Source organism: Lysinibacillus sp. A4 (genome assembly GCF_024919535.1).
Classification (GTDB): Bacteria; Bacillota; Bacilli; order Bacillales_A; family Planococcaceae; genus Lysinibacillus; species Lysinibacillus capsici.
In genome coordinates this window covers 57,672-154,786 of sequence record NZ_JANWTB010000012.1, presented here as the reverse complement: position 1 = coordinate 154,786, position 97,115 = coordinate 57,672, and the positions used below count along the sequence as shown (strand labels likewise).

The 97,115-nt window shown below is 35.3% G+C and carries 81 protein-coding genes, 2 pseudogenes and 1 riboswitch (1 of these 84 only partly in view); of the genes and pseudogenes, 67 read left to right on the top strand and 16 right to left on the bottom strand.

All coding sequences use genetic code 11. The annotated features are described in order from the left end of the window. Positions 1–1,016 precede the first annotated feature (1,016 nt). On the bottom strand, positions 1,017–1,271 hold the full coding sequence (locus NY607_RS20645; protein WP_259420310.1) for a hypothetical protein: 255 nt from the start codon (positions 1,269–1,271) through the stop codon (positions 1,017–1,019). A gap of 498 nt (positions 1,272–1,769) precedes the next feature. Here NY607_RS20645 and NY607_RS20640 point away from each other — a divergent pair, with 498 nt between their 5' ends. The 3 genes from NY607_RS20640 (at position 1,770) to NY607_RS20630 (ending at position 4,742) form a co-directional block, all read left to right on the top strand. Beyond that, positions 1,770–3,188, top strand: a complete 1,419-nt coding sequence (locus NY607_RS20640) for an ATP-dependent nuclease (RefSeq protein WP_259420312.1) — start codon at positions 1,770–1,772, stop codon at positions 3,186–3,188. Further along, a complete protein-coding gene (locus NY607_RS20635; RefSeq protein WP_259420309.1) occupies positions 3,185–4,021 on the top strand; it encodes an HNH endonuclease in 837 nt (278 codons plus the stop codon). The genes NY607_RS20640 and NY607_RS20635 overlap by 4 nt, the downstream gene beginning before the upstream one ends. 154 nt (positions 4,022–4,175) lie before the next feature. After that, complete coding sequence (locus NY607_RS20630) at positions 4,176–4,742, top strand: recombinase family protein (protein WP_259420308.1); 567 nt, start codon at positions 4,176–4,178, stop codon at positions 4,740–4,742. A 47-nt stretch (positions 4,743–4,789) separates the two neighbouring features. Here the strand turns inward: NY607_RS20630 and NY607_RS20625 are convergent, their stop codons facing one another. Then, the gene (locus NY607_RS20625) at positions 4,790–5,977 is read right to left on the bottom strand and encodes a protein kinase family protein (protein ID WP_259420307.1); all 1,188 of its coding nucleotides are present in this window, start codon (positions 5,975–5,977) and stop codon (positions 4,790–4,792) included. An 80-nt stretch (positions 5,978–6,057) separates the two neighbouring features. Here NY607_RS20625 and NY607_RS20620 point away from each other — a divergent pair, with 80 nt between their 5' ends. From NY607_RS20620 to NY607_RS20610, 3 genes and pseudogenes are all read left to right on the top strand, one after another. Continuing rightward, positions 6,058–6,912 carry a hypothetical protein gene (locus tag NY607_RS20620; protein WP_259420306.1) on the top strand — a complete coding sequence of 285 codons (855 nt, stop codon included), beginning with the start codon at positions 6,058–6,060 and terminating at the stop codon, positions 6,910–6,912. Between the two features lie 215 nt (positions 6,913–7,127). After that, positions 7,128–7,766 carry a hypothetical protein gene (locus tag NY607_RS20615; RefSeq protein ID WP_107894747.1) on the top strand — a complete coding sequence of 213 codons (639 nt, stop codon included), beginning with the start codon at positions 7,128–7,130 and terminating at the stop codon, positions 7,764–7,766. A gap of 362 nt (positions 7,767–8,128) precedes the next feature. Beyond that, positions 8,129–8,311, top strand: a pseudogene (locus NY607_RS20610) (GMP synthase (glutamine-hydrolyzing)); the annotation flags it as partial. 197 nt (positions 8,312–8,508) lie between these two features. Here the strand turns inward: NY607_RS20610 and NY607_RS20605 are convergent. Together NY607_RS20605 and NY607_RS20600 are read right to left on the bottom strand one after the other, a co-directional pair. Beyond that, positions 8,509–9,678 carry a site-specific integrase gene (locus NY607_RS20605; protein ID WP_259420305.1) on the bottom strand — a complete coding sequence of 390 codons (1,170 nt, stop codon included), beginning with the start codon at positions 9,676–9,678 and terminating at the stop codon, positions 8,509–8,511. Between the two features lie 34 nt (positions 9,679–9,712). Continuing rightward, positions 9,713–10,069 (bottom strand): helix-turn-helix domain-containing protein, encoded by a 357-nt coding sequence (locus NY607_RS20600; RefSeq protein WP_259420304.1) that lies wholly within the window; start codon positions 10,067–10,069, stop codon positions 9,713–9,715. 2,698 nt (positions 10,070–12,767) lie between these two features. On the opposite strand from NY607_RS20600, the gene NY607_RS20595 reads away from it, so the two are divergent. From NY607_RS20595 to NY607_RS20535, 13 genes are all read left to right on the top strand, one after another. Next, positions 12,768–13,007: a TIGR04540 family protein gene (locus tag NY607_RS20595; RefSeq protein ID WP_259420303.1), complete on the top strand. Its 240-nt coding sequence runs from the start codon at positions 12,768–12,770 to the stop codon at positions 13,005–13,007. 28 nt (positions 13,008–13,035) lie between these two features. Beyond that, positions 13,036–13,650: a DUF1819 family protein gene (locus NY607_RS20590; protein ID WP_259420302.1), complete on the top strand. Its 615-nt coding sequence runs from the start codon at positions 13,036–13,038 to the stop codon at positions 13,648–13,650. Then, on the top strand, positions 13,643–14,209 hold the full coding sequence (locus NY607_RS20585) for a DUF1788 domain-containing protein (RefSeq protein ID WP_016993251.1): 567 nt from the start codon (positions 13,643–13,645) through the stop codon (positions 14,207–14,209). The genes NY607_RS20590 and NY607_RS20585 overlap by 8 nt, the downstream gene beginning before the upstream one ends. Positions 14,210–14,227: 18 nt before the next feature. After that, positions 14,228–17,803 (top strand): BREX system P-loop protein BrxC, encoded by a 3,576-nt coding sequence (gene brxC, locus NY607_RS20580; protein WP_259420301.1) that lies wholly within the window; start codon positions 14,228–14,230, stop codon positions 17,801–17,803. A 13-nt stretch (positions 17,804–17,816) separates the two neighbouring features. Then, positions 17,817–21,320 (top strand): BREX-1 system adenine-specific DNA-methyltransferase PglX, encoded by a 3,504-nt coding sequence (pglX, locus tag NY607_RS20575; protein ID WP_259420300.1) that lies wholly within the window; start codon positions 17,817–17,819, stop codon positions 21,318–21,320. 82 nt (positions 21,321–21,402) lie between these two features. Beyond that, complete coding sequence (locus NY607_RS20570; RefSeq protein WP_259420299.1) at positions 21,403–21,534, top strand: AAA family ATPase; 132 nt, start codon at positions 21,403–21,405, stop codon at positions 21,532–21,534. 33 nt (positions 21,535–21,567) lie between these two features. Further along, a complete protein-coding gene (locus NY607_RS20565; protein ID WP_259420298.1) occupies positions 21,568–23,367 on the top strand; it encodes an ATP-dependent nuclease in 1,800 nt (599 codons plus the stop codon). Further along, the gene (locus NY607_RS20560) at positions 23,364–25,310 is read left to right on the top strand and encodes a UvrD-helicase domain-containing protein (RefSeq protein WP_259420297.1); all 1,947 of its coding nucleotides are present in this window, start codon (positions 23,364–23,366) and stop codon (positions 25,308–25,310) included. Before NY607_RS20565 ends, NY607_RS20560 begins: the two co-directional genes overlap by 4 nt. A 109-nt stretch (positions 25,311–25,419) precedes the next feature. Next, entirely contained in the window at positions 25,420–26,628 is a 1,209-nt protein-coding gene (locus NY607_RS20555) for a hypothetical protein (protein WP_259420296.1), read from the top strand. Between the two features lie 146 nt (positions 26,629–26,774). Continuing rightward, positions 26,775–29,333 (top strand): BREX-1 system phosphatase PglZ type A, encoded by a 2,559-nt coding sequence (pglZ, locus tag NY607_RS20550; protein WP_259420295.1) that lies wholly within the window; start codon positions 26,775–26,777, stop codon positions 29,331–29,333. A gap of 15 nt (positions 29,334–29,348) precedes the next feature. Continuing rightward, positions 29,349–31,394 (top strand): protease Lon-related BREX system protein BrxL, encoded by a 2,046-nt coding sequence (gene brxL, locus NY607_RS20545; protein WP_259420294.1) that lies wholly within the window; start codon positions 29,349–29,351, stop codon positions 31,392–31,394. Positions 31,395–31,511: 117 nt separating this feature from the next. Beyond that, entirely contained in the window at positions 31,512–33,281 is a 1,770-nt protein-coding gene (locus tag NY607_RS20540; protein ID WP_259420293.1) for a DUF262 domain-containing protein, read from the top strand. A 631-nt stretch (positions 33,282–33,912) separates the two neighbouring features. Beyond that, positions 33,913–34,836 carry a hypothetical protein gene (locus tag NY607_RS20535; protein ID WP_259420292.1) on the top strand — a complete coding sequence of 308 codons (924 nt, stop codon included), beginning with the start codon at positions 33,913–33,915 and terminating at the stop codon, positions 34,834–34,836. Positions 34,837–34,903: 67 nt separating this feature from the next. Here the strand turns inward: NY607_RS20535 and NY607_RS20530 are convergent, their stop codons facing one another. After that, on the bottom strand, positions 34,904–35,062 hold the full coding sequence (locus NY607_RS20530; protein WP_259420291.1) for a hypothetical protein: 159 nt from the start codon (positions 35,060–35,062) through the stop codon (positions 34,904–34,906). A 1,056-nt stretch (positions 35,063–36,118) separates the two neighbouring features. Between NY607_RS20530 and NY607_RS20525 the strand changes: the two genes are divergently transcribed. The 7 genes from NY607_RS20525 to NY607_RS20495 all read left to right on the top strand — a co-directional run bounded on the left by NY607_RS20525 (position 36,119) and on the right by NY607_RS20495 (position 43,020). Next, positions 36,119–37,126, top strand: a complete 1,008-nt coding sequence (locus NY607_RS20525) for a GTP-binding DUF697 domain-containing protein (RefSeq protein WP_259420290.1) — start codon at positions 36,119–36,121, stop codon at positions 37,124–37,126. 638 nt (positions 37,127–37,764) lie between these two features. After that, on the top strand, positions 37,765–37,914 hold the full coding sequence (locus NY607_RS20520; RefSeq protein ID WP_009373145.1) for a hypothetical protein: 150 nt from the start codon (positions 37,765–37,767) through the stop codon (positions 37,912–37,914). A 451-nt stretch (positions 37,915–38,365) separates the two neighbouring features. After that, positions 38,366–38,914 carry a helix-turn-helix domain-containing protein gene (locus tag NY607_RS20515; RefSeq protein ID WP_259420289.1) on the top strand — a complete coding sequence of 183 codons (549 nt, stop codon included), beginning with the start codon at positions 38,366–38,368 and terminating at the stop codon, positions 38,912–38,914. A 137-nt stretch (positions 38,915–39,051) separates the two neighbouring features. Next, positions 39,052–40,308: a hydroxymethylglutaryl-CoA reductase, degradative gene (locus NY607_RS20510; RefSeq protein ID WP_048394314.1), complete on the top strand. Its 1,257-nt coding sequence runs from the start codon at positions 39,052–39,054 to the stop codon at positions 40,306–40,308. 3 nt (positions 40,309–40,311) lie between these two features. Next, on the top strand, positions 40,312–40,752 hold the full coding sequence (locus tag NY607_RS20505) for a hypothetical protein (protein ID WP_048394316.1): 441 nt from the start codon (positions 40,312–40,314) through the stop codon (positions 40,750–40,752). Continuing rightward, a complete protein-coding gene (locus tag NY607_RS20500) occupies positions 40,749–42,104 on the top strand; it encodes a tripartite tricarboxylate transporter permease (protein WP_066037148.1) in 1,356 nt (451 codons plus the stop codon). The genes NY607_RS20505 and NY607_RS20500 overlap by 4 nt, the downstream gene beginning before the upstream one ends. A gap of 19 nt (positions 42,105–42,123) precedes the next feature. Beyond that, entirely contained in the window at positions 42,124–43,020 is an 897-nt protein-coding gene (locus NY607_RS20495) for a hydroxymethylglutaryl-CoA lyase (protein ID WP_259420288.1), read from the top strand. Between the two features lie 156 nt (positions 43,021–43,176). Here the strand turns inward: NY607_RS20495 and NY607_RS20490 are convergent, their stop codons facing one another. Next, positions 43,177–43,908: a helix-turn-helix transcriptional regulator gene (locus NY607_RS20490; protein WP_131521182.1), complete on the bottom strand. Its 732-nt coding sequence runs from the start codon at positions 43,906–43,908 to the stop codon at positions 43,177–43,179. A gap of 130 nt (positions 43,909–44,038) precedes the next feature. On the opposite strand from NY607_RS20490, the gene NY607_RS20485 reads away from it, so the two are divergent. From NY607_RS20485 to NY607_RS20475, 3 genes are all read left to right on the top strand, one after another. Continuing rightward, positions 44,039–44,998, top strand: a complete 960-nt coding sequence (locus tag NY607_RS20485) for an amidase (RefSeq protein WP_259420287.1) — start codon at positions 44,039–44,041, stop codon at positions 44,996–44,998. Then, positions 44,995–45,498, top strand: coding sequence for an amidase family protein (locus tag NY607_RS20480; RefSeq protein WP_259420286.1), 504 nt, complete (start codon positions 44,995–44,997; stop codon positions 45,496–45,498). The genes NY607_RS20485 and NY607_RS20480 overlap by 4 nt, the downstream gene beginning before the upstream one ends. A gap of 135 nt (positions 45,499–45,633) precedes the next feature. Beyond that, positions 45,634–46,890 carry an MFS transporter gene (locus NY607_RS20475; RefSeq protein WP_259420285.1) on the top strand — a complete coding sequence of 419 codons (1,257 nt, stop codon included), beginning with the start codon at positions 45,634–45,636 and terminating at the stop codon, positions 46,888–46,890. Positions 46,891–46,960: 70 nt separating this feature from the next. Here the strand turns inward: NY607_RS20475 and NY607_RS20470 are convergent, their stop codons facing one another. Both NY607_RS20470 and NY607_RS20465 read right to left on the bottom strand, forming a co-directional pair. Beyond that, positions 46,961–47,401, bottom strand: a complete 441-nt coding sequence (locus tag NY607_RS20470) for a cell wall hydrolase (protein ID WP_004228176.1) — start codon at positions 47,399–47,401, stop codon at positions 46,961–46,963. Positions 47,402–47,532: 131 nt separating this feature from the next. Continuing rightward, positions 47,533–48,087: an ECF transporter S component gene (locus tag NY607_RS20465; protein WP_004228177.1), complete on the bottom strand. Its 555-nt coding sequence runs from the start codon at positions 48,085–48,087 to the stop codon at positions 47,533–47,535. Between the two features lie 178 nt (positions 48,088–48,265). Here NY607_RS20465 and NY607_RS20460 point away from each other — a divergent pair, with 178 nt between their 5' ends. The 5 genes from NY607_RS20460 to NY607_RS20440 all read left to right on the top strand — a co-directional run bounded on the left by NY607_RS20460 (position 48,266) and on the right by NY607_RS20440 (position 54,004). Continuing rightward, complete coding sequence (locus NY607_RS20460) at positions 48,266–49,114, top strand: pyridoxamine kinase (protein ID WP_259420284.1); 849 nt, start codon at positions 48,266–48,268, stop codon at positions 49,112–49,114. A gap of 301 nt (positions 49,115–49,415) precedes the next feature. Beyond that, positions 49,416–49,832 (top strand): SRA domain-containing endonuclease, encoded by a 417-nt coding sequence (locus NY607_RS20455; protein WP_259420283.1) that lies wholly within the window; start codon positions 49,416–49,418, stop codon positions 49,830–49,832. A 27-nt stretch (positions 49,833–49,859) separates the two neighbouring features. Next, positions 49,860–51,776 carry an McrB family protein gene (locus tag NY607_RS24275; RefSeq protein WP_281115498.1) on the top strand — a complete coding sequence of 639 codons (1,917 nt, stop codon included), beginning with the start codon at positions 49,860–49,862 and terminating at the stop codon, positions 51,774–51,776. Then, complete coding sequence (locus NY607_RS20445) at positions 51,760–53,046, top strand: McrC family protein (protein ID WP_259420282.1); 1,287 nt, start codon at positions 51,760–51,762, stop codon at positions 53,044–53,046. Before NY607_RS24275 ends, NY607_RS20445 begins: the two co-directional genes overlap by 17 nt. A gap of 37 nt (positions 53,047–53,083) precedes the next feature. Continuing rightward, entirely contained in the window at positions 53,084–54,004 is a 921-nt protein-coding gene (locus NY607_RS20440) for a DMT family transporter (protein ID WP_259420281.1), read from the top strand. Between the two features lie 76 nt (positions 54,005–54,080). Here NY607_RS20440 and NY607_RS20435 read toward each other — a convergent pair whose 3' ends face one another. Then, a complete protein-coding gene (locus NY607_RS20435) occupies positions 54,081–54,659 on the bottom strand; it encodes a DinB family protein (RefSeq protein ID WP_131521189.1) in 579 nt (192 codons plus the stop codon). 108 nt (positions 54,660–54,767) lie between these two features. Between NY607_RS20435 and NY607_RS20430 the strand changes: the two genes are divergently transcribed. Further along, on the top strand, positions 54,768–55,265 hold the full coding sequence (locus NY607_RS20430; protein WP_131521190.1) for a GNAT family N-acetyltransferase: 498 nt from the start codon (positions 54,768–54,770) through the stop codon (positions 55,263–55,265). A 415-nt stretch (positions 55,266–55,680) separates the two neighbouring features. Here NY607_RS20430 and NY607_RS20425 read toward each other — a convergent pair whose 3' ends face one another. Next, the gene (locus tag NY607_RS20425; RefSeq protein ID WP_131521192.1) at positions 55,681–55,839 is read right to left on the bottom strand and encodes a YvrJ family protein; all 159 of its coding nucleotides are present in this window, start codon (positions 55,837–55,839) and stop codon (positions 55,681–55,683) included. A 174-nt stretch (positions 55,840–56,013) separates the two neighbouring features. Here NY607_RS20425 and NY607_RS20420 point away from each other — a divergent pair, with 174 nt between their 5' ends. Further along, entirely contained in the window at positions 56,014–56,565 is a 552-nt protein-coding gene (locus NY607_RS20420) for a sigma-70 family RNA polymerase sigma factor (RefSeq protein WP_131521193.1), read from the top strand. A 3-nt stretch (positions 56,566–56,568) separates the two neighbouring features. Continuing rightward, on the top strand, positions 56,569–56,760 hold the full coding sequence (locus NY607_RS20415; RefSeq protein ID WP_131521194.1) for a hypothetical protein: 192 nt from the start codon (positions 56,569–56,571) through the stop codon (positions 56,758–56,760). Positions 56,761–56,810: 50 nt separating this feature from the next. Here NY607_RS20415 and NY607_RS20410 read toward each other — a convergent pair whose 3' ends face one another. After that, complete coding sequence (locus NY607_RS20410) at positions 56,811–57,710, bottom strand: 3-hydroxyacyl-CoA dehydrogenase (RefSeq protein WP_054549488.1); 900 nt, start codon at positions 57,708–57,710, stop codon at positions 56,811–56,813. Between the two features lie 434 nt (positions 57,711–58,144). On the opposite strand from NY607_RS20410, the gene NY607_RS20405 reads away from it, so the two are divergent. Then, the gene (locus NY607_RS20405; RefSeq protein WP_259420280.1) at positions 58,145–59,206 is read left to right on the top strand and encodes an S-layer homology domain-containing protein; all 1,062 of its coding nucleotides are present in this window, start codon (positions 58,145–58,147) and stop codon (positions 59,204–59,206) included. Positions 59,207–59,339: 133 nt separating this feature from the next. Here NY607_RS20405 and NY607_RS20400 read toward each other — a convergent pair whose 3' ends face one another. Further along, positions 59,340–59,942 (bottom strand): ZIP family metal transporter, encoded by a 603-nt coding sequence (locus NY607_RS20400; protein ID WP_259420279.1) that lies wholly within the window; start codon positions 59,940–59,942, stop codon positions 59,340–59,342. 199 nt (positions 59,943–60,141) lie between these two features. Here NY607_RS20400 and NY607_RS20395 point away from each other — a divergent pair. The 3 genes and pseudogenes from NY607_RS20395 to NY607_RS20385 form a co-directional block, all read left to right on the top strand. Further along, positions 60,142–60,384 (top strand): annotated as a pseudogene (locus tag NY607_RS20395) (alcohol dehydrogenase catalytic domain-containing protein); the annotation flags it as partial. A 222-nt stretch (positions 60,385–60,606) separates the two neighbouring features. Then, positions 60,607–62,295: an FAD-dependent oxidoreductase gene (locus NY607_RS20390; protein WP_259420278.1), complete on the top strand. Its 1,689-nt coding sequence runs from the start codon at positions 60,607–60,609 to the stop codon at positions 62,293–62,295. Positions 62,296–62,428: 133 nt separating this feature from the next. Next, positions 62,429–64,042: a GNAT family N-acetyltransferase gene (locus NY607_RS20385; protein ID WP_237898590.1), complete on the top strand. Its 1,614-nt coding sequence runs from the start codon at positions 62,429–62,431 to the stop codon at positions 64,040–64,042. Between the two features lie 38 nt (positions 64,043–64,080). On the opposite strand, the gene NY607_RS20380 is transcribed toward NY607_RS20385, so the two are convergent. Further along, a complete protein-coding gene (locus tag NY607_RS20380) occupies positions 64,081–64,698 on the bottom strand; it encodes a 3-ketosteroid-delta-1-dehydrogenase (protein WP_259420277.1) in 618 nt (205 codons plus the stop codon). 225 nt (positions 64,699–64,923) lie between these two features. Between NY607_RS20380 and NY607_RS20375 the strand changes: the two genes are divergently transcribed. The 9 genes from NY607_RS20375 (at position 64,924) to NY607_RS20335 (ending at position 74,727) form a co-directional block, all read left to right on the top strand. Beyond that, positions 64,924–66,525, top strand: coding sequence for a Na/Pi cotransporter family protein (locus tag NY607_RS20375; protein ID WP_227744948.1), 1,602 nt, complete (start codon positions 64,924–64,926; stop codon positions 66,523–66,525). 68 nt (positions 66,526–66,593) lie between these two features. Then, positions 66,594–67,043 carry an SACOL1771 family peroxiredoxin gene (locus NY607_RS20370; RefSeq protein WP_259420276.1) on the top strand — a complete coding sequence of 150 codons (450 nt, stop codon included), beginning with the start codon at positions 66,594–66,596 and terminating at the stop codon, positions 67,041–67,043. Positions 67,044–67,184: 141 nt separating this feature from the next. Further along, positions 67,185–67,820, top strand: a complete 636-nt coding sequence (locus NY607_RS20365) for a sugar transferase (RefSeq protein ID WP_131521202.1) — start codon at positions 67,185–67,187, stop codon at positions 67,818–67,820. A 10-nt stretch (positions 67,821–67,830) separates the two neighbouring features. Beyond that, entirely contained in the window at positions 67,831–68,961 is a 1,131-nt protein-coding gene (locus NY607_RS20360; RefSeq protein WP_259420275.1) for a glycosyltransferase family 4 protein, read from the top strand. Between the two features lies 1 nt (position 68,962). Then, positions 68,963–70,636 (top strand): GNAT family N-acetyltransferase, encoded by a 1,674-nt coding sequence (locus tag NY607_RS20355; protein WP_259420274.1) that lies wholly within the window; start codon positions 68,963–68,965, stop codon positions 70,634–70,636. Next, on the top strand, positions 70,617–71,363 hold the full coding sequence (locus tag NY607_RS20350) for a hypothetical protein (RefSeq protein ID WP_227744941.1): 747 nt from the start codon (positions 70,617–70,619) through the stop codon (positions 71,361–71,363). Before NY607_RS20355 ends, NY607_RS20350 begins: the two co-directional genes overlap by 20 nt. Positions 71,364–71,367: 4 nt before the next feature. Then, on the top strand, positions 71,368–72,360 hold the full coding sequence (locus NY607_RS20345; protein ID WP_131521204.1) for a polysaccharide deacetylase family protein: 993 nt from the start codon (positions 71,368–71,370) through the stop codon (positions 72,358–72,360). Between the two features lie 377 nt (positions 72,361–72,737). Beyond that, entirely contained in the window at positions 72,738–73,724 is a 987-nt protein-coding gene (locus NY607_RS20340) for an agmatinase family protein (protein ID WP_259420273.1), read from the top strand. 115 nt (positions 73,725–73,839) lie between these two features. Continuing rightward, positions 73,840–74,727, top strand: coding sequence for a 5'-3' exonuclease (locus NY607_RS20335; protein WP_259420272.1), 888 nt, complete (start codon positions 73,840–73,842; stop codon positions 74,725–74,727). A gap of 90 nt (positions 74,728–74,817) precedes the next feature. On the opposite strand, the gene NY607_RS20330 is transcribed toward NY607_RS20335, so the two are convergent. After that, on the bottom strand, positions 74,818–75,321 hold the full coding sequence (locus NY607_RS20330) for a C39 family peptidase (protein WP_237898584.1): 504 nt from the start codon (positions 75,319–75,321) through the stop codon (positions 74,818–74,820). Positions 75,322–75,377: 56 nt separating this feature from the next. Further along, entirely contained in the window at positions 75,378–75,722 is a 345-nt protein-coding gene (locus NY607_RS20325) for a thioredoxin family protein (protein WP_081010969.1), read from the bottom strand. 353 nt (positions 75,723–76,075) lie between these two features. On the opposite strand from NY607_RS20325, the gene NY607_RS20320 reads away from it, so the two are divergent. From NY607_RS20320 to NY607_RS20255, 14 genes are all read left to right on the top strand, one after another. Then, positions 76,076–78,460: a 3-hydroxyacyl-CoA dehydrogenase/enoyl-CoA hydratase family protein gene (locus tag NY607_RS20320; RefSeq protein ID WP_259420271.1), complete on the top strand. Its 2,385-nt coding sequence runs from the start codon at positions 76,076–76,078 to the stop codon at positions 78,458–78,460. A 49-nt stretch (positions 78,461–78,509) separates the two neighbouring features. After that, positions 78,510–79,682: an acetyl-CoA C-acetyltransferase gene (locus NY607_RS20315; protein WP_259420270.1), complete on the top strand. Its 1,173-nt coding sequence runs from the start codon at positions 78,510–78,512 to the stop codon at positions 79,680–79,682. A 126-nt stretch (positions 79,683–79,808) separates the two neighbouring features. Continuing rightward, positions 79,809–81,587 carry an acyl-CoA dehydrogenase family protein gene (locus NY607_RS20310; RefSeq protein WP_259420269.1) on the top strand — a complete coding sequence of 593 codons (1,779 nt, stop codon included), beginning with the start codon at positions 79,809–79,811 and terminating at the stop codon, positions 81,585–81,587. Between the two features lie 184 nt (positions 81,588–81,771). After that, positions 81,772–82,128, top strand: a complete 357-nt coding sequence (locus NY607_RS20305; protein ID WP_131521211.1) for an arsenate reductase family protein — start codon at positions 81,772–81,774, stop codon at positions 82,126–82,128. Between the two features lie 81 nt (positions 82,129–82,209). Further along, positions 82,210–82,590: a glycine cleavage system protein GcvH gene (gcvH, locus tag NY607_RS20300; protein ID WP_004228227.1), complete on the top strand. Its 381-nt coding sequence runs from the start codon at positions 82,210–82,212 to the stop codon at positions 82,588–82,590. 91 nt (positions 82,591–82,681) lie between these two features. Beyond that, positions 82,682–83,023: a toprim domain-containing protein gene (locus NY607_RS20295; protein ID WP_004228229.1), complete on the top strand. Its 342-nt coding sequence runs from the start codon at positions 82,682–82,684 to the stop codon at positions 83,021–83,023. Positions 83,024–83,037: 14 nt separating this feature from the next. After that, positions 83,038–83,349, top strand: coding sequence for a thioredoxin family protein (locus NY607_RS20290; protein ID WP_036078640.1), 312 nt, complete (start codon positions 83,038–83,040; stop codon positions 83,347–83,349). Between the two features lie 56 nt (positions 83,350–83,405). Next, positions 83,406–83,509: riboswitch (SAM riboswitch) on the top strand. Positions 83,510–83,591: 82 nt separating this feature from the next. Beyond that, positions 83,592–84,620 carry a methionine ABC transporter ATP-binding protein gene (locus NY607_RS20285; protein ID WP_131521246.1) on the top strand — a complete coding sequence of 343 codons (1,029 nt, stop codon included), beginning with the start codon at positions 83,592–83,594 and terminating at the stop codon, positions 84,618–84,620. Then, positions 84,610–85,278, top strand: coding sequence for a methionine ABC transporter permease (locus NY607_RS20280; protein ID WP_131521212.1), 669 nt, complete (start codon positions 84,610–84,612; stop codon positions 85,276–85,278). Before NY607_RS20285 ends, NY607_RS20280 begins: the two co-directional genes overlap by 11 nt. Positions 85,279–85,346: 68 nt before the next feature. After that, a complete protein-coding gene (locus tag NY607_RS20275; RefSeq protein ID WP_259420268.1) occupies positions 85,347–86,198 on the top strand; it encodes a MetQ/NlpA family ABC transporter substrate-binding protein in 852 nt (283 codons plus the stop codon). 213 nt (positions 86,199–86,411) lie between these two features. Further along, on the top strand, positions 86,412–87,284 hold the full coding sequence (locus NY607_RS20270; protein ID WP_259420267.1) for a response regulator: 873 nt from the start codon (positions 86,412–86,414) through the stop codon (positions 87,282–87,284). Continuing rightward, complete coding sequence (locus NY607_RS20265; protein ID WP_259420266.1) at positions 87,281–88,324, top strand: HEAT repeat domain-containing protein; 1,044 nt, start codon at positions 87,281–87,283, stop codon at positions 88,322–88,324. The genes NY607_RS20270 and NY607_RS20265 overlap by 4 nt, the downstream gene beginning before the upstream one ends. Continuing rightward, on the top strand, positions 88,325–89,746 hold the full coding sequence (locus NY607_RS20260) for a glycosyltransferase family 2 protein (protein WP_054549456.1): 1,422 nt from the start codon (positions 88,325–88,327) through the stop codon (positions 89,744–89,746). Beyond that, entirely contained in the window at positions 89,743–92,922 is a 3,180-nt protein-coding gene (locus NY607_RS20255) for a hypothetical protein (RefSeq protein ID WP_259420265.1), read from the top strand. The genes NY607_RS20260 and NY607_RS20255 overlap by 4 nt, the downstream gene beginning before the upstream one ends. A gap of 38 nt (positions 92,923–92,960) precedes the next feature. On the opposite strand, the gene gltC is transcribed toward NY607_RS20255, so the two are convergent. After that, entirely contained in the window at positions 92,961–93,863 is a 903-nt protein-coding gene (gltC, locus tag NY607_RS20250) for a glutamate biosynthesis transcriptional regulator GltC (protein WP_131521218.1), read from the bottom strand. 589 nt (positions 93,864–94,452) lie between these two features. On the opposite strand from gltC, the gene sufC reads away from it, so the two are divergent. The 3 genes in view from sufC to NY607_RS20235 are tightly spaced (at most 18 nt apart) and all read left to right on the top strand, a layout consistent with a single transcriptional unit that may run on beyond the window. Continuing rightward, positions 94,453–95,232: a Fe-S cluster assembly ATPase SufC gene (gene sufC, locus NY607_RS20245; protein ID WP_016994918.1), complete on the top strand. Its 780-nt coding sequence runs from the start codon at positions 94,453–94,455 to the stop codon at positions 95,230–95,232. Positions 95,233–95,250: 18 nt separating this feature from the next. Beyond that, positions 95,251–96,558, top strand: coding sequence for a Fe-S cluster assembly protein SufD (sufD, locus tag NY607_RS20240; RefSeq protein ID WP_131521219.1), 1,308 nt, complete (start codon positions 95,251–95,253; stop codon positions 96,556–96,558). Next, positions 96,558–97,115: the 5' portion of a cysteine desulfurase gene (locus NY607_RS20235; RefSeq protein WP_048394396.1), read on the top strand. It continues 672 nt past the right edge of the window; only the first 558 of its 1,230 coding nucleotides appear in the window; it begins with the start codon at positions 96,558–96,560; its stop codon lies beyond the right edge, outside the window. Before sufD ends, NY607_RS20235 begins: the two co-directional genes overlap by 1 nt.

Here is a 97,115-nt window from a genome sequence, read left to right as displayed (position 1 = left end):
TATTGAAAACCTTTCACACAATTCATTGATAGAATAGTGACCTTCTTCGAACAATTGAAGGATATGTAGTTTCAACTCGAGTGGATGTTTGCTTCGCCCCATAAAAAATACTCCCCTTAGATAAACAAATTTTATTTTTTAATCTGTCTACCTAATAGGGAGCATATCAAAGCTGAGTAGTGGTTTATTTTTTTCTTTTTACTTGCTAATCGCCTTTGAAACGATTCTGCTTATTGCTAAGATTGCTTGGTGTACCACCACTAAACAGTCTTATTTATAATCAATTCACACAAAATTATAGCATGATTTTTGAATTTTCTCTATACGGTTTGAATTGAATTATTAATTTTGATGTTCTCAAGTATGTGTGATTTATCCCTAGTAAAATGTATGTTAAGTTACATTTTTACTAGGCCTTTTAAACGTGAATTATACCCGCAAAGAATGCGTGTAAAGCCTACCAGTAAACTTGCTATCTCGATAATCTTATCTACCAGATTGATCTAGTATTTCGGTTGCGATATGGCTCACATTTCAATTACAAAATAAACGTCTATAAAACCATCGCAGAAAAGAACAATGAATTGCTCTCATTTTCTTTTGTGTTCAAAAATTGGGTAGGTACAAGGTAAATATAATGTAGCCGACCGTCTAGGAACAGATAAATTAATGAATTAATTAAAGGTATATTTTCTATTATTAATGTCCGAAAAGGATGATATATGGGGGGACGGAAAGCAGCTTTAAGAATAACAAAGATAATGGATTTGCTGATGAGCTAAAAGAAATGAGTAATAAATATATTCAAAAATCAACTAGTTGCATATTGGGTGTGTGGATTACTCTCATTGTTTCTTAGTATTACATTGTAAAGTGTAACGGCATAACAATTTGGTAATGGCTTCAGTAGTGTCTCATGAGCCATACTAGAGGCCTTAAAGGCGAGTAATTAAGGTAGCAAAAAAAGGACTTGCATATAACTTCTACACACAAGTCCTAGTAAATTTTTCTATAATTTATCTATCAAAAGGATTTTCACCTGTTGAAAGGTAATAATTAATATTATCTTCATTTCCTAAACTGCTGATTTCCATTGATGAATTTGTATTCAAACCTTTGTATTCAGATTTACTTTCAAGTTTTTTATCACAATCTCCTTTGTGAACAAGGTGACCGCTATGATAATTTCGATTACTATCTCTTACGATTACTACTAAGCCATTGCCTAAATCTGAAATAATTTCATCACACTCATGACATACTAAGACCATTGTACTCGCTCCTTAAGATATTTGAATTTTATGGATAATAAAACCACTTTATCATATTAACATATATTCAATTGTTATAGCTAGATGTGTAGTACAAGAAGTTGACGGGGCTTACAGAACATATCGCATATTGTAATTGTTGCCTAGTTCTTCAAAATGGTAGGATATGCATTTACGATACGTGTCAGACATGTATAAAAGATTAAAGGAACTATCGGGGGCATAAGTAGATAGTAGGTGTGTTGATTTGAAAGAATTAAATTTAACAAGGGCATACATAATACGGCTACCTCAAATGACGAATTCATGAAAATACTTAATATTTTGGTATTCAATTGATAGTAAATGTGGAAAAATTTGAAGTTGCTATTTATTCCAGTAGGGTAAATGAATAATGGGTTAGCATTGGTAAATGAAATCGGAGTTTTATTGAACTCCTTAAATTGGTAAAATAAAATTGATGAGTAATTGTTATTAAGGGGGATAAAATTGAATTTTGTGTTTACTAATTATTATACGAATGTAAGAAATGTAGTTGATATTTATCCTAGCGTGATATTATCTAGAGACTATTTTGATGATAATGGTTATAAAACCCTATTTAAGATGCGTTATTATGATGAAAACAAAAAGGAGCATTATATAGGAGAAATTAAAGTATTACATGAAACAGATACTACAACATATAGTAAAGCACCGAAAAAATTTAATAAATTACCCGAAAGCTATTGTTCTTTAGGACAAAGCATAAGTTATTATAAAAATTTATTAGAATTTGGGGAAAACATAGCTCTTGAAATTTTAAAAGGATTAAGAGATGTTTCTATAGATGATGATATATATAGGGAATTTATAGATAATGAAGGTTTCAATGATTCATTAATACGTTTTAGTGAGGCTGAAAAAGCATTAAAAGAAGCATCTTTATTGTTTGAAAAAATTGAAATTCAAAATAACTTTGTATTTTCGTTTTCCTATAAATTAGAGAATGCGAATGAGCCACATGTTATTAATTTTAATTTTAGTAAAGATGAAATATTACCATCTCGAATTAATGCATTAGTTGGTAAGAACGGAACTGGTAAAACTCAAATATTAGCCAAAATAGCGGCTATAGCAAGTGGATATGAAAAGTCTAGAAAAAATAGTTTTTCTCCTGAAAGACCTCCTTTCAGTAAAATTATTGCTATTTCATATAGTGTATTTGATGATTTTGATAGACCAAAAGAAAGTGATAAAACATTTAGTTATAAATATTGTGGAATCAGAGATAGTAAAAATAGAGTATTTACTTCTAAGGAGATTAAAGAGAGAATTCAAAAAAATATCAATACAACTATAAAAATGAAAAGAAAATCAATATTAATAGAAGTGTTTAAAGAAATTTTTGAACATAAAAATTTAAAAGAACTGGATAAGTTTTTAATTGATGATTTTCAATTAAGTTCTGGGCAAAATATTTTACTAATGACTTTGACGGATATATTAGTAACAATTGAAGAGGAATCTCTGCTACTTTTTGATGAACCAGAAAATCATCTTCACCCTAACGCTATTTCTAATCTTATTAATATGATTAATAAAATTTTAACGGAGTTTAATTCATATGCAATTATATCTACCCATTCACCTATAATAGTACAAGAAATTCCCTCTAAATTTATTAACGTTATTGAGAGAATTGATAATATACCTTTAGTCCGAAATTTACATATCGAGAGCTTTGGGGAGAATCTATCAGATATTACAGAAGAGGTATTTGATGTAAAAAGTACTCCAAGTAACTATAAGGAAATATTAAATGAACTTAGAGAAAATTTCACTTATGGAGAGATAATAAATTTGTTTGGTGGTAAATTAAGTTTTAATGCTCGAATATATTTAAAGAGCATGTATCAGGGAAGTGATGAGGAGTGAAGAATTTATTAGTAGTTCAAAGAAGACCTATTAAAGTATATAACGATATAACTAAGAGAACACAATTAGTTAAGAGAAGAGTTTTGTTAAGAGGAAAATTAAATGTGTATTTAAGGTATCGTGAATACAATAGGAATAAGAATGAATTAGTTATTACACAGCCTCTTGACTATAGAAATAATGAAACTCTTAAAAAATATTTAATCTCATGCTACGGAAAAAATGCTACTTTAAATAAATTAAAAAAAGAAATTAAGGAGGTACAAGAAGTTTATTATCAAGCACATTGTCCATATTGTGAAATAAATGAACCAGGAACTTTTGACCATTATCTGCCTAAAGAAGAGTTTCCGGAATACTCTGTATTGTCATTAAATTTAATTCCGTGTTGTAGTATATGTAATAGTTATAAAGGTGAATTATGGGAAAATTCCAATTCAAGGGTATTCTTAAATTATTATTTTGATGAAATTCCTCAAGAACGATTTCTATATGCAAAGTTAGACTATACAGATGGAACGGATGTTCCAAAAATTAGTTTTGAATTAAGGAATGACAATGGAATTGATTCAAGTATATTTCAAAGAATCGAGACACACTTTGATAAATTATATTTATTGAAGAGGTATATAAAGCAGGCTAATTCTAAGGTGTCTAGTATTAGAAAAAGCTGTATTTTAAAAATAAATGGAAGAAATAATATAGTTGCGGTGAAATCCATTTTAGAAGACGACTTAGACGTACTTGAGCAACAAGTAGGATGTAATAATTGGGAATATGCATTAGTTAAATCTGTATTAGAATCTGATGAGTTTTGGGATAATCTAATTTAAATAATAATAGTACATAAAACCATCGTTTAGTAGACAATTTTTAGACTGAGCATAAATTAATGTTTATGCTCTCTTTTTAATTGTTTTTGTCTACAAACCCGTCTATTATTGAATGTATATAAAACGTATAAGTAAATAGAATAGAGGGGTACATTTGAGTAGAATTATTGGTTATTGTCGTGTAAGTACAGAGGAGCAGAATTTAGATATGCAGGAACGGGCAATTCAAAATTATGCAGAGCAAAAAGGATTAGAGCTTGTCTTGTACGTAGAAAAAGTATCTAGTCGTAAGAATGAAAGAACAGAATTAATCAATGCAATGAAGGCAGCAACAAAAGGTGATTTATTCGTGGTTTTCAAATTAGATAGATTAGCTCGGAGCACAAAGGAACTGTATGAGCTTACAGACCAATTAAAAGAAAAAGAAGTGGATTTCGTTTCTGTAAATGACTCATTTGATACTTCAACAGCAACAGGTAAAGCTATGTTTGGAATGTTAGCTGTCTTTGCGGAGTTTGAAAGAGATATTATTCAGCAGCGTACAAAAGTAGGGTTAGAGGCAGCTCGCAAGCGTGGAAGAGTGGGGGGCAGACCTGCAATTGATGAAAAAACTAAGAAGCATGTAAGGGCATTATTTGAAGCAGGAAAAAGTGCAACTGATATTGCGAAAGAATATGGAATTGGAAGAGCAACAGTATACAAAATCATAAATGAAGAATAAATTAAAACTCAAGGAACAATAGATTTAGTTTCTTGAGCTTTACTAATTTAAATTGAAATTACCGATTTTATACATTTTTCAAATGCTAATTTAAGTTCTTCTAAAGTTTTAAACCTATTATTGATGTTTAAGTCTGTTCCTTTTTTTATAAAAGATTCGAAATCATCATTGAAAAACTTTTGTAAAGTTATTCTTCCCTCCATAACAAAGTAAATAATCCTAGAAAGTGCAAAAATCTCGTGTCGAAGTTCATAGTTACCAAAACCAGTTAGTTCTAAATTAGGGTCATTAAAAGACCCTTTAAATTCGGTATTACGGCTGGTTAAACTGTTATCTGGTAATTTAACTAAGCCAAAATCAGAAATCTTCACTACGTGCAGTTCTTCGTATGCTTTAAGAAGTATATTATTAGGACTTATATCTCTATGTAGAAGATTTTTGGAATGAATATATTCAAATGCTCTAATAATTTGATTAACTAATCCACATCTTTTGCTAAAGGTTAATTTGTTGTTGTTTTGATTAATGAATTTTTCTAATGTGTAATCTGCGTACTCCATATAATATTCATTTTTTAATGAGTCGTATTTGTATACTTCAATGATGTATGGAGAATTGAAGCTTTGCATTGTGTTAAACTCTGTTTCAAACCGTTTTAATTCCTTAGAAGATAACCCGTTTTTTGCACGTTTAATAACAAATGTTTTGTTATAAAACGTGTCTTTGTATTTAAAAACTTTAGCGTAAGAGCCTTCACCGATTAGTTTTAGTTCGTATAGCTGATTTTGTGAATGAGAAGATTTTTGAACATAGTTTTTCAGAGTGAAGATAGGGATGTTTTCTAAAATATTTATTTTTGTGAAATCCTTTGGGATATCACTGCCGTAAGAATCTTCTAAGAAATTATTTAAAGAATTTAGCACAGATAAATAATTTTCATGAATATTAAAGTTATAAACCGTTGTAGATAAGTTTGCTTGTAAATTAAATAATTCTTCGATTAAAAAAATTAAATCCCTACTTTCTTGTGCTGTAATTCTTCCATTAGATATTCTACTATTAACATATTTAAACAATTTATTTAATTGAAAATGGACTAGAGAGAAAACTTTTTGTAATGGCTGATTTATTGTTTCATAAAGATAAATAAGTCTATTTGTTGATTCTTCACCGAAACGTGTAGCAATGGAGCTATATTTATTGTTAATATATTCTAAGTTATTATTTTGTAGCATTTTTTTACATCTCCTTATATTGTAATTATAATTAAGATAAGTGATATTTCTCAAGTATGTAAAGAAAGGAAGTGTATCAGATGATTTTGACAAAGATTAAGAGTTCAGTATTTGAAGAAATGGATTTACAAAAAACGTTAAATTCTATAGAAGATTTTTGTTGTTATCTTGTAAGTCAAATAGAAATATTAAAGGATTTAGAAGTAGAATATTCTAAAGAAGTCTCTGAGCTTTTATCTAAAGAAACTCTCGAACGATATAAAAGTAATGCTAAGGTTTTAAAATTCCCATATAACAATTTCAAATTACAACGAGAATCATTAGATTTAGAGGAAGGATTCTTAGTGCAGAGTTGGTCAAACTTAGGTTCTTTATTAGAATCGACTTTGCAAATATTCTTAGCTTTTTATTATAGAGATTATATAACAAATAGGGGTAATGTTTGGGATGATAATGTAATCCAGAAACTAAATAATATGCTGAAAAAAGAATTTAACGAGAACCTTAAAAAATTAGTTGAAGATAGTGATATTAACTTTAGTGGTAAAGACAGAAAGAGTTTAATGAAAAAAATCGATGAGATTATTAAGGATAAAAAGAATTTGCCGATGATTGACAAACTCACTCTCGAGCCGTTAATTGCTTTTTATACTTCCAATAAAATTTTTAATTCTAATGAATATAGTGAGGAGGAATTCAGAAGAATAAGAGATTATAGAAATGCTATACATAGTTTTCAAAAGAGAGAGATTGGTAGTTGGGATGAACTGAATTATTATAGCAAAGTATTGTTAATGTTATTAATAGATATAAACTATAGATTACCAAGTTTACCAGATGAAATTCCTTTAACAGAAGAAATATACGATAAACAAATAGAATTAGTTATGCTAGAACAGCAATGGTTTGAATATACACTAAAAGGTGTTAACTAAGGGATTTTAGACGATGTGAGAACGGGTAATTAAGTACCATTAATAATAAAAGTAAAAGAGGATATTAATGTTTTAGGATTAGATTTAAATAAGAAAGAAAATGAAACAAATAATAGAGTTAGCGATTGCATTATGTGAACCATTCCTTTACCTTCTAGAATTGTGTTTAGCAACTAAAGGTAAGGGGAATTTTAATAGGAGGTAAGAAGTAAGATATGTTGTGGTTAATATATGAGGAATATTTTAATCAAAATGTGCGTAATACATTTTTTTTGAAGTATCTAAAATGGTATGTATGGGTTATCTCAGTTTCACTTTTAGCACTTACTGTGTATTTTTCTATTAAATTTTTCTTTTTACCAAATGGTTGGTTTCTCTTAGTCTCCTGTGTATTTGCAGCTGGTACTGGGCTTTACTTTGGGAATGAAGTGGAAAAATCTAAGTTGAAAAATATCGGAAACAAAGAAGATGTTTTTGACCATGATATGATTTCAATTAGAACCATATTAAATAAACGAGATATTAATAAAATTGAACAGATTGAGTTGTTAATAAATCAAATAAACGAAGAGGTGTCGGAATTAAAATTCAGTGAAAAAGTTTTAAAACCAATATCTAAGATTAGCACAGTATTAATAATACCAATAATAACTATCTTGACTAAAGAGTTGTTAAATTACAACGATATGGGAATATATAGTGTGATATTAGTTATTTTATTATGTTTAATGGTGGTAGGAATATTTTATATGATTAAACCTTTATTGGAACAAATATTAGATACTCCTTATAGAAAAATGCGTGAATTGAAAAGAGTACTAGAAGATGTTAAAATGCTAGATTTTTTAAAATAGTATAATTTTATATTATTAAGTACTAATATTGATTTTTAGTGAAGATGTAAACCATCGATTTTGAAATCAGAACCTAGAGTAAAATCTAGGATTTTTTTAACTCTTTAGAAAAATTAATATTCCCAAAACACCACAACAAGATTAATAAAGAAGTTTCTAAATAGTAATATATGATACACCTATCTAAGCTAATTTAGATAGGTGTTTTTGCTTTGTAAAATAATCAATAATATGTATGTTCAATTATTGAAAACATAACCATTATCATAGTTGAATAACGTTGTAAAATACCCCTTCACCTGCTACAATTGAGTGAACAAATAGTGTGATAATTTGAGTCACCATATATTTTGAAATTACCGTATGACTACGCAATCGGCATCCGTGCGGTTACATCTATCGACGGTATGACTTCTGACTGGGCACGCATTCCTTGGGATGTATTAGAGAAAATCTCTGTTCGCCTTGTAAACGAAGTGAAACACGTAAACCGCGTAGTGTATGATATTACATCTAAGCCACCAGCAACGATTGAGTGGGGATAATTAATAAAAAAGTAAAAAGCCTGGTAGAGCCTTATCTAATAAGGTTTCTGCTAAGCTTTTTTTATGATTAATGTATAAATAAAGGGGTTAGATTTAAGTATTTCTTTACTTATTGCGAATACCTTTAAAAAAGAGAAAGAAAAAGTGCCAAAATACGGATGTACTTTGGCACGAATTTAGATTCAACTAATAATCATTTATGCTGTACGATTAAATCGTTTTACTAATAGACTGCATAATTCAGGAATGCAATGAATATACGTATCTATCGTTGTTGTTATGTCTGTGTGACCTAAGAAATGTTGAATGAATTTTACGTCTTGCGTTTGATAATAGATGCGTGTAGCACAAGAGTGACGTAAGCCATGAACTGAAACGGGCTTTAAACCATGTTGGATTTGGAATCTTTTTAACCAGGCATTTAATTTGCAGTTATTATAAAAAGTATTTTTATAGTTTGGAAAGATAAACTGCTCGCTGCCTTGATGCTCAAGATTTTGCCACTTTAATTGCTCTGCTTGGAGTTCCTGCCATTTTAATAATGCTTGGAAAGTTTCCTCATCAATATCAAGCCTTCTTTCACGAAAGTTCTTTGTACTTTTAATATAAGGCTTATTCGATTCGTCCGTACCAATAGCTTGATGAATACGAATTTTTTTGTTTTGAAAATCAATATCCTGCCATTGCAGTGCAAGAAGCTCCCCTTTGCGTAAGCCTAAATTTACAAGCACGAGAAAAATTGCAATTTTTGATATATCATCTGTTGCTTTCAGCTTTTGAATAAAAACACCCAATTCATCGGGTGTATAGAACAGTTTTTCAGTTTGTTTATTACCATTCTTACGAAGTGCCATTTTTTCATTAGAACGTAATTCCTTGATATCAATGGGATTTTTTGAAATAATTCCGTAATTGACCGCATGTCCTAAGAATTTGTTTAGTTCACTTGCTACCTTTGAAGGTCTTTTTAACTTCTTTTCCCATACTTCAAATGACCGTAAAGTGTCTGGGTAGGAAATATTTCTAAGCTTTAAATTCCCATACAAGGGTAGGATATGGTTTTTAAACATTCCTTTAATTTTCCCTAAAGTACTTTTTTCGACACTACTTTTTTGAAGGTATTTTTCATAGTGATTATGATAGAATTGCTCAAATGTAAGATTTGAAATGTCAGTAACTCTTTTTTGTAGTCTTACCGCTTGCATTTTGGTATAAAAAGCTTTTGCTTCATTTTTTGTTTTAAATCCACGCTTTGTAATGTCGATTTGCTTTTTCGTATAAGGATCGATACCCCCATACATTTTCACCATATAATGAAGAACGCCTTTTTTCATATATTCTTTAATCGCTTTGTCCATTGTTGTCATTAGAATAATCTCCTTTTGTGTTTTCCATTATTTTCTACGCTTGTACAATTTTTAAAAAGTGATTAATTTCCGTTATGGAGAATCGCTTACTACGACCAATTGAAGTAAATTTAAGCCCTTGATCAATAAGCCTTTGTAAGCCTTTGTAGGAAATTCCTATATAGTCGCAAGTTTCCTGAACGTTCAGCCACTCTTTAGCTGTAAGCTCATTATGCTGTGCAATTGTTTCATCAAGGTTTTTATAAGGAGAAAATCCAAGCTTTTTTCCAAGGTAAGAATCAAGCTTTGTATCAAGGATTAATTCAATATTTTTTTCAAGGATTTTTTCAAGGCTTTGTGTAATCAAGTGTTCCATTTTTTCTTCGATTGATTTTTCAATAGTTTGTTCCATTTGTTTGTCCTCCGTAATAGATAGTAAGTGTTATTAAGTCAGTAAAGAATTGATACCCCAAGCTATACACTTGCAGAAATGAATATTCATAAAAAAGTGTCGGATACATCTGAATGTCGGTTATATGATGTGAAGCCAGCTGAAGTATAGCTACGACACTCTACAAACTTGCAGAAATGAATATTCATAAAAAAGTGTCGAACACATCTGATTGTCAGTTATAAGAGGTGAAGTTAGCTGAAGTATAGCTACGACACTCTATACAATTGCAGAAATGAAAATTCTAGAAAAAGTGTTGGACACATAGAATCAGCTATTCATCAGCATTCTAAGTACGAGAAAAACCAGAATTAAGATAATTCAATTGTTTACTTCTAAACATTTGAATTACGTAGCTATGTTGTTTGATTGGAAATTTTAGATTTGAGGAGAAGGATTACAGAGAGAGGTTTATTTTGTATTTTAGAGTTGGAACTGACATAAAATGTCATATTAAGTATAAGAAAGTCGATGCTAAACCATTTGAAGTGATCCGACAACAAGTAGGCTTACGCACGCACGAATATACGCCAATATCTGCTTCTAGTTCCAAGGAGGAAGCGAGTGCGTGCACACATATAGGAATTTGTTGTACACAGTTGTCACATTTTAGACGCAATTGTGGCATTCCTGCCGTAAAGCCAATTAAATTCTAAGCCAATAAATTCAAATAAATAGGGGATATAAGAGCATTCTGATCAGCAGATTCATTTGAGGTCTAAATGCCTTTTTCTTTATAATTAATAGTGTTTGGGTTTTCCATGATATGTGCCATTAAACGAAATGGCATAAGCGTGCTCGGAGCGAGAGTAATCCGTAAAGCTCGCACGGACATATGTACAGCAACACCGGCCTCTAGTTCGAAGGGAAACACGGGTGTGTGCACACATATAGGAATTTGTTGTGCAAAGTTGTCGCAATTTAGAAATAATTATGACATTCCTTCCGTAAAGCCAACTAAACCCTAAGCTAATAATTTCAAACATATAGGGGCTATAAGGATATTTAGGTCAGCAGTTACATCAGAGGTCTAAATGCCTTTTTCTTTTTAATTAATAGTGTTTGGGTTTTCCATGATACGTGTTAGTAAACGAAATGGTATAAGCGGGCTTGGAGCGAGAGCAATCCGTAATGCTCGCCTGTAGTGATCCGACAACAAGTAGGCTTAGGCACGCATGAATGTACAGAGATTCGAAGGAGGAAACGAGTGCGTACACACATATAGGAATTTGTTGTACACAGTTGTCACATAACAAATAGGGGCTATAAAAATTTTCGATCCAGCAGCCACATTTGAGGTTTGAATACCAATTTCCTTTTAATTAATAGTGTTTTGATTTTATAATGCCAAATAAGTTATATAACATTTATACAACTTATATCGAAAAAGCATAGGGTGTTTCTCGGATAGTAGTGCCACATTTATATGGGAAATGATATAAGTTTTACAACATTTATATAACTTATATCGAAAAAGTCATAGGGTGCTTCTTGGATATTAGTGCTGAATTTATATGAAAAAGGACATAATTTATATAACATTTATACAACGCTTATATAACTTATTTATAACTGTTATATAAGTTTAAATAAAATTTAAAAGGAAGAGAATGACCGAAAAAACTACAATTAGATTCTTCCAATGAAAAAGGTACATACAGATCAAAATAATGCAGCTATAATGCGAAAAAGTTATATAACATATGCAAGAAACAATATAAGTTAAACAACATTTAAGCAACTTATATCGAAAAAGCCATAGGATGATTCTTCAATATTAGTGCCGCATTTATATGAAAAATGATATAAGTTAAACAAAAGTTATATAACATTTATATAACTGTTATATAAGTTTAAAGAAAATTTAATAGGAAGAGAATGACTAAAAAAACTACAATTAGATTCTTTCAATGAAAAAGCTCTTACATATCAAAATAATGCAGCTATAACGCAAAAAAGTTATATAACAATTATAACCTATGTCAAAAACAATATAAGTTATATAACATTTATACATGTTATATCAAAAAAGTCATAGCCGTTACTTGAATATTCAAGCTACATTTATAAAAATTGAGGGATTATTGTTGGAAGGAATTTACTAGAAAAACTATTAAATAATTATTCCATTAAAGCGGGGGTAAATAACAATGGAAGGATTCGACTAAAAAAACTATTATTTGATTCTTCCGAGGGTTTTAGTTTAATAAGAGCTTAAAATTCGAAAAAAAGATGAAAAAATCTCGAAAAAAATTTGAAAAAAAGTTTAAATTTTTTTATTAGGAATCCTTTAGTACCAAGGGTTGAAGGGCATAATTACTTCGGCAATATCCCCCTAACCAATCGCTTACACGTAAGAGAAATATTGCATTACTGAACTTGCTGCCGTGGTTGAAGTTAAAACGGGAAATTAGCAAGGATTGCTTGCCAAATTTAGTGACGTTAAGTAGGTCACTCGCTTGTAATTTGTAGAAGTTAATGAGCTTAGTTTCGTAACTTCATAGCTTGCTGATTCAATGTATGTAATGAACATACTAATTGAGGTGTTCAAAAATTTATGGTAATATATTTGATTTTGTCCTTGAAGTAACCCTTTAATGAGAATAAAGTAAGAATAAGATATAAAATTTGTACTAATAATGTAATTGAGGTGTTACAGGTGGTTGTAAAACGTTTTTATCGAACACAGCGCGATTTAGCAAAGGCTATAAATGAAGTAGTGGACGCGTATTGGCAAGAGGCAATAACTGAAGAAGAACTTATTTCAGATGTACATGGTATGTATTTAAATAACTCTGACAAGCTAATGAAGGATGGGGTTTTTACAAAAATTGTTCAGCAGCAATGTGGGAAAAGGAGACTTTCATTAATTAAGAAAATTGTGGAAATTAACAAGTGAATTAGTCTTGATAGAAGGAGAGATTTGAATGACAATGGATATAGAATATTCTTCTGTCTTAACAGGTGCTGGATTTATGCTTTACGAGGTGAAGCAAGTAGCAAAATTAAAGCAACAAGGTTTTTCGGATAAAGAAATTCGATATAAAGTATTAGAAGAAAACATTTTTCAATATGAAAAGCTATCAAGTGTTAAAAGAGCGATGCCGTATATTTTAAAGCGAGTGGACTTACTAGACGAATTATTAATGCAAATGTTGATTGATGAGCCGTATGAGGTGGGAAAAGTAATCAACCTTTATGCCATCATGAAATTTGATCGTCTTTTTTATGAATTCATGCAGGAAGTAGTAGCTGAGAAGTTGAACAACAATGATTATTACCTTGATAAGGTTGACGTAAATGTATTTTTTGCAGCAAAGATGGAGCAAAGTGAATTTATGGCTAGTTGGTCGGATACAACAGTAGCGAAACTTAAACAGGTGTTCAAAAAAATATTGTTAAATGCAGGTCTACTAAAAGATTTAAAATCCAATGAGTTAAACCGTTTGTATATCGATGAGCGTCTAAAAATTCATCTGAATCATCTTGGTGATGTTAAGTATGTGCAAGCAATGGGAGAAGCAGGGGGCTATCATGGTTAATTTTAATGAGCGACTGGACAAAATTATTCCAAAGCTAAAAGAAGATAAGTTCATTGAAGGTAGAGGTCTAGGTAACGAAATTAGCTTCTATGTATTTGATTATGAACCTGTTCATGAGCTTGAAATGAGAGATTATATACAGCACATCAAAAAAGAATTCGACTATGACGGCTCAACACGCCAAATATTAGAGGTGGATTTATATAAGACGCTCCTTGAGATAACGAAAGAAAAGCGTATTTATGAGCGGATTTTTCAAATGGAAGAAAGACAGGGTAAGGAAGCGTTGTTTAAAGCAATGACAACGTTTGCAAAGCCAGAAATCTTCCTTAATAAAATCAAAGAAAAATTAGATGGTCATAATGTGATTTTTCTTACAGGTGTAGGGAAAGTATACCCTTTTGTGCGTTCCCATAACATTTTGAACAATCTACAAGAAATTTTAGATAAGACACCAGTTGTTATGTTTTTCCCAGGTCAGTATGATGGGCAATCATTACAGCTATTTAGCAAATTTAAAGATGACAACTATTACCGAGCGTTTCGATTAATTGATTAGAACAGGGAGGCTATATAGATGATTTTAAAGGATATGTTTTTAAAGAGTATTGAACGCGATATCCGTGGTGTTATTAAAGTAGCACAAACAAGTGATAAGGATATTTATAACGAGTTAGATGAGTATGTAGTGACACAAGAATTACATAAGCACTTTTCGAAGTTTTATGATAACTACCAACGAGGAATTGTTGGGGAAACAGATAAAATGGGCGTTTGGATTAGTGGGTTCTTTGGTTCTGGTAAATCGCATTTCTTAAAGATTTTAGCGTACCTATTAGAAAATCGTATGGTAGAAAATGAATACCCTGTAAATTTGTTTGAAGATAAGATTAAAGATCCATTAGTATATGCCAATATGAAAAAAGCAGCAGATATTGAAACGGAAGTTGTTTTATTTAATATTGATTCAAAAAGTTCTTTAGATAACAAATCAAAAGAAGATGCTATTTTACGTGTATTTATGAAAGTGTTTTATGAGCACCGTGGCTATTACGGAGATATTCCAGGTGTTGCTGAGATGGAGAAGTATCTTGATAGACAAGGACAATTTGAAGCGTTCAAGCAGGAGTTCCAATCGCTTGTAGGCGAAAGCTGGGAAGAACGCCGCAGCACGTTTTATTTTGATCAAGACTTTGTTATTGAAGCTTTAGGAAAAGTGATTAACCTATCAGAGGCTTCTGCACGCAAATGGATTGAAGAAAAAGTAGATGACTTTGAAATGGATATTCAAACGTTTGCGAAAGACGTAAAGGAATACATAGATTCAAAGGGGCCAAATTTTCATTTAGTATTTTTAGTTGATGAGATTGGACAGTATATCGGTGATAACCGTAATTTAATGCTTAATTTACAAACGCTAACAGAAGATTTAGGTACTTACGCTGAAGGTAAAGTATGGGTAATGGTTACTTCTCAGGAAAGCATCGATTCGATTATTAAAGTAAAAGGTGATGACTTCTCACGTATTCAAGGACGTTTTGATACTCGTTTGTCTTTATCTTCAATTTCAGTTGATGAAGTAATCAAAAAGCGTATTTTAGAAAAGCAACCGCATGTAACAGATAAATTAAAGGCAATTTATCCAGAAAAAAGTGCAATATTAAAAAATCTAATTAGCTTCCGTGAAAGCACGGCTGATTTACGTGGCTATGATCATGAACAAGAATTTGCGGAAGTGTACCCATTTATTCCGTACCAATTTAAGCTACTTCAAAACGTATTTGAGCAGGTACGTAAGCATGGTTCATCAGGTAAGCATTTATCTGAGGGAGAGCGTTCAATGCTGTCTGCTTTTAAAGAAGCAGCACTATTCTACAAGCAGGAAGAAGAAGGTACATTAATTCCTTTCTATGCCTTTTACGATACAATTAAAGAATTTTTAAACCCAGCGATTTCACGTGTAATTGATGGGGCAAAAGAAAACCCAGCGTTGAAAGATGATGAGTTTAACATAGACTTATTAAAAGTGCTATTCATGATTAAGTACGTGAAAGAGCTACCAGCTACAATCGATAACATCGCAACATTGATGGTAACAAACATTGATGAGGATAAACTACAGTTAAAAGAAAAAATTAAATCTGCTGTTCGTAAATTGATTGCACAAACATTAATTCAGAAAAACGGTGACTACTATGTGTTCTTGACAGATGATGAGCAAGATATTAATCGTGAAATTAAGCAAGTGACTATCGATGAGGATGTACTAAAACGCGAGTTAGCAAATACGATCTTCCTTGATTTGTATGAAGAAAAGCGTTTTAACTATTCGAAGCATTATGCCTTCCCATTTAATCAAAAGATGGATGAAAAAAATTATGGCAACCAAACGTCTTCGATTGGTGTGCAAATTATTTCACCATTATCGGATCATTATCAAAAATCGCAACAGGAGCTAATGCTGCTTACATCTGGCAGTGGAGAAATGCTTATCAAGCTAGGTGCAAATGATTCTTATGTAGAAGAAATGGAAGAAGCATTAAAAATTGAGGACTATCGCAAAAAGAAAAATCCGTTGCAGCAACCTGAAAACATTCAAAACATTTTAAATAACAAGCAAGTCGAAGTGAAGGATCGTAAACGCCGAGTAAGAGATTTATTAACAGAGGCTATTAAGGATGCAGAATTCTACATTTACGGAGAAAAGGTAGAAATTAAAGGCTCTTCTGTAAAAGAAAAAATCAATGCAGCATTTAAAGTGCTAGTAGATAACGTTTTTATTAAATTAGGCTATATTCAAGATCATTTAGATAGCGAAAAAGATTTAGTTACTTTGTTAAATACGGATAACAGTCAATTATCTTTGGATGATTCCATTGTGGCAAAGCCTAACCAAGAAGCAAAGCGTGAAGTATTTGAATTTGTTGATTTACAGGATCAAATTAAGAAACAAATTACGGTAAAGAAAATATATGATCGTTATCAGAATAAGCCATATGGGTGGAAGCCATTAGATATTGCTGCACTTATTGTAGAGCTTTTAATGGAGCAACGAATACGTATTCGCTACAATTCTGAATATATTGAGCCAGCAAAAGATACGAATAAAATCATAACAGCTTTAGTCAAGTCGTCAGAGTCAGAAAAAGCGATTGTTGTCAAACGTACTAAAGTAGATGAAGCATTAATTCGAACTGCTAAAAGTATTTGTAAGGACGTGTTTAATACAACGAACTTAGCAGATGATGAGGATGGCTTGTTAAAAGACATTCAAAGCTTAATGGAAACGCAAATCAGTGAAATTAAAGGCTACAAGGCTCGTTATGAAGGACGTAAATATCCAGGGATGAGCTTATTAAATAAAGGGTTAGAGTATTTCGAGCAGTTTGATGCCAAATTAGATAGTGTTTCCTTCTTTGAAAGGCTAAAAGAGCTAGAGGATAACCTGTTAGATTGGGAAGAGGACATTGCTTATGTGAAGAGCTTCTTTGAGACAAATCAAAAGGAGCTATTTGACAAAGGCTTAGCGGCATATAAAAAGTATGAGGACAATAAGAATTATTTATTTGGTGAAGAAATTGAACAGCCAATGCAGCAGCTACAGGCGATATTAAATGATCCGATTCCATACAAAAAAATTAAAGAAATCCCAGAGCTGACGAATGCTCTCGATGTTTCATTTAATAAGGTCTTAACAGACAAAATTGCCTTTGCACAAGAAAAGGTGCAGCTAGATTATGATGAGGTAGTATTATTATCTCGACAATATGGTGTATCTGCTGAAACAAAGCAAAACGTGGAAGCTTATTTTACTAAGCTATTAACTGATATTGCAGCATTTACTGACATCTATAAGGTGGATGCTACGATTTCTCAAAGTGCGAGCTTGAAGGACAGAATGATCCGCATCATCAATCAAGACATAGCACAAGAAGAAAAACGTAAAGCTAAGCAAAAGGGTATAATCGGTGGGGAATCAAATGTCCCACCAGTAGAAGAACCGATTGTTCAAAAAGAATCTATAAAAGTGTCGAAATTAGTGCCAATGAAAACACTTGCAACTGAGCAGGATGTCGATCAATATATTTCAACACTGTCTGCAAAATTAAAGCAAATTATTAAATCAAATAAACAAATTGAGTTTATTGAGTAAAGGATGTTGAGCAATGAATAAATCGGCTTTAAAGAGCTTTGCAACAGAAGCACGCCGCGAACTACTTGAAAAAATTAAACTACAAGCATTGAAGCTTGGCATTACACCAGAAGCAATCCAGCAAGCATCATTAGAAAGCTCGGACGCCATCTTTATTGATGGCAAGCCGCTTTCAGAGATTGAGCGTAAGCAACGCAATAAGTTAATCGCACGTATTAACGAAATTGGGTATGACGAGGTAATAAAGGAAGCGGCGTATACATGGTTTAATCGCTTCATCGCATTACGTTATATGGAAGTGAACGATTACTTACCAACAAAGGTACGTGTACTTTCTTCAGTGAACCCAGATAGTACAGAGCCGGATATGTTTAAAGAGGCATTAAATTTGGATTTACCGATTGATAAAGAGCTTGTCTATAACTTAAAAATTGAAAACAACACAGATGAGCTCTTCAAATATCTAATCAAAATTCATTGTAATGATCTGAATCGCTATATGCCGTTTATGTTTGAGACAATTGAGGGATATATGGAAGTTTTGTTCCCAGATGGTCTTTTAGGAACAGGTACATTCGTTCGCCAAATGACGGATGAAGAGTATATCTCAGAGGAAGGTTGGACAAAGGTTGAAATAGTTGGGTGGTTATACCAATACTATATTTCAGAAGAAAATGAACGTGTTATTAAAGCGAAGAAACGTTATAAAGCTGAGGAAATACCATTTGCCACTCAACTATTTACACCTGAATGGATTGTACGTTACATGGTACAAAATGCATTAGGGCGTTACTGGATTGAATCACATCCAGAACAAAGAGATTTAATTCAAAACTGGGAATTTTATTTAGAAAATCCGAATCCAGAACCTGATTTTGAAGAAAAGCTAGCACCTTATATCAATAAAGAACTAAACGTAGAAGACATTAAATGTTTTGACCCTGCAATGGGAAGTGGACATATTTTAGCATATATGTTTGATGTACTGTATGAAATCTATAGTAAATGCGGCTATATGGAACGAGAAATTCCACGTTTAATCATTGAAAAGAACCTATATGGATTAGATATTGACGAACGAGCTTTTCAATTAGCTAGCTTTACAGTTGTAATGAAAGCCTTACAATACAACAAACGGTTTTTACGCATTATCGAACGTGACGGTTTGGAAATGAATTTAGCAGCTATACAAGAAACAAATAACCTGACAGATAATGAAATTGCATTTTTAGCAGGTGAAGCGTCAGGTCAAAAATATGATGACATATATAACTTCATAAATCAGTTTAAAGATGCAAAAGCGATTGGTTCACTAATTAAAATAGATTATTTCGATATAGCATTTTTAAAACAAAGAATAGTAACGATTGAAGAGGCCACTGGGAACTTATTTGAATTAAACATAAAAGACCAATTAATACCTTTATTAAAACAACTCTTAAAACAATCAATTATAATGACAACAAAATATGATGTCTTTGTTACGAATCCACCTTATGCGGGAAATAAGTATTTAACACCAGAAATCTCAAACTACTTAGCAAAAAATTATTCAGATGTAAAATCAGATGTATTCTCGGCTTTTATAGAGTATAGCTTTGAAGCAACGAAAGAAAATGGACACACGGGCTTCATGACACCGTTTGTTTGGATGTTTATTTCATCTTACGAAAAATTAAGGGGTAAAATTATAAATAGTAAAACAATTAGTAGTCTTGTCCAGTTAGAATACTCAGGGTTTGATGAAGCAACAGTGCCGATTTGTACATTTACATTACGAAATTATAATTGTGAATTGAATGGCGAATATATTCGATTATCTGATTTTAGAGGGGCAGAAAATCAATCGATTAAGACATTAGAAGCTATTCGAAATCCAAGAGTACATTACAGGTATACATTTAATCAGAAATACTTTAATGAAATCCCAGGGGTACTTATATCATATTGGACCACTGATAAAATTAGAAAAGCATTTACTAATGGAATAAAGATAGAATCGATTGCTGAACCTAAAAGTGGCTTATCAACTACAGATAATAATGTATTTTTACGTTATTGGCATGAAGTATCTAATAGTAATATTGGCTTTAATATTCTAAATTTAAAAGAAACAGAACAAAATCAATTAAAATGGTATCCTTTTAGCAAGGGAGGAAGCTACCGAAAATGGTATGGAAATCAGGAATATGTAGTTAATTGGTATAAGAACGGTAAGGAAATTAAACTAAAAACTAAAGGGGCTGCTGGTGGGAGAATTGTTAGCCCGGAATATTATTTTAAGAGTGGAATAACATGGTCAGGAATTTCGAGTGGTTTACCTTCGATGAGAATTTTAGATAATTCTATATTTGGAAGTGGTGGCAAGGCACTTTTCTCTAATGATAGAATGTATTATTTAGCTTTTTTAAATTCTAATGTTTCTTTAGAGTTACTAAAAATTATAAGTCCAACAATTAATTTTGAAGCAGGACATATAGGAAAGCTTCCTATTTTTTTAGCTCAAGAAAGTATAAAAGCAGAAATTGCATCTCTAACTGAATATAATATTAGTATTTCAAAAAGAGATTGGGATTCCTTTGAAACCTCCTGGGATTTTACTAGGCATCCAATGTTAAATGAAAATTCGTTAACTCTTGCTTCTGCTTTTGAACAGTGGTCGTATTTTACTGAATCACAGTTTAATCAGTTAAAAGATAATGAACAAAAGCTTAATCGTATTTTCATAGACATTTACGGTTTACAGGATGAATTGACGCCAGATGTGGATGATAAGGATGTGACGGTACGGAAAGCTGATTTAGAGCAAGATATTAAGTCATTTATTTCCTACGCAGTTGGCTGCGGTTTTGGTCGTTATTCTCTTGAAGAGGAAGGACTCGTGTATGCTGGTGGGGAGTTTGATTTGAATCGTTATAAAGCGTTCCCAGCTGATGCGGATAATGTGTTGCCGATTTTAGTTGGTGCTTACTTTGAGAATGATATTGTGTCGAGATTCGTTGAATTTGTACGGGTGACATTTAGCGAAGAAACACTTGAAGAAAACCTTGATTTTATTGCGGATGCTCTTGGTTGTAAGAAAAATGAAACAGCACGCGAAACAATACGCCGTTATTTCTTAAATGATTTCTACAAAGACCATATCCAAACTTACAAAAAACGCCCTATCTATTGGCTCTTCACATCAGGCAAAGAAAAGGCGTTTAACTGTTTAATTTACATGCATCGCTATGATAAAACAACCTTATCTCGTATCCGTACCGACTATGTACATGAGGTACAAAATCGAATGGATGCACAGAGAACGGATTTATTGAATATCATTAATGGTGATTCAACTGTTAAAGAAATTGCAGCTGCAAAGAAAGAATTAAAATCACTAGAAAAGAAAATTGATGAATTAAAAAAATATGATGAGTTATTGCATCATATGGCGGATCAGCAAATTGAAATTGATTTAGATGACGGTGTGAAGCATAATTATGAGCTATTTAAAGGACTAGTAGCGAAGATTTAATTATAGAAAGGGAAGCAGTTGTTATAAACTTGCTTCTCTTTTGTTTACTATAGTAGATACAAATGAATAGGGGGAAAGAAAAATGTATATTTCAAAACTCAATATTTCAGGATATAAAAATGCGAAAGTAAATTCAGAAATTGAATTTAGAAAGGGCTTAAATATATTAGTTGGTGAAAATGGAGCAGGTAAGACAACAATTATTAATGCCTGAAGGTTAGCACTTAAAGAAAATGAATTTTCTTATATGAATATATGTGAAGATGATTTTTATGTTGCATTAGACAAATCATACATAGCCGCCAAAATTTCTATTGATTTAATATTTGAGGAATTGAATCAGGATGAACAAATAACTTTTCTAACTTGGTGTGATGAGAAATTTAAAGCACAGCTGCATTTAGAAGTAAATTCATCTCCAAATAGGAAGGGATACTATAAAAAGGAAATTTGGGGTGGAGCATCTAAAGCTAGTATTTTTGAAGAAGAAACGTATGAATACATTGATTGTATTTACTTGCCACCTCTAAGAAATGCAGAGGAAAAATTAATTAATGGAAGAAAATCGCGATTGGCTCAATTGTTAAAAAAGCAATATGGTGATAATAAAGATACGTTGGTAGAAAAAGTTTCCAATTTTAATGAGCAAATTACAACTAATACAAATGGTGATTATAATGAAATGGAATCTGCAAGAAACAGTATAAATAAAAAGTTAGAAGAAGCTTTAGGAAGTAGGCTAGGTCAGAGCATTAATCTACAATTTGCAGAAACTAGCTTCAATCGAATTGTAGAAAGTATAAAAATGGTCTTTTTTCCTGGCATTAAGCAAACAAATCAAGAATTTTTTAGAGACATATCAGTAAATAGCCTAGGATACAATAATCTGCTTTATATAGCAACTGTATTAGCGGAACTTGAATTATTAAAATCTACAAATCTGATGACGGTCTTATTAATTGAAGAGCCGGAAGCACATTTACATCCACAATTACAAATTAAATTTATTAAATATTTAGAAAATATAACGAGTGAATTAGACAATATTCAAGTTATAGTTACAACGCACTCACCAGTATTAGCGGCATCTGTAGATTTAGATAATTTAAGTCACATTACATATCTAGATGAAAAAATAGTTGCTTCATCGTTAAAAAATATTGATTTAGGTAAGAGTAAAAATTATCTCAATCGTTGGCTAGATATTACAAAATCTACTTTATTATTTTCGAAAGGAATTATTTTAGTTGAGGGTATAAGTGAAGCAATGCTCATTCCAACTTTAGCTAAAATTGTTTTAGCGGAGTATAACTCAAAAAATACTGAGGATCAATTGCCAAGTTCTTTAGAAGAAGCAGGAGTGTCTGTAATCAATATCTATGGAATTAACTTTACACATTTCATGAAACTATTTGCAAACTTTGAGGATACAACAGGAGTTCAGAAACTACCGATTTTTTGTGCAGGTATTACAGATAATGATCCAGCAAAACAAAAGGTAGAAATTCGTGATGATTATGGTGAATTAGTAATGAAGGATGGCAATCCAGCGACGGAATTAAAAGAAGTTTATCCAACTGAACAGGTTTTAGGAGCTAATAGTGCATTGAAATTAAAAGAGGAGATTAATAAAAGCGATTGGGCTAGATTATATAGTTCCCCACTAAAAACTTTTGAATACGATTTATTGATGGAAGGCAATATTGTAATAATGACGGAGGTTCTTAAAGGTTTGTGGCCGTCTGAAACAGGAAGTGTATTTAAAACATGTAAGGAAATTGTTGAACGAGATAATATTTATTCTGATATAAGTTTAAAGGCACAGGATGCAATATTTACATTTACGCATATTGATGATGAGAAGGTTGGCAAAGGGATGTATGCTCAGTCTTTGACATCTTATCTTGAGGGGGAAATATGTGGGGTAAATAAATTAAATTTAGAAACAAATGAAAAGTTACATAAAATACAAAAACTTTTTAAAGTACCTACTTATATTAAGCAAGCGATCATTTGGGCGTGTAAAGGGGATGAATGGTGCGAATGAATAAATGGGAAATGGAACAAGAGATTGTAAAAGTTTTAGTAAGTGATCCAAATATTTCGGACAAATTTAAAGATTTTATTTTTGAAAAAGTACGAGAAAAAACTGAAGAACAATTACAGTATATTTTATCGCCTATTAATCAGAATGTATTTTTAGAAGCTTGTGCAGGAAGTGGTAAAACAGAAGTTGTTGGTATGAAGGCTGCCTATGAAATAAATAGATGGAATAATCAATCAGGTGGATTAGCAATTTTAACATTTACAAATGAAGCCACTGAAACTATTCAGATTAGAGCGAATCAATATTTAAATAAGTCCTCATTATATCCGCATTATATTGGTACTTTAACAGGATTTATTCATGGATATATTTCGCAAAATTTCGGGAGTATGTTTATAAAAAATAACAAGTCAGAGGCAAATAGATCGTATTCATTAATTGAGAAGAATACATCAGTTATTAATAACTCATGGCTTACTAAGTATAAGTTTAAAACCCAATATCTTACTAACGATGGAGGGAAGATTAGTATTTATGCACATCAAGTATATTACGATAATAAAATTGAAGATTTCGTAATTAATTTATTCAACAGTTCTATAGCTTTAAAAGAATATTATGAATCAAAAGTTTTTCAAGAGTATGTAAAAGATTTAAGAGTAAAGAAGCAGCAACCATGGTTTTTGCAGTATGACTATATTAAGGAACAATTTAAATCGGATAAAGGAGATTTCTACAAAGACGGTTTTGCAAATTTTGAAGATATGTACCATTTAGCATATTATGTATTGAAGAATAATTCGTTTTTAGCAAAGCAAGTTGTTAAACGATTTCCTGTTATTATTGTAGATGAATGCCAAGATTTATCATGGGTTGAGCTGGCTATCTTGACAATATTGGGTGATGTAGGAGCTACCGTACATTTTGTTGGAGATTTAAATCAAGCTATATATGAATTTAAAGATGCTGATCCTGAAGCTACATCAGAGGTGGTTGCAACTTTTAATTGTTTAAAATTAACGAATAATTTTAGAAGTCATGATTCAATTGTTAAGGTATCCAACAAAGTGGCATCTATTAGTCAAAAAATGATTGGGCATGCAACGTGTAATTTCGTTCAAGAGAGCGTTTGTTATTATGAATATAATGATGTTCAATCATTGAAAGATAAATATATAAAATTCCTTAAAGACAATAATATTGCCATTAAAGATTCCATAATGTTAGTCCGACAACAAAAATTAAAAGATATTTTAGGAAATAGTCAAGAAAACCGACATCCAATCTTAGAGGCGTTACACCTTTGGAATAATGGGGTTCCTTCCAAACAAATTCAGGCTCTCGAATTAGTAGGGCAGGGTCTTCAAAAATATTTTGGTGTTACGAAAAACAAAAGAAGTTATTATTGCCCAGTGTCAATCGATTCATTATATAGATGGAGAATTTTTTTGAAGGATTATTTAAATTTGTTTAATGAATATCCAGAGTTAATGACTTTTGATAATAAAACTTATGGTGAGTGGTACAAGCTGTTTAGGGAGAATGCAATCAGTATATTAAATAAGGCTTATAAAAATTTGAAGCAATATGATAAAGAGGAACGCGATTTTTGTAAGGTAAAGATTATTTGTCCTAGTGGAACGGCGAAAAATAAGATAACTTTTACTGCTATTACAAGCGATGATAACTACCCTAAAGTTAATACTATTCATGCGGCTAAAGGAAACGAATATGATTCAGTGATGGTGGTATCTAGTGAAAGAAATACAGGGCAAGGGAATGGGCATTGGAAGAAATGGATAGATGGAAATGGAGAGGGGAGACGAATTGGTTATGTCGCAAATTCAAGAGCAAAGTATTCTTTAATATGGGCAGTACCGATTCTAACTGATGAAGAAAAGAGCTTGATAGAATCCTATGGTTTTAAGCCTATGGAAATTTAAAAATATAACTAATTGTAGCCCTGTATCCTTATAGGTTAAAGGATACAGTAATAGATCCTTTCAATTTGTTTATATGTAAACATTTACTTGAATATAGGGGGCTGTAAGTATGACAGATATATTTAAAGATCCAATCTTACATTACAAAAACTTTAAAATGGGAACCGAAATCGAAATTGCGGGTACATTTATTTATAATGGGATGAAAGAGCTTGAACAAATTAATTTATTTGATATTGAAAGTGAAATGTTCATGCTTCTTTATAATTTAGCTGTTGGCATTGAGAGGCTACAGAAGGTAGTAATCGTATTATCTGAAAATATTGAGGATATTACAATTTTTGAGGATAGCTTGAAAAGTCACAATCATCAAGACCTACATAATCGTATTATAAGAAATGGTATTGCTATTAGATTAAGTACGAGGGAAAATGCTTTTCTACAATTATTAAGTATCTTTTATGATAAGCATAGATACGGTAGATTTCATGTATCAACGGAATTGAAAGCGGAAAAGTTAGAATTATCGAACTACATTCGTCGGAGTTTTAAAGGAAATTATGAAGAAGATTTTTTCTCAGGAAGCATACGAAATAACGAAGAACTTAAAGATTTTTTTGGTAGAGTTATTGGTTCAATTTCTAAAAAGTACTATATAGAAATTGAACGCTTAGCGAGGATGCAAAGTATTTACACGTATGAAGTTAGATATGGTTCCAAGGCTGAAAAAGTATTTATACAGGAATTCAGAAAAAACTCATTACAAGAACAGAATATAAACGAAAAAATAGCAGCAAAAGAGTTAATCGTTTTTTTAATGAAGACGAAAGATAAAAATCCATTCATCCGATATATCAATGATATTGAACCTTTAGATTTTGATATTGCAATGGCTAATGATTATCTGGAACAAGTCATAGCTGGAACCATTTCGCAGGAGTTAGTTAGTACTGTAGAATATGAATATTTAGAGAATGATTATTCTGTAGAAAGAGTTAGGCAAATGGATGTAATAGGAAATAGTAATGTTCATTTTGATTTTGCTCAAATTTATAGGTGTAACGGTTTATTGAAGTGTTTTTTGAATAATGAAGTAGAATGCTATACATTTGCTAATGAATTTTTAGAAGAAGTATCATATTTAGATGATGATTATGGTAATAGCATCTTAAAAGAAATGTCGGTACTTTGTCGAAATTTCCTTAAGCAATATGAGAATGGTATGGATACGTCGAAACAATTAAAAGAACAATTTCATGAAATATATGAAGAATTTAAGGAGTTTTATTGTCTTCATGACATTCAGCATGAAGAATAGAAAGAAATTACTCAAAAGGATAATTTAGAACCGGAGCAGCCGTTTTAAAAAACATATTCTATATACCACCGAATTCCTTACAAGCCTCTAAAATTAGAAGGGGCTTTTTTGTGTTTTCGGCTATAATATAAGGTGAGGTGATTCATTTGAATATCGAACAAATAGAATCTGCATTACAGGATGCGTTTAATGAGCCGTTGAAAAGTGGCGAGCAGCGTAAAATTGTATTCTGGGTAGACAAGGATCAAGAATTTATTGATGAAATTGATCAAATGACAATAGATGGTGTACACATACAGAAATTAACGAATAACAACCAATTTTATATGAAGCATTTATTAGAGGAAGAGGATACGCAATCTCATTATTTAATTTACACTAATCTGGAATTGAATTCGGAAGAAAATTGGTTGTACGATATTGTGCTCTATTCAAAAACGTTTTTTGCGGATCGTATTTCATTAATTATTAGTGACTTACATATTGATCCATCATTGCGAATGATTATTAAGAAATATGAAAAGTTCTTTAATAACAAAGAACGCTTCAAGAAGTTTCAGGCTTTTGGTTTGACGAACTATACAGAAGAATCGATTGAACTTGCGATTATGAGTGTTCTTTGTGGCATTAAAACACTAGATTTTGAATCGGTCTTAAAAACGGTGCTAATGGATACGCTAGAAGATACTGAAAATAAATACATCGCACAGATGGAGAAGTTCTTTGATTTAGCTGCTTTTTGGAAACATGTAGAGCAGCTGTATGGCTATGAGCGTGAAGTAAAGACCTTGAAAACATTATTTATTCATTTGACGGTTACGGCACTTAGTCATGCAATGAAAGAGGAATATTTAGGTGGATTAAAGGACTTTATAGCGGTTCGTAATCGCACGAATTCATTAGTATTCATCGACCATTGGCGACACCATAAAACGGATTACGCTGTATTTGATGAGTATGCAGCTGGAATTGAGCAAGAAGTGAAATTAGCAAGCATCATTCAATCGATTCCTGTTGAAGAATTCAAGCAAGCAGATATTTTCCCCTATTTTGATAAGGCAATCATTATAAAAATTGCGAATAACTTGTTAGAGAATTTAGAGGACTTTGAAAATTATACGAAGCTAATTAAGCTACGTAGAGCGAAGCATTATTATGAGCAATTCACATTTGTTTATGAGGCGTTGTACTATACCGTAAAAATGCATGAATTTTACAAGGAGCATAAGCAGGGGCTTATGCAGGGTGAACCAATTGCGATACATGAGGCGTATGTGAAAGAGTATTACGCTATGGATATGTATTACCGTAAATTTTATGTTGCTTTTGATGAGGCTAGTAATAATGAATTGCTAAAAAAATTGAAATCACTAGTAGAAAACCTTTATACGAATTGGTTTGTGGCAGAGCTAAGTACGAATTGGTCACAGGCTGTGAAAGCTGAGATGACAGAGGATTGGTCGTTGCCAGGAGTGAGAAGTCAACAAAGCTTTTATTCGTCAGTTATTGCACCGCATATTCGTAAAGGTGAGCGAGTGTTCGTTATTATTTCTGATGCGATGCGTTATGAAGTTGGTGTAGAACTAGCAGAACGATTAAATGCCGAAACAATAGGTGATTGTGAGGTAGGCACGCTGTTAGGTGTAGTGCCTTCTGTAACAAAATTAGGGATGGCGGCTCTGTTACCTCATCGTAAGCTTGATTTTGATGCAACTGGTCGTGTAATGATTGATGATACGGATTCATCTGGTTTAGAAAAGCGTAAAAAAATACTTGAATCGTATGTGGAAGATAGTATTGCAGTGCATTTTCAGGATGTGTTAGATATGAATAAGGCAGGACGTAGAGAAGTCTTTAAAGGGAAGAAGCTCATTTACTTCTATCATGACACGATTGATGCAATGGGTGATAAAGCGTCTACAGAAATCTATACGTTCAATGCCGTTGAAAAAGGGTTAGATCAACTATCCGCTTTAATAAAGGTGATACGTGATGATTTAAGTGGCTCGAATGTTTATATTACAGCCGATCATGGTTTCTTATATCAACGCGAAGAGCTTCCTGATAGTGATAAATTGGCGAAGGAGAAGATGGATGTAATCGAAGTGAAACGCCGCCATATTTTATCGAAGGAGCAGCGTGAACTAGAGGGGCAAATTGCCGTGGATTTATCTACAATTGTTCAAAATGAAGAAGCATTAACGGTTTATTTACCAAATGGTACAATTCGCAATCGCCTGCAAGGTGCAGGTGTAAACTTTGTACACGGTGGAGCGAGCTTACAAGAAGTGGTTGTTCCCTTGCTAACATTTAAAAATAAACGTGCTGGTCAAAAAGGTGTCCAATCGATTCAAAAAGTGGATATTAAGCTAACAAATACGACACGAAAAATTACAAACAGCATTTTTAACTTAGAGTTTTTCCAAACTGAAAAGATAGAAGATAAGAAAATTCCACGTACCGTTTTAATTTATATGACGGATGATGAAGGAAGCGTATTATCCAATGAAGAAACAATAATTGGGGATCGAACATTTGATAAGTCTGAAGAGCGTACATTTAAGCTGCAATTTGTATTAAAAAGCATTACGTATGATCGTGCAAAAAACTATTATTTGAATATAAAAGATGTAGAGACGGGTGTCGTAATCGAAAAAATACCGTATTCAATTAACTTAGGCATTGTTAGTGATTTTGACTTTTAGTAAAGAGGTGTGAACATGGACGAGGTTTCGACACTAAATTTAGATAAAAAATTAAATGAACATTTTGCTGGTCGAGTGGTGCGTAAAGATTTAACAAAGCTTATTAAAGAAGGGGCAAACGTACCTGTTTATGTATTGGAGTATCTATTAGGTATGTATGCAGCTACGGACGATGAGGCAAGTATTCGTGAGGGCGTAGAGCGAGTGAAGAAAATCCTGGCTGAAAATTTTGTGCGACCAGATGAAGCAGAAAAAATTAAATCAAGAATTCGAGAGCTCGGTCAATATTCCATTATCGATAAAGTAACAGTTGCTTTAAATCCTAAAATTGATACGTATGAAGCAGAGTTTTCAAACTTAGGACTAAAGGGCGTTCCTGTGCCACCAAGCTATGTAAAAGAGTTTGATAAGCTGCTAGTAGGTGGTATTTGGTGTATGGTGAAAATCGATTACTTCTTTGACGAAGAAGTACGTAATATAAATCCGTTTAGTGTAAGTAATTTAAAGCCAATTCAAATGCCAAATATGGACATCACAGAGGTTTTTGAGGGGCGTAAGCAGTTCACAAAAGATGAGTGGATTGATGTGTTAATTCGTTCAACAGGCATGGAGCCAACACAGCTTGAAGACCGTGTGAAATGGCATTTATTATTACGCTTAGTGCCTTTGGTGGAAAACAACTATAATATGTGTGAATTAGGACCACGTGGTACAGGTAAATCGCATGTATATAAAGAAATTTCACCGAATTCTATATTAGTATCTGGCGGTCAGTCAACCGTTGCCAACCTTTTTTATAATATGTCTACACGCAAAGTAGGTTTGGTTGGTATGTGGGATTGTGTAGCATTTGATGAAGTAGCAGGCATCCGCTTTAAGGATAAAGATGGCATTCAAATAATGAAGGATTATATGGCTTCTGGGTCATTTGCACGTGGCAAAGAAGAAAAAAATGCATCTGCATCGATGGTATTTGTCGGTAATATTAATCAAAGTGTAGATGTTCTTTTGAAAACATCTCATTTATTTGCCCCATTCCCACCTGAAATGGCGAACGACACTGCTTTCTTTGACCGAATGCATTATTATATGCCAGGCTGGGAAATTCCTAAAATGCGTCCAGAATTCTTTACTGATCGTTATGGCTTTATCGTAGATTATATTGCTGAGTTTTTCCGTGAGATGAGAAAGCGTTCGTTTGCGGATGCAATTGACCGTTATTTTAAATTAGGTAATAACTTAAATCAACGAGACACAATTGCCGTACGTAAAACGGTGTCAGGCTTAGTGAAGTTACTATATCCACATGGTGAATATACACGTGAGGATATTGAAGAAGTCCTGAAATATTCTTTAGAGGGACGCCGCAGAGTAAAAGAACAGCTGAAGAAAATTGGCGGTATGGAATTCTATGATGTAATGTTTTCTTATTTAGATAAAGAAACGATGCAAGAAGAGCATGTTGCTGTTCCTGAGCAGGGCGGTGGAAAGCTTATTCCAGAAGGGATGTTACGACCAGGGCATGTCTATGTTGTAGGTCAAGCACTGACAGGTATGATAGGTGTCTATAAATTAGAAAACCAAGTTGTTAGTGGAACAGGTAAATTTGATAAATCTGGCGTAGGCTCCAATAGAGATGTGAAAGAAAGCCTTGATACTGCATTCCGCTACTTCACTGCGAATAGTAAAAGTGTTAGTAGTTCGATTAGTACCAAGACGAAGGATTATTTAATGCATCTTACAGACTTACAGGGCATTGGATTAACTGCTCAGGTTGCAATTGCAGAATTAATCGGTCTTTGTTCAGGAGCGTTAGAGAAACCTGTACAGGAAGGTCTGGTGATTGTTGGAAATATGACAGTAGGTGGGACGATTTCGAAAGTAGAAGAATTAGCAAATATTCTTCAAGTTTGTGTGGATGCAGGTGCAAAGAAAATTCTGCTACCAGCACCATCAGCGGGAGATTTCTATACAGTACCATCAGATTTAATTGTAAAAGTTCAACCAATCTTCTATTTAGATCCGATAGATGCGGTTTATAAGGCATTAGGGGTGAGTTGATTAGCTCTAAGTATTGGTGAATTAACGTATTTCTGATGATTAATATTTGTAAGGAGTTAAAGATTTAATAAAATTGCATTTAGTATTATTGGGGTGAAACAGAAAGGGGAATAGAAAGTGGCAACGACAATCGAAGTGAACAAACAAAGTGTTAAACAATTATTAGAAACAGGAAAAGTTAATAAGTTCATTATCCCTGAGTATCAACGTCCATATGCGTGGTCAGATGAACAAATTCAAACGCTTTTTGAGGACTTAGTAGAGTATACAGAAAATAATAACGAAAGTACTTATTTTCTTGGAACAATTGTTTCTTATGAAAATGAGAATGGCGAACAAGAAATAATAGATGGTCAACAGCGAATTACCTCTTTGTTTTTATTACTACGTGCACTTTATTCAAAACTAAATTCAATGACAGAAACAAAAGAAGTAAAAAACTTCAAGGGACAAATAGAATCTGCATTGTGGGAACAAGATGAATTAACTGCTGAGGTTGATTTCGAAAAAACACTTATTGAATCCAGAGTAATGAGGGACGAAGGAAACAAAGTTTTTTCAGAAATACTTATTACAGGCAATGTTGATGGTTTGGCTAAAGATAACTATTCGTTAAACTACAAATTATTTACAGAGTTAATAGAGAAGTATGCTACAAGTGAGCCAGAGTTGTTTTTCTGGTTCATTCGAAATGTACTGAATAAGGCGATTTTATTACCTATTACGGCTGATTCACAAGATACAGCATTAACAATTTTCTCCACTTTGAACGATAGAGGATTAGCTTTATCAGATGCAGATATTTTTAAAGCTAAGATCTACAATCAGTTAGATACTAATGGGAAAGCAATTTTCATTGAGCAATGGCAAAAACTTGATGATGAAGCAACTAATGCGAATGAAAGTATTCAAAAACTGTTTTATTATTATATGTTCTATTTGAGAGCGTTAGAAAACGATAGAAATACCACAACACCAGGGATAAGAAAATACTATTCAAGAAATAATTTTGAACAGTTATACAAGAGCGATGTAATGAAAAATTTGAATACGTTACTTAACTTATGGCTTGTAGTGAATAATCGTGTAGAAATTGAAGATGAAGAATGGTCGAAAAATATTGAGATTAAACAAGTACTAGATATATTAACTTCATATCCCAATGAATTTTGGAAGTACCCAGTTGTTATATATTATCTTAAATACAATGATTCAGAAGATTTCGAAGAACTATTTTTGAAATTTTTAAAGAAACTACTTGCAGTTTTGGCAGCGAGATATATAGTTACCCCAACTATTAACGCTGTAAAGAGAGGGATTTTAAATTTAAACTCTGAAATTATTAAATCTCCAGTACCAAAATTTAACTTTCCGAGAGTAAGTGAACAAGAATTAAAAGATAAAATCAAGCTCGCTCATCGTAATACAGTTCGAATGATATTAAAGATTCTTGCTTATCAAAATCAGAAGGACCTACTTCCTGAAAAGTGGGAAATAGAGCATATCTTGCCTCAAAAATGGCAAACAAATTATTTCCCAAGTAACTCTGATAGCGAAGTACAAGAATTGGTAGAACATATTGGGAATAAGATTCCGTTTGAGAAAAAACTAAACATTATTGCAGGAAACGGGTATTTTAAAAAGAAGCAACAAAGCTATGAAAAATCAAAAATCCAGCTATTGCTTAATCTTTCTAACCAGTATAATGATTGGGGATTAAATGAAATTCGAGAAAGAGACATTCGGATTTCTGATGAGCTATTAATCATACTTAATGATTGGGGCTTAAATCAATGTGAAATACCTAATCAGGAAGAATCCACTCCAGTTCCAACCGCTGAAGAATTAAAGATAATTGAAGAGCTTAAAAGAAAAGGTTTAATTTAAAGTGTACTGCAAATCACGTTGACTATCTTATTAACTGTATATATTCGATTTATCCAACTTATCTGATTTCCAATTTCATTAGAGTGTATTAAAAAGAATGCTAATCAACCTATATTAAATTCCTATCCTACATCGTAAATGGTGTAGGATTTTTTTCTTATTTCCTTCACTCCCCGTTTTCCCTCTCTTAAATTGTTAGCTAAGTAACATTGAAGATAGATTTGTTGTAAAAGAATTTGTCATTCAGTTTAAGTTATAACTGGCAATGATACATACTCATTTTTTTGCAATATTATTCATACGTCTTATTGTTATTTTAGATAGATGAATCCTATTATAGAGATTATTTGGTGAGGTATTTCATTGTATTGAACCCCTTATGTAAAGCATAAATATCCATGTTTTTATGCATAACCAGATTATCGTTTATAGCATTTTTTAATTGACAAGCATAGTGTGAAAAATATTTTTAGAATAGTTTCTATCGGAACTTTGTAGAATGAAAAGTCACTTGAAATATAAGCAGTAAAGAGACGTAAATAAGCGGGGATTTGGCGTAAATAAGAAACGGCAATGCGTTGATATAACTACGTTAAATAGAAAATATCCGCTTCAAAAGAGGAGGAAAAATATGATTCATACAGCAGAGTTTTCAATACAACTAGATTACGAACATATAAATTTTAGAAAGGACCACTATGGCAAAGAACCAATAAACCAAATTTTACACAGGCATATGATGAAAGGAATTAGTAGTGTGGAATACTCAAATAACTTTAATGCATCTTGTAAGATGGTAATAGATATTCCTTTGATTTTAAATAAAGGGAATGTAGAAGAAAGCGATTATGAGCAAGTTGAGCGTTATATTAAAGGAGCATTGAGCATCGTTTATGGGGATGAGCAGTTATTCGAGCAACATAATCTTAGTAGAGTTGATTATCGATTTGATATTGAGGTTTCCGATGAAAATATTAGGAACATCTACTTTGAATTATTCAGGAAGCTAAAAAAGAAAAAGGCTCACTTGGAAAAAAAGATTTATTTTACTTCACAATATCACCAATGTAAAAGCATTCATACTATCTTTTATGATAAGGAACAAGAGCGTAGAGATAAAAATGAACATATTGAATTGTGGGAAAGAGGGATGATGAGGTTTGAGGTGTGTGTAAAAAAAGATCATTTGAAGTACAAAAAATATAAAAAAGGAGAGCTACGTTTTTTAAAGGACTATTTTAAAAAAGAAAAATACAGCAACTATATGAACAAGTACATTTTGAACATTTGCTCCACTGGTGATTTTTATTCTTATCCTAGGTTAGAAGCAATGATTGCTGCAATGGATTTATCAATTAGAGAAAAATCAGAAATGAAAAAATTCGCAAAATATGTTTCTAAAGGAAACTTAGATACACCAACTAAGCATTATTCAGATAGCACCTATCGAAAATATCTGAAGCTGTTCAATGAGCATGGAATAAATCCAATTACGATTCCACCTAGGTACAAGATAGATTATTTAGAAAGCTTAGTGAAGCAGACTGCCTTGTAAATAGGAGAAATTTCTTCAGTGAAAAGCAAAAAACCATTGCCTAGTATGTACTAAGCGATGGTTTTTTTTATTTGCCAATAGCGTGGTCCTTTGAAATATTCAACAGATCGAGTGCCGTTGAAAGAATGATTTTTTTCATGTTTGTACTTATTAATTCACCATTGCAAAATACATCGTGCTCCAGCAAAAGTGATTCCAATTCTACTTTTTCGGTTACTACGTTCATATTCACAAGTCCTTTCAAATTGTCATAAAGACACCATTTTTATTTGATTGCTTACTATAAGCAGGGGGATAAGGAAATATTCCGTATTGAGCTCCTTGTTCTTGTAATTTTTGCAGGAAATTCAGTAAAGGGAGATTTATTTATAGTGGAATATAAGTCACATACTATATTGGCATGTATCTAGATTTAGGACTGAATGAAGTGTACAAAGTAATGGAATTGGAGTTTTGTTCTTTCATAAAAATATGCAAAACAATGAAGGAGCAACTTCGTAGTAAAAAATCATGCAAAACAATGTGGTTTTGTAGTATCAAAAAATCAATGCAAAACAATGTGGTTTTGTGGTATCAAAAAATCATGCAAAACAATGTAGTTTCGTAGTATCAAAAAATCATGCAAAACAATGTGGTTTTGTAGTATTAAAAAATCATGCAAAACAATGTAGTTTCGTAGTATCAAAAAATCATGCAAAACAATGTGGTTTTGTGGTATCAAAAAATCATGCAAAACAATGAAATCATGGTTTTGTAGTATCAAAAAATCGTGCAAAACAAAGGAATCGTAGCTTTGTTGTATCAAAAAATCATGCAAAACAAAGGAATCGTAGCTTTGTTGTATAAAAAAATCATGCAAAACAATAGCAATGTGGTTTTGTTCTATCAAAAAATCGTGCAAAATAATGAAATCATGGTTTTGTTCTATCAAAAAATCGTGCAAAACAAAGGAATCGTAGCTTTGTTGTATAAAAAAATCGTGTAAAACAATGGAATCGTAGTTTTGTAGTATCAAAATTTCATGCAAAACAACTGAATTATAGCTTTGCTGTATAAAAAAATCGTGCAAAACAACTGAATTGAAGCTTTGTAGTATCAAAATCCCATGCAAAACAGTGTGGTTTTGTAGTACCAAAAATACGTGCAGAAATATATTTTAAGATGTGTCCATACTTTTTATAGTTCTTTAAATCCATTGAATATACAATTAAATTATAATGTCATTTCTTTATATATGTTAAAAAATGTTATAATCGAATTATCATATAATAGAGGTGAGGTAATGACGAATCTAATTAATACGGAAGAATTTAACAAAGTATTTGAAGAAGCTTTTGAAAAAGAATCAGAAGAAATAAATGCTCAGTTGTCGCAAAAAATTTTATTGGCTTTAGTAGGAGATGTCAATAGCGGAAAGTCCTCCACTATTAATAAACTTATGAATGAAGAAATAGCTATGGTAGGAGCCAAACCAGGAGAAACTGTTGATATTAAAGAAATACCATATAAAGAAAATATTGTTTTTGTTGATACACCTGGTTTAGATGATGTTCATAAAGAAAATTCCAACGTAACACTTGAGTACTATAAAAATGCCGATATTATATTATTTTTTTTAAATGCTGCTGGCACTGTACTATCAGATAATGAACTAAAAAACCTTAAAGATATTTCTAAAACTAATAATGATATAGTAATTGTTTTGAATAAAATAGATGCGGCAGATGATGTACCTCCATTAGTCAAATATATAGAAGATAAAACTCATAATCAGTATCCAATCGCACCAATATCGTCCAAAACAGGTGAGAATATAGAGATGTTACAAAGGCACCTGTTAGATATATTACGAAAGAAATCAAAGGATATTTTATTGGGAAAGCATTTAAAAAATAGAAGTTCTGTTGCGAATAAATGGATTGTTGGAGCAGGGGCTTCAGCAGCAGCTGTAGGTGCTTCTCCCATTCCGGGGTCAGATATTATACCTATAACAGGAATTCAAGTGGGTATGATGCTTAAGTTAGCTACGTTATATGATAAACCTTTATCAAAAGATAACGCAAAGGAGTTAATTTTAGCTACTATAGTTGGTAATATAGGTAAGTCTGTATTTAGACAGATTGTGAAATTTGTTCCAGGTGCTGGCTCAGCTGTAGGAGCTAGTGTTGCTGGTGCTACTACACTTGCTTTAGGATACGCAGTTAAGTATATGTATGAAAATAATATAGAAATCAATGCTGATCAATTAAAAATGATTTACAGTATGTTTTTAGCAAAACAGAAAATCTAAGCAGTAGTGTTAGGTACTTATTTAAAAGAGTTGCTTATAATCCATGATTGGATAGGATTTTTTAAGAATTTAGTTGGTATATCTGTGCCTAAATTTTTTATCCTTATAAGGTTGAAGTATCTATAATTACACTTGCTAAGGATATACTGAAATTTATCTATAAATGCATAAATGTTACCTAACAAACACTTCAATCGAACGAGTGTAGTAAACCAGGAAGTTTATAGGATTCACAAATTTTGTTAAGTATGTGCTTTTAGCAATAAGAACAAGCTAGTTTCCCTGTATGGTGATTTATAATACGGTGTTGACACGTCAGGTCATAATCTGGTCAATAAAAATTATAAGTGTCCGGAAACGTTGATACAGCTTGGTTTATAAGTGATGTGTTCAAATTCCCGCCGTCTCCATACATAAAGGTGAGCAAGATTGTAGCGGTAAATAATGATAAAGGTATAATAATATAAAAATGGATGGATACAGATAATACTTTTGGCTATGAATTATTTACTAAGCTTTTACCGAAATTAAGGTTAAGCAGTACACCAATATAGGAAAAAGGTTTACATCAGCAAAATAAGGTATACTATATTTGTTGAATAGATTTCTTTAAAGGCAGGAAAAGTAGGTGAACCAAAGTGGGGAAATATCAATTGGATACTAAAGGTAAGGCGGCTGTGACGAAGTATCATGAAAAAAACAAGCCAGCCCAATTTGATAAAAAGCAGCAACTTGAGAAAATACGTGCGGCGTATTTGAAAAAGAAGCAAGAACAAACAGATCAATAATTTGAATGAAAACATAGGAAGACAAAAATCTCCCTATGTTTTTCTTTAACATAAAATTACGGTAGATTTTATTATTCTCCTAAATGGCAGATTTGATGACAGAAAACTTATTATCAGATATCCATTCCTCTTAACATTCCTTGTACCGTACTACCCTAGAATTTTACTCCGTCTTCAGTTCAACTTAAGCTAATTTGGGCCTCTCAAAGTGTTTATTGTGGAGCATAATGCAACAATCTCAAACGCGGGATTCAGCCTAAGAAGAAGTGAATCCCATCACTATAATGGAAGAAGGGTGTGCTAAAAGTCGAGAAACTTTCAGCACACCCTTTTGAATTTAATTGAACAGACGACAATGAAGGAGTAATATACTCCCGTATTTTTCGATCCATCATTCAAAAATATAGTATAGTTATTGTAAAAACAGAAATGATCGAGGGGACTGGAATAGATGAACTTACTAGAAGTTGGAGTAAAAATAAAGCAGATGCGGAAGAAAAATAAAATGTCTCAGGATGATTTAGCTTCGCAGATTCATTTAACGAAAAGCCATATTTCAAAAATAGAAAATGGCAAAGCGACACCGAGTCTGGTGACATTATCTAAGATTGCGGAAATATTTGATGTGCCAATGGCTTGGTTTGTTATTCAGGATCAATTTGATGGCATTTCGATTGTATCGAAAAAAGAACGCCATGAGACGGTTGAGACGAATGAACTTGGCTATCAATATGAGCTGTTAGCGAATAAGAGCTATATGAGTAATATCAATCCTTCTATTGTTACTGTACATAATGGGGCGGAAAATTTAGCGCCTTATACTCACGATAATGATGAATTTATTTATGTCATTTCGGGTAGTATCGTCTTGAAATACGATCATAAATTTTACAATTTAGAAGAAGGGGACTCTGCGTATTTTTCTGGGAAAAAGGAGCATATCTTTATTAATAATTCTGCAGAAAACTCAAAGGTATTAACGATTTATGTTGAGGATTAAATCTTTCTTTTAAACGTATATATTATCGAAAATACAAATTTCTTGTTTACAATACTATTCAGACAATTTACAATTGGTGTAATGTTATTCAACTAAGTTGAATTATATTACACTTTTTTAATTTTGGGGGTATGGGGATGACTTCACGTATTAAGGGATTTTATTTACTTTCAGTAGAAGAGCGAATTAAGTTAATCGCTGAAAAATCAAATTTAACCAACGAGGAAGTTGAAGCTTTAAAAAGTGGAATTTCATTAGAGCTTGCAGATGCAATGGTTGAAAATGTTATTGGACATATTTCAGTGCCTCTAGGGGTAGCGGCCAACTTTAAGGTGAATGGCAAGGAGGTATTTATTCCGATGGCTACGGAAGAGCCGTCAGTAATTGCTGCGGCTAGTAATGCGGCCCGTGCAGCATATGAGTTAGGGGGTATTTTTACTTCCAGCTCGGGAACAGTTATGCGCGGACAGATTCAGGTATTAAATATTGAGGACCCTCATGCAGCGAGGGCGAAAATTTTTGAACATAAAAATGAGATCATCGAGCATTGTAATGAAAAAGATCCAACGTTAGTCAAGTTAGGCGGTGGAGTGAAGGATATAGAAGTGCACTTAATCGACACAGCAAAAGAAACTATGGTTGTCGTCCATTTAATCGTTGATACGAAGGATGCAATGGGGGCAAACGCTGTTAATACGATGGCGGAATCTGTGTCACCATTAATCGAACGGATTACAAATGGACGAGTTGTGCTACGGATTATTTCAAATTTAGCAGATAAGCGTATTGTTCGTGCGCGTGGTGAATTCTCGACAGAAATGCTCGGGGGGATAGAGATTGCGAAAAATATTGTAAGTGCTTACGAATTTGCAGATGCTGACCCGTATCGGGCTGCCACACATAATAAAGGGGTTATGAATGGTATTACAGCTGCGGTATTAGCATCGGGTAATGATACACGTGCTGTTGAGGCTGGGGCTCATGCCTATGCTGCTCGTTCTGGTAGATATCGTTCTTTAACAACATGGGAGCTGAATAAAGCAGGCAATCTTGTTGGGACGTTGGAATTGCCATTAGCTGTTGGTATTGTGGGAGGGGCTACGAAGACCCATCCTGTTGCAAAAGCAGCGCTAAAAATTATGGATGTGCAATCTGCAGAGGAGCTAGCAAGCTACATTGCCGCAGTAGGATTAGTAGAAAATCTAGCAAGCTTACGCGCACTTTCAGCAGAGGGGATTCAATCTGGTCATATGCGTCTGCATGCGAAAAACTTGGCTGTAATGGCTGGAGCAACAGGCGATATTATTGATCGAGTTGTGCAGCAGGCGGTAGAAGAGAAGGATTTCCGTTATGATCGTGTTTTAGAGATTACAAACTCTCTGCGAGGTGAATAATACATGGCGAATACTCCATACAATGAGCAAAAAAATGTAGAGGAAAAGAAGTTTATTGAAATTTTAGGAGACACGGTTTCTGGTAATCAATTAATTATTTCAATTATTTTAAGCGTTGCCGCAAGCTTTTTAGGCTATCAGTTTGGCCAGTGGGTTTTTCCGAAGTTTGCAGACCCTCAAATGATTAACTCCTATTCATTGTTAACAGGAATCACGGGTATTCTGATTGTTGTTGCTATTAATACGATTCTTTTTAAACCAAAACGTATTTTAGTAGAAGATGAAGCATCTAGTCATTCTTTAAAGGAAGCATTTGAGGATTTACAGATTGATATAGACGAGGAAATACGCTTAATCGAGGAAGATCCGGTGACAAAAAAGGAGCTTGAGGATTTTGGTATTCTTTCTAGCTTACAAGGCTTGAAAGGAGCGGATAAAAAATGAGTATTTATGTAATAGCTCTTTTATTTGCACTTCTTGGTGCAGCTATCTTTACTGTCATTGGTCTTATCTCAGGTACAGATGAAACAGCAATTATGGTACCCATTACATTGTTAGTTATTTTGCTGGGAGCGCCTCCTGAAGGGGTATTCGCATTTTTCATGGCGGGCGTGTTAGCTAAGCATTTAACACATGCTGTCCCAACTGCGTTATTAGGGATTCCTGGGGACACAACAGCTGTACCTTTAATTGACCATGCCAATACATTACGCCGTTTAGGGATGCCGCACGTTGCATTACGTAAAATGATTTCTGGCGGTGTAATCGGTGCATTTATCGCCCTACCAACCGCTGTATTGTTAGGTCAGTTTTTAGGTCAATTTGCCGACTTTTTTAAATCTTCATCAGGCATCATTTTTACACTTGCCGCAATTTTAATCGCATTCTTTTCAAAAGGAAAATGGGCAAGTATTTTAATCATTATTCCATTTGCATTTTTCATAAAAGCTTTAGATAGTGTTAGCTTCGCGATGCTGGATAAACATTTAAGTATTACATTCTTTTTAGGAATTGCCATTGGACCGATGTTTTGTAATATTTTAATGGCGGCTTCCTCCGTTGCTAAAAATGATCTAGCTCGCAGTAAGCCAAATCAATATAATCTTGCTCCCGAAACGAAATCATGGAAGGGCTATTTCCCGAATCCATTTAAAATTTTATCGAAAAGGCAGACCATTTTTACGAGCATTACAACGTTTCTTTCCTCCCTTACATTTGTCTTCAGTCCTGTCGGGATGACGTCATTGATGGGAGAAATTGTAGGCTCACGTACAAAAGGTGCCTATAAAAAATCAACAACGAGTCTTACTGTCATGAATGGTGTAACGGAATCGACATATATAGCTGAAGCGATTATTCCATTAATTGCATTCGGTATTCCGTTAAGCCCAGTAGCACTTGGACCAGCATCACCTTTATTTAATGCACCACCGATTTTTACAGTAGATCCAGTTAACAACCTACACACGCTAATGTCTTCATGGGACTTTTTCATTTTTGGGTTAATCGGTATTAGTGTAGCCGCTTTAATTGCTTATCCATTTGCGATGAATTATGCACGTAAAGCATCTGTATTAGTATTGAAATATATTAGCCAGGAAGCAATCGTAGCGATGTTTATCGGATTAGCATTTTTGCTTGCCTATAACGAGGCACAATTGCTAGGAGTAGTGTTAACATTTACAGTCGCAACTGTTGGGGGATTATTGAATCGTATTTTAGGTGTAGGGGCTGGTGTGCAATTCATGGTATTCTACGCATCAAGCTGGATTATGCTACAGCTGTTCGGCATTTAATTAAAGGAAGTGTATCTTTATGACTTTACCAAAACAAGTGGAAATAAGAGAAGTAGGTCCGCGTGACGGCTTACAAAATGAGAAAATTTTTATTCCAACTGATTTGAAAGTGCAATGGATTAATTTAATCAGTGAAACAGGTGTCCGCCATATCGAAGTATCCTCTTTTGTTAGTCCCAAGTGGATACCAGCTTTAGCCGATCATCATGAGGTGTTTGAGCAAATCGCACGTCATGAAAACATAACGTATACAGCTCTTGTGCCTAATTTGAAAGGGGTAGAAGGAGCCATTCAACAAAAGGTTGATGAAATTGCGTTATTTATTTCTGCCTCTGAGGAGCATAATCAAAGTAATGTAAACGCTTCAATTAACCAATCTTTACAGAACTTAAAAGCTGTAGCTGAAGCAGCAAATCGTGAAGGTATATCGTTAAGAGGCTATATTTCAACTGTATTTGGTAGTCCGTTTGGTGACGAAGTAAAGCTTCAAACAGTGAAGGAAATCATTGATGCCTATCTAGCAATGGGTGTTTCTGAAATTTCACTCGGTGATACAATTGGGGTAGCGGATCCTGTACAAGTAAAGGCTATTTTATCAGAGCTACTCACTCAATACGATCGTGATTTGTTTGCCCTTCATTTTCATGATACGTATGGCCGTGCTTTAGCCAATATATTTGCAGCATTAGAGCTGGGGATTACAAAATACGACAGTGCTATTGGAGGTTTAGGGGGATGCCCCTATGCCCCTGGTGCAAGCGGCAATGTATCGACAAATGATTTAGTAAATTTTCTGCATCGTTTAGGTGTGCAAACGAATATTGATGAAGAAAAATTGTTTACCGCTACGCGATTTTTACAGCAGGCAATAGATAGACAGCTTGATAGTAAAGTATATAAAGTGCAAAGTAATTAAGTAAAAAAGCTCTTTATAGTTAGAATTAAAATGAGAACTGCCCCACCAATTGTTAGACACAATCTACCAATTGGTGGGGCAGTCTTTTTACTGAGGAAAAATAGTTTTATGCCAATTAATCAGCATACTACCTTTGAATTCAATAGGTGATCCCCCCTAAATATGATCAATATACTTCAAACACTTTGCCAGCAGTTGGGTACGATTGGTTACTTGAAACTTTCTATATAGGTTTTGAAGATGTTTTTTGATTGTATTTTCACTGACGAATAATTGCTGGGCGATATCTAGGTTTTTCAAGCCTTTGAATACAAACTTTAAAACTTCTCGTTCTCGATCTGTCATTTCCAACACGATGGAGGGCTGTGAAAAGTGATGTAAGGAATACATGTTTTCGATATTTCTTTTCAAATACACTAACTTTAAAATATCTTTGTCATTAAATAGCTTCTCTCCTGTTTTCCTTAAAAAGCCAATAACGGCTACGAGCCTATTGTCTATTCTTAAATACATGGCCATTTCATCTTCATAGCGATTTTCTTTCAAAAAAACTTCTTTATAATGGGTTTGTTTTTGCAGGCACATCACTTCATTCCTACTCATTAGCTGAATGGAAGGCTGTGTAGTTATATTTTGGGGGTGTAATGGATCAAAGTTTTTATATCTTTGCAAATAGTCATTAATCGTATGACGCTCTATATTAAAAAGCACTGGGGCGGTTAACTCATTATTTGCTATTTCCCAAAATAACATATGGTGATAGCCGAGATGCTGACTAATTGTTTGCAATAGTTCCTGTTTAAACCCTTCATTGCTTTGTTTCACATTCATATTTGAAATATGATAGCTTGCCTTAAGAATGTTTTCTAAATCATTTTCTAAAAACATGAAAACACCTCATTTCTCTATTATGCATTTATATTCTACTTAAAACGGAATTATCCTTTTGGGTAATATCTTAAATTTAGAATATTCAGTACATTATAGTTGCAAGATTACTACTATACGAGGTGATGATATGAATTTACAAGAGTATGCATCCTATGACGGTATTGGGTTGGCAGAGCTAGTAAAATCAAAGGAGGTAACACCACAGGAGTTAAAGGAGCTAGCGTTAGAAGGAATAAAAAAAGTCAATCCATCCATTAATGCGGTCGTTAGTGTGTTAGAAGAGCAGGCTGATAAAGCAATTGAGAAGGTTGATGAAAATGCGCCATTTGCAGGTGTTCCGTTTTTAATTAAAGAACTTGTGCTACATGCAGAGGGTGTTCCGCATAGTATGGGGAGTCGTATTGGAGAAAATACGGTTATACCCGTCGATAGTGAATTAATGGCGCGTTTTAGAAAGGCTGGCTTGATTTTAGCAGGTACTACAACAACACCTGAGTTTGGCTATAATGCAGCGACTGAAGCGCTAATTTATGGTGCAACGCGCAATCCGTGGAATTTACAGCATAGTCCAGGTGGTTCAAGTGGTGGGGCAGCAGCGGCTGTTGCAAGTGGTATTGTGCCAATTGCCCATGCGAATGATGGTGGTGGTTCTATTCGTATTCCCGCTTCCTGTAGTGGGTTAGTGGGATTAAAGCCTACACGTGGAAGAGTTCCAGCTGGTCCATTCAATAGCGAGCCTTTAAATGGTATTGCCATTGAGTTCGCTGTGACTCGTACAATTCGTGATACAGCGGTGCTATTGGATCAAGTAGCAGGCCCTGACTTAGGGAGCTATTCCAAATTAGAAGTAACACATGCACCGTATGGACAACTTATCCAGGAAACAGTGCGCCCACTAAAAATTGCGTGGACCACTGAAACAAATTCTGGGGCATTTGTCGATCCGGAATGTATAGAAGCGGTTCATAAAACAGTTCAAGTTTTAAAGGAGCTAGGCCACGAGATAGTGGAGGCGCGTCCGAATATGAACAAGCATCATTTACAAAGGCGACGGTCGATATTTGGACAGCGAATATTTATCAAATGATTAAGGGGGCTGCAGCAGGCACTGGTAAAGCAGTTTCTCCAGACTATATTGAAGCAGCCATTTGGAAATGCTATGAATATGGTGGTCAATTAAAGGCGGCTGATTTATTGGAAGCTATTCATACAAATGCGGTCGTTTCACGTCAAGTAGCAGGCTTCTTTGAAGACTATGATATTTTATTAAGTCCAACTATTGGCACACTTCCTGCTAAAATTGGTGAATTAAATGCCAACAATCCTAACGTTTCAGCTGTTGAATGGACAGAGCAAATTTTCACGTATGCACCGTTTACAAATTTATTCAATGCTACAGGTCAGCCCTCCATATCATTGCCTTTAGCCGAAAGTAAATCAGGTCTACCAATTGGTCTACAAATGACAGGTAAATTTGCAGATGAATTGACGTTATTACAGCTAGGTAGACAGCTAGAGGAAGCCATGCCTTGGAAAGACCGTCAACCAGCAGTACATGTCAGTGAACAGCCTCAGCCAGCAGTATAATCTAGCATGAAATGCACTTAGTAAAGACTAGGTGCATTTTTTTGCGGTCGTAATTTTGAAGCTTCCTCAAAAGCAGTTTTTATCCTGACCTCGATCTCATATACATACAATAAAAGCTAATAGGAGTAGTGATTATTGGACAAACAACAACATAAGTACAGATGGATTGTGTTTGTTGCTGTATTGTTTACCTATTTGTTAATGGCAAGTCAGCGAACTGCTCCAGGGTTAATTACAGATCAATTAATGGAGGATTTTGGGGTAACGGCATCGACAATTGGGTTATTGACGAGTATTCAATTTTTTGTGTACACGAGTTTGCAAATTCCAATGGGGATTTTAGCTGACCGATTTGGGCCAAACGTTTTCCTCATCATTGGTGCCACCCTTACAGGTATAGGAACCATTCTTTACAGTCTAGGTACACATGAATTCATTCTATTCTTTTCTAGAATACTTACTGGTATAGGAGATGCCACCATATGGGTGAATATGGTGCTTATTTTGGCACAATGGTTTCATAAAAAGGAGTTTGTCCGATTAATTGGCTTTGCAGGTATGACAGGGAGCTTAGGTTTCTTATTGGCAACGGTGCCTTTTGCTACATTGATTCTTTTATTAGGTTGGCGAATCACCTTTTTCTCTACAGGACTTTTACTATGCTTATGTGGTGTACTTCTTTATTTTGTGCTTGTACAAAACACAAAACGCATTTTTTCAAAGGAACCTGTAAGCATAACTAAAGAAATAAAACGTGAAAAAAGCTCCAAATTATTACGAAGAATATTTTCAAGCAGGCAAGCATGGGCTTTATTTTTTTGTCATTTTGGCGTTGTGGGCGGGTATGTTGGCTTTATTAGCTCGTGGGCAGTACCATATGGGATCAATATGTATGAGATGTCACGGTCAGAGGCTAGTCAGTTAATTATGATTGGTCTAGTCGGAGCGCTTATAGGAGCACCTTTAATGAGCTGGATTGCTGGCTGGTTAGGTACGATTAAGAGACCCTATATTGTTGTGCATATTGCGGTTTTAACGAGTTGGTTTGCCTTTCTTTTATTGAAAGGGCATCCGTCCATTTTCATGCTCATTGTCCTGTTCTTTATCATTGGCTTTGGCTATGGTGCAAGTGCTTTAACCTTTGCGGCAGTTCGTCAAACTTTCCCTTTAAATGAATCAGGCATTGTTTCTGGATTTGCCAATACTGGGGGCTTTCTAAGTGCCGCATTGCTGCCCATTATTTTTGGGTTTATTTTAGATTACTTTCAAGCTGCCACAGGCAATGTAAGTGATGGATACTACTATGGCTTCATTTCGCCAGTCATATTTTCTATCATTGGCTTGATTGGAGTAATGATGTTTAAGGAAAAGCTTTTAAAGGTGATGGATTAAGCCATGCTATAAAATATGAGTATAAAGGGATACCTGCAATAGAGGTATTCCCTTTTTAACGTTGAACGTATTATCCCATATATACACTGGCACAAGTATCTGGAGCAGGTTCATAAAAGCAATGATTCTTAAATTGTCCTGTAAACGGCTGACCATACCATGTTGGGGGACATGGTGCATATGGATTGAAGTACCAGAGTGCGTATTTTGCTGGATGTTCACGCCAGAAATCTAAGTTTTGTTTCGCCAATCTTTTTTCCGTTTCTCTCGCTCGTTGGTAAAACATATTGCCTTTTTGAACAGCTTCGAAAGAATAATTTCCGCCTTGTACCTGGTAAATAACCTGCTCAATTGTTCTTACATCATTGAAATCTAAACAGGATGCCACAGCACGATTCACAATGACATTGCCCACGTAAAGCATACCTTGTTGACCTTCACCCTCTGCTTCTGCTCTCATCATCCTTGCCATTAAAGCAACGTCTGCATCACGGTATTTTACTCTTGGCATTTTTCCACCTCCACCTTATAGTATGAAAAAGAACAAGGCTAGTTTCACTTTATCTTGAAATTCGTTGTTTTTGTATATCACTCCATAAAAAACACCATCTTTACTGTTCAACAGCAAGATGGTGTTTTTCATTAAAAATTATTTTTGAAGTATGGCGTTTTTTTCAGTACAACACATACTGGGATGGCGATAACTAAGCCTACGATGTTTTGAATGACGTCCCCAGGAATGGATGCCAGCGGGGCAATCCAGCTGTTGAACATAATGGCTTGCCCAACATAGTAAACAGCAATCATCACAGGCATTGATACTACTGCTCCTAAAATATTCAGCCCAAGATTATCACCTTTATGTCCTTTTGACCAAGCAATTTTACCGACAATGAAGCCTTGTAATGCGCGTGAAATAATGGTTGTGGGTGCCCAAATTAACCAGCCACCTACGATATCGAATAAACCCATTCCAATAGCTCCAGCAAGTGCTCCTTTTTTAGGCCCGAATAAAATAGCGGAGATAAACAGCATAGATGTTCCTAAGTGGATAAGGCCCCCTTGCCCAATCGGTAGCTTCAGATTGATAAACATCGTAGCAACAAAAACAAGTGCTGCTAAAATCGCTGTAATGACTAAATCAAATGTTTTTGTGCGTGATTTTGTATAGGATGTTGGCCTTTGTATATTTTGCATTTGTCTCTTCCTCACTATGATGAATATTTTGATGATTTTTACTTTAACAAAGGACTGACTATTGTAAAAGTGTCAATTTTATAAAAAAGTTAAGGGTCAGTTTGAGGTTATTTTCGCATCTTTCGAATTGTGATACGATGGGGAGAGTAAAAGCAGGATGAGTTAGGTGGAATGTATGATGAAAAAAGTTGCTGTAATTCAAGATATGTCGTCCTTTGGAAAGTGCTCATTGACGGCTGCGATGCCTGTACTCTCTGTGATGGGTGTGCAAGCAGTCCCATTACCAACAGCTATTTTAACGGCACAAACAGGATATTCAAGCTTTTATTGTGAAGATTTAACGTCAAAGATGGACTCTTTTATAGATGAGTGGAGTAAGCTTGGAGCTACCTTTGAAGGGATTCATACAGGCTTTGTTACAGGTAAGGAGCAAATCGATAATATATTTCGCTTTTTAGACGTGTTTCACTCAAATAAGACGACGTTGCTTGTCGATCCAGTAATGGGTGATCATGGTGAGGTCTATAAAATGTTTACTGGTGAATTGCTTGATCGTATGAAAGCGTTAGTAAAGTGTGCTGATATTATTACGCCAAATGTCACGGAATGTTGCTTGCTTACAGGTTTATCCTATGAAAGGCTACTGAGCTATCCAAATGATACTGATTATATTCATGCCCTTAAAGAGGCAGGTCAGCAGTTACAGCAAGCAACTGGAGCAAACGTCATTATTACGGGTTTGAATCCACCAGTAGGTGATACGGACAAGCGTTATGTTGGGAATATGTTTGTCGATTCTGAGCGGTCTTTTCATAGTATCCGCAACTATAATGGTGAGAGCTATTCAGGCACGGGCGACCTCTTCGCATCCATCATAATGGGTGGCATGATGCGCGGACAAGATTTAATGGCGTCAATGACACTAGCAGAAACATTTTTAGCTGCTGCAATTGAAGCTACTTCGAAGGAGCAAGTACCTCGTGAGGCAGGCGTGCATTTTGAAAAGTTTTTACGTATGCTACTTTAGAAGATGCAATTAACTTGGAATATTCTCTGTATCAATTTGATTTTTTATGAATTGATCCGTAAAAAATTTTAAGTGTTGATAATCATGAAAAAATTAAATAGAAAGGCGTGAAGGCTATTATTGCTTACACGTCTTTTTTCTTTAAAGGGAATTTTCAGCAAATAATTCTGTTAAAAGACTTGAATAAATTAGTGAAAAATAACTGGAAATTATGTTTGATTTCATTAACAATTAGTAAAATTAGAACAAATTTATGGTACTATAATGGAAATAAAATAATGAGTGTAGGGAGTGTAATTTATTGAAGGAAATAAAAGATTTACAAATAAATACGATAATTGATAACCATCAACTTTGTGAAATTTTTAAATGTTCTCCACAGGGTGGCATGAGAAGATCACACCGAACAAATACCTTAGTGTTAATATCAGATCGAACAAAATTATATGATGACAGGACTGTAAATGAAATTTATCACTATACTGGCATGGGACAAAAGGGCAATCAGCATTTAAAGTCACAAAATAAGACATTAGCTGAATCCAAATCAAATGGTATAACAGTTCATTATTTTGAAGTTATGACAAAGGGGAAATATACATATCGAGGTGAGGTAGTTCTCGCTGCCGATCCGTACACTGATCTTCAGAAAGATGTTGATGGACGAATGCGTAATGTTTGGGTATTTCCTTTGAAAAAGGCTGATAATTTACTTTAATAGAACCAGATCGAGAGAGGGTTTTTTATGAAAAAGGTAGAGGCTATTTGGTTAGCAGGAGCAATATTAACATATGAAAAATTTATCGAAAAAGAGAATGTTAAAAGTGAAGATTTGTATTTTAAGCAGAGTGAAATTGTTAAAAAAGCGGAGGAATTAAACAAAGATATAATTCCTCCTGCATTGGCATCATCTCACTGTGTAGCAAATGCTACTGGTTCTATTTATAACTATCTAGTGGCAGGAGATTTTAATGATTCGATTAAGCGAAGACTATCTTATTACGGAGAATTTAATAACCAAAAAGAACGCCCTGCATTAAATAGAGAAATAACCGTAACGACCATAATGGGTCAGAAAAAAATTGCTGAATTATATGATTTCATTGAAGGAAAGTTTACTCATTTCATTTTAACAAACCTAATAATTGAGGAGGATTCCCCAAAAATGAGTCAATGCAATATCAATACCATCCTGTACGGTCCACCAGGAACAGGGAAAACTTATAATACGGTGAACTACGCGGTTAGTATTATTGAGAATAAAGAATTTATGGCGATTTGCGCAGAAGCGTATCAAGATGTTTTTGAACGTTATCTTACGTATAAAAAGCAAGGTCAGATTCGATTTGTTACTTTTCATCAATCATATGGATATGAAGAGTTTATCGAGGGAATTAAGCCTGTTTTAAACGATGAAGCAGAAGAGAGCATTCAATATAAAATTGAATCAGGCGTGTTTAAAGAATTTTGTGAGCAAGCGCAGCAATTAAAATTAACTGCTCATGATCAGGTGATGGAAGGAAATAAAAAAGTTTGGAAGATTTCTTTAGGAGGCAGTGGCAAGAATTGGCTGAAAGAAGAATGCTTTAAGGACAATCAAATTCGTATAGGCTGGGATGAGGAAGGTACTGATTTTATTGAGGATGGGGAATATCCTTCAGATACCTTGTACTATTTCTATGAGGGAATGAGTGTTGGCGATATCGTCTTTTCTTTAGGAGATCAAAAGCATATTGATGCAATTGGCATTATTACAGGAGAGCCTGAATGGTTAGAGGCAGAGGAAGATTTTAAAAGAAGTCGTGAAGTAGAGTGGATTGCCACGGATATCTATGAAAATATTTATGAGCTAAATGGCAAAACGAACTTAGTTCAGCAAACCATTTATGAGCTTTGGCGACTATCAATCAATGATGTGAATAATTTAATTTTAAAATACTCGCAAAATGATCAAATCGATGTGGAAGAAAATACTAATAACTATGTCTTTATTATCGATGAAATTAATCGAGGCAATATATCGAAGATTTTTGGTGAACTTATTACATTAATTGAACCGACAAAACGAATTGGAGCACTAGAAGAAATGCATGTGAAGCTTCCATATTCTAAAAAGGATTTTGGTGTCCCTCAAAATGTCTATTTGCTGGGAACGATGAATACAGCAGATCGTTCCATTGCACTGATGGATACAGCACTTAGAAGACGCTTTGACTTTATTGAAATGCTGCCAAATTTGAATGCAGTAGCTGATATAAAAGTTGGGCATATTCATATTCAACGTCTAATGGAAGTTATGAACGCTCGTATTGAAGCACTGTATGATCGTGAACATACTATTGGTCATGCCTATTTTATGAGCTTAAAAGAAGACAGTTCATTAGAAAATCTAGCTAATATTTTTAAGAATGCGATTATTCCACTTCTCCAAGAATATTTTTATGAAGATTATAGTAAGATTCAGTTAGTGTTAGGAGATCATTTAAAACCCCAGCAATATCGATTTATTTTGGATGAGAAATTAAGTGTAAAAGGATTATTTGGTCGAGCCATTGATATAGACCTCCCAGAAACGAAATTCCATCTTCAAGCAAGTGCATTCGAGGAACCATTAAGCTATATCGGCATATATGGAAGGGTCGAGAATGAAGAAGTTAATTGAAATAAAGGAATACGATATCCTGACATGCAATAAAGCTTTTAAAGATGAGTATGTTTACTTAGACAATGATTCTTTCGAGCAGCTTGAAAATATGATTTTGGACTGTAATGATATGGAAGATGTGGATGCATACGATTTTTTCTCTGTTTCCACAAAGCGGCATGTTGGTAAGGTCATTCGTGCAAAAAATTATGTTGGTATTGTGCAATTGAAAAATGGTACACAAATTCAAATTTTGCCAAAAATATATGGAAAAACAGCCATTGACCCTAAAAAAACATTTTTGAAAATGCTTAAGTCGTTACAAGAATTTCCTAGCAAAACCTTTAATGAGACTAGTCTTCGTACAGATCATATGACGTTATTGGAAATTTTCAGTCGATTGTACATTGAAGAAGTACAAAAATTGATTAAAAAAGGACTTAAATCATCGTATTATGCGATGGAGGATAACTTAAATGTATACAAAGGAAAAATGGTATTCTCACAGCAATTAAAATATAACCTTGTTCATCGACAACGTTTCTATACACGCTATGATGAGTTTGGAATGAATCGAGCGGAAAATCGGCTAATCAAGGCTACATTGCTTTATTTGTTGAAACAATCTACTAGCAATGACAATATAAATGAAATTCGTAAGCAACTCATACACTTTGAACTCATTGAGCAATCAAAAAACTACAGTAAGGATTTTTCCCAGGTAAAGATTGATCGTAACTCAAAAGATTATGAAACGATTATGCAATGGTCTAAAATTTTTTTAAATAATGAAAGCTTTACAACTTTTTCAGGACATTCATTAGCTAAAGCCTTATTATTTCCAATGGAAAAAGTTTTTGAGTCTTATATTGGCTTTCATCTGAAAAAGCTACTAAGTGATACAGCGTGGCAGGTACAATTACAGGATAAAGGCTATCATTTATTTCAAGGGAAATTTGCATTACGACCAGATATTGTATTAACAAATGGCACTGGCAACATTATTTTAGATACAAAATGGAAAATGCTAAGTAACACGCCACACAATAACTATGGCATTTCACAGGCAGATATGTATCAAATGTATGCGTATGCTAAAAAATATCACGCTAAAGAAATATGGCTCCTTTATCCATTGAATACGGAAGTTGAACAAATGAAAGAAATTTATTTTAACACAAATGAAGGGGATCAAAGTGCCGAAGTGAGGGTGTTTTTTGTCGACTGTCATCATGTAGAGAACAGTTTGGAGAAATTAGTAAAGAAGTTTACTCTAGCAACGCAATAGTAAACATAAGAGTAGATATGCTATCAGGGGGGAATCTATGGGAGCTAGAGTTGAGAATAAACGTCATCTATATGCAATAGGGGTAATAAGTTTACTAGTGTCAGCCATTTTAACGTCTATTAGCCAAGTGTATTACTCGAACCGTGTACAAGCAGTGCATCCATTTCTCTTCACCGGTATTAGTTTTTTTCTTACGACTGTCTTCTTTCAATTAATCACAAGTAAGCAAAAGATAGAGCCCTGCTGGAAAGAGGCACGATCATCTTTATGGAAGTTAAACGGTGCTTCCATATTAGCCTTTATGGGGTTTTACTTTGCATTAAAATATATTGAGCCAGCGATAGTGAGCTCTCTTGAAATGGGACTAGGCCCATTGTTTGCATTGCTACTTGCGATACAGCAGAAAAAACGAGTGATAAATGCACAGTGGGGTCTTGCAATTGGCATATTTGCAGCTAGTTTATTACTGATTGGTGCTATTTTTACAGGGAAATCGGCTGTACAAACATGGGACCAATCAAGTATTTTAGGAGTCGGGGCAAGCATATTGTGTGGACTTGGTGCAGTATTATGTACAGTCTATTCTAAGCAGCTCAGTCAATTAGGATGGACAAGCTCGATGATTTTATCAAAAAGATTTTATGGTATCATTTTGCTTTCATTTATCGCTACATATGATGTCATGTTTACTTATTTGCTTGAAAACATTGGTTGGATTTTATTGATGACAGTCATCGGTGTGTTAATACCAATGTATTTATTACAGAAGGGTATTCAATATTGTGAAGTATTTCTAGTCATGATGTCATTGTGCTTTATTCCTGTATTCACCTTCTTTTTTCAGCTATTCGATACAAGGCTACAATGGTCAAATATTACATTAATAGGTGTCTTATTACTGTTATTGTTTGGAATTTTAAGTGTAGTTCTAGAACAAAGAGATCGTAGCGTTTCTTAATAAAATTTTTCCATGACAAAGTTGCTATACTGAAAAATCCAGAGCCAGTTTTGATGGGCATAAAATCAAAATGGCTCTATTTGATTTCTTTAATTGTACCTTTCAAATTCTTTTCTCCTAAAAGCCCTTCCATCCTATTAAAGTGATGCCTCTCATGAATAGCCAACAATTGAATAGCTTGAATGAGATTAGGATAATGCGCAATGGGATCAGGAAAAACAATGTGCCCTGCAACATCCTCGTCTATATTTTGTACTAACTTTTGCAAAGCAAGTGTCTCGTTGATAAGTAATTGGTCGATATCATAACTGTTTAATACAAAGCGTATTTTCTTAGGTGGAACTAAAATACCTGGTGCTCGCATTCCTTGTCCTTTTTTGGATTGATATTCTTCATAAATATCATGTATTTCAGTAGAGAATGGCTTGTTTCTTCGCATTTTAGCGATAGGCGTGAGGAATAAAGAATATTTGGTTGCTGTGTGGAGCATTTTGAGAATCAAATAAAGGTGATAAAAGTGTTCACCAATGGACCATTTTCCCTCGCGTGTTACTTGCCATAGTTCTTCCTGTGAAAGTGAATGAAAAGCTGGTAGATAGTGTGCTCGTTGTGCCTGTAACGTAAGAAAATGTTTTGACATATTAGTAGATTTCATAGATTTTTAGCTCCTTTATTTCCATTTTAAGGATTACTGCTGGAAAAGTACATCAAATGCCAATCGTTATGGCCGATAAAGAGGAAAAGTATGATAGGAGGAAAAGGCATGGAAATTAGACAATTAACAGCTGCAGATGCTGAGGTATATAGAGATTTAAGATTAGAGGGATTGCAAACAAATCCAGAAGCTTTTGGCGCTAGCTTCGAGGAAGAAAAGGATTTGTCACTTGAGTCGTTTGCAAGTAGGCTCGAAGGACAGGGAACATTTACATTTGGGGCATTTGACCAGGAGGATTTACTCGGTGTGGCGACATTGGTGCACGCAAATAAAATGAAGCTAAAGCATAAAGCGAGTATTTTTGCCGTTTATGTTTCTTCAAAAAAACGGGGATTGGGCATAGGAAAACAACTAATGGTAGAGATCATCAATCAAGCAAAAACACTCGTAGACGTCGAGCAAATTAATTTAACAGTTGTTTCTTCCAATGAATCAGCAAAAGGATTATACACATCGTTAGGTTTTCACGTTTTTGGAACAGAACGAAACGCCTTAAAAATAGGGCAGCAATATTTTGATGAGGATTATATGGTGCTGTATTTCTAAAAATGCTAAAAAGCCTTTGAAGTTCCATCTTCAAAGGCTTCAATTTATTAGGATGAGTAGCAATGGAACAATGGAATTAAAGCAAGGAATAAAAGAATCCCCGTAATAAAAAGAATAAGTAAAGAGCTAACAATGCCCACTTTTTTTATAAGTAACCATAGACTTAGCAAGATAGTAAGGACCGATAATGGGAGTGCCAGCCAAAATCCAAGATTCCCCAAGTATTCAATCATAATGGGGAATGAATGGTGAAAGTAATTGTAGGGAATATCTAGCATGAGTAAAATGGTCAATATAAGCTCCATAAAATCCCCCCATCTACATAATTGTTCTTACATATATGGTATGCAGAGGCATCTTTAAGTCACACGGCAGCATCCTTTAAAAAGGATGCTGCCGTAAATTTTTTGTAGACCTATGAATTTTCCCTTTTATCTAACAACTTCAAGATGATCGCTTCCAAATTTTCTATTTTCTTTTCAAAACGCATAAAGAGATAGATGGTAATGGCAATAGGGAAACCTGAATTGCCTATTAGGTGAACCCACATTTGTATAGTTTCAACTGGTATCATAACATCTTCCCCCCTCATTATTATGATGCTTACAGTTATTAAAAGTGAACGTACGATTAATAAAATCAATATGAATGAATAAGTAAGGGAACATTTGTTCTGTTTTTTGGTTTATAATAGATATATGATATTCACTTTAATGAACAAGAAGGCCAATATATAGGAGTGATGCGAATGTGTAATGAGTACAAAATAATAGAAGAGTTTTTTTACAGAAATAGAGAACAGGTTAAAAATCCAATTATCAGAAGTTTTTTGGCAGATGCACAAAATCTTTATTTGGTACAACATGCAATCTTATATCCCAATGATTGTAATTTGAAAATGGTTGATGAAACATTTCAAGCTCATTATCAAAGGGTACAGAAAATAAAGTATATCAGCAATTTAATTTATTTCTTTAGCCTGGATTTCGATAAAAAAAAGAGAAGATTGCAAAATCGCTTTTTATTAGTCGCAGATAGTGGCCTAATGGACGACGGTATAAGAGACGAAGATAGCGGAGAAGAAGGATTATTAGAAAAAATTGAAAATGAACAGCTCTTTAAAGGCTTACAAAAATTAACAGACAAGCAACTTCAAATTTTAGAAATGATTTATGTCAAAGACTATTCTATAAAAGTAATCGCTGAGACATTTCAAACAACACCACAGAACATATCCAATCTTCATCGAAAGGCTTTAAAGAAGCTTCATCATCAAAATATTAGAAAGGAGGAGATTTAGTCAATGCAGGACAATATGAATGAGGAGATGCTAATAATTATTGAAAATTTTACGCCAAAAATTAAGCAGTGTCTTCATCAAACAAGTTACCAGGATAGAGAAGACTTAGAGCAGGAGATTAAGCTGAAAATTATTGAAAAGCTGACAACGAAGGAATTTGAAAACACACCTAGTTTTTGGAATTTTTTTGTATGATAAAAAAAGAGCAATGCCCTTTTAAGAAGGACAATTGCTCTTTTTAATCATTAACCCTTTAAGAAATCTGGTTTCGCAAAGCTTGGATTTGGATATGTGTAGAAGCCTTCACCTGTTGCGCGGCCCAATTTGCCTTTTTCGATGTACTCTGTTTTTAAGAGGTTAGCTAATTTTTTCATGTTTTCATCACCAGTGGCAGTTGCTTTTGCTTCTACAATGTTATAGGCAGTGTTAATGCCAACGATGTCTAGAATAGCAAATGGTCCTAGTGGAGCGCCTGTACCAATCATCCATGTTTTATCGATTGTTTCTGGATCGGCCACTTCTTTTACAAGTAAAGATTCAGCTGCATCTAAAAACGGAACGAGTAATGAGTTTAAAATATAGCCAGGTTGCTCTTTATGCAATGGTAGTGGTACCATGCCAATGGCGCGTGCAAATTCAATCACTTCATCAAATACTTTCATATCTGTACCAGGGTGTTTCATAATTTCCGCAGTATTGTTTTTCCAAATTGTATTAGCAAAGTGAAGAGCTAAAAATTTATCAGGACGGCCAGTTGCTTCAGCAAATTGGCTTGGTAATAAAGTAGACGAGTTTGTTGCAAAAATTGTTTTTGCTGGTGCTACTTTTCCAAGATTCGTGTAAAATTCTGTTTTGATGCTCACAACTTCAGGGATTGCTTCTATAACAAGATCAGCATTGGCAACGGCTTGCGCCAAGTCACTATTAAATGTAAGACGTGCATAGGCTGCATCCACTTCTTCTTGTGTAGCACCTAAATCTTGTTGATAGAATGGTTTTAATTTTGTAATACGATCCTGTGCATTTTTTAACGCCTCATCGTTAATGTCATACACTGTTACATTAAAACCTTTGAAAGCAGATTGATAAGCAATTTGACTCCCTAATACACCGCTACCTGCAACTGTAATGTTTTGATAATTCATCGAAATTCCTCCTTTGAAATTGTTACATTAATATAATAGTGTGGATATGTAGATAATCCTTCATTACAATTCCATACTACTTCTACCTACGAATAAAAATCAAATGAAAGCCTCTAATATTATATAAATATAAAGTTATCTGAAAGAAGTTTCTTTCCAAGTATGTACCCACTGTTAAAGAAATATAACAAAGAACAGCCTTTAAGCTGCCCTTATTTAAGAGATATAGCTAATTACATATGTAATTGTTGTAGATAGCATTATGTAATTTGTTCTTCTGTTAAACTAGTTTCAAACTCAAAAGTAAAAATAGGAAAATTATAATGTGTTAATAATAGGACTTTTATATAATTATTGTATAATTCCCATATTTTTATAGATTTATAAACTGTTGTTTTAGTACACTGAATCTATGAATCGAAGGGGGAAAAACAGTGAAGAAAATAATGTTAGCTGGTGCACTGAGTATTGCATGTTTTACAGGAGGGTTTGGTGGACAGGCGTATGCACAGGATGTAGTGAATGTGGCAAATATAATTCATCCAAAACAGAATGTGGTAGCCACTAATCAGTTACAAGCCATGCCCTATCAAGATATTTATAAAATGCTTTTGTTATCTAAAATAGGCTTTGAAAATAACGAAGTGTCGATTGTTACAACAAAAAATAGTATTACAGTCAAAATTTCATTAGAGGCGATTCTTCAATCGTACAAAGATGGTACAAACCTCTATCCAGAGGGAGAAAAAGAGTTTAAGGAAAACTATGAAGAACTGAAGAAGTTATTTGGTCAGGCGATTCAAATAAAAATTACACAAACTAGTAATGGCTATAAAAGTGAAGTATATACTGCTGGCAAATGGGAAGCAGTTAGTGCAGAGGATTTAAATGATATGGTACAGGTATTTGCTCGTGCCGACGTTGAGTTAAAATCAGGTGGATATTTCAAGGATGCTATTGGTCATTGGGCTGAAAGCTATATTCAGTTACTGTATCAAACAGATATCATTAATGGAACAACGGCTACTACGTTTAATCCAAATGGACAAGTGACGCGTGGAGAACTGGCGGCTATTATTTTCCGTGCATCTGGCTTAAATGTGAATGATGATTATGAGGGCCCTGCTTCTTATACGGATCTTAATGGTTTCTGGGGTGCTAAGGAAGTAGCGATTCTTGAAGAGTATGGCTTAATCGACATTTTCAATGGTGAAAAATTCGAGCCGAAAAAGCCCGTTACACGAGAGGAAATGGCCTATATTACTGCTAGATATTTAGAAGGTATGGAAGTGGATGTTGCGCAAGTAAGCAAAAACAATTCATTCACAGATAAAAATCAAATGCGTCAAGAAACAGTAGATGCTATTGGTCTATTGCAACATCTAGGTATTTTAAATGGTTCGAATGGTAAGTTTAACCCAAAAGGTAATCTTACTCGGGCAGAGGTTTCTAAAATTTTAACGCTTACTTTAATGCTAGTTAGTGAAGAAGAATAAAAGAGGAAAGGGATGTCTCTTGTGCGGAGACATCCCTTTGTTATTCAACAAGTATATGGAAAATATAGCTTAGGAAATAGCCTAGAAATAGATACATAAAGAATGCTTTAAATGAGACTTTTTGTAGCTGATGCTAAATGAATTCAGAAATACTAGCTGTAGCAATCAATCCTATCGAAATGCCCATTAAGATCCCTTGTGCTTTTTCAGGTAAGGCCCAATACTGACCAAACCAGATGAAAATACTAAAGAAAATGGAGAAGATGAAGAAATAAATGAAAAGTCTCCAAAGCCTTTCACCTTGAGAGATGAGTGCAGTAGATAGAGCAAATCCCTCTGGAACATGGTGAAGAATAATGGAGGCTGTGAGAGAAATACTTAATGCAGCATTTCCAAGTAAATTTCCGACAGTGAGACTAATAGGGATTGTATGGATAATCATAGCAAGTGTTAATAGAGAGACAGAGGGATTTTGTGCATGAGAAGCATGAAATAAGGTATCTAGTAGTTGAAAGATAAAATACCCAATAAAAATACCTAATATAATCCCAAATGATTGATAGATTTGAAAGGAAGAAGGAATGATATCTAGCACAAGTAAGCCTACTAAAAAACCTCCGCACAATAATGATAATCCCTGTGTCGTATGCTGAAATAGCTTAGAGAAAATCCAGGCAATCGCGCCCCCAATGCTCACACTGAAAAATAGAAAACCACCAAGTATCATTGCACTCACCTGTAAAATTCCTCCGCCCTATCATCAACTTAATGTCTTTTCAAACTATATGCTAAGTAGAAATGAATATGCTTGACATTGATTTGCCTGTATAAAAACGATAATGACAAAGATGTGCATACTGCAGGTTAGCGAAGCAAAGAATAGAGTTGAAAATCTAATGCTTGTTGTGATGGTACTATGCTAAGGGAGTGTTGTCGTGAAGGCTGTAACCTATCAGGGAATTAAAGATATCCAAGTTAAAATGTATAGTAGAGAATCCAACTATAAAAAGAAGGACATATTATTGTGAAAATCACTTCTACTGCTATTCGTGGAACTGATTTGCATATTTACCAAGGCGCTATTCCTTCACTTAAGGATTATGTAATAGGTAGGAGCAGATGTGACAAAAGTGAAAAAGGGTGACCGTGTCATCTTGCCATTTAATGTATCGTGTGGAGGTTATAATAATGCCATCGACAGAAATCATTACACTTTATTGCCATTAGAAGAAGCAAGTAAAGCCTATGGTGATTCTAAAACCTTAAATCGAGTGAGCATGCTCCTTTTTTTGTGGAAAAATAGGGAATGGTTTAAATTGACTGAATATTGGTTTAATTCTATACTTTTTAATAGAAAGGACAGATTCATCGATTTAGCTCATATAGGGAGGAATGGTTGAATGAAATGGGATGCTAGTTATGATGTAGTAGTAGTAGGCTCTGGTGCAGCGGGATTGACAGCAGGTTTAACAGCAAAGTTACAAGGAATGAAATCATTAGTGATCGAAAAAACAGATCGCTATGGTGGTGCTTCTGCTATTTCAGGCGGTGCCTTATGGATTCCTAATAATCATATCATTAAAGGTGCAGGTGTCCCAGATACACATGAACTTGCACGCCAATATCTAGATTCAACAATCGGTGATCGTGTGCCAGAAGAGCTAAAGGAAGCCTATATTACGAGAGGGCCTGAAATGTTACGCTTTTTATACAATAAAACAAAGCATATGCGCTTCCAATATGCAAAAGGCTACTCGGATTATTATCCAGAAAAACCAGGTGGCTTGTCACAGGGACGCTCCATTGAACCACTTATTTTCGATTTAACAAAAATGGGCTCTTTAGCAAATTCTATGCGTCGTGCAACTCTATCAACAAAAGGCTTCACGATGAATAGCTACGAGTTTCATAAGGTGAATATGATTACCCGGACGCTAAAAGGTAAAACTACTGCACTGAAATTAGGGGCGCGTTTAGTCAAGTCAAAGGTGACTAAGAGCGATCCGGTAGCATTAGGAGAAGCTTTAATTGCACGTTTACGCCTCTCCCTTGCAGAAGCAAATGGTGAGCTTTGGCTATCAACGGCCTTTAAAGATTTCATTATGGGCAAAGGAAGAGTAATTGGAATTATTGTGGAACGAGATGGACAAGAGCTTAGAATTGAGGCGAAGAAAGGTGTTGTTCTGTCATCAGGTGGCTTCTCACATAATCAGACACTTCGTGAAAAGTATTTACCAAGTCCTACGAATGCTGCATGGACTTCTTCTCCAGAAGGTCAAACAGGTGACATCCTTGAACCTGGCGTAAAAATTGGTGCAACGTTGGATTTAATGGATAAAGTATGGGGAGCACCTTCTGTTATTGATCCACAAGGACATCCATTCTTCCTAGTGGCAGATCGTGGCGTGCCCAATATGATTGTAGTGGATAGTGCAGGGCAACGTTTTGTCAATGAAGCGGCTCCATATCATGAATTCGTGGATACGATGTATAAGCATCAAGAGGTCACAAAGCAGGCGATTCCTTCCTGGATATTAATTGATGCCTCAGCTAAAAGCCGTTATATTTTTACAGGATTGTTCCCAGGACAGGCATTCCCGAAAAGTTGGTTTGAGCATGGAGTCGCAAAAAGTGCTGAAACGATTGAAGAGCTTGCTAGACAAATGGATGTGCCAGTGAAGAGCCTAGTAGCGACGGTGAATCGTTTTAACGACTTTGTGCGGAACGGACATGATGATGATTTTTATCGAGGAGATAGTGCCTACGATAATTACTACGGTGACCCGACACTACCAAATCCAAATTTAGCAGAAATCAAGAAAGCACCCTTCTATGCATTGCGTCTTTATCCTGGAGACATCGGCACAAAAGGTGGCCTCGTAGTGGACGAATATGCTCGGGTAATAAAGGAGAATGGCGAACCCATTGAGGGGTTGTATGCTTCTGGCAATTGTTCAGCGTCTATCATGGGGGAAACGTATCCTGGCCCAGGCGCAACCATTGGGCCTGGTATGACACTAAGCTTTGTGGCGACAGCACATATGGCCAATGCAGTGACAAAGGCAGAGGTATCACTTGTAAACGTGTAAATGAAACGAAGCCCTTCCTTTCTAATAAGGAGGGGTTTTTACGTTGGTGTAATGTTCTAATACTTTATTGCTAGGAATATAGTGGCTACTAAATGTATGGCGATGATCACGTGAAAAGGAGCGATTGAGTTCATTGCTAGCTTATAAACTCATAACGACTATCGAAGAGTTAGAGCCCTATCGGAGCACTTGGTCAGAGATTCTTGAAAAAGAGTATAATAATAACCCTTTTATTGAGTACGAATGGATTTCAACTTGGTGGACAACGCTCGGGATTCATGACAATGTCAAGATTTACATAGTGGAACATCAAGGTGTAGCAGTTGCCTTTTTTCCGTTAGTGCATACTGTACGATTTGGTACAATCCATTATTTTAGCTTTTTAGGACAAGGTTTTGCGACCTATATGGAAGTGATCGCTGACAAGGAGTGGTTAGAACCTTCTATTACGTTTCTTTTGAAGGAGTTTTCACGAAAATATAAGCGTTATTTAATCGTGTTACATGGATTATTAGAAAGTAAAAATACCTCTCAAGAATTAGAAAAGTTTGCGATCGAATATCAAATGCCTCATTCGATTTTTCGAACTGTCACATCTTATATTGATTTCCAAACCATTCCTATGGAAACATTTCTAAAGAGGCATCACAAGAAATTCAAAAGCCTTAAACGGCGTGAAAACAAACTAAAGTCACTTGGTCATGTCGTCTTTCGGGAAGTAAATCACAATCATCTACAAGACATGTTTACGTTATTCAAGAGAAGATGGCAAAAGAAAATTGATAAAAGTGGCTTTACCGAAAAGCAAACTCGTCTATTTTATGAGCGGCTAGCTAAATGCAACAGTAAGGAGCTTCGCGTAGAAGTTGATAGCTTACAATTTGAAGGACAGTGGATTGCTTTTACAATTGATCTATGCTGTAGAGAGCGCAATTTTTGTCAGGCAATGGGCCATGAGCCAGACTTTAATCTATTTGGTCCAGGTCGCCTCATTGAAAAAGAAAATATGCTAAAAGCACATCAAGCTGGCTATCGTTATTATGACTTAGGAAGTGGCTATGAGCCATATAAATTTGAATGGTATACACATATTGACTTTACTAGGAAATTTGTGATGAGTACAAAAGGAGTTAAAGAGCGTAGTATTCGTTTATGGATGGTCATACGTGATCGCCTAAAAGGGCTATTAACAAATAATCATCAGCTAGTAAAATTGAAGCGAGACCGATTAGGAGAACTGCGTTATTTTCTGAAGCATGCAAGCATAAAAGATTGGCTACGAGCTGTTACAAAAATGTTCCAACGAATGCTAGCTATTCATATTTTAGACGTTTATATTGCAGAGCAACAACAGAATAACAGAAATGTGAGATTTCAAGAATTATCAATGAAAGACATCATGACAACGAAGGATCGAGCGACAAATGTTACAGATTTCTATAAGGGCTATCGACTCTTTGCAGATAGCGATCATGTCATCTATAGACGACACGATCAAACGGTTACCGAAGAAACGGTTAACTATTCCTATAAGCTGTCAGACAATATGTCGTTTATAAAAGAATATGATAGCTTGCGACTAGAGGAGATCGTTGCAGATGTGCAGCGGGAAGGGAGAGCAGTCTGTACAATAGTCCCTTGGTATAAGAGATCCAGACGAAGAAAGCTCATGCAGGCAGGTTTCCATAAAGTAGCTAAAATTAATATAATAAAGATTTTCAAGTGGCAAAAAATATACGATATCTAAATAACAACACCCTCAGCATATTTGCTGAGGGTGTTTCATTAAAAATGAATACCAGGTTTATCAATTAGCTTACAGCCTGTACCATACTTGGCTTTTAGGGCACCTTTGAAAAGAGTGTGCTCCAGCTCTGGGAATGTCTGTTTCCAAAGTTCAAAGACATTATGGCTGGATGCTTTGCCGTCCTTTGTTAATCGCGCAATATGGAAGCCATATTCATCATTACAGCGAGCCAATGGGCGGTTTTCTCTTACTGTAATAATTCGACCACTTGTCGTCATTTCATATAAGCCTTCATAGCCAGCGATTGCACGGCTTTCTTCTTGTCCTTCAACAAAAGGCTTTTCTTCATTTAGTGCTACTTTTTCCTCTGTTGTTGCTTCTTGTTCAGAAGATTGAGTTTCTTTAGCACTGTTTCCTGCTGGTAGTTGTTCAACAATCACAAAATCTTTCTTAGAAGCTTTATCGCTCATTGTCGCCATCACGTTCATGATAGAGCCTACATAGCGTATTGGTTTTTCTCTTCCTTCTTCGAAAACAAAAATATTATACTCGGTTTTATTAATCTTTTTCATAATAATATTACCCGTTGTAATAGTAAAACCGATGAATTTGTTCTTTTTAAGTGCCTGTATTGCTTCTTGCTTTGTTAAAATCATTTTGAAAATCTCCTAAAGAATTATTTATTCTATTCTACCATAAAAATTATCACATTGTTTTTCGTAAAATAATGGTTGATTTTGTACAATGCAGGGAAATATCCCTATTTTCTCAAATTTAATAATGGTACTATTAAGAATGTTTGGGGAATAAAGCTCCTTTAAAAAGGAGTCTTTCATAATAGAGATACAATTTTAGTAGGGAGTGTTGATAGGTTGATCAATGTGCTTGGGGGCATAGGTTTATTTTTACTTGGAATGACGATGCTAACAAACGGTTTAAAGGAATTGGCAGGAGATGCCTTAAAAAAATGGCTCAATCGTTTTACTGGGGGGACTATTAGCTCGGTATTATCTGGTACATTTATGACAATGCTTGTACAATCCTCCACGGCCACGACCTTGATTACGATAGGTTTTGTCAGTGCTGGACTTCTCACATTTGTCCAATCGATTGGCGTTATTATTGGGGCCAATATCGGGAGTACGAGTACTGGTTGGATTATTTCATTAATCGGCTTTAAGATCAATATGCAGACAATGTCCTTGCCTTTTATTGCGCTTGGTGTTTTTGTCCAATTGCTCGCACCACGTGATTACAAAGCAATTGGAGGGCTAGTGACTGGTTTTGGCTTATTATTTTTAGGTATTGATGTTCTTCAGGGAGGAATGGCTGCGGTACAAGATAAAATTCCATTCGATGCATTTAGTGCAAATTCTATTAGTGGCAAGCTAATTTTAATTGTTTTGGGTCTTATCATGACGGTTATTATGCAGGCTTCTAGTGCTGCAATAGCGGCCACTTTAACAGCTTTATATGCAGGTGCTATTGATTTTGAACAGGCTGCTTATTTAGTCATTGGTCAAAATATCGGGACGACAGCTACAGCGTTATTTGCTGCGATTGGTGCATCAACAGCTGCAAAACGAACAGCTGTCACACATGTTATGTTCAATGTAGTCACGGCTATACTAGTGACATTCGGTGCAAGGTTTATGTTTGCTCTTACAGAATTCGTCACAAAATCCATCAACGGTAGCTTTGATGAAACACTGGGCATTGCTGTTTTTCATACATTATTTAGTGTGATTGGTGCGATACTCTTTGTGCCATTTGTTCGTCCTTTTGCAAAGGCCATTGAAAAAATGATACCTGAAAAAGGAAATTATTTAACTCGTAATTTAGATAGTAGTGTTGCCAAACTACCTGGGGTTGCTGTAGAGGTATCCTTTAATACATTGCAAGATATTACTAAGGAAATGACGACTGTACTCGTTTCTCTTATTCACGGAAAAAAACGCACAGCTGAAACAGACAGTAGATTGACTCAAATAGATGAGGCAATCGAAAAAACACGTTTATTTATGGATGCTATCCAATCTTCCTCTCAAAAAGAACGGTATAAGCATATTGCCCTTTTACATGCTTTAGATCACTTATATCGTTTGTCAAAGGCATTACGTGAGCAACATCCAAATGCTTTTCAATTACAGGAGACATTAACCCAAAAGTGGTTAGAGGTATTGGAAAAAGTATTACTAATCATTGATGAGGATGAACGTCTACCTGAGATTGCAACCTTGCTTGAGGTTACTTCCTCTGAAATGGCTGCGGTGCGTCGTGATAAACGAAACGCATATTTTGAGCATACTGTTGAAAATGTGGTAGAGTTAGAGACAGCCGTATCGAAAGTGGAGACTTTGCTGTGGATTGATCGACTTGTCTATCACTATTGGCGGACGACCGCCCGTCTTGCAGAGTACCAAACCGTGACTAAGAAAGGTCGTCATATTGACACAGAAAAAAATACAGTAACAGTTGAATAAATGGAATGCTCGTCTTACGTTTGTAAGCGGGCATTTTTCTTCGCTTCACAAATAAAGGAGGATCTAGAATGGTTCAGCATAAATTTACAATGGACTTAACTTGGTCAGGAGGAAGAAACGGTACAGGAAATATCCAAGCTAGTAATTTGCAAACACAAATTTCTATTCCTCGGGAAATGAATGGACCTAGCATTGGTACAAATCCAGATGAAATGCTTTTAGGGGCAGCTGCAACCTGCTATTTAATTACACTAGCTGCTTTATTAGAAAGATCAGAAATAGATGTGCTGGAATTATCCATGCAGGCACACGGATTTGTTAGTGTAGAAAATGGCATTTTTACGTATGAAAAAATTGTGCATAGACCGACTATTATTGTGCAAGAGCTAACAGAACATCTTGAAAAAAAACTTTTACGCTTGGCACACAAGGCAGAACAAACATGTATGATCAGTAAAGCATTAAAAGGTAATGTTGTGATTGAATGTGATGTTCATATTTTTGAAGCGAGCATATAATAAGACAGCAAGAGTTATTCAGCAAGTAACGCTGATATAACTCTTTTTTTCATAAAATAAGCACTTTTTCTAAAATAGTTCTAGAAATGTTCAAAATGAATATATAGAGTTAAGTGCTAAAAAAATGCAAAGGATGATGTATTGCACGTTCATACAGCTCAGAATCTCACATTCTATGGTCAGTACGGCAAAAGAATATTCGATATTATTGGGGCGTTATTTTTGCTTTTTATAACGATCCCTCTAATGCTAGCTATATTCCTCATTTTACTCATAACGACAGGGCGCCCCATTTTTTTTAAACAAATCCGAACTGGCCTCGATCATCACCGCTTTGTGATTTGGAAGCTACGAACAATGTGTATTCAGGCAGTCCCAGTCAATATGCCGACTATTTGTGCTGATGGTATCCCTGATGATTATTATTTTAAAACAGAGCAAGATACACGCATCACAAAAGTAGGCGCTATTCTTCGAAAACTCAGTATTGATGAAATTCCACAACTTTTAAATGTGTTAAAAGGTGATATGAGCATTGTAGGTCCACGTCCTGAGGTACCAACGATCACGAATGCATATAATTCCTTACAGGCTCGGCGTTTGGAGGTAAAGCCAGGATTAACAGGCCTCGCTCAAATTAATGGTAGGTCGAATATTTCACATGGACAAAAAATATCATATGACATTGAATACGTTGATCATTATTCCTTTTGGTTGGATGTCCAAATTTTGTTGAAGACAATTTATGTTGTAGTTGCACGCACAGGTGCTTATTAAAAAATAAGGAGTGGCCATACTGAAGATCGTTCAGCTTATTACACGAATGGATAAAGTTGGAGGTGCGCAAAAACATGTGGAGGCACTTGCTATCCACTTAAAACAGGATGGGCATGATGTCACAATAGTGACGGGCTCCTATCAACCATCACTGTGGCACTTACAACAGCATAAAATTCCTGTTATCAGTATATCTGCTCTTCAACGGGCTATTCATCTGGCAAAAGATTTTCAAGCATTTTGGCAATTAAGAGCCGTTTTCAAACATCTACAACCAGACGTTATAGCCACCCACTCCTCTAAGGCTGGTGTGATTGGACGCGTAGTTGGTAGGTTGTTACAGATTCCAACTATTTTTACGGCACATAGCTGGAGCTTTACAGAAGGCGTTCCTTACAAGAAAAAGCGGTTCTATCAACGGATGGAAAGATCCATTCAGCCATTTACGACAAAAATTATTACGGTGTCTGAATATGATCGGGAACTAGCACTACTGAAAAAGGTCGCTCCTGCTCATAAATTGTTGACTATTCACAACGGCATTGCCCCTATAGAGAGAAAGAAGGAAACTGAAAAGATATGCATGGAGCAGCCAGTCATTGTCATGGTTGCTCGTTTTGAAGTGCCTAAAAGACAAGATGTCTTGTTAAAGACTTTAGCGGAACTGACGGATATCCCTTGGCACCTTCAATTGATTGGGGATGGTTCTCTGCGTCCAGCTCTAGAACATTTCGTTGAACAAAATGGTTTATCAAATCGTGTAACATTTTTAGGTAATCAATTAGACGTTCATTCTTATCTTGAGAAATGCCACCTATTTGTTCTGTTATCAGATTGGGAAGGCTTGCCGATTTCGATTATTGAAGCGATGCGTGTAGGACTTCCTATTATCGCAACAAATGTAGGTGGTGTGAAGGAACTTATTAATGATCATGACAATGGGTTTTTAGTGGAGCGAGAGAATAATGAATTATTGAAGAGGAGGCTGCATCAATTATTAATGGATGCTCCTTTAAGAGGGGAAATGGGGACGGCAAGTGAGCAGCGTTATTTACAGTACTTCACCTTCATTCCCATGTATCAAAAAACATTAATGGTTTATCAACAGGCTGTTTCAGAATTAGTGAAGAAAGGGGATTAAATTGCAATTAATTCGCATTAGAACTGATGATGAGCTTATGTGGTACAAGGAAATTTGGGATGCCATTTTAGAAGAAGAGAACAATGATAATCCATTTATAGAATTTGCGTGGTTTTATAATTGGTGGCAAATTGTAGGTCGGAAAGAGCGGGTAGAGCTTTATGCTATTGAGCATGAAGGGACAATTAGGGCTTTTTTTCCTTTTACAGTGTCTATTTGTTGGGGGATAAGAGTGTATACTTTTGCGGGTGAAAACATCGCCAATTATACAGGGGTTGTGGCTAAAAAGGAATGGTTACAGCAAGTTACAACCTTTGTGTTTGATGAGCTAATTAAAAAGCATCGGCATATTCTTTTTTCCTTGCATGGGTTATTAGAAAGTAAGGTGTCTACTAAAATCTTAGAGCAATACTTTGTAGAACGACAATTACGAACAAGCCTATTCCGAGTTGTGACACCCTATCTTGCTTTTTCAGAAATAGATTTTCAGCGCCATTTCAATCAACGTCGAAAAATGCATGGCGTTGATCGACGAGAACGAAAACTAAGAAATTTAGGCTCCTTAGAAAGACGTGAGCCTTCACAGGACGAGCTATGGCAAATGTTTCGATTATTTGATCGGCGATGGGCAAAAAAACTAGATACAAGTGGCTTTACAAAAGGCAAGAAAAGAGATTTTTTTGAGCGTTTAACGATGCTTAAAGGTGAGGCGTTACAGGTAGAGGTCGATGCACTTGTCTTTGAAAACCAGTGGATTGCTTTTACCTATGGATTATGCTGTCGTGGCCGCTATGTAACCTATGCCCTTGCACATGAGCCAACTTTTAATTTATTTGGTGCTGGTCGGATAGTCACTCAGGAAGCCATCCAGCGAACGTTTACTGCTAACTATCGCTTATATGATATGAGCATAGGCTATGAGTCTTATAAATTTGATTGGCGCTCAGACATTGATTTTACAAGACAGATGCTTGCTAGCAGCGGTACGAAACGTACAAATCTACTGGCAGGTTTTTTATCGTTAAAGCAAAGGCTCAAAGAATTTATGAAAGGGAACCAACGAGTCGTAGATTGGAAGCGTAACACACTGGGCCATTTACGATACTTAGTAAAGTATGGAAAGGTAAAAGATTGGCTAGAATATGGACAACAATTCGTAGAAAAATTTATTCGTTTGAAACAAGTGGAGCTGTATGAATTATCCCCATCAGAGGACATATCACCACAGCAACCTGTTGGAAACTTATTTGAAGAAATGTCGATTCAGGAAGCGATGCAGCTTGATCAGGAAGAAGTCATGGCCCTCCTTTATAAGGGCTATACGATTTATAAAGACTCCTTTGCGGAAACGAATAAGCTTGCGTTTGCATTACATGCTACAAACTGGCGGGTGGATTCAATGCAAATTGTAGAAGCCTTACCGAAACAAACCTATTTTTTAGCCTATGATGTTTTCAAACAAATCGATATTATTACAGCTTTTTTACGGAAAATAAAACCAGCACAAACATTGTGGGTAACGGTAAGTTTTTGGCAATGGCGCAAGCGCAAGCGCTTAGTACAGCTAGGCTATAAACCTATTTCTCGAATGAAACATTATAAAATTGCTCGTTTTGAGCGACACCGTGTAGAAAAAAATACAGAGAGTGGGGGCGATGTACATTCTGTCCATTAAAAGTAAGCGATGGAATATCGCAATGCAGCATTTTTATTTTCTCGAAAAGCCAGCCAATTTTCGAAAGTCTATGAAAGTTGTAGGCTATACGCATTCATTAGTACCAAGTCGGAAGCTTGTAAAAAGCGAAACGATCCACATTTATTTGCAAGAGCATGAGCTTTCATTGTATTTAGCACTGTCTGAAGGTAATCGTAAAATCTTACGACGTGCCCAAAAAGAATCTTATCAAGTCATTTTGTATAAAGAGCCATCCATAGAAAATTTGAAAGCCTTTCAGCAATTTTACAATCAGTTTGCCAAAAGAAAAAAAATTGAAGCAATCGGCAAGTCGCAAATGGAAACCATTCTGCTCCTTAATGAACAGGGCGCCTTATTATTATCGGAGATCCAGAGTTTTTGTGGACAGACATTATGTTATCGATTAGATATTGTGCATGAGAAAAAAGCGATGTCTTATTTCGAGGCAACGTGTCATGCAACCGCATTACCTGCACAATTAAAACGACCTTTCCGTTATGCAAATCGGTTTTTAATTTGGCATAACCTGCTACACCTAAAGGAGCAAGGTTTTGACTTATATGATATGGGAGAATTAACGGACAATCGAAATGTACGAGCCTTTAAATTAAGCTTTGGTGGCCAGGTTGTTCATGTTTACTCAGGCTACATTATCCAATCAAAAATACGTGCACTACTATTAGGTGTGCAAAAATGGAGGAAGTAGCAACATGAATGGTGGGGGTCTCGTTATTTCATTAGATTTTGAGCTGAATTGGGGTGTCCATGACGTATTTCGTTATGGCCAATACAATAAAAACCTATATGGTGTCCGTAAAGCCTTGCCCAGGATATTAGCGTTATTTGAGCAATATGACATCCATGCAACTTGGGCTACAGTTGGATTATTGTTTGCTGAATCAAAGGCAGAAATGGCTCATTATTTGCGAGGTATCCCTGTGAAATATGAAAATATGCGCTTTGCAGCACATACACAGCTAGCAAAAGTTGGCGAAAATGAACAAGAGGATCTACTGCATTTTGGTAAATCTTTAATAGAGGAAATTAAACGTACACCACATCAGGAAATAGGAAGTCATACCTTTTCTCATTTTTATTGCTTGGAGAAGGGCCAAACAGAAGCTGCCTTTTGTGCAGATTTACATGCAACCAAAACAATTAGTGACGGTTATACTGCGCCCATGAAATCCATAGTCTTTCCTCGTAATCAAGTAAACAAAGACTATTTAAAAGCATGCCTAGAAGCGGGGTATGTTTGCTACAGAGGCACCGAAAATCATGTGCTATATGATGCACAAAAGTTTACGAAAAAGGGAAGACTTTTAGGTGCTAAGAAGTGGTTAGATAGCTATTGGAATATAACTGGTCATCATTTCGCCACCCTGGAAGAAATGCAAGAGGAGCAACTGATTAATATTCGATCAAGTGCTTTTTTAAGGCCATACTGTAGTCCATTGCGTATATTCGAAAATTTAAAAGTAAAGCGAATAAAGGAAGGTATGCTCAAGGCTGCACAGGCACAAGCCTTTTATCATTTATGGTGGCATCCTCATAATTTTGGCAAGCATATTGATAAGAATTTGGCGATGCTAGAAGAACTATTAAGTTATCATCAAGAACTGCGTAGCCAATATAATTTTCAAAGCTATTCCATGTATGAGGTAGCAGAACTTTGCGAAAGCCATTCGAAACAGCAAAAGTAGTCGAAATGGAAGGGGACTCTGCTTGATAAGAGGGATTTCTGGACGAAGAGTTGACCTAAGTGTTGTCAAAAATAACGGTCGCTATTTGAAGAGTATTTGATAAAAGCAGGTTGAAACCAGCTCACAAAGCAGAGAAATGACATAACCCTAACCTAAATACATGCAATTTCTGAGCAAACTGATTTCAAGTTTGCTTTTTTTGTTTGATCAAAAGAATATTTTCAATATAAAAGGAAAAAAGAAAATCTTTGACGAAAATCATTGTACGAATGGTACTATTATTATAAAGAAAATATGTTAGGACATTTATAGGGGAGCACCAATTGATTTAGGTCAATTGAACTTGAATGGAAAAGAGAAGAAGGTGGTAGATGAATATGTTTATACAATCAGAATGCCAATGGAAGCAGGAAAATGGATCAGCGATGCATCAGTGGATAAAGCAGCAAACTAATCCGAATCCGAATGAGGTGGATATTGTCGTATATGGCGCTCTTTTATCATATGCCAATGGTGCGTCGTCAAAAGCGCAATACCCAACAGCCTTTCGTAAGGCTTGGCCAGGATTTCAATCGTATAATTTAGATGAGCAGGTGAATTTACGTGCCCTTTCAGTTGTGGATATCGGGGATGTGGCGATTCTAGAAAATGATCGAATGCTTTCTGAATCTGCCATCGAGGCTGCTGCGGAAAATTTAAGTATAGCCTTTCAAAAAAGTTTTACTTGTTTGATTGGGGGAGATCATACTATTACCGCGCACTCCATAAAAGGTATAAAAAATGCTTTCCCACAGGATCGCATTGGCATCATTCAGATTGATACGCATTTAGATGCAAGGAACCAAGAGGAAATTGGTTTAGCGCAAGATTCTCCAATTCATCAGTTAATTGCAGCAGGGGTTGTGGAGGGGAGACATGTCTATAATGTCGGTTTGCATGGCTTCTTCAATTCACCCGAAATGATTCATTATGCTAAAGAACAAGGCATCCATATGATTACGTTAAAGCAAATGCGACGTGATGGTATTCAACTCACAATACGTGAAATGCTGCGTCAGCTTATGTATGAAGTAGATCGCATTTATGTGTCAGTGGATTTAGATGCACTTGATATTGTATTTGCCTGTGATGTTCCTGCAGCATCACCTGGTGGTTTAACGGCTTATGAGTTATTTGATATCCTCAAGCTTATTGGTGAAAATGAGGGTGTGCGTCATATTGATTTTGTTTATGCTGATCCTAAAGAAGGTATACTACGTCCAGAAACTGTTAAAATCGGTGTAACCGCATTTTTACAATGGTTAACAGGCATTCAGCTAGATCATCGCAATCGTATCTCGAAAAAAGGAAAGGTTATGTTGTAAAGCAAGTGTATTTCCGAGTATTAACAATGCTGATTGTTAAAAGTTTGCTATAATGTTTAAGTAGAAAACAATAAATAAATACAAACTTTGTATTGTAATAGAGAGGAAATTTATGATGACAACAAAACCAAGATTATTGATTGTCGACGGTATGGCACTGTTATTCCGTTCTTTTTTCGCTTCGGCTGCCATGGGGCATTTTATTCGCTTGGCAGATGGAACACCAACGAATGGAGCCCAAGGATTTGTGCGACATGTTCTAACAGCACAATCTATTATGAAGCCAACACATATGGCTGTTTGCTGGGATATGGGTGCACATACATTCCGCAATGATTTATTTGATGGTTATAAAGCGAATCGCCCAGCACCTCCAGAGGAAATGCTACCACAATTTGATATGGCGAAAAATTTATCGCAGCAAATGGGCTGGCAAAATTTCGGGGTGAAGGGCATGGAGGCAGATGATTTAATTGGCTCCATGATAACGAAATGGCAGGACGAGGCAGACATTACGGTCATTAGTGGTGATAAGGATTTACTTCAACTTTTAAGGCCATCTACAGAAATTGCGTTTATGAAAAAGGGCTATACAGAATACGATATTTATACACATGCTCGCTTTAAAGAAGAATATTGTATTGAACCTTCACAGTTTGCACAGGTGAAAGCCTTTATGGGTGATTCAAGTGATGGCTATCCAGGTGTGAAAGGGATTGGCCCTAAACAAGCGTTAGCGCTTATTCAAACATATGGCTCAATAGACAAAATACTGGCATCGATTGGTGAATTGAAGCCAGGCCAAAGAACAAAAATCCAAGATAATTTAGAAATGTTGCAGCTATCACATGAGCTTGCAACAATTCAAACCAATGTACCAATTGATGCTGATTTTACGAGTCTTGTGGTACCAACGTATGAACCACATATTTTTAAAGCAATAGAAGAGCATGGCTACACGCTAATTGCCAAGCATGCCCGTTCTTTATATTCGCTTATTTAATCAATCATCGCAGAGTATAGTCATATGCTCTGCTTTTTTTATTGTAAGGAAAAGAATAAAGATCAAATAGAAGGCTAATTGATCTTTGCTCTAGTAAGGAACCATTTTCACGAAGGATAATACCTTTTCGTTGTCTTTATAGAGAGCCTGACGAATTTGACTATCACGTTGTGGGCCACCATTATCATGAAATATTAGCCATAGCTCATCATTTTTTATCTCATACCCAATAAGCGGTACCCAATGATAAGCAAAGGTAGATTTTTTATCTCGCCACTGAAGGCTAAAATAACGATCAAAACGCATAGCAACTGGTCGACCTGCGTCAATTTCCTGTAGAGCTTCCTTTAATGAACAAGTTCGAATATCCCACGTTGGAAGCAATTGACGAAGATTGTGAATCAGTCTCCATTTGAATAAGCCAATTTTTGTACCACCAAGCAGTTTATATAGCTCATTAATGGAAGGAGTTGACTCATTTAAAAATTTTAAGATGACATGAATCGTAGTAGGTCCACAGGCAGAATTGCGATAGCTTGGTGCAATGGAAATCTCATATTGTGAAGCCCCTCGTAGTGCCAATTGTTGACGCATAATAAACTCCTTTCAAAAAGAGCTGCATTTCAAGAAGAAATGCAGCTCTCTCGCCATTATTGTTGAGCAGATAAAAATTCTGTTACTTGTTGAGGTGTTTTTGCATTTGCACTATGTAAGTGTGCAAGTTTTTCACCATTTTGGAAAATCAATAGACTTGGAATTCCCATAACATCGTACTTATCAGCGATTTCTGGAAGCTCGTCTCGGTTTAGCTCATACCAATCATATTGGTTGTACTCTTCAATGATTGGATCGATAAACATATTCATACGTGTGCAATCAGGGCACCAGCCAGCATAAAATTTCACTAAAACTTTTTGGTCGCCAGCGATTAATTCGTTAAATTGTTCTGCAGTAGTAATAGTTTTCATTAAGTATTCACTCTCCTTGCTTTCCATTCTACACATTTTTCTCGCAATCTGAAAGTTTTCTGTTTGGCCGTTTCAATCGCTACCTCTTGTCCTCTTTTAGCTCGTTAAAAACAAAAAAAGATGTATACTGCAAAAATAATTCTTGAAAAAAGATTGCTAAATTAGACAAAATAATCTACACTAAAAACAGAAAAGTAGTTTTATCTTCATTCATTGAGAAGTGTCATTTTGGAGCGAAGATAAACCTTAGTCGTGCTTGGTTGAGTGGAGGGAATCTCATTCAACAAAAGGACAAAAAATTCACTAAGGAACACTTGATATTTTTTTGGCCAAAAAATGAATGGCTATTCATTCAATGGGAGAATAAGGGGGAATTGCTTGTGACTTACAACATTAAAAAAGCAGCTGTTCTAGGTTCTGGGGTGATGGGCTCTGGAATTGCAGCACATTTAGCAAATATCGGTATACCAACATTACTATTGGATATAGCACCGAAGGAACTGACGCAAGAGGAAGAAGCAAAAGGCCTTTCTTTAGAGCATCCAGCTGTTAGAAATCGTATTGTAAACGGAGCTTTGCAAAAGTTATTAAAGCAAAAGCCAGCACCACTTACTTCTAAGAAAAATTTATCACTACTATCAGTTGGCAACTTTGAGGATGATTTAGGGAAACTAAAAGATGTAGATTGGATTATTGAGGTTGTTGTAGAAAATTTACCAATTAAACAAAGTCTTTATGAAAAAATTGATGCGGTTCGTTCACCAGGAACAATCATTAGTTCAAATACATCTGGTATTAGCATTAATGCGATGGCAGAGGGACGTTCAGATGATTTTCAAAAGCATTTTCTTGGCACACATTTTTTCAACCCACCTCGCTATTTAAAGTTATTAGAAGTGATTCCTGCCAATACAACTGCACCTGAAGTAGTTAGCTTCATGAAAACGTTTGGGGAAGATGTGCTTGGTAAAGGAGTTGTACTTGCAAAAGATACACCAAACTTTATTGCCAACCGCATCGGAACATATGGTTTACTTATCACTTTACAGGAAATGTTAAAAGGTGGTTACTCTGTTGGTGAGGTAGACTCTGTAACAGGTCCGCTTATCGGCCGTCCAAAGTCTGCAACTTTCCGTACGCTAGATGTAGTTGGTTTAGATACATTCATTCATGTAGCGAAAAATGTTTACGATCAAACAACAGGTGAGGAGCAGCAAGTATTTGCAGTACCTGAATTTTTACAAAAAATGGTCACAAACGGTTGGCTAGGAGCAAAATCGGGTCAAGGTTTCTTCTTAAAACAAGGAAAAGAGATACATGAGATTGATCCAGCAACCTTAACGTATAGTCCAGCCAAAAAATTAAAAACACCTTCTATCGAAATGGCAAAACAAACTCGTGGATTGGCCAATAAAGTGAAGGCGTTAACCTATGCAAAGGATCGTACAGGCGAGCTATTATGGGGGATTTTTGCACCAACGCTCCTTTATTCTGCACAGCTACATGGGGAGATTGCAGATGATATCGTAGCCATTGATAACGCGATGAAATGGGGATTCGGCTGGCAACAAGGGCCATTTGAGATTTGGGATGCTATAGGCGTAAAAGATTCTGTGGCGAAAATGGAGGCTGAGGGCCGAGAGGTACCTGCTTTTGTCAAAGAGATGTTAGCAAATGGCGTGGAGACATTCTATACAGAATTAGACGGAGATTTAGCTTACTATAATGGATCACAATATGTGAAAGTGCCAGTCAATGAAAAAGAGATTAATTTAAAACGTTATAAGAAAAAGCATGGTGTGATTAAATCAAACACAGGTGCTAGTTTAATAGATTTAGGGGATGGAATTGCATTACTGGAGTTCCATTCGCAATCCAATGCAATCGGCTTGGATATTATTCAAATGATTAACTTTGCGGTAGATGAAGTAGAGGCTAACTATAAGGGCTTAGTCATCGGTAATCAGGGGAAAAACTTCTGTGTTGGGGCAAATCTAGGAATGATTTTGGTAGAAGCACAGGATGATAATATATTTGAGCTAGATTTCGTCATTAAAGCATTCCAAGATGCTATGCAGAAAATTAAATATTCACGTAAGCCTGTTGTAGCAGCACCGTTTGCCATGACATTAGGCGGGGGAGCAGAGGTTTGCTTACCAACTGCACATATTCAAGCAACAATGGAAACATATATGGGCTTAGTGGAAGTAGGGGTTGGATTAATCCCAGGTGGTGGCGGAAATAAAGCGCTCTATCAGAAATTCCTAAAGGGCTTACCAAATGGCGTAGAGGTAGACTATCAACATATTGCTAATAAAGTATTTGAAACAATTGCGATGGCGAAGGTTTCAACATCTGGTGAGGAAGCACGTGAAAATAATTTCCTAAACTTTGCGGATGGTATTTCAGTTAATCCAGATCATCAATTGTATGATGCGAAGCAGGCGGCATTAGCACTTTATGAAGCGGGCTATCAACCACCTGTACCAACAAAAGTGCCAGTGGTCGGTGCATCAGGCTATGGTACATTACTCATCGGTGCGCAAGGAATGTTTGAGTCAGGCTTTATTAGCGAACATGATTTAAAAATTGCTAAAAAATTAGCTTATGTTATTGCAGGTGGAAAGGTTCCGTACGGCACATTAGTCGATGAGCAATATTTATTGAACTTAGAGCGTGAGGCATTCCTTAGCCTTGTTGCTGATCCGCTATCACAGCAGAGAATGCAACACATGCTGTTAAAAGGTAAACCACTTCGTAACTAATTGACGAAATAGATCAATCTTGCACATGAAACAAAGGGGGATTAATACGATGCGTGAAGCCGTTATTGTAGCAGGAGCACGAACTCCAATTGGAAAAGCAAAAAAAGGTTCTTTAGCAACAGTAAGACCAGATGATTTTGGTGCTGTTGTAGTCAAGGAAACATTGAAAAGAGCAGGCTATGAAGGGCCAATTGATGATTTAATTTTAGGCTGTGCAATGCCAGAAGCAGAGCAAGGAATGAATGTAGCACGTAGTATTGGGGCACTTGCTGGATTACCAGATACAACGCCTGCTTTGACAATCAATAGATTTTGCTCATCAGGTTTACAGGCAATTGCTTATGCAGCAGAGCGAATTATGCTAGGACACTCAAAGGCTATTCTTGCTGGTGGTGTAGAATCCATGAGTATGGTGCCGATGGTAGGGAATACACCACGTTTAAATCCGACTTTAGCAGAAACGGCTCCACAGTATTATATGGGCATGGGGCATACAGCTGAGGAAGTAGCTCGTCAATATAATGTTAGTCGTGAAGACCAAGATGCTTTTGCTGTTCGCTCCCATGAGCTTGCTGAAAAGGCAATTAAAGAAGGTAAATTCAATGATGAAATTGTACCAATTGAAGTGGAACAGCATTACGTAGACGATAACAATAAACCACAAGTGAAAAAATTCACATTCAGTATGGATGAAGGTGTACGTCCAGGTACATCAGTTGAAGGTTTAGCCAAACTACATCCAGCTTTCCACGTAAAAGGCAGTGTAACGGCGGGCAATGCCTCTCAAACTTCTGATGGTGCAGCAGCTGTACTAGTAATGGATCGTGAAGAGGCTGACAAGCAAGGACTGACACCAATGGCAAAATTCCTAGGCTTTGCAGTTGGCGGTGTACCTCCTGAAGTAATGGGTATCGGGCCTATCGTGGCAGTGCCAAAAGCGTTGGAAATTGCAGGTTTATCCATCGAAGATATTGATTTATGGGAAATCAATGAAGCATTTGCTTCACAGTCATTACAGGTGGTACGTCATTTAGGCATCGACCAAGAGAAAGTCAATGTGAATGGTGGAGCGATTGCATTAGGTCATCCACTAGGCGCAACGGGAGCTATTTTAACATTAAAGCTAATTCATGAATTGAAGCGTCAAGGGAAGAAATATGGTGTAGTGACAATGTGTATTGGTGGCGGCATGGGTGCTGCTGGCGTATTTGAAATTCTATAATTTTTGCTAGATCAGCTTGAGGTGTACTGTTTACGGTTGCCTCCGAACATTGTATACGTCAAGCTTTTCTATACATGATCATTAGGGGAATCAACTAACAAAAAGATATATTGGGAGGAATTAATCATGACTGAAAAAACAACTGATTTCATTAAAGGCGGCGGATTTCTTATTGAAGATGTGGAATTAGATCGTGTATTTACACCGGAAGATTTCACTGACGAGCATAAAATGATTGCTAAAACAACAGAGGAATACGTGACAAATGAAGTTTTACCAGTAGTGGAAAATTTAGAGCACCATGAATTTGAGCATTCAGTGCGTCTCCTAAAAAGTGCAGGCGAATTAGGCTTACTTGGAGCAGATGTGCCTGAAGAATACGAAGGGCTAGGATTAGACAAAGTTTCTTCAGCTTTAATCGCTGAAAAAATGTCTGTTGCAGGTGGTTTCTCTATCACACATGGTGCTCACGTTGGTATTGGGTCATTACCAATTGTTCTATTCGGTAATGAAGATCAAAAGAGAAAATATTTACCTAAGCTTGCTTCAGGTGAATTAATCGCTGCCTATGCATTAACAGAGCCAGGTTCAGGTTCAGATGCTCTAGGTGCAAAAACGACTGCAAAATTAAATGAAGCTGGCACACATTATATTTTAAATGGTGAAAAACAGTGGATTACGAATGCAGGCTTTGCTGATGTATTTGTGGTCTACGCAAAAATTGATGGCGATAAATTCTCCGCCTTTATCGTAGAACGTGCCTACAATGGTGTTTCAGTTGGTCCTGAAGAAAAGAAAATGGGGATTAAATCATCATCAACGCGTACATTAGTATTGGAAGATGCGGAAGTACCTGTAGAAAATCTATTAGGTGAAATTGGTCGTGGTCATATTATTGCGTTCAATATTTTAAACATTGGTCGTTATAAACTAGGCGTGGGCACAATTGGCGGATCGAAACGTGCATTGGAGTTAGCTATTCAGTATACAAACCAACGTCAGCAGTTTAAGACAAAGCTTTCTGATTTCAATCTGACAAAAGAGAAATTATCAACGATGGCTTCTCAATTGTATGCTTCAGAATCATTAAACTATCGTACTGTGGGTCTATTTGAGGATCGTTTAAGCCAATTAAGCCTAGAAGAGCAAAAGCAAGGTAAAGTAATTGCAGGAGCGATTGCTGAATATGCTATTGAATGCTCTATTGCTAAAGTATTCGGTTCAGAAACTTTAGACTATATTGCTGATGAAGCTGTCCAACTTCATGGCGGTTATGGCTTTATGGCTGAATATGAGGTAGAGCGTATTTACCGTGATTCTCGTATTAATCGAATTTTTGAAGGTACAAACGAAATTAACCGCATGATTGTACCTGGCACATTTATGAAAAAGGCGCTAAAAGGTGAGCTACCATTATTACAAGTTGCCCAAAATTTACAGCAAGAGCTGCTTATGCCAGAAGATATCGGTACAGAGCCGTTAGCACAAGAAAAATATTTAGTGAAAAATGCCAAGAAGATTGCTGTATTAGCTGCAGGATTAGCAGCACAACGCTTTGGTGCAAAGCTTGATCAAGAGCAAGAAGTATTGGTAAACATTGCGAATATAGCTAACCAATTATTTGCAATGGAATCAGCTGTCTTACGTACAGAAAAAGCAATTGCTCGTGACGGTGCTGAAAAAGCACATCAAAAATTGCTATACACACAAATTTTCTGCCAAGAAGCATTCTCAGAAATCGAAAAAGAAGCAAAAGACACAATTCTTGCTTCAGCGGATGGCGATGCAGCCCGTATGACATTATCTGCACTGCGTAAGCTAACGCGTAATAATCCATACAATTTAATTGCGAAGAAGCGTGAGGCTTCCGTTAAATTAATTGATGCTGAAAAATATATTGTATAATAGTGCAAATTTAACCTAGCTATCTGCAAAAGATAGCTAGGTTTTTTTATATGAGATGGATAATCGTAAAAGGAGCGGATAAATTTGCACAACTGGTGGATAAACTTACAAAAAAGAGTGAAGTTCACCATTGAAAACAACTATGATGGTATACTACAGAAAAAGACAGAAGAGGAGCATTGTAATGACGATTCAATTTTTCCATTATCCGAAATGTACAACATGTAAAAAGGCACAGAAGTGGTTAAATGAGCATGAGGTTGCCTATGAAGAGGTACATATCGCAGAGCAACCTCCCACTAAAGAAGAATTAACAGCTATTTGGCAAGCTAGTGGACAGCCTTTGAAGAAATTTTTTAATACCTCAGGCATGAAATATCGTGAGCTTGGCTTAAAGGACAAGTTAGCGGAAATGACGGAGGATGAGCAGCTTGAGCTACTTGCTTCAGATGGCATGTTAATGAAACGTCCCATCGTGACAGATGGAAAAAAAGTTACTTTAGGTTTTAAAGAAGTAGATTTTGAGCAAGCTTGGAAATAACCGTATTAAACCTTGTATTTATAGGAGAAGTATGGCACACTGAAAGTGAATATATTACATATTTATGGAGGGGTTTTTTGCATGAGCACACCTAAAGACTTACGATACTCTGAAGAACATGAATGGGTAAAAGTAGAAGATGGAAAAGTACGTATTGGTATTACTCACTTCGCACAATCTGAATTAGGAGATATCGTATTCGTTGAGCTTCCACAAGTTGGCGACGAAATCAAAACAGATGATCCATTCGGTAGCGTAGAATCAGTAAAAACTGTTTCTGAATTATATGCACCAATCTCAGGTACTGTAGTGGAAGTAAATGCAGATTTAGAAGATAGCCCAGAATTCGTTAATGAATCACCATATGAAAAAGCATGGATGATCGTTGTTGAGCCTGCTGACGCATCAGAAGTTGAGAAACTAATGACAGCAGAGCAATACGAAGAAATGATCGCTGAATAAGACAAGCTATAATCGAAAAACGTCGGAAACTACCGGCGTTTTTTGTTATATAATGACTTATAAGTGGGGATCTCTAAATGGAGGTGGCGTAATGTTCGAGGGAAAATGCTTGATAGTAGAAGGACGCTCAGATAAGCTACAAATTGAGCCTATTTTGAATGAGAATGTTACAATACTATGTACGAATGGTACAATTGGTGTGCATCAATTAGAAGAACTACTGGATCCCTATGAGGGCTGTGAGCTATTTACTTTTTTTGATGCAGATACTTCTGGCGATAAGCTACGTGCATTAATGGACAGACATTATCCAGAAGCTGAGCATCTGCGCACAATGCCAACATATAAGGAAGTAGAAACGACACCAAGAAAAGTGCTAGCGATGATTTTACTGCGAGCACATTTTTCAATCCATAATGAATATATTTTGTAAGGTTGCGTGAGTAAATGGAAGAATGGTCAACAGAGCAGTGGGAAGCGGCTAAACAGTCAGGAGAGAAAACTGCATTTTATTTATATACACCGATGTGTGGAACATGTGCAGTGGCATCTAAAATGATGTCCATTATTGAACAATTACTGCCACAGCTACAAATTGGTAAAGCAAATATCAACTTTTTGGAACACATTGCTTATGAGCATCAAATTGAAAGTGTTCCATGTCTACTCATCAGTGATGGCGGAAAAGTGACAGAAAAGATTTATGCTTTTCAATCCGTACCATTTTTATATGAATTGTTAAAAAAATCAATTGACTGAACTTTACTAGCGTGGTAAAGTATCAAATATATTACTAAAACATTAAATATATCGAACTCTTATGAAGAGTGGCGGAGGGAAGTGCCCTATGAAGCCCGGCAACCATCACAATGTGAAAAGGTGCCAAATCACCCAAAGATTTTTCTTTGAAAGATGAGAGAACGGTTTAACGTATTATACGTGACCCCTTCTACTTGTCTGTGAGTGAAGGGGTTTTCTATATGAGAAAAGGAGTATTCGCTATGATCCAGCTTCAAAATATTACAAAGAAATACAAAACAGCAAATGGCGAATTAACGGCAGTCAAAGACGTCAACCTTACTATTAATAAAGGTGAAATTTTTGGCATTATTGGCTATAGTGGTGCTGGTAAAAGTACCATGATTCGTTTATTAAACGGTTTAGAGAAACCGACAGCAGGAACAGTAACGGTGAACAATCAAGAATTTTCATCGATAAAAGGGCAAAAGCTTAGAGCGGCTAGACAAAAGGTAAGTATGATTTTCCAGCATTTCAATTTACTTTGGTCTAGAACAGTTGCCGAAAATATTGCATTCCCTTTAGAAATCGCAGGCTTCCCAAAGGCTCAACGTGAAGCACGTGTGAAGGAATTAATTGCCCTTGTAGGCTTAGAAGGGCGCGATAAGGCATATCCATCCCAGCTTTCTGGTGGACAAAAGCAGCGTGTAGGAATTGCACGCGCATTAGCGAATAATCCAGAGGTTTTACTATGTGATGAGGCGACATCGGCACTCGATCCTGAAACAACGGATGCTATTCTTGATTTACTCGTTGATATAAATGAACGCTTAGGCTTAACTATCGTCCTGATTACCCACGAAATGCATGTCATTCGCAAAATTTGTCATCGTGTAGCAGTGATGGAGGCAGGCGAAATTGTGGAACGTGGTGAGGTATTGCAAGTCTTCCAAGCCCCACAGGCGGCTATTACTAAGAAGTTTGTATCTCAAATTACAGACACTAAGGAAACACAGGATACGGTAGCACAAATTAAAACAAACTATCCAACTGGACAACTTGTCAAACTTATTTTTGTTGGTGAAAAAACAGAACAGCCAGTCATCTCACATCTTGTGAAACAATTTGATGTAGAAGTAAGTATTGTTCACGGAAATATTTCACAAACAAAAAATGGTGCATATGGTACATTGATTGTGCAAATTGATGGCTCTCAGAAAAACGTCACTGAAGCCCTTCGTTATTTAAATACAGTGGAAGTACAGACGGAGGTGATTGAAAATGCTAACTAATCTCTTTCCGAATGTAGACTGGGAAAATATGTGGCAAGCTACGTATGAAACTTTATACATGACAGCTATATCAACGGTTGTGACATTTATTCTTGGGTTAGTCATTGGTATTGTTCTATTTTTAACTAGTCCCAATCAGTTATGGGCAAATAAAATCGTTAACTTTTTAACGGGATCACTCGTTAATATTTTCCGTTCCATTCCATTTATCGTATTAATTATTTTATTAATTCCATTTACGAAGTTGTTACTAGGTACAATTCGTGGTGCCAATGCGGCGTTACCTGCTTTAATTATCGGTGCAGCACCGTTTTATGCTCGTATGGTATTAATTGCGTTACGTGAAATTGATAAAGGTGTCATTGAAGCGGCTCGTTCAATGGGAGCGAAAACTTCTACAATTATTTGGAAAGTATTGGTTCCTGAATCATTACCAGCTTTGATTTCTGGTATCACCGTAACGGCTGTTGCTCTTGTAGGTTATACAGCGATGGCAGGAATTATTGGTGCAGGTGGTCTTGGTAACTTAGCTTTCTTAGACGGCTTCCAGCGAAATCGCCAAGATGTGACATTAATGGCAACTATTTTGATCTTAGTAGTCGTATTTATTATTCAATGGATTGGTGATTTAATTACTGAGAAAATTGATAAACGCTAGCACGAAATTGAGGTTATTCCGGTTTTTACCGCTAACATATTTAAAACAAATAAAAGGGAGTGTCATAAATGAAAAAGTTATTAGCAGGATTATTTTTATCAATACTTGTACTAGCATTAGCAGCTTGCGGTACAGATAAAAAAGAAGATGAAAAATCAGCATCTGGCGATCAAACAGATAGTAAAGAAAACGTAACATTAAAAGTAGGTGCTTCTAATACACCACACGCAGTTATTTTAGACAAAGCAAAACCGATCTTAGCTAAAGAAGGTATTGATCTTGAAATTGAAACATATACAGATTATGTTCTACCAAACCAAGATTTAGACTCAAAAACACTTGATGCAAACTATTTCCAACACATTCCTTACTTAGAGCTACAAATTAAAGACAATGGCTATGATTTTGTTAATGCAGGTGGCGTTCATATTGAACCAATCGGTATTTACTCTAAAAAATATAAAACGTTAGAAGACCTGCCTGAAGGCGCAACAATTTTACTTTCTAACTCAGTATCTGACCATGGTCGTATGCTGTCATTGTTAGAGGCTAAAGGCTTAATCAAATTAAAAGAAGGCATTGATAAAACAGCAGCAGAATTAAAGGATATTGAAGAAAATCCTAAAAACTTTAAATTCGATGCAAATACTGCCCCAGAAATGCTTGTACAAATGTACGAAAACGATGAAGGCGATGCAGTACTTATCAATTCTAACTTTGCCATCGATAACGGTTTAAACCCAATTGAAGATGCTATTTCTCTTGAAGATAAAGAATCTCCATATGTTAACATCATCGCTGTACGTGCAGGTGATGAATCAAAACCTGAAATTAAAAAATTATTAGAAGTATTAACATCTAAAGAAATCCAAGACTTCATTTTAGAAGAGTGGAAAGGTGCAGTAGTACCGGTAAAATAAGAATTAAAAATTTTATAAAAGGGTACATAAGTTTAACGACTTATGTACTCTTTTTTTATTTGTAGTTAAATTGATGAGAAACTATGTATTTTTTATGACGTCTATTTATGATTAGATATTGTTTAGTCATATTTATTACTATAGTAATGTTGTTAATCTATGAAATAAATGATAGAAAGTAATAATAAGAAAAAACTAGATGGAGTGATTCTAATGAATGATATAAAATTCACCCATGACATCATGCAAGAACATGAAGTAGAGCGCTACTTTAAAATATGGCGAGAAAGTGTGATTAGATCACGCCTTACTTTAACAGCAGTCTTTTTAAAAACAGCTAATGCTACACAACTGAATGAAAATGTGAATGATCAAGTTACCTCGTTTTTACAATCAAAAATACGCAAGACAGACTTGCTTTTTCAATTATCCGACGGAGATCATTGGGGCATCTTCTTTTTACAAAGTAGTGATGTAGAAGCTAGGGCGTTTTTAAAACGAATATTTGCCATCTTAAAAGCAGAACGGAAGTTCCAACAGATTGCATTAAAGGCCTCTATAACAGAAATAAGAAATAATAACGTTATTTTTGAAGAGCTGTTAAATAAAAATAAACAGATGTTATCAGGGGATGAGCAATTAACATGGAGTATAGCAGAGGTAAAGGATTACTGTGAGCAACCAACTGAATTAGTGAAAGTTAGTATTATTGAGCAAAACGCCATTTTTAGACAAGTATTAGAGTCAACGCTTAAGCAAATAAATATCCCTTATTTTTCTTTAGATGTAAAGGTTTATGAGGATGGCTATAGCTTTTTGCAATCGGATGATTATAAATCAGGGCATATGCATCTAATTCTTATGAATGATATTTTACCTCTGAAAAATGGCTTAGAAATATTGCATATCTTACGACATATGCCAAATGAAAAGAAATTTATTATTTATATGATGTCAGAACGCAATTCTGAAGGGGCAGCGCTTAATGCTTATGAGGGCGGTGTTGATGAATATATTGTCAAACCATTTAATTTACGTTTGCTAGAAGCCAAAATTAAAAGAACGTTTGCGAGGTTTTGGCAATGATCAAGCTGACTGTTTCGACAATTTTAGCAATAATTTCCTTTTTATTAGTTGTGCTCTTTATCTTTTTAATGTATTTACTTGTTCAGCGGCAGCGTGAAAGCTATTTTGAAAAAGTTCGTGACCGTTATTTACAAAATTATTCTCAACTTTGGTATGATTACTTATTCAATAACGCATTATTTAGTATCGTATTGGTTCCTCGAGGAAGGGCCCAAGTAGAAGCTATTGAAAAAATTTTTTCATCCTATTTAAAGAATATAAGGAATGAACAGGTGGAACTAAAAATTAAACAATTCTCCAATCAATATTTAAAAGCATTCTACGAAAAAGATTTATCCAGTAAACGATGGAGTATTCGAATGAATGCCCTCTATCGAATTGCAGACTTACAAATAGATGAATTGTTAACGAAGTGCCAAGAATTCGAAAAAAATAACATTACAGATGAAGAACATTTCCAGTTATTGAAAATATACTCGCTTTTCCAACCAGATTTATTTATGGAGAAAATAAAAAATTCCAATGTAAATTACGCTGAAAGTGAATATAGAAGACTATTTATATTATTAGATGATAATGTATTTATTCGATTTTTCCATGATTTTAATAGTTTGTCGGCCAAAATGCAATTTGCTGTTATTGATACTGCTGCTGTAAAAAGAAATATGGAGTATTTAGATGAATTAAAAAAATTATTACACCATGATACACCGGAAATTAACATCAGAGCATTAAAAGGGCTATATGAAATAGGAATTATTGATGAGATGGATTCCTTTGTCCCTTTTGTGACTTCTGAAATGTGGGAAGCCAGGTTAATGGTTGCCAAAATTTTTAAGCATGTACCGCTTACTTACACTTATAGTTATTTAGAGCAGCTTCTTCAAGATGAGAATTGGTGGGTACGTTCCCAAGCGGCAAAAACGATTGTAGAAGATCGACATGGTATTGCCAAATTACAGCAATTCATTGAATCCTCAAATGATCAATATGCAATTGAAATGGCCCAAGAAATTGCAGCGAGAAAAGAGGGGAAGTAAATGAAAATAATTGATTATTGCATGATGTTTTTTGGGGGCATTATTTTATTTTATATGCTGTTCGTTATCGTGTCATATTGTACAATGTTCATCATTGCTATGCTGGATTTAAGAAAACGCTATCGTCTCGATCTATCAGAGTATGATGATGCACATATCGATGCCTTTTATTCAAAACCGGTATCGTTACTTGTTCCTGCTTACAATGAAGAAGTAGGAGTTGTAGATACAGTATATTCATTATTGAATTTACGTTATCCTCAAACTGAAATTATCATTATTAACGATGGATCTACAGATCAAACACTTCAAACGGTCATCGAACATTTTCAAATGAAGCCAATCAATAAAATTGTTCGAACTAACATCCCTACAAAAGACATTAAACAAATATATGAATCTGAAATCTATAAAAATTGTATTTTAGTAGATAAAGAAAATGGTGGTAAGGCTGATGCGCTAAATGTGGGTATTAATGTATCTCAATATCCGTATTTTTGCTCCATTGATGGGGACTCCATTTTAGATGAAAAATCCTTGCTGCGGGTGATGAAGCCTATCATTTTATCTGATGGTGAGGTCATTGCAGCAGGTGGTAATATACGTATTGCAAATGGCGCGAAGATGCAGTTTGGCTCTATTTATGAGACTCAATTACCTAGTAATTACCTAGTAATCATGCAAGTAATCGAATATTTGCGGGCATTTTTAATGGGGCGAATAGCGTTAAGTAAATTCAATTTAGTCCTTATTATTTCAGGAGCATTTAGTGTTTTCTCTAAAAAATGGGCTGTTGAAGCAGGTGGATATTCAACCAATATTATTGGGGAAGATATGGAACTGGTGGTGAATATCCATCGACTTATAAAAGAAAAAAAAGAAAATAAGCGTATTGAATTTGTACCTGACCCAGTTTGCTGGACGGAAGCACCTCAAACATTAGGAGTACTACGCAATCAACGAAGAAGGTGGCATCAAGGGTTATTTGAAAGTCTATGGAAGCATAAAAAAATGACCTTGAATCCTAGATATGGAATGATTGGATTTCTTTCGTTCCCGTATTTTTGGCTAGTGGAATGTCTAGGGCCTCTTGTCGAGTTAGGCGGATATATTTATATTGTCATAGCCTTTTTCTTAGGGAAAATTTATTATGAGGTTGCACTCATGCTGCTACTACTATTCGTTATTTATGGTGTTATTTTTTCAATAGCGGCAATATTGTTTGAATCGTGGAGTATGAATACGTATCCGAAAAAAAGAGAGTTGTTACGCATGATTCTTTTAGCGTTTACAGAAATTTTTTGGTATCGCCCACTAACATTATTCTGGCGCTGTGAGGGATTACTTCGTTTTGTCTTAAGAAAAAGTGACTGGGGTAATATGAAACGTGTCGGCATTGCTGAAAAGGAGAAAAGTGTATGAAACGAATCTATATAGGGGTTATGGTCGTTCTAGTCCTCATGATAATCCCTATTACATGGTGGTACTTAGAAGATGAAAAACAGCTTAATGTGGCCATTATAGATAAAACCGTTCCAAATGAGTCTTACCGAGAGCACTTAGGGATGAATTGGTTTTTAAACCATTATAAATATAGATTAAATAATGAACCTTATGACGTAGAACGCGATTATTATGGTACGGTCCCAAACGATGAAACTAAAAGTGTTGTAGAAAAGAATTTACCAAAGGATTATAGGGACTATGATGTCATTTATTTGGCAGATACGTACGGAGTTTATAAAGATGATTTACAACAAACAAAACGTTTAGGTGAACGTTCTGAAAAAATTGTGGGGGGACTTGAACAAAAAGAATGGCAGGCAATCGTCGAACGCTTAGCCAGCAAAAAAAAGAGTATGTTAATAGCTGAGTATAACACGTTTGCTTCCCCAACATCAGGGGAAGTTCGTAAAGAATTACAGGATTATTTAGGAATCACATGGTCTGGCTGGATCGGGCGTTATTTCGATGAGCTTGATTATCATAAAAACATAGAGATACCGCAATGGGTGATCGATGAACATAGCGATAATTGGTCATATAAAGGTGGAGGCTTTTTACTATTTAACGAAATAACTGAGGAGCTCCTTGTTCTAGAAATGAACAAGCATGTTAAATCTGAAGGAATTCAAGTGCAGTTTACTGAAAATGGGAAAAAATTCTTTCATTCATCTGCACGGGCGCAATACGATTATTGGTTTGATATTATTACTCCAAAATATGCTGAAGATGCTCTTGCAAATTATAAATGGGATTTAACAAAAAAAGGAACAGAGCTGTTAAAGGATAATGGCATTCCAGAACAATTTGCAGCAATTGTAGGCCAAGATAAAAGCTACACATCTAGTTATTATTTTGCGGGAGATTTTAATGATATCGCACGGGTACCGAATATTTATAAAATAAAAGGGTTACCTACAATCTATAAATATGCTGAGAAGTATGCGGACAGTTCGTTTTATTGGTCCATTTACATCCCAGTAATGCATCAAATATTTGATGCATTTGAGCACAAAGAGGTTCAGGATACTGTAAATCATGAAAAATTAAACTATAATGCAAGGATTCAGGGACAATCTTTTGAGGTGCTAAGAGATGGCAAATGGGAACCAATCGTATTTAAGGGTGTCAATATCGGAATGGGGAAACCTGGCGCCTTTCCTGGAGAAGCAGCCATTACAGAAGAGGAATATTATCGATGGTTTAAACAAATAGCAGACATGAATGCTAATACGATACGAGTCTATACATTACATCCACCAGGCTTTTATAGAGCACTTGCTAAATATAATGAAGAACATCCAAAAAAACCATTATATGTTTTACATGGGGTTTGGATTAATGAAGAGGGCTTAGCAGGTTCATTGGACGCCTATGATAAAGATACGTTAGAAGATTTCCAATTAGAAATGAAACAAATGGTAGATGTCATTCATGGAAATATCTATGTGGAGCCTCGCCCAGGACATGCATCTGGCTTGTATGATGTAGACGTATCAAAATATGTTATAGGATGGGTACTAGGAATTGAATGGTATCCACACATGGTTGTGGGAACAAATGAAAAACATGCAAATATTGGTCAATACAACGGTACTTTTTTTGAAACAAAGGGTGCCTCTCCGTTTGAGCATTGGCTAGCAGAACAAATGGATGTGGTGTCAGTTTATGAAAAGGAAAAATATAACTGGCTACGTCCAATGAGTTTCACGAACTGGGTCACAACTGACATTCTTGAACATCCGTCAGAGCCATCAGAGGAGGAAGATTTAGTAGGGGTCAATCCAAATGTTATTTATACAAAAGGAGAAATGACTGCGCCTGGACAATTTGCTTCCTATCATGTGTATCCTTACTACCCTGACTTCTTTAATTTCGATAAAGATTATTTAAATTATGTCGATTTCCGAGGGAATAAAAATAGCTATGCAGGTTATTTAAAAGAGCTCCATGAAGCTCATACTATGCCTGTTCTTATTGCGGAATTTGGTATCCCAGCATCACGTGGTAAAACACATGATAATGTATATGGTTGGAATCAGGGGCAAATGTCAGAACAAGCACAGGGAGAAACACTTCAACATTTATTTGAGGATATTATGCATGAAGGGCTCCTGGGAGGACTTGTTTTTACATGGCAAGATGAGTGGTTTAAACGAACATGGAATACGATGGATTATGATGATCCGAATCGTCGACCATTTTGGTCCAATGCTCAAACAAATGAGCAACAGTTTGGATTATTAAGCTTTGATAGACTGAAGGTAAAAGTAGATGGAGAGACAACGGAATGGACAGGTAAACAGCTATATGATACTGCACCAAACAATCCAACAGATTTTGCAGTAGACTATGATGAGCGCTATTTGTACATTAAATTAAAAAGTGAGGAGTTAGCCAATACCTCCCCTCGCATTTTATTAGATGTTGTACCAGATCAAGGAAATACGTCTGCTACATCTATAAAAAATATGACGTTTTCAAATGGTGTTGATTTTATAGTTGAGCTCAATAAAAATGGTCAATCTAGGGTTGTTATTGATGAATACTACGATTTCTATGATTATTTATATGGCCACCGTTTAAATTTAATTGCTCCCCGAATGGCTAATGCCATGAAAAATAGTGGAAAGTTCGCCCCTATTTACTATGTATTAAATAAACAACTATTTTTACCTGAGCAAAATAGAACGACTGATTTTAGTATCTACGAAACAGGAAAATTACTTCAAGGAAATGCTAATCCAGAAGCAAAAGATTATGATTCTTTAGTTGATTATTCTTGGACCGATGACAATGTTATCGAACTTCGCATCCCTTGGTTATTGATTCAAGCTAAAGATCCGAGTCAGCGTGAGTTTATAGGTAACCTGTATAAAGATGGCGATAAAGCGGCCGTTAAAGTAGACAATATTTATATTGGTGCTTTATTTGTAGATAAAGAAAACAACGTTGTTCAATCTATGCCAGCAGCTACTAATGGTATTTTACCACCACTGTCTGCTTATACATGGGAAACATGGCAAGTTCCAAAATATGAAGAGCGCTTAAAACAATCCTATTATATTTTACAAAAATTATTTAAATCATATTAAAGGAGCTAAGGGTTGATTCTTCTACCCTTAGCTCTTTTTTATTGAAATTGTGAAAGACGAGAAAAAAAGTTTTTCACAAAATCTAAGAAAATGACTTCTGATGGTGCAATTTCTCGATTTACGGGTGAAATAATACCAACAGTTCTAGGGATTGTAGGAGATTCAATAGGGACCTTGATGGTAAAGCGAGCTGCTGAATCATAAAGAGAGCTTTCTGGTAATAGACTAACACCTATGCCAGCGGCGACTAAGCCCTTTAATGCATCCAAATCTTCCCCCTCTGAAATGACATTAGGTAAAAAGCCTGCAGCTCGACAAGCATCCATCGCTACCTTATGCAAAATGTAACCATCTGGAAATAATACGAATAAATCATTTTTCAACTCTGCAAGCTGTATGCTTTCTCTTTTAGCTAATGGATGATTGGCTGGTAGGAGTGCGGCAATATTTTCAGTAAACAGAATGGTTGATTGAATGGATTCGTCCTTCGGGGGCAGGGGTCCCAAAAAGGCGAGGTTCAACTCCCTATTTTTGACTGCATCAATCAAAAATCGATAAGACCCTTGACGGAGTTGAAATTGTAAATCAGGATATTCTCGTTTAAAGGCTGAAATAACGGTTGGCAGAACATAGCTAGCTAAACTTGTTGGAAAGCCGATTTTAATTGAGCCCTTTGCAGGATCAAGATATTCTTCTACCTGCTTTGCTGCAAAATCGATGGCCTTTAATGCTGTAATGGTATGCTCAAGAAATGTCTTCCCTATTGGAGTTAATTTGACATTTCGTCCCACTCGTTCAAATAACGGAGTGCCTAACTCATCTTCAAGATTTGCGATTTGCCGACTAATGGCAGATTGGGCTACATGAAGATGCTCAGCAGCCTCGGAAATATGCTCACGTTCAGCAACCTCTACAAAATAGCGTAATTGACGTAACTCCACTAACATTTCACCTCTATTAATCTAAAAATAAGATTGATTATACCTTAATTATATATTATTTAAGATGAAAAAGGACTGTTCATGTCAAAATAAAAATAATAAGCTGTTAGATGCATTTTTACTGGAAATAAAAGGATTTTTATGGGCATATCATCTAAATTAATGGAGAAATGGCAGAAACGTTGGATACAATCCATCAATTTTTATAGCAAAATTTCTTTCTTGCAATATGAACTTAAATTGATTCCATTTTCATGAAATAGGTTATAGTATAGATATGTTGTTTATGCTAATTTGTCACAAAACCGCTACAATTAGCACTTTTCTCGAGGTTTTCACTATGTAGCTAGATGAAATCAATTCTCAATTAGAGGGATTTTATTGAAAATGAAGAAAGTCTATTCTCATTGTTTAGGTGAAGTAGTAATAAACTGAAAATGCTTACAAAGTCTTTATTTTTAAAGATTTTATTTAAGGAATGGGAAAGTAATTGAAATGGTTTGCATAGAGAACGATTTTCAGTTAAGATTAGAATGATGATAATTAAGGAATGGTTGACCCATTCACTGAACACTATGGAGGTATTTTCATGTCAACTTTAGTTATTAAAGATCTTCACGTTGCTATCGACGGAAAAGAGATTTTAAAAGGCGTAAATCTTACAATTAATACAAACGAAATTCACGCAATTATGGGACCAAACGGAACTGGTAAATCAACACTAGCTTCTGCTATTATGGGTCATCCAAAATATGAAGTAACTTCAGGTACTGTTGAGTTAGATGGCGAAGATGTGCTTGAAATGGAAGTAGACGAGCGTGCTCAAGCTGGTTTATTCCTAGCTATGCAATATCCATCTGAAATTGCTGGTGTTACAAATGCTGATTTCTTACGTTCAGCAATTAACGCGCGTCGTGAAGAAGGCGATGAAATTTCATTAATGAAATTTATCCGCGAATTAGATAAAAACATGGAATTCCTTGAAATGAACGAAGATATGGCTCAACGTTATTTAAATGAAGGTTTCTCTGGCGGTGAGAAAAAACGTAATGAGATTCTTCAATTAATGATGATTAAACCAACATTTGCAATCTTAGATGAAATTGACTCTGGTCTTGATATCGATGCATTGAAAGTTGTCTCAAAAGGCATCAACGCAATGCGTGGTGAAGGCTTTGGCTGCTTAATGATTACACACTATCAACGCCTATTAAACTACATTACACCAGACCATGTACACGTAATGATGCAAGGACGTGTTGTCAAATCAGGTGGTGCAGAGCTTGCACAACGCTTAGAAGCAGAAGGTTATGACTGGATTAAAAAAGAATTAGGAATCGAAGAAGAAACAGAAGAACAAGAAGCATAAGAAGGAGGACGAACTAGCATGACAGTGGAACTTAACTTGCCTGTAACAGTACAGGACGTGCGCTCGTTCTCAGAAGCAAATGGTGAACCAACATGGTTTACAGAACTTCGCGCGGCAGCACTAGACAAAGTAACTGGTTTAGATTTGCCAAAACCAGATAGAACGAATATTACAAAATGGGATTTCATGAACTTCCCAGCGTTGGCAGTTCATAGTGAGGCATTCCCTTCATTGGATGCTCTACCTGAAGAAGCAAAAGGTTTAATTGACCTTGAAGCACAAGAAAACCTATATATTCAACGTAATAATACACCAGCATATATTAAGGCATCACAAGAACTTGCGGATAAAGGTGTTATTTTTACTGATATTTTCACAGCAGTTCGTGAACATAGCGAACTTGTTCAAAAATACTTTATGACTGAAGCAGTTAAAGTAGATGAGCATAAATTAACAGCACTTCATGCAGCACTTGTTAATGGTGGTGTGTTTGTATACGTACCAAAAAACGTGATCATTGAGCAACCACTTCAAGTTGTTTTCCTTAATGACAATGCAGAAGCTTCATTATATAACCATGTTTTAGTAGTAGCAGAAGCGAATTCAGCTGTAACATATGTTGAAACATATGTTTCAACAGTTGAAGAGGCAAAAGGGCAAGCGAATATTATTGCAGAAGTTGTTGTTCAAGATAATGCACAGGTGACATATGGTGCAGTGGATGTCCTTGCAAAAGGCTTTACGACTTATGTAAATCGTCGTGCACGTTTAGCACGTGACGCGAAAGTTGACTGGGCTCTTGGTTTAATGAATGATTCAGACACAATCTCTGAAAACATTACACATTTGATTGGTGACGGTTCTCATGCAGATACAAAAACAGTCGTAGTTGGTCGTGGAGAACAAAAACTTAACTTCACTACTGAGGTTCGTCATTGGGGTAAAAACTCTAACGGGCATATCTTAAAGCATGGTGTCATGAAAGATGCAGCTCAATCAATCTTTAACGGTATTGGCTATATCGAGCATGGTGCAACAAAAGCCGATGCACAACAAGAATCACGTGTATTAATGCTGTCAGAAAAAGCTCGTGGGGATGCAAACCCAATTTTATTAATTGACGAAGATGATGTAACAGCAGGACACGCAGCATCTGTTGGTCGAGTAGATCCATTACAGCTTTACTATTTAATGAGCCGTGGTATCTCGAAAGCAGAAGCAGAGCGCCTTGTTATCCATGGATTCCTTGCGCCAGTTGTTACGCAATTACCAATTGAAGGCGTTCAAAAGCAACTGACGGAGGTTATTGAAAGGAAAGTTCGCTAATGATGAATAAAGACATTAAAAGCTATTTCCCAATTTTAAATCAGGATGTAAATGGTCATAGACTTGTATATCTTGATAGTGCAGCGACGTCTCAGAAGCCTGTTCAAGTGATTGAAGCGATTAAAGCTTATTATGAATTTGATAATTCCAATGTTCACCGTGGGGTGCATACACTAGGAAACCGTGCAACAGATAAATATGAAGGTGCTCGTGAAAAGGTTCGTAAGTTTATTAATGCACAATCAACACAGGAAATTATTTTTACGCGTGGGACAACAACCGCTTTAAATACAGTTGCGACAAGTTATGGACGTGCAAATGTTGTCGAGGGTGATGAAATAGTCATTACTCATATGGAGCATCATTCCAATATTATTCCTTGGCAACAATTAGCCAAAGAAAAAAATGCAACTTTAAAATACATTGAGCTTGAAGCAGATGGCACTCTTAGCCTAGAGAAAGTACGTGCGACAGTCACACCTAAAACAAAAATTGTTTCGGTGTCTATGGCATCAAACGTACTTGGAACAATAAATCCAATTAAAGAAATTGCTCAA

Coding starts and splice junctions, on each gene's coding strand:
- pglX (WP_259420300.1), top strand. CDS start 17,817: ATGAATAAATCGGCTTTAAAGAGCTTTGCAACAGAAGCACGCCGCGAA.
- NY607_RS20445 (WP_259420282.1), top strand. CDS start 51,760: ATGAAGAAGTTAATTGAAATAAAGGAATACGATATCCTGACATGCAAT.
- NY607_RS20480 (WP_259420286.1), top strand. CDS start 44,995: ATGATTAAGGGGGCTGCAGCAGGCACTGGTAAAGCAGTTTCTCCAGAC.
- NY607_RS20440 (WP_259420281.1), top strand. CDS start 53,084: ATGGGAGCTAGAGTTGAGAATAAACGTCATCTATATGCAATAGGGGTA.
- NY607_RS20555 (WP_259420296.1), top strand. CDS start 25,420: ATGACAGATATATTTAAAGATCCAATCTTACATTACAAAAACTTTAAA.
- NY607_RS20280 (WP_131521212.1), top strand. CDS start 84,610: ATGCTAACTAATCTCTTTCCGAATGTAGACTGGGAAAATATGTGGCAA.
- NY607_RS20410 (WP_054549488.1), bottom strand. CDS start 57,710: ATGAATTATCAAAACATTACAGTTGCAGGTAGCGGTGTATTAGGGAGT.
- NY607_RS20485 (WP_259420287.1), top strand. CDS start 44,039: ATGAATTTACAAGAGTATGCATCCTATGACGGTATTGGGTTGGCAGAG.
- NY607_RS20290 (WP_036078640.1), top strand. CDS start 83,038: ATGGAAGAATGGTCAACAGAGCAGTGGGAAGCGGCTAAACAGTCAGGA.
- NY607_RS20430 (WP_131521190.1), top strand. CDS start 54,768: ATGGAAATTAGACAATTAACAGCTGCAGATGCTGAGGTATATAGAGAT.
- brxL (WP_259420294.1), top strand. CDS start 29,349: ATGGACGAGGTTTCGACACTAAATTTAGATAAAAAATTAAATGAACAT.
- NY607_RS20530 (WP_259420291.1), bottom strand. CDS start 35,062: ATGAACGTAGTAACCGAAAAAGTAGAATTGGAATCACTTTTGCTGGAG.
- NY607_RS20260 (WP_054549456.1), top strand. CDS start 88,325: ATGAAAATAATTGATTATTGCATGATGTTTTTTGGGGGCATTATTTTA.
- gcvH (WP_004228227.1), top strand. CDS start 82,210: ATGAGCACACCTAAAGACTTACGATACTCTGAAGAACATGAATGGGTA.
- NY607_RS20605 (WP_259420305.1), bottom strand. CDS start 9,678: ATGACAACAATGGACAAAGCGATTAAAGAATATATGAAAAAAGGCGTT.
- NY607_RS20345 (WP_131521204.1), top strand. CDS start 71,368: ATGAATGGTGGGGGTCTCGTTATTTCATTAGATTTTGAGCTGAATTGG.
- NY607_RS20380 (WP_259420277.1), bottom strand. CDS start 64,698: ATGATTTTAACAAAGCAAGAAGCAATACAGGCACTTAAAAAGAACAAA.
- NY607_RS20490 (WP_131521182.1), bottom strand. CDS start 43,908: ATGTTTTTAGAAAATGATTTAGAAAACATTCTTAAGGCAAGCTATCAT.
- NY607_RS20565 (WP_259420298.1), top strand. CDS start 21,568: ATGAATATATGTGAAGATGATTTTTATGTTGCATTAGACAAATCATAC.
- NY607_RS20285 (WP_131521246.1), top strand. CDS start 83,592: ATGATCCAGCTTCAAAATATTACAAAGAAATACAAAACAGCAAATGGC.
- NY607_RS20500 (WP_066037148.1), top strand. CDS start 40,749: ATGAGTATTTATGTAATAGCTCTTTTATTTGCACTTCTTGGTGCAGCT.
- NY607_RS20315 (WP_259420270.1), top strand. CDS start 78,510: ATGCGTGAAGCCGTTATTGTAGCAGGAGCACGAACTCCAATTGGAAAA.
- NY607_RS20525 (WP_259420290.1), top strand. CDS start 36,119: ATGACGAATCTAATTAATACGGAAGAATTTAACAAAGTATTTGAAGAA.
- sufD (WP_131521219.1), top strand. CDS start 95,251: ATGACAGTGGAACTTAACTTGCCTGTAACAGTACAGGACGTGCGCTCG.
- NY607_RS20275 (WP_259420268.1), top strand. CDS start 85,347: ATGAAAAAGTTATTAGCAGGATTATTTTTATCAATACTTGTACTAGCA.
- NY607_RS20340 (WP_259420273.1), top strand. CDS start 72,738: ATGTTTATACAATCAGAATGCCAATGGAAGCAGGAAAATGGATCAGCG.
- NY607_RS20560 (WP_259420297.1), top strand. CDS start 23,364: ATGAATAAATGGGAAATGGAACAAGAGATTGTAAAAGTTTTAGTAAGT.
- brxC (WP_259420301.1), top strand. CDS start 14,228: ATGATTTTAAAGGATATGTTTTTAAAGAGTATTGAACGCGATATCCGT.
- NY607_RS20295 (WP_004228229.1), top strand. CDS start 82,682: ATGTTCGAGGGAAAATGCTTGATAGTAGAAGGACGCTCAGATAAGCTA.
- NY607_RS20535 (WP_259420292.1), top strand. CDS start 33,913: ATGATTCATACAGCAGAGTTTTCAATACAACTAGATTACGAACATATA.
- NY607_RS20460 (WP_259420284.1), top strand. CDS start 48,266: ATGAAAAAAGTTGCTGTAATTCAAGATATGTCGTCCTTTGGAAAGTGC.
- NY607_RS20515 (WP_259420289.1), top strand. CDS start 38,366: ATGAACTTACTAGAAGTTGGAGTAAAAATAAAGCAGATGCGGAAGAAA.
- NY607_RS20470 (WP_004228176.1), bottom strand. CDS start 47,401: ATGCCAAGAGTAAAATACCGTGATGCAGACGTTGCTTTAATGGCAAGG.
- NY607_RS20335 (WP_259420272.1), top strand. CDS start 73,840: ATGACAACAAAACCAAGATTATTGATTGTCGACGGTATGGCACTGTTA.
- NY607_RS24275 (WP_281115498.1), top strand. CDS start 49,860: ATGAAAAAGGTAGAGGCTATTTGGTTAGCAGGAGCAATATTAACATAT.
- NY607_RS20570 (WP_259420299.1), top strand. CDS start 21,403: ATGTATATTTCAAAACTCAATATTTCAGGATATAAAAATGCGAAAGTA.
- NY607_RS20435 (WP_131521189.1), bottom strand. CDS start 54,659: ATGAAATCTACTAATATGTCAAAACATTTTCTTACGTTACAGGCACAA.
- NY607_RS20620 (WP_259420306.1), top strand. CDS start 6,058: ATGATTTTGACAAAGATTAAGAGTTCAGTATTTGAAGAAATGGATTTA.
- NY607_RS20585 (WP_016993251.1), top strand. CDS start 13,643: ATGGTTAATTTTAATGAGCGACTGGACAAAATTATTCCAAAGCTAAAA.
- NY607_RS20270 (WP_259420267.1), top strand. CDS start 86,412: ATGAATGATATAAAATTCACCCATGACATCATGCAAGAACATGAAGTA.
- NY607_RS20415 (WP_131521194.1), top strand. CDS start 56,569: ATGCAGGACAATATGAATGAGGAGATGCTAATAATTATTGAAAATTTT.
- NY607_RS20465 (WP_004228177.1), bottom strand. CDS start 48,087: ATGCAAAATATACAAAGGCCAACATCCTATACAAAATCACGCACAAAA.
- NY607_RS20310 (WP_259420269.1), top strand. CDS start 79,809: ATGACTGAAAAAACAACTGATTTCATTAAAGGCGGCGGATTTCTTATT.
- NY607_RS20590 (WP_259420302.1), top strand. CDS start 13,036: ATGACAATGGATATAGAATATTCTTCTGTCTTAACAGGTGCTGGATTT.
- NY607_RS20265 (WP_259420266.1), top strand. CDS start 87,281: ATGATCAAGCTGACTGTTTCGACAATTTTAGCAATAATTTCCTTTTTA.
- NY607_RS20600 (WP_259420304.1), bottom strand. CDS start 10,069: ATGGAACAAACTATTGAAAAATCAATCGAAGAAAAAATGGAACACTTG.
- NY607_RS20625 (WP_259420307.1), bottom strand. CDS start 5,977: ATGCTACAAAATAATAACTTAGAATATATTAACAATAAATATAGCTCC.
- NY607_RS20350 (WP_227744941.1), top strand. CDS start 70,617: ATGTACATTCTGTCCATTAAAAGTAAGCGATGGAATATCGCAATGCAG.
- NY607_RS20255 (WP_259420265.1), top strand. CDS start 89,743: ATGAAACGAATCTATATAGGGGTTATGGTCGTTCTAGTCCTCATGATA.
- NY607_RS20510 (WP_048394314.1), top strand. CDS start 39,052: ATGACTTCACGTATTAAGGGATTTTATTTACTTTCAGTAGAAGAGCGA.
- NY607_RS20390 (WP_259420278.1), top strand. CDS start 60,607: ATGAAATGGGATGCTAGTTATGATGTAGTAGTAGTAGGCTCTGGTGCA.
- NY607_RS20505 (WP_048394316.1), top strand. CDS start 40,312: ATGGCGAATACTCCATACAATGAGCAAAAAAATGTAGAGGAAAAGAAG.
- NY607_RS20305 (WP_131521211.1), top strand. CDS start 81,772: ATGACGATTCAATTTTTCCATTATCCGAAATGTACAACATGTAAAAAG.
- NY607_RS20615 (WP_107894747.1), top strand. CDS start 7,128: ATGTTGTGGTTAATATATGAGGAATATTTTAATCAAAATGTGCGTAAT.
- NY607_RS20425 (WP_131521192.1), bottom strand. CDS start 55,839: ATGATACCAGTTGAAACTATACAAATGTGGGTTCACCTAATAGGCAAT.
- sufC (WP_016994918.1), top strand. CDS start 94,453: ATGTCAACTTTAGTTATTAAAGATCTTCACGTTGCTATCGACGGAAAA.
- NY607_RS20325 (WP_081010969.1), bottom strand. CDS start 75,722: ATGGAAAGCAAGGAGAGTGAATACTTAATGAAAACTATTACTACTGCA.
- NY607_RS20495 (WP_259420288.1), top strand. CDS start 42,124: ATGACTTTACCAAAACAAGTGGAAATAAGAGAAGTAGGTCCGCGTGAC.
- NY607_RS20420 (WP_131521193.1), top strand. CDS start 56,014: ATGTGTAATGAGTACAAAATAATAGAAGAGTTTTTTTACAGAAATAGA.
- NY607_RS20645 (WP_259420310.1), bottom strand. CDS start 1,271: ATGGTCTTAGTATGTCATGAGTGTGATGAAATTATTTCAGATTTAGGC.
- NY607_RS20330 (WP_237898584.1), bottom strand. CDS start 75,321: ATGCGTCAACAATTGGCACTACGAGGGGCTTCACAATATGAGATTTCC.
- NY607_RS20370 (WP_259420276.1), top strand. CDS start 66,594: ATGGTTCAGCATAAATTTACAATGGACTTAACTTGGTCAGGAGGAAGA.